General features: G+C 69.7%; 103 protein-coding genes, 3 tRNA genes and 1 pseudogene (1 of these 107 running past the window's edge). 49 read left to right on the top strand and 58 right to left on the bottom strand.

The window, feature by feature from the left end; all coding sequences use genetic code 11:
- From AB0958_RS08660 to haaT, 3 genes are all read right to left on the bottom strand, one after another.
- On the bottom strand, positions 1-1,133 hold the 5' portion of the coding sequence (locus tag AB0958_RS08660; protein WP_366889608.1) for an FxsB family cyclophane-forming radical SAM/SPASM peptide maturase. The gene continues 28 nt to the left of window position 1, outside the view; 1,133 of the gene's 1,161 nt are visible here — the first part of the coding sequence; it begins with the start codon at positions 1,131-1,133; the stop codon falls past the left edge of the window.
- 13 nt (positions 1,134-1,146) lie between these two features.
- Entirely contained in the window at positions 1,147-1,359 is a 213-nt protein-coding gene (gene haaA, locus AB0958_RS08655; protein WP_366889607.1) for a HaaA family cyclophane-containing RiPP peptide, read from the bottom strand.
- Positions 1,360-1,498: 139 nt separating this feature from the next.
- Positions 1,499-4,258, bottom strand: a complete 2,760-nt coding sequence (gene haaT / locus AB0958_RS08650) for a cyclophane-containing RiPP biosynthesis TPR protein HaaT (protein ID WP_366889606.1) — start codon at positions 4,256-4,258, stop codon at positions 1,499-1,501.
- Positions 4,259-4,489: 231 nt separating this feature from the next.
- Here haaT and AB0958_RS08645 point away from each other — a divergent pair, with 231 nt between their 5' ends.
- The gene (locus AB0958_RS08645; RefSeq protein WP_366889605.1) at positions 4,490-5,926 is read left to right on the top strand and encodes a DNA phosphorothioation-associated putative methyltransferase; all 1,437 of its coding nucleotides are present in this window, start codon (positions 4,490-4,492) and stop codon (positions 5,924-5,926) included.
- An 18-nt stretch (positions 5,927-5,944) separates the two neighbouring features.
- On the opposite strand, the gene dndA is transcribed toward AB0958_RS08645, so the two are convergent.
- A complete protein-coding gene (gene dndA / locus AB0958_RS08640) occupies positions 5,945-7,096 on the bottom strand; it encodes a cysteine desulfurase DndA (protein WP_366889604.1) in 1,152 nt (383 codons plus the stop codon).
- A gap of 264 nt (positions 7,097-7,360) precedes the next feature.
- Here dndA and dndB point away from each other — a divergent pair, with 264 nt between their 5' ends.
- The 4 genes from dndB to dndE are packed head-to-tail and all read left to right on the top strand — an operon-like array spanning position 7,361 to position 12,485.
- Positions 7,361-8,500, top strand: coding sequence for a DNA sulfur modification protein DndB (dndB, locus tag AB0958_RS08635; protein WP_366889603.1), 1,140 nt, complete (start codon positions 7,361-7,363; stop codon positions 8,498-8,500).
- Positions 8,497-10,095, top strand: coding sequence for a DNA phosphorothioation system sulfurtransferase DndC (gene dndC, locus AB0958_RS08630; protein WP_366889602.1), 1,599 nt, complete (start codon positions 8,497-8,499; stop codon positions 10,093-10,095). The genes dndB and dndC overlap by 4 nt, the downstream gene beginning before the upstream one ends.
- The gene (gene dndD / locus AB0958_RS08625) at positions 10,082-12,109 is read left to right on the top strand and encodes a DNA sulfur modification protein DndD (protein WP_366889601.1); all 2,028 of its coding nucleotides are present in this window, start codon (positions 10,082-10,084) and stop codon (positions 12,107-12,109) included. The genes dndC and dndD overlap by 14 nt, the downstream gene beginning before the upstream one ends.
- Complete coding sequence (gene dndE, locus AB0958_RS08620) at positions 12,099-12,485, top strand: DNA sulfur modification protein DndE (RefSeq protein ID WP_366889600.1); 387 nt, start codon at positions 12,099-12,101, stop codon at positions 12,483-12,485. The genes dndD and dndE overlap by 11 nt, the downstream gene beginning before the upstream one ends.
- Positions 12,486-12,560: 75 nt before the next feature.
- Here the strand turns inward: dndE and AB0958_RS08615 are convergent, their stop codons facing one another.
- The 13 genes from AB0958_RS08615 to AB0958_RS08555 form a co-directional block, all read right to left on the bottom strand.
- A complete protein-coding gene (locus AB0958_RS08615) occupies positions 12,561-13,028 on the bottom strand; it encodes a DNA phosphorothioation-associated protein 4 (protein ID WP_366889599.1) in 468 nt (155 codons plus the stop codon).
- Positions 13,028-15,082: an AAA family ATPase gene (locus AB0958_RS08610; protein WP_366889598.1), complete on the bottom strand. Its 2,055-nt coding sequence runs from the start codon at positions 15,080-15,082 to the stop codon at positions 13,028-13,030. The genes AB0958_RS08615 and AB0958_RS08610 overlap by 1 nt, the downstream gene beginning before the upstream one ends.
- On the bottom strand, positions 15,079-15,243 hold the full coding sequence (locus AB0958_RS08605) for a hypothetical protein (protein WP_162684374.1): 165 nt from the start codon (positions 15,241-15,243) through the stop codon (positions 15,079-15,081). The genes AB0958_RS08610 and AB0958_RS08605 overlap by 4 nt, the downstream gene beginning before the upstream one ends.
- Positions 15,244-15,278: 35 nt before the next feature.
- Positions 15,279-17,423 (bottom strand): DNA phosphorothioation system restriction enzyme, encoded by a 2,145-nt coding sequence (locus AB0958_RS08600; RefSeq protein WP_366889597.1) that lies wholly within the window; start codon positions 17,421-17,423, stop codon positions 15,279-15,281.
- Positions 17,423-18,973 (bottom strand): histone-like nucleoid-structuring protein Lsr2, encoded by a 1,551-nt coding sequence (locus AB0958_RS08595; protein ID WP_366889596.1) that lies wholly within the window; start codon positions 18,971-18,973, stop codon positions 17,423-17,425. Before AB0958_RS08595 ends, AB0958_RS08600 begins: the two co-directional genes overlap by 1 nt.
- Positions 18,974-19,245: 272 nt before the next feature.
- Positions 19,246-20,985: an ATP-binding protein gene (locus AB0958_RS08590; RefSeq protein WP_366889595.1), complete on the bottom strand. Its 1,740-nt coding sequence runs from the start codon at positions 20,983-20,985 to the stop codon at positions 19,246-19,248.
- 178 nt (positions 20,986-21,163) lie between these two features.
- Positions 21,164-21,679, bottom strand: coding sequence for a hypothetical protein (locus tag AB0958_RS08585; protein WP_366889594.1), 516 nt, complete (start codon positions 21,677-21,679; stop codon positions 21,164-21,166).
- Between the two features lie 295 nt (positions 21,680-21,974).
- The gene (locus tag AB0958_RS08580) at positions 21,975-22,277 is read right to left on the bottom strand and encodes a hypothetical protein (protein WP_366889593.1); all 303 of its coding nucleotides are present in this window, start codon (positions 22,275-22,277) and stop codon (positions 21,975-21,977) included.
- A 5-nt stretch (positions 22,278-22,282) separates the two neighbouring features.
- Entirely contained in the window at positions 22,283-22,504 is a 222-nt protein-coding gene (locus tag AB0958_RS08575) for a hypothetical protein (RefSeq protein WP_366889592.1), read from the bottom strand.
- Complete coding sequence (locus tag AB0958_RS08570; protein WP_366889591.1) at positions 22,504-23,550, bottom strand: major capsid protein; 1,047 nt, start codon at positions 23,548-23,550, stop codon at positions 22,504-22,506. The genes AB0958_RS08575 and AB0958_RS08570 overlap by 1 nt, the downstream gene beginning before the upstream one ends.
- Before the next feature lie 27 nt (positions 23,551-23,577).
- Positions 23,578-23,988, bottom strand: coding sequence for a head decoration protein (locus tag AB0958_RS08565; protein ID WP_366889589.1), 411 nt, complete (start codon positions 23,986-23,988; stop codon positions 23,578-23,580).
- Between the two features lie 107 nt (positions 23,989-24,095).
- Complete coding sequence (locus AB0958_RS08560; RefSeq protein ID WP_366889588.1) at positions 24,096-24,797, bottom strand: hypothetical protein; 702 nt, start codon at positions 24,795-24,797, stop codon at positions 24,096-24,098.
- A 125-nt stretch (positions 24,798-24,922) separates the two neighbouring features.
- Positions 24,923-26,413, bottom strand: a complete 1,491-nt coding sequence (locus tag AB0958_RS08555) for a hypothetical protein (RefSeq protein ID WP_366889586.1) — start codon at positions 26,411-26,413, stop codon at positions 24,923-24,925.
- 284 nt (positions 26,414-26,697) lie between these two features.
- On the opposite strand from AB0958_RS08555, the gene AB0958_RS08550 reads away from it, so the two are divergent.
- The gene (locus tag AB0958_RS08550) at positions 26,698-27,102 is read left to right on the top strand and encodes a DUF4357 domain-containing protein (protein WP_366889585.1); all 405 of its coding nucleotides are present in this window, start codon (positions 26,698-26,700) and stop codon (positions 27,100-27,102) included.
- Between the two features lie 76 nt (positions 27,103-27,178).
- Here the strand turns inward: AB0958_RS08550 and AB0958_RS08545 are convergent, their stop codons facing one another.
- The 12 genes from AB0958_RS08545 to AB0958_RS08490 all read right to left on the bottom strand — a co-directional run bounded on the left by AB0958_RS08545 (position 27,179) and on the right by AB0958_RS08490 (position 35,359).
- Positions 27,179-28,636, bottom strand: a complete 1,458-nt coding sequence (locus AB0958_RS08545) for a terminase family protein (RefSeq protein WP_366889584.1) — start codon at positions 28,634-28,636, stop codon at positions 27,179-27,181.
- A complete protein-coding gene (locus tag AB0958_RS08540; RefSeq protein WP_366889583.1) occupies positions 28,633-29,178 on the bottom strand; it encodes a hypothetical protein in 546 nt (181 codons plus the stop codon). The genes AB0958_RS08545 and AB0958_RS08540 overlap by 4 nt, the downstream gene beginning before the upstream one ends.
- A gap of 47 nt (positions 29,179-29,225) precedes the next feature.
- Positions 29,226-29,426, bottom strand: a complete 201-nt coding sequence (locus tag AB0958_RS08535; protein ID WP_366889582.1) for a hypothetical protein — start codon at positions 29,424-29,426, stop codon at positions 29,226-29,228.
- Positions 29,426-29,635, bottom strand: coding sequence for a hypothetical protein (locus AB0958_RS08530; protein WP_366889581.1), 210 nt, complete (start codon positions 29,633-29,635; stop codon positions 29,426-29,428). Before AB0958_RS08530 ends, AB0958_RS08535 begins: the two co-directional genes overlap by 1 nt.
- Positions 29,632-30,078, bottom strand: coding sequence for a VRR-NUC domain-containing protein (locus tag AB0958_RS08525; protein WP_366889580.1), 447 nt, complete (start codon positions 30,076-30,078; stop codon positions 29,632-29,634). Before AB0958_RS08525 ends, AB0958_RS08530 begins: the two co-directional genes overlap by 4 nt.
- On the bottom strand, positions 30,075-30,296 hold the full coding sequence (locus AB0958_RS08520) for a hypothetical protein (RefSeq protein ID WP_366889579.1): 222 nt from the start codon (positions 30,294-30,296) through the stop codon (positions 30,075-30,077). Before AB0958_RS08520 ends, AB0958_RS08525 begins: the two co-directional genes overlap by 4 nt.
- Positions 30,293-31,198, bottom strand: coding sequence for a ParB/Srx family N-terminal domain-containing protein (locus tag AB0958_RS08515; RefSeq protein WP_366889578.1), 906 nt, complete (start codon positions 31,196-31,198; stop codon positions 30,293-30,295). Before AB0958_RS08515 ends, AB0958_RS08520 begins: the two co-directional genes overlap by 4 nt.
- Positions 31,195-32,547: a hypothetical protein gene (locus AB0958_RS08510; protein ID WP_366889577.1), complete on the bottom strand. Its 1,353-nt coding sequence runs from the start codon at positions 32,545-32,547 to the stop codon at positions 31,195-31,197. The genes AB0958_RS08515 and AB0958_RS08510 overlap by 4 nt, the downstream gene beginning before the upstream one ends.
- Positions 32,548-32,719: 172 nt before the next feature.
- Positions 32,720-32,791, bottom strand: a tRNA-Gly gene (locus tag AB0958_RS08505).
- Positions 32,792-33,125: 334 nt separating this feature from the next.
- Positions 33,126-33,536 (bottom strand): hypothetical protein, encoded by a 411-nt coding sequence (locus AB0958_RS08500; RefSeq protein WP_366889576.1) that lies wholly within the window; start codon positions 33,534-33,536, stop codon positions 33,126-33,128.
- Between the two features lie 410 nt (positions 33,537-33,946).
- A complete protein-coding gene (locus AB0958_RS08495) occupies positions 33,947-34,975 on the bottom strand; it encodes a ParB/RepB/Spo0J family partition protein (RefSeq protein ID WP_366889575.1) in 1,029 nt (342 codons plus the stop codon).
- Positions 34,976-35,116: 141 nt separating this feature from the next.
- Positions 35,117-35,359 carry a hypothetical protein gene (locus AB0958_RS08490; RefSeq protein WP_366889573.1) on the bottom strand — a complete coding sequence of 81 codons (243 nt, stop codon included), beginning with the start codon at positions 35,357-35,359 and terminating at the stop codon, positions 35,117-35,119.
- Positions 35,360-35,711: 352 nt separating this feature from the next.
- Here AB0958_RS08490 and AB0958_RS08485 point away from each other — a divergent pair, with 352 nt between their 5' ends.
- The 4 genes from AB0958_RS08485 to AB0958_RS08470 all read left to right on the top strand — a co-directional run bounded on the left by AB0958_RS08485 (position 35,712) and on the right by AB0958_RS08470 (position 38,694).
- The gene (locus AB0958_RS08485; protein ID WP_366889572.1) at positions 35,712-36,194 is read left to right on the top strand and encodes a hypothetical protein; all 483 of its coding nucleotides are present in this window, start codon (positions 35,712-35,714) and stop codon (positions 36,192-36,194) included.
- A 71-nt stretch (positions 36,195-36,265) separates the two neighbouring features.
- Entirely contained in the window at positions 36,266-36,820 is a 555-nt protein-coding gene (locus AB0958_RS08480; RefSeq protein WP_366889571.1) for a hypothetical protein, read from the top strand.
- 24 nt (positions 36,821-36,844) lie between these two features.
- Positions 36,845-38,101, top strand: a complete 1,257-nt coding sequence (locus AB0958_RS08475) for a DUF6545 domain-containing protein (protein WP_366889570.1) — start codon at positions 36,845-36,847, stop codon at positions 38,099-38,101.
- On the top strand, positions 38,098-38,694 hold the full coding sequence (locus tag AB0958_RS08470) for a hypothetical protein (protein WP_366889569.1): 597 nt from the start codon (positions 38,098-38,100) through the stop codon (positions 38,692-38,694). Before AB0958_RS08475 ends, AB0958_RS08470 begins: the two co-directional genes overlap by 4 nt.
- An 82-nt stretch (positions 38,695-38,776) precedes the next feature.
- On the opposite strand, the gene AB0958_RS08465 is transcribed toward AB0958_RS08470, so the two are convergent.
- Both AB0958_RS08465 and AB0958_RS08460 read right to left on the bottom strand, forming a co-directional pair.
- Positions 38,777-39,694, bottom strand: coding sequence for a recombinase family protein (locus AB0958_RS08465; RefSeq protein ID WP_366889568.1), 918 nt, complete (start codon positions 39,692-39,694; stop codon positions 38,777-38,779).
- Between the two features lie 181 nt (positions 39,695-39,875).
- Complete coding sequence (locus tag AB0958_RS08460; protein WP_366889567.1) at positions 39,876-40,085, bottom strand: DNA-binding protein; 210 nt, start codon at positions 40,083-40,085, stop codon at positions 39,876-39,878.
- A 218-nt stretch (positions 40,086-40,303) separates the two neighbouring features.
- Here AB0958_RS08460 and AB0958_RS08455 point away from each other — a divergent pair, with 218 nt between their 5' ends.
- Positions 40,304-41,902, top strand: a complete 1,599-nt coding sequence (locus tag AB0958_RS08455) for a site-specific integrase (protein WP_366889565.1) — start codon at positions 40,304-40,306, stop codon at positions 41,900-41,902.
- Positions 41,903-42,043: 141 nt separating this feature from the next.
- On the opposite strand, the gene AB0958_RS08450 is transcribed toward AB0958_RS08455, so the two are convergent.
- The 3 genes from AB0958_RS08450 to AB0958_RS08440 all read right to left on the bottom strand — a co-directional run bounded on the left by AB0958_RS08450 (position 42,044) and on the right by AB0958_RS08440 (position 45,396).
- Positions 42,044-42,119: transfer RNA gene (locus AB0958_RS08450), tRNA-Arg, on the bottom strand.
- Between the two features lie 68 nt (positions 42,120-42,187).
- Positions 42,188-43,825 carry an IclR family transcriptional regulator C-terminal domain-containing protein gene (locus AB0958_RS08445; RefSeq protein ID WP_366889564.1) on the bottom strand — a complete coding sequence of 546 codons (1,638 nt, stop codon included), beginning with the start codon at positions 43,823-43,825 and terminating at the stop codon, positions 42,188-42,190.
- A gap of 362 nt (positions 43,826-44,187) precedes the next feature.
- Positions 44,188-45,396 (bottom strand): M6 family metalloprotease domain-containing protein, encoded by a 1,209-nt coding sequence (locus AB0958_RS08440; RefSeq protein ID WP_366889658.1) that lies wholly within the window; start codon positions 45,394-45,396, stop codon positions 44,188-44,190.
- A 581-nt stretch (positions 45,397-45,977) separates the two neighbouring features.
- Between AB0958_RS08440 and AB0958_RS08435 the strand changes: the two genes are divergently transcribed.
- Both AB0958_RS08435 and AB0958_RS08430 read left to right on the top strand, forming a co-directional pair.
- A complete protein-coding gene (locus AB0958_RS08435) occupies positions 45,978-46,628 on the top strand; it encodes a TetR/AcrR family transcriptional regulator (RefSeq protein ID WP_366889563.1) in 651 nt (216 codons plus the stop codon).
- A gap of 295 nt (positions 46,629-46,923) precedes the next feature.
- Positions 46,924-48,462, top strand: a complete 1,539-nt coding sequence (locus AB0958_RS08430; RefSeq protein ID WP_366889562.1) for an MFS transporter — start codon at positions 46,924-46,926, stop codon at positions 48,460-48,462.
- Between the two features lie 164 nt (positions 48,463-48,626).
- Here AB0958_RS08430 and AB0958_RS08425 read toward each other — a convergent pair whose 3' ends face one another.
- Complete coding sequence (locus AB0958_RS08425; RefSeq protein ID WP_366889561.1) at positions 48,627-49,142, bottom strand: MarR family transcriptional regulator; 516 nt, start codon at positions 49,140-49,142, stop codon at positions 48,627-48,629.
- 118 nt (positions 49,143-49,260) lie between these two features.
- On the opposite strand from AB0958_RS08425, the gene AB0958_RS08420 reads away from it, so the two are divergent.
- Positions 49,261-50,073: a class III extradiol ring-cleavage dioxygenase gene (locus tag AB0958_RS08420; protein ID WP_366889560.1), complete on the top strand. Its 813-nt coding sequence runs from the start codon at positions 49,261-49,263 to the stop codon at positions 50,071-50,073.
- An 80-nt stretch (positions 50,074-50,153) separates the two neighbouring features.
- Here the strand turns inward: AB0958_RS08420 and AB0958_RS08415 are convergent, their stop codons facing one another.
- The gene (locus AB0958_RS08415) at positions 50,154-50,672 is read right to left on the bottom strand and encodes an N-acetyltransferase family protein (protein ID WP_366889559.1); all 519 of its coding nucleotides are present in this window, start codon (positions 50,670-50,672) and stop codon (positions 50,154-50,156) included.
- 225 nt (positions 50,673-50,897) lie between these two features.
- Here AB0958_RS08415 and AB0958_RS08410 point away from each other — a divergent pair, with 225 nt between their 5' ends.
- Positions 50,898-51,911, top strand: coding sequence for a sigma-70 family RNA polymerase sigma factor (locus AB0958_RS08410; RefSeq protein WP_366889558.1), 1,014 nt, complete (start codon positions 50,898-50,900; stop codon positions 51,909-51,911).
- A 478-nt stretch (positions 51,912-52,389) separates the two neighbouring features.
- Positions 52,390-53,070 carry a TetR family transcriptional regulator gene (locus tag AB0958_RS08405; RefSeq protein ID WP_366889557.1) on the top strand — a complete coding sequence of 227 codons (681 nt, stop codon included), beginning with the start codon at positions 52,390-52,392 and terminating at the stop codon, positions 53,068-53,070.
- Between the two features lie 40 nt (positions 53,071-53,110).
- Here the strand turns inward: AB0958_RS08405 and AB0958_RS08400 are convergent, their stop codons facing one another.
- A complete protein-coding gene (locus tag AB0958_RS08400; protein WP_366889555.1) occupies positions 53,111-54,082 on the bottom strand; it encodes a YafY family protein in 972 nt (323 codons plus the stop codon).
- A 302-nt stretch (positions 54,083-54,384) separates the two neighbouring features.
- Between AB0958_RS08400 and AB0958_RS08395 the strand changes: the two genes are divergently transcribed.
- The 5 genes from AB0958_RS08395 (at position 54,385) to AB0958_RS08375 (ending at position 60,564) form a co-directional block, all read left to right on the top strand.
- Positions 54,385-55,842, top strand: a complete 1,458-nt coding sequence (locus AB0958_RS08395; RefSeq protein WP_366889657.1) for an MFS transporter — start codon at positions 54,385-54,387, stop codon at positions 55,840-55,842.
- A 188-nt stretch (positions 55,843-56,030) separates the two neighbouring features.
- Positions 56,031-56,792, top strand: a complete 762-nt coding sequence (locus AB0958_RS08390; RefSeq protein WP_366889554.1) for a DeoR/GlpR family DNA-binding transcription regulator — start codon at positions 56,031-56,033, stop codon at positions 56,790-56,792.
- 29 nt (positions 56,793-56,821) lie between these two features.
- Complete coding sequence (gene pfkB / locus AB0958_RS08385; protein ID WP_366889656.1) at positions 56,822-57,769, top strand: 1-phosphofructokinase; 948 nt, start codon at positions 56,822-56,824, stop codon at positions 57,767-57,769.
- A gap of 265 nt (positions 57,770-58,034) precedes the next feature.
- Positions 58,035-60,179: a fructose-specific PTS transporter subunit EIIC gene (locus AB0958_RS08380; RefSeq protein WP_366889553.1), complete on the top strand. Its 2,145-nt coding sequence runs from the start codon at positions 58,035-58,037 to the stop codon at positions 60,177-60,179.
- A 133-nt stretch (positions 60,180-60,312) separates the two neighbouring features.
- Positions 60,313-60,564: a hypothetical protein gene (locus AB0958_RS08375; RefSeq protein ID WP_132891960.1), complete on the top strand. Its 252-nt coding sequence runs from the start codon at positions 60,313-60,315 to the stop codon at positions 60,562-60,564.
- A gap of 21 nt (positions 60,565-60,585) precedes the next feature.
- Here the strand turns inward: AB0958_RS08375 and AB0958_RS08370 are convergent, their stop codons facing one another.
- The 4 genes from AB0958_RS08370 to AB0958_RS08355 form a co-directional block, all read right to left on the bottom strand.
- Positions 60,586-61,332 carry a DUF6227 family protein gene (locus AB0958_RS08370; RefSeq protein ID WP_366889552.1) on the bottom strand — a complete coding sequence of 249 codons (747 nt, stop codon included), beginning with the start codon at positions 61,330-61,332 and terminating at the stop codon, positions 60,586-60,588.
- A 157-nt stretch (positions 61,333-61,489) separates the two neighbouring features.
- A complete protein-coding gene (locus tag AB0958_RS08365; protein ID WP_366889551.1) occupies positions 61,490-62,716 on the bottom strand; it encodes an Ig-like domain-containing protein in 1,227 nt (408 codons plus the stop codon).
- A 170-nt stretch (positions 62,717-62,886) separates the two neighbouring features.
- Positions 62,887-63,921 carry a P1 family peptidase gene (locus AB0958_RS08360; RefSeq protein WP_366889550.1) on the bottom strand — a complete coding sequence of 345 codons (1,035 nt, stop codon included), beginning with the start codon at positions 63,919-63,921 and terminating at the stop codon, positions 62,887-62,889.
- Between the two features lie 40 nt (positions 63,922-63,961).
- Positions 63,962-65,200, bottom strand: coding sequence for a low temperature requirement protein A (locus AB0958_RS08355; protein WP_366889549.1), 1,239 nt, complete (start codon positions 65,198-65,200; stop codon positions 63,962-63,964).
- A gap of 110 nt (positions 65,201-65,310) precedes the next feature.
- Between AB0958_RS08355 and AB0958_RS08350 the strand changes: the two genes are divergently transcribed.
- Positions 65,311-65,487, top strand: coding sequence for a hypothetical protein (locus tag AB0958_RS08350; protein WP_366889548.1), 177 nt, complete (start codon positions 65,311-65,313; stop codon positions 65,485-65,487).
- 40 nt (positions 65,488-65,527) lie between these two features.
- Here the strand turns inward: AB0958_RS08350 and mscL are convergent, their stop codons facing one another.
- The 6 genes from mscL to AB0958_RS08320 all read right to left on the bottom strand — a co-directional run bounded on the left by mscL (position 65,528) and on the right by AB0958_RS08320 (position 71,446).
- On the bottom strand, positions 65,528-66,007 hold the full coding sequence (gene mscL / locus AB0958_RS08345) for a large conductance mechanosensitive channel protein MscL (protein ID WP_366889547.1): 480 nt from the start codon (positions 66,005-66,007) through the stop codon (positions 65,528-65,530).
- A gap of 138 nt (positions 66,008-66,145) precedes the next feature.
- Entirely contained in the window at positions 66,146-66,742 is a 597-nt protein-coding gene (locus AB0958_RS08340; protein WP_366889545.1) for a hypothetical protein, read from the bottom strand.
- A gap of 207 nt (positions 66,743-66,949) precedes the next feature.
- Complete coding sequence (locus AB0958_RS08335) at positions 66,950-67,783, bottom strand: S-methyl-5'-thioadenosine phosphorylase (RefSeq protein WP_366889544.1); 834 nt, start codon at positions 67,781-67,783, stop codon at positions 66,950-66,952.
- Positions 67,784-67,915: 132 nt separating this feature from the next.
- The gene (locus tag AB0958_RS08330; RefSeq protein ID WP_366889543.1) at positions 67,916-68,245 is read right to left on the bottom strand and encodes an FmdB family zinc ribbon protein; all 330 of its coding nucleotides are present in this window, start codon (positions 68,243-68,245) and stop codon (positions 67,916-67,918) included.
- 67 nt (positions 68,246-68,312) lie between these two features.
- Positions 68,313-69,605 carry an MFS transporter gene (locus AB0958_RS08325; protein ID WP_366889542.1) on the bottom strand — a complete coding sequence of 431 codons (1,293 nt, stop codon included), beginning with the start codon at positions 69,603-69,605 and terminating at the stop codon, positions 68,313-68,315.
- A gap of 278 nt (positions 69,606-69,883) precedes the next feature.
- Positions 69,884-71,446 carry a potassium/proton antiporter gene (locus AB0958_RS08320; RefSeq protein WP_366889655.1) on the bottom strand — a complete coding sequence of 521 codons (1,563 nt, stop codon included), beginning with the start codon at positions 71,444-71,446 and terminating at the stop codon, positions 69,884-69,886.
- Between the two features lie 195 nt (positions 71,447-71,641).
- On the opposite strand from AB0958_RS08320, the gene AB0958_RS08315 reads away from it, so the two are divergent.
- The gene (locus AB0958_RS08315) at positions 71,642-74,401 is read left to right on the top strand and encodes a penicillin acylase family protein (RefSeq protein WP_366889541.1); all 2,760 of its coding nucleotides are present in this window, start codon (positions 71,642-71,644) and stop codon (positions 74,399-74,401) included.
- A 100-nt stretch (positions 74,402-74,501) separates the two neighbouring features.
- Here AB0958_RS08315 and AB0958_RS08310 read toward each other — a convergent pair whose 3' ends face one another.
- The gene (locus AB0958_RS08310) at positions 74,502-75,122 is read right to left on the bottom strand and encodes a 5-formyltetrahydrofolate cyclo-ligase (protein WP_366889540.1); all 621 of its coding nucleotides are present in this window, start codon (positions 75,120-75,122) and stop codon (positions 74,502-74,504) included.
- Positions 75,123-75,216: 94 nt separating this feature from the next.
- Between AB0958_RS08310 and galU the strand changes: the two genes are divergently transcribed.
- From galU to AB0958_RS08260, 10 genes are all read left to right on the top strand, one after another.
- The gene (galU, locus tag AB0958_RS08305) at positions 75,217-76,128 is read left to right on the top strand and encodes a UTP--glucose-1-phosphate uridylyltransferase GalU (RefSeq protein ID WP_358976870.1); all 912 of its coding nucleotides are present in this window, start codon (positions 75,217-75,219) and stop codon (positions 76,126-76,128) included.
- Entirely contained in the window at positions 76,125-77,447 is a 1,323-nt protein-coding gene (gene glp / locus AB0958_RS08300; protein ID WP_366889539.1) for a gephyrin-like molybdotransferase Glp, read from the top strand. Before galU ends, glp begins: the two co-directional genes overlap by 4 nt.
- Before the next feature lie 189 nt (positions 77,448-77,636).
- Positions 77,637-78,149, top strand: a complete 513-nt coding sequence (gene moaC, locus AB0958_RS08295; protein ID WP_366889538.1) for a cyclic pyranopterin monophosphate synthase MoaC — start codon at positions 77,637-77,639, stop codon at positions 78,147-78,149.
- Positions 78,150-78,172: 23 nt separating this feature from the next.
- Complete coding sequence (locus AB0958_RS08290) at positions 78,173-78,673, top strand: molybdenum cofactor synthesis domain-containing protein (RefSeq protein WP_366889654.1); 501 nt, start codon at positions 78,173-78,175, stop codon at positions 78,671-78,673.
- Between the two features lie 20 nt (positions 78,674-78,693).
- The gene (locus AB0958_RS08285; RefSeq protein WP_358977320.1) at positions 78,694-79,365 is read left to right on the top strand and encodes a GNAT family protein; all 672 of its coding nucleotides are present in this window, start codon (positions 78,694-78,696) and stop codon (positions 79,363-79,365) included.
- A 185-nt stretch (positions 79,366-79,550) separates the two neighbouring features.
- Positions 79,551-80,801 (top strand): gephyrin-like molybdotransferase receptor GlpR, encoded by a 1,251-nt coding sequence (gene glpR / locus AB0958_RS08280; protein ID WP_366889537.1) that lies wholly within the window; start codon positions 79,551-79,553, stop codon positions 80,799-80,801.
- 102 nt (positions 80,802-80,903) lie between these two features.
- Positions 80,904-80,977, top strand: a tRNA-Ala gene (locus tag AB0958_RS08275).
- Between the two features lie 648 nt (positions 80,978-81,625).
- Positions 81,626-83,014 (top strand): hypothetical protein, encoded by a 1,389-nt coding sequence (locus tag AB0958_RS08270; protein WP_366889536.1) that lies wholly within the window; start codon positions 81,626-81,628, stop codon positions 83,012-83,014.
- A gap of 215 nt (positions 83,015-83,229) precedes the next feature.
- On the top strand, positions 83,230-83,670 hold the full coding sequence (locus AB0958_RS08265; RefSeq protein WP_366889535.1) for a hypothetical protein: 441 nt from the start codon (positions 83,230-83,232) through the stop codon (positions 83,668-83,670).
- Between the two features lie 225 nt (positions 83,671-83,895).
- A complete protein-coding gene (locus AB0958_RS08260; protein ID WP_366889534.1) occupies positions 83,896-85,950 on the top strand; it encodes a PQQ-binding-like beta-propeller repeat protein in 2,055 nt (684 codons plus the stop codon).
- Between the two features lie 13 nt (positions 85,951-85,963).
- Here AB0958_RS08260 and AB0958_RS08255 read toward each other — a convergent pair whose 3' ends face one another.
- Positions 85,964-86,452 carry a GNAT family N-acetyltransferase gene (locus AB0958_RS08255; protein ID WP_366889533.1) on the bottom strand — a complete coding sequence of 163 codons (489 nt, stop codon included), beginning with the start codon at positions 86,450-86,452 and terminating at the stop codon, positions 85,964-85,966.
- Between the two features lie 87 nt (positions 86,453-86,539).
- On the opposite strand from AB0958_RS08255, the gene AB0958_RS08250 reads away from it, so the two are divergent.
- The gene (locus AB0958_RS08250; RefSeq protein WP_366889532.1) at positions 86,540-87,343 is read left to right on the top strand and encodes an exodeoxyribonuclease III; all 804 of its coding nucleotides are present in this window, start codon (positions 86,540-86,542) and stop codon (positions 87,341-87,343) included.
- 14 nt (positions 87,344-87,357) lie between these two features.
- Here AB0958_RS08250 and AB0958_RS08245 read toward each other — a convergent pair whose 3' ends face one another.
- Both AB0958_RS08245 and AB0958_RS08240 read right to left on the bottom strand, forming a co-directional pair.
- Positions 87,358-88,572 carry a recombinase family protein gene (locus AB0958_RS08245; protein ID WP_366889531.1) on the bottom strand — a complete coding sequence of 405 codons (1,215 nt, stop codon included), beginning with the start codon at positions 88,570-88,572 and terminating at the stop codon, positions 87,358-87,360.
- A 248-nt stretch (positions 88,573-88,820) separates the two neighbouring features.
- Complete coding sequence (locus AB0958_RS08240; RefSeq protein WP_366889653.1) at positions 88,821-89,441, bottom strand: MerR family transcriptional regulator; 621 nt, start codon at positions 89,439-89,441, stop codon at positions 88,821-88,823.
- Between the two features lie 188 nt (positions 89,442-89,629).
- Between AB0958_RS08240 and AB0958_RS08235 the strand changes: the two genes are divergently transcribed.
- From AB0958_RS08235 to AB0958_RS08220, 4 genes are all read left to right on the top strand, one after another.
- The gene (locus AB0958_RS08235; protein WP_366889530.1) at positions 89,630-91,183 is read left to right on the top strand and encodes an NAD(P)/FAD-dependent oxidoreductase; all 1,554 of its coding nucleotides are present in this window, start codon (positions 89,630-89,632) and stop codon (positions 91,181-91,183) included.
- A complete protein-coding gene (locus AB0958_RS08230; RefSeq protein WP_366889529.1) occupies positions 91,180-92,136 on the top strand; it encodes an alpha/beta hydrolase in 957 nt (318 codons plus the stop codon). Before AB0958_RS08235 ends, AB0958_RS08230 begins: the two co-directional genes overlap by 4 nt.
- Positions 92,133-93,017, top strand: coding sequence for an SDR family oxidoreductase (locus AB0958_RS08225; RefSeq protein ID WP_366889528.1), 885 nt, complete (start codon positions 92,133-92,135; stop codon positions 93,015-93,017). Before AB0958_RS08230 ends, AB0958_RS08225 begins: the two co-directional genes overlap by 4 nt.
- A gap of 89 nt (positions 93,018-93,106) precedes the next feature.
- A complete protein-coding gene (locus AB0958_RS08220) occupies positions 93,107-93,352 on the top strand; it encodes a hypothetical protein (RefSeq protein ID WP_366889527.1) in 246 nt (81 codons plus the stop codon).
- A 127-nt stretch (positions 93,353-93,479) separates the two neighbouring features.
- Here AB0958_RS08220 and AB0958_RS08215 read toward each other — a convergent pair whose 3' ends face one another.
- The gene (locus tag AB0958_RS08215; RefSeq protein ID WP_366889526.1) at positions 93,480-96,875 is read right to left on the bottom strand and encodes a S41 family peptidase; all 3,396 of its coding nucleotides are present in this window, start codon (positions 96,873-96,875) and stop codon (positions 93,480-93,482) included.
- Between the two features lie 188 nt (positions 96,876-97,063).
- On the opposite strand from AB0958_RS08215, the gene AB0958_RS08210 reads away from it, so the two are divergent.
- From AB0958_RS08210 to AB0958_RS08195, 4 genes are all read left to right on the top strand, one after another.
- Positions 97,064-97,663 carry a TetR/AcrR family transcriptional regulator gene (locus tag AB0958_RS08210; protein WP_366889525.1) on the top strand — a complete coding sequence of 200 codons (600 nt, stop codon included), beginning with the start codon at positions 97,064-97,066 and terminating at the stop codon, positions 97,661-97,663.
- A gap of 123 nt (positions 97,664-97,786) precedes the next feature.
- Positions 97,787-100,048, top strand: coding sequence for an MMPL family transporter (locus AB0958_RS08205; protein ID WP_366889524.1), 2,262 nt, complete (start codon positions 97,787-97,789; stop codon positions 100,046-100,048).
- A 287-nt stretch (positions 100,049-100,335) separates the two neighbouring features.
- Entirely contained in the window at positions 100,336-100,857 is a 522-nt protein-coding gene (locus AB0958_RS08200) for a YbaK/EbsC family protein (protein WP_366889523.1), read from the top strand.
- Positions 100,854-101,699 carry a DMT family transporter gene (locus tag AB0958_RS08195; RefSeq protein ID WP_366889522.1) on the top strand — a complete coding sequence of 282 codons (846 nt, stop codon included), beginning with the start codon at positions 100,854-100,856 and terminating at the stop codon, positions 101,697-101,699. The genes AB0958_RS08200 and AB0958_RS08195 overlap by 4 nt, the downstream gene beginning before the upstream one ends.
- Positions 101,700-102,275: 576 nt before the next feature.
- On the opposite strand, the gene AB0958_RS08190 is transcribed toward AB0958_RS08195, so the two are convergent.
- Positions 102,276-102,596 (bottom strand): hypothetical protein, encoded by a 321-nt coding sequence (locus tag AB0958_RS08190; protein ID WP_366889521.1) that lies wholly within the window; start codon positions 102,594-102,596, stop codon positions 102,276-102,278.
- A 165-nt stretch (positions 102,597-102,761) separates the two neighbouring features.
- A complete protein-coding gene (locus AB0958_RS08185) occupies positions 102,762-103,025 on the bottom strand; it encodes a hypothetical protein (protein ID WP_366889520.1) in 264 nt (87 codons plus the stop codon).
- A 520-nt stretch (positions 103,026-103,545) separates the two neighbouring features.
- Between AB0958_RS08185 and AB0958_RS08180 the strand changes: the two genes are divergently transcribed.
- The 6 genes from AB0958_RS08180 to AB0958_RS08155 all read left to right on the top strand — a co-directional run bounded on the left by AB0958_RS08180 (position 103,546) and on the right by AB0958_RS08155 (position 111,427).
- On the top strand, positions 103,546-104,487 hold the full coding sequence (locus tag AB0958_RS08180; protein WP_366889652.1) for an ABC transporter ATP-binding protein: 942 nt from the start codon (positions 103,546-103,548) through the stop codon (positions 104,485-104,487).
- Entirely contained in the window at positions 104,484-105,854 is a 1,371-nt protein-coding gene (locus AB0958_RS08175; RefSeq protein ID WP_366889519.1) for an ABC transporter permease, read from the top strand. The genes AB0958_RS08180 and AB0958_RS08175 overlap by 4 nt, the downstream gene beginning before the upstream one ends.
- Positions 105,855-105,867: 13 nt before the next feature.
- Positions 105,868-108,621, top strand: a complete 2,754-nt coding sequence (locus tag AB0958_RS08170; RefSeq protein ID WP_366889518.1) for a bifunctional YncE family protein/alkaline phosphatase family protein — start codon at positions 105,868-105,870, stop codon at positions 108,619-108,621.
- A gap of 139 nt (positions 108,622-108,760) precedes the next feature.
- Positions 108,761-109,642, top strand: a complete 882-nt coding sequence (locus AB0958_RS08165) for an NAD(P)-dependent oxidoreductase (RefSeq protein ID WP_366889517.1) — start codon at positions 108,761-108,763, stop codon at positions 109,640-109,642.
- Positions 109,643-109,714: 72 nt separating this feature from the next.
- Positions 109,715-109,990, top strand: a complete 276-nt coding sequence (locus AB0958_RS08160; RefSeq protein ID WP_366889516.1) for a DUF1876 domain-containing protein — start codon at positions 109,715-109,717, stop codon at positions 109,988-109,990.
- A 213-nt stretch (positions 109,991-110,203) separates the two neighbouring features.
- Positions 110,204-111,427, top strand: a complete 1,224-nt coding sequence (locus AB0958_RS08155) for an RNA-guided endonuclease TnpB family protein (RefSeq protein WP_366889515.1) — start codon at positions 110,204-110,206, stop codon at positions 111,425-111,427.
- A gap of 57 nt (positions 111,428-111,484) precedes the next feature.
- Here AB0958_RS08155 and AB0958_RS08150 read toward each other — a convergent pair whose 3' ends face one another.
- From AB0958_RS08150 to AB0958_RS08135, 4 genes and pseudogenes are all read right to left on the bottom strand, one after another.
- Positions 111,485-112,645, bottom strand: a complete 1,161-nt coding sequence (locus AB0958_RS08150) for a serine hydrolase domain-containing protein (RefSeq protein ID WP_366889513.1) — start codon at positions 112,643-112,645, stop codon at positions 111,485-111,487.
- A gap of 35 nt (positions 112,646-112,680) precedes the next feature.
- Positions 112,681-113,085, bottom strand: coding sequence for an organic hydroperoxide resistance protein (locus AB0958_RS08145; protein ID WP_366889651.1), 405 nt, complete (start codon positions 113,083-113,085; stop codon positions 112,681-112,683).
- 175 nt (positions 113,086-113,260) lie between these two features.
- Positions 113,261-113,722: a MarR family transcriptional regulator gene (locus AB0958_RS08140; protein WP_366889511.1), complete on the bottom strand. Its 462-nt coding sequence runs from the start codon at positions 113,720-113,722 to the stop codon at positions 113,261-113,263.
- Between the two features lie 53 nt (positions 113,723-113,775).
- Positions 113,776-114,003 (bottom strand): annotated as a pseudogene (locus AB0958_RS08135) (cobalt ABC transporter ATP-binding protein); the annotation flags it as partial.
- A gap of 111 nt (positions 114,004-114,114) precedes the next feature.
- On the opposite strand from AB0958_RS08135, the gene AB0958_RS08130 reads away from it, so the two are divergent.
- The gene (locus tag AB0958_RS08130) at positions 114,115-114,462 is read left to right on the top strand and encodes an SsgA family sporulation/cell division regulator (protein ID WP_366889510.1); all 348 of its coding nucleotides are present in this window, start codon (positions 114,115-114,117) and stop codon (positions 114,460-114,462) included.
- Positions 114,463-114,557 lie beyond the last annotated feature (95 nt).

Raw genomic sequence — 114,557 nt, 5'->3', positions numbered from 1 at the left:
GGATTCCAGCCGTACTCCCGCAAAGAGCCCTGGACGTGCCGGATGAGGTACTCCAGGTCCGCGCAGTAGACGGACGGGTTCCGGTAGCCGCGGGCGGCACTGAAGCGGTGTGGGAGGTAGCCGCCACCGCAGACGTCCACGAGCGGGCAGGCGCGGCACTCTTCAGCCAGCGCGTTCCTCCCGTGCTGCCGGTGCAGCAGCTTCGGATGCGACAGCGCTTCGTCGAAGGAGTGGCGGAGGACGTCGAGCCCGAGCCAGGAGGCGCCCTCCTCCACCGACCGCAGGGTGTCCACCGCCTCGACGGAGCCGTCGGACTCGATCACGACGCTCGTCGGCGGGGCCAGGCCGAGCGTCTCCACCGAGCCGCGCACGCCGGAGCTGAGGGCCACGATGTCCTCCAGCATCCGGACGCTGTGCCGGTACTCGGGGCGGGCGAGCCAGGCGTCGTACACCCTGCTCATCCACAGCCCGTACTCGGGCAGGCCAGGGTCGGTGCGGAACGGCGGGTCGTCGTGGGTCGCGTGCGGCAGACCGAAGTCGATCACGGGCGGTTCGAAGGCCGCCAGGTAGTCGTGGACCTCGGCAGGGTCATTGGCCAGGTCCACGACGGCGAGCAGTCCCGCGAACAGGTGCGGCCGCGACCGCAGGAGTTCGATGCCTTGCACCGCCGAGGCAGCGCTCGACCGCCCAGCGTGGGTCAACCTGTGCCGGTCGTTCGCACGCGGTGGCCCGTCGAGGCTGACGCCGACCGCGACCTCGTACCGCTCGAAGAGGTCCAGCCAGGCGCCGGACAGAAGCGTTCCGTTGGTCTGGAGCTCGAAAAGAACCTGGCTCCCGGCCGGCGCACCCTCCCGGACCGACTCCAGCAGACCGGCCATGTGCTCTACGCCGACGAGCAGCGGCTCCCCGCCGTGCAGTACGACGTGGATGGTCCGAAGGTCGTGCGCGGAGGCGTGCTCACCGATCCGCCGGGCAGCGGCCCGGGCCACGGCGAGGTCCATGCGGGCGGGAAGGCGCCGCGCCGCCTGGTCCCTGGAGTTGAAGACGAAGCAGTAGTCGCAGTCGATGTTGCAGCGGTTGGCGACCTTGAGGATGAACGTTCGGAAAGGTGCGAGGCCTTCGGGTTCTGTCATCGACCGGACGTGCTCACAGCGGCCAGGGCCAGATGAGCGAGGCCGCGTGGGAACCGTCGCCGAACCGTCCCGTCATGCCCTCCGCGGTCTCCTCCGCCTCCAGCCGCTGCCGGACGCGGGCGGCCACGCGGTCCAGGACGGCGGTGCCGGCCGCCGTCGGCTCCGCTGCCGCGGGGCTGACGGCCGTGATGGTGTGCGGCTCAGTGACGGACGTGGGTGACGGCATCCAACGCTCCTCGCGAGGTACGTACCGGAGGCGGCACGGTGAGACGGGGTTGAAGCGACAGACCAGCCGGAACCGTAGCAGCCTCAACAACTCACCCGGCACAGGGAATTCGGCCACATGGTCGGGGCCAACCGGACCGCTACACCAGCAACTGCTCAATGTCGTCCACGGCCGCGCTCACTCCCAACCGCCGGTACACGGTCACGGCGGCTCGCAGCGAGCCCACGCCGTGACCAGGCCCGTCAACCGTCCAGTCGCAGCGGCCGATGCCCTCCAGTGCCCGCGCCTCCTCCAACGGGCAGCGGATGTCCCGCGCGAGCGTGAGGGCCTGATCGAAGTGCTGGCGGGCGGTTGTCGGTTCACCGGAGTTGAGCAGCAGCATGCCCCAGTGGTTCAGCACCTCCGCCTCCCCGCACCGGTCGCCCAGGCCTCGGAGGATCCGCAGTCCATCCTGGAACGCCTCGACCGCTCCGTCGCTCTCACCGACGATGCTGCGAGCCGCGCCCAGCTCGCTCAGCGAGGCGGCCTCACCTCCGCGACTGCCGAGCTCGCGGTAGACCTCCAGGGCCTCCTCCAGAAGCCGGATCGCCTCGGTCGCATCCCCGGCCACACGTTCCACGGCGCCCAGGTGGCGGATGCTGTTGGCGCGGCCGAACCGGTCACCAAGCTCGGTGAAGTGCGTCAAGGCCTGTCTGTGTGCCGTCCGCGCTCCCTCGATGTCTCCGGTCAGCCGCCGGACGACGCCCAACTCGTTGAGCGCGTAGGCCTGGTGCTCACGGTCGTCCAGCTCCAGGTAGATGTCGAACGCTTCCTGGTGATGCCGAGCCGCCACTTCATAAGCACCCATGAGGCAGTGCACGACGCCCAGGTCCCGCAGGGAGTTCGCCTCCCCGTACCGGTCACCGAGCTCCCGGTAGATCGTCAGAGCCTCGCTCTGCGCCTCCACCGCGGCGTCGAACCGGCTCATCTGCCGGTGTGTCATGCCGAGATCGGCCAGAGCGTTCGCCTGTCCGAGCCGGTAGTCCAGCTCACGGTAGAGGGAGAGGGCCTCGGCCTGGGCGCGGGACGCGTCCTCGTTGTCCGCGGTCAGGTACCAGACGATGCCGAGCTGGTTCAGAGCGTCCGCCTTGCCCCGCCGCTCGTCGACCGCTTCGTACGCCGTCACGGCGTCGTTCAGTGCCTCGATCGCCTGCGGATAGGCCGCCATGAAGCGGCGTACGACACCAAGTTCGGCGAGAGCGTCACCCCGGGCCCTCTGATCGCCGGTGTGGCGGGCGGCCTCGGCGGCGGTCCGGTGCAGCCCGACGGCCTGGTCCCAGGGGCCGGCCTGACGCAGGAAGGGCGCCATGGCCGCGGCGAGCCGGACCACGAGGTCGTACAGGGCGAGACCGTTCGCCTGCCGGACGGAGGCGAGGATGTTGGCCCGCTCGGCCTCCAGCCAGCTCAGGGCGCCCGCCCGCGATTCCATGGCCGGAGTCTCTACCCGCGAGGCGCCGTCCGGCGCCGGAGGCACCGCGGCTCCGCTGCGCACGATGTGCCCGTTCGCGACGGCGAGAGCGGCCAGGTAGTAGGTGCATACACGCTGGACGGCCTGTACGTGATCATCCATGCTGTCCCCTTCGACGGCGAGGCCCCGGGCGTAGTCGCGAAGGAGATCGTGCAGTCGGTATCGGCTACCCGGCTGCTCGTCGATCAGGTGGTCGTCGTAGAGCGCCTCGAGGTGCCGACGGGCCACCAGCACCGGAACCTCACCCAGGGCCGCGCCGACGTGCGCGTCGAGATCGGTGCCCGGGAAGAAGCCGAGCTGTCTGAAGAAGCGCTGCCGCTCCGGCGCGAGATCCCGGTAGGACAGATCGAACGTCGCGGTGACGGCGCGTTCCCCGGCCCGCAGCTCTCCCAGCCGGTCCCGCGCCGCCACCAGCCGCCCGCGCAGGTCCTCGGCGGTCCAGGACGGATGGTGCCGCAGCCGTGCCGCGAGCAGCGACACCCCCAGCGGCAGACACCCGCACAGTCGCACCAGTTCGTCCACCACACCCCGGTCGATCCCGTCAGCCGGCCGCCCACTGAGCCTCACGAAGAGGTCGACCGCGTGATCCGGCGGTAGCGCCTCCACTGACATGACCACCTCCTCGCTCGCCACCAGCCGCCTGCGGCTGGTCACCAACACCAGGCACCCGCTCCCACCGGGGAGCAGTGGCTCCAGCTGCCGGTAGCTGGCCGCGTTGTCGAGGATCAGCAGCGCCTTCTTGTCCGCGAGCCTGCTCCGCCACATGGCGGCCCGGGCCTCCGTGACCGCTCCGACGTCGTCCCCGACGGGTATCTGCTGCGTCGGCACGCCGGCGGCCGCGAGAAGCGAGGCGAGCGCCTCGCCGGCCTGCACCGGAGTGCGCCCCGGCGTGTACCCGTTGAGGTTCACGAAGAGCTGACCATCGGGAAACCGCTCGGAGAGCAGGTGCCCGGCGTGCACGGCGAAAGTGGTCTTCCCGACGCCCGGCATCCCGTCAATCACATGAACCGGCAGCCCCTCACCACGCTCCTGCGAGGCCTGCACGGAGCCCATCAGCTGTTCCAGTTCCCCGACACGGTCGGTGAACGCGGCGATGTCGCGTGGCAACGAACGCAGCACCTGGGCGGCTCCCGGTGGCCCCGCTCCATCCTCCGATCGCCCCGGCGTGGTAGGAGGCCGAGCCTCGGAGAGCCCGGCGAGCAGGGCCGTCAGCCCCGCCATCGTCACGCCCAACACGACGAACGAGAACCAGGCATGCTCCTGTAACCACCCCAACCAGCCGGGCCACCGCGACTCGTTGGACACGGCATTGGTGACGAGCCCGACCAGCAGCGTGGTCACAGCACCGCCTCCGGCGACGCCGGCGATCGCGAGTCCACGCCGGAGTCTCATACGGCCACCATGCTCCTGTCGGCGACCCGTGAGAGCGCAGGTGGAACCAGCCTGGACACCAAGGGACCCCCGAAATCGATACCCGACTGTCCAAGCGCATCAGGCACACGCCGACTGGTCAAGGACGCCTCAGGTCGAGCTCAGGACTCGGCCCTGCCTCCTCGAAAGTCTCCTGTCGGCCAATTCCCCTGACTACGCTTGTTACCAGCACCTGAGACGCAGCGAGGCTCGATGCAGGAGACCTGGAACAGCGACCGCCGTCGTACAGCCATCGGCCGCGCAACCCTGTCCGTACCCGCCCGTCAGGCCCTCGCCGACAGGCAACTCACCCCGGACCGAACAGTTCTCGACTACGGCTGCGGCCGCGGTGACGATGTCCGGGCTCTAGAACGACTCGACTGCAAGATCACCGGATGGGATCCGTACTACCGCTCTGGCTCCCGCGTCGAACCCTCATCCGTCGTCCTCCTCACCTACGTGCTGAACGTGATCGAGGACCCCGCAGAACGCCGGGAGACCCTGAAGCAAGCCTGGGAGCTGGCAACTACCGTCCTGATCGTCTCCGCTCGCCTTACCTGGGAGAAGTCCAAAGTTCGCGGCGAGACCTTCGGCGATGGCCTGCTCACCAGCCGCCAGACGTTCCAGCACCTTTACGGCGCCAGCGAGCTGCGCTCGTACGTCGAGGAGGTCACGGGGGCCCGGGTCGTCTCGGCGTCCCCCGGCATCGTCTACGCCTTCAAGGAAGATGCCGCCCGTCTCAGCTACCTCGCGCAGCGGATCGTCCCAGATGCCGAATGGCTTGCATCTGAAGACACTGCGACCGCAATCACCGCACTCGTGGACTACGTGGAGCGGCGAGGCCGCCCTCCCCGCATCGACGAGATGCCGCGTGCCACCGCGGAGCTCCTGGCACACCTCAAGCCGAACGAGCTCAAGCGTCTCGTCCGAGACTCAGCCGACGCCGACAAGATCTCCGAGGGGGCCAAGCGCTCGACCCTGAACACCCTGCTCTACCTAGCTGTGGAACTCTTCAACGGCCGCGGCCCGTTCAGCAACCTCCCGGAAAGTGTGCAGTTGGACGTACGCGCCTTCTTCACGTCCTACAAGGAAGCCTGCCAGCGTTCAGACCGTCTGCTCCTCAAGCTCCGCGATGACGCATACGTACGCGGCGCGATGAATGCGTCACAGGTCGGAAAGCTGACGCCAACAGCCCTATACGTGCACCGAAGAGCCCTGGACCAAATGCCCACCGTGCTAAGGCTGTACGAGCACTGCGCGTCGATCGCCGCCGGCCGCCCGCAGGACTGGACAGTAGCCAAGCTGAGGCACCAGGGGCGCGCGGTCTCTTGGCTCGACTACCCAGACTTCGACAAGGATCCGCACCCGCGGATCCTCTCCTCCTACCAGGTCGACTTGAAGACCCTTGAGACGTCACACACGTCGTACGCGAACTCCGCCAACCGTCCGCTGCTCCACCGCAAGCACGAATTCCTCACCCCGGACGACCCCGACGTGCCCCGTTACCGGCGGCTCACCGAGTCCGAGGTGAGGGCGGGGCTCTACGAGCACCCACACCTCATCGGTACCGAGAACGGATGGGAAACCGAGCTGATCAGATGTGGCCGTGAGCTGCGCGGGCACCGGCTGGTGCGCCGCACAACAGGCTGACTGGCGTCTTCAGCCGACTCAAGAGGCGGTCGGTTGCATCCGCACGACCGTCGCCACGAACTCCTCCGGGTCGAAGTCGGCGACCTGGCTCGGGAACCAGGAGAAGCGCAGCCCGTTGGTAGCTACCTCCTTCGGTAGCCCCATGGCCATTAGTACGTGACTCGGTGTGTACGAGGCACTGGTGCACGCTGAGCCCGTCGCGACGGCGATCTGTTCTTTCAGCCTCACGATCAGCGCTTCCGCATTGAGCCCCTCGAAGGTCACATTGAGGATGTGCGGCACGCTGTGCTCAGTGTCCCCGTTGATGTGGAAGACGGTCTTGCCAAGGGCGGTAAGCATGCGCTCGCGCATTGCAAGGGCATCTCGCTCCCAGCGCTCCTGTCCCTCTTGAAAGATCTTCGCTGCCTCATAGAGACCCATGATCAGAGGTACGGGGAGCGTGCCGGGCCGGAGCTTTCGCTCCTGGCCGCCTCCGAACATGATGGGCTCCAGAGGAGCTTTGTCCCAGCCGCGCCGGCGAGTCACTAGAGCTCCCACGCCCTTCGGCGCTCCGACCTTGTGGCCGCTGATGCTGATCAAGTCGATGGGGGCCTTGAGGTCCTCGGGGAGCTTGCCGTAGCCCTGAGCCGCGTCGACATGGAAATAGGTGGAAGTCTCCCGAAGCTTCTCTGCGAGCTCGGCGACTGGCTGGATCACTCCGGTCTCGTTGTTCACATGCATCAAAGAGACCAGGAGAGTGTCCGGGCGGAGCTTCTCCAGCACAGCTTCCGTCGTGACCCTGCCAGACGGTCCAGGCTCCAGAAAGTCAACCTCGAAGCCGTTGCTCTGCAGGTGCATGAGGGGTTCGATGACCGCTTTGTGCTCGATGGCGGACGTGATGATGTGGCGCCGCTGATGCTTCTCCCCGTACGGCGCCATGCCCAGGAGAGCGATGTTGTTGGACTCCGTCGCTCCGCTGGTGAAGATGACCTCCTCCGGTTTGGCTCCGACCGTTTCCGCTAGGAAGGTCCGCGCCTCCTGAACCGCCGCCTTCGCCCGCGTCCCGTACTCGTGGGTACGGCTGCCCGCGTTCCCGAAGTCTTCGGTCATCCAGTGCAGCACCACGTCAGCAACACGAGGGTCCACCCGCGTCGTCGCCGCCGCGTCCAAATACGCCACCACAACAGCCACCCACTTCTAAGACGTTTTCCTGTCACCACGTACGTCAATCCGTTAACGTACACACGTGACGTGCAAACGCACAGCAGGACCTTACGACGTACCTCAACACCAACCTCGGCTCACGTCATCCCTGTGGGTGGCGATACGCCAAGTACGGCACGCGCAGCCCGGCGATGACATGCACTACCTCCGCCGCGCTTGCACACACTGAAGGAAGCGCTGGTACGTCAACCGAGAGCCGACAGTCACTGCGAGTACGTTAAAGTCGCCGAAGTGGAGAACGAAGCTGTGGCACCTGCGACCCGAGTAGTCGCCCCACGCGCATCCGCCGGGTTCGAGTACACCTTCCCGGCGATCCGCGGCATCCAGGCGGGTCGGGAGTACTACGTCTCGATGTGCCCGCTACGCGTCATCCCCAAGATCTTCACCTTCGACGAGGACGAACTGTCTGCCGAGCTACGGGCGCAGCGCATCCTGAACAAGGGGCGCCTTCCGGCGCTCTCCAAGTACATCTTGGACAATCCGGATGATTACGTCTTCAGTGCTCTCACTGCCTCCGTCGACGGGATCATGGAGTTCGAGAGCCACAGCCCCGACGGAACCGGCTTCCGCACGGGCCAGCTGCGCATTCCTATGGACTCCCGGTTCCTGATCAACGACGGTCAGCACCGTCGCGCCGCCATTGAGCTCGCCCTCAAGGAGAACCCTGACCTCGGCGAAGAGACGATCGCAGTTGTCTTCTTCCACGATGCGGGGCTGGCTCGGTCCCAGCAGATGTTTGCCGACCTCAACCGGCACGCGATTCGCCCGGCGCGCTCTATCGGCGTGCTCTACGACCACCGGGATCCGTCCTCTCAGGTCGTACGCGTCATGGCTGGCCGCTCGCGCATCTTCAAGGGCTACGTCGAGATGGAGAAGAGCAACCTCTCCGCGCGCTCGCGGATGATGTTCACCTTGAGTGCCCTCTACTACGGCACCCAATCCCTCCTCCAGGGGCTGACGTTCAAGCACGAGGCAGCGGTCGATCTGGCCCAGTCGTACTGGGAGGAGATCGACAAAGCCCTGCCAGAATGGGCCATGGTTCGGGAGCGGGAGCTCTCCGCAACGGAGATGCGCCGCGACTTCATCCACAGCCACGGCATCGCTCTCCACGCCCTCGGACGCATCGGGAATTCCTTGTTCAGGGAGTCGGTTGCGCCTTCCAAGTGGAAGAAGCAGCTCGCCCCTCTGAAGACGGTGGACTGGACCCGGTCGAACACAGACTGGGAAGGGCGTGCCATCGTCGGCGGCCGTGTATCCAAGAGCCACCAGAACGTGACCCTTACCGTGAACTACCTGCGTATCCACCTTGGCCTCGAGCTCAGCCCCGAGGAACAGCGGGTGGAAGACGCTTACCTGCGAGGCGACGCATGACCATCCCTCTGCCTCTTGGCATCCCCTCCGTCCGGCGTCTGCCATTCGACGGCCGCTCGCTCGACGAGGTGACCGACGAGCTCGCCGAGGAGATCCGCGAGCTGTACACCGCGGACGAGGTTCCTTGGGTCATCGGCTACAGCGGCGGCAAGGACTCCACTGCTGTCTTGCAGCTGGTCTGGACTGCGCTCAAAGAACTGCCGGCCGAGAAGCTGGCCAAGGCGGTGCACGTCATCAGTACGGACACCCTGGTCGAGAACCCTGTGGTCGCAGCGTGGGTCACCACTTCCCTGGAGACGATGGAGAAGGCCGCCACCGCGCAGAACCTCCCCATCCAGCCTCACCGGCTGACCCCGGAGATCAAGGACACCTTCTGGGTCAACCTCATTGGTCGCGGCTACCCCGCCCCGCGTCCGAAGTTCCGGTGGTGCACTGAGCGCCTGAAGATCAAGCCCTCGAACTCCTTCATCCGTAACGTCGTGGCTGCTCACGGCGAGGCCATCATGGTCCTCGGTATCCGGAAGACGGAGAGCCAGGCTCGCGCCCGCGCGATGGAGAAGCACGAGAAGCGCCGTGTCCGGGACCGCCTCTCACCTAATGCCAACCTGCCCAACTCGCTCGTTTACAGCCCAGTCGAAGACTGGACCAATGACGACGTGTGGGAATTCCTGATGCAGAAGCCCAACCCCTGGGGCTACAACAATCACGACCTGCTCAGCATGTACCAGGGCGCCTCCGAGGACGGCGAGTGTCCGCTCGTCGTCGACTCGACCACCCCGTCGTGCGGCTCCAGCCGTTTCGGCTGCTGGACCTGCACCCTGGTCGAGCAGGACAAGTCCATGGCTGCCATGATCCGGAATGACGAGGAGAAGGAGTGGATGCTCCCCCTCCTCGAGCTGCGAGACAAGCTCGATTCGCCCTTTGGCTTGGTCAAGGACAAGGACGACCCCGACTACCAGCCAGGCAAGAAGCTCCCGCACCCCCGCCCGGACAGGGACGCGCGCGACTTCCGCCGGATGAACGGGCAGGTGAACCTCTTCACGCGCCGAAGCGATGGCGAGGATGTGGTCGTCCACGGCCCATACCTCCAGGACTTTCGCGAGAAGTGGCTCAAAGACCTCCTCTCAGCCCAGACTTGGATCAGAGCGAAGGCCCCCGAGCACGTCCGCAATATCGAGCTGATCACGCTCGACGAGCTGCACGAGATCCGCCGCATCTGGGTCTTCGACAAGCATGAGGTCGAAGACAGCGTGCCGACGATCTACAAGCAAGCAACGGGTGAAGACTTCCCTGGCGGCCCCCTCGATGAGCAACTCGTCATGGGCGCCGACGAAATGCAGCTCCTCAAGGAGATTTGCGGCGACGACCAGGTGCACTACGACATGGTGCGAGAGCTGCTTGCTGTGGAGCGTAAGTACCGCACCATGACCCGCCGTTCCGGGCTCTTCCAGGCACTCGAATCGGCTGTCCAGAAGGGCTTCTACGAAGACCGAGACGACGCCTTCGCTTTTGCGCAGCGCAAGAAGCAGTGGCGCAAAGAAGTAGCGACCAACCCGACCTTCGAGGACGAAACCAGTATCGATGCTCCTGCATAAGATCACCCTAGAAGAATTCGGGGCATACCGAGGCAAGCAGTCTCTCGACCTCAGCGTGAAGAACAATCGGCCGATCATCCTGATCGGTGGTCTCAACGGCTGCGGGAAGACGACCCTGCTCGATGCCATCCAGCTGGTTCTGTACGGCCCTCGCGCGCGGTGCAGCGGCCGAGGCAACAAGGCGTACGACACCTATCTCCGCGAGAGCATCAACCGCCAGCACGACCCGAGCCGCGGATCGTCGATCACCTTGGAGTTCACCGTCACGGTCGATGCCACGGAGCACTACTACAAGGTCGTCCGCAGTTGGCACGTCAGCGGTAAATCGCTGAAGGAGTTCCTCAACGTCTTCGTCGACGAGGAGTACGGCAGCAAGATCCAAAACTCGCGTCGCGCGAAGGCTGACCCAAAGTTCAGCCGGATCCTCAGCGAGGGATGGGCCGACCATGTTGAGGACCTCCTCCCGCTGGAAGTCGCATCTCTGTCCTTCTTCGATGGGGAGAAGATCGAATCCCTTGCCGACCCGGAGCGGGCAGCCACGGTCATTGAATCGGCGGTGCAGTCGCTGCTTGGCGTCAGCACGGTCGAACAGCTCCGCACCGACCTCCTCGCCCTGCAACGCCGTCAGAAGCTGTCCGATGAGGAGCAGCACCTCATGGACAATATCCATGACCAGGAACAGGAACTCGCCTCTGTCCAACAGCAACTGGACCAGGCAGCGCAAGAACGGGCTGCCCGCGGCAAGACGCTGAGGGAAGCAGAGCGCAAACTGGGCAGCCTGGAAGAATCGTTCAAGAAGGAAGGCGGCGGTCTCTTTGAGCGCCGCCAGGAGCTAACCGCAGCACGCGATCGAGTCGCCAGCCAGCTGTCTGACCTCCGCGCCTCGCTGGTCCAACTTGCTGCCGGCCCGCTTCCCTTCCTACTCATGGCGCCTCAGGTGAAGGAACTTCGGAAGCAGGCCAAGCAGGAGTCCTCGGCCGCGGAGGCCAGCCAGGTCCTCGACGTGCTGGCTGAGCGCGATGCATGGCTGCTCGAACTGGTGCCGGAAGACGCCCGGGGCGAGGTGATGAAGAAGCTGGAGCAGGACAGAGCCAAGCGCTCGAAGTCGACTGCTCTCAAAGTGAACCTCGGTCTTCCCCATAACGCTCTGGCCCAGCTCTCAGCTTTGGACGAGGGCCTCGCGCGTGACACAAACCGAGCGAACGAGCTTCTGAAGCAGGCTGCGTCCGCAGCGGAGGAACTGGATCAGCTGGACCGCCAGCTGGCCGGCGTGCCGGAGCAGAGCAAGGTGGAAGCGCTCCAGCGAGCACGTGATGAGCAAGCTCAGAACGTCACTCGCATCCAGGGCGGTATGGAGCGTGATGAGCAGCAGATCGCGGAACTGAAGCGGCGCCGTGAACACGTCGCTGCTGCCCTTGAACGAGCTCACAAAAACTTCGTCCAGACCAAGGTCAAGGCTGAAGAGGTTGAGCGCATCATCAAGTACTCGGAGAAGGCCCGCAGTACTCTCGAGCGCTTCGGCGAAGCGCTCCTCGAGCGCCACATCAGCAGCCTAGAGGTCGCCGTTCTGCAGAGCTTCAAAGAGCTCATGCGGAAGCAAGGGCTGGTCCATGACCTTCGAATCGACACCGACAAGTTCACGCTCACTCTGTCCGACAGCGAGGGCGAGGCAATCGATCCAGGACGACTCAGCGCAGGCGAGCGGCAACTGCTGGCAGTGTCTCTCCTTTGGGGCTTGATGAAGGTCGCCGGTAACCGCCTGCCCAGCGTCATCGACACCCCGCTCGGCCGCCTGGACAGCCGACATCGGGAGCACCTAGTTGATCGCTACTTCCCCTACGCCAGCGACCAGGTCCTTCTCCTCTCAACAGACGAAGAGATCGACGAGTACCTGCTGGGCCGCTTGAAGAAGTCCGTTGCCCACATGTACACGCTGGCCCACGACGACACGGACTTCACCACCAAGGTCGTCGAAGGTTACTGGTGGAATGCAGGAGCCTCCCATGTCGCTTGACACCGTCCGCCTGTCCCAGCCGGCCAAGGACCGGTTGGTTTGGCTGAAACGCCCCGCCTCCACCGGCATCCCCCAGTGGAACGTTCTCTGCCGCTGGGCGCTCGCCCTGTCCCTCCAGGACCCGTCGACGCCCTTGGTGAAGGACATCGTCACCGACTCCAACGTCGAGATGACTTGGAAGACGTTCGCTGGGCAACACCGCGACCTATACCTGGCGCTCCTCAAGCAGCGCTGCATTGCTGATGGAGAGGAGCCCACAGACGAGAATGTGGCCAGGACGCTCGTGGTGCATCTCCACCGTGGAATCGGCTACCTCGGCGCGGACAAGGAGAAGACCACGATTGAGGGCCTCGTCCAGTCCGCGGTGGCTTCCTGAATCTGGTCCATCGCAGTGCGGTGGGGAGGGAGCAGTCAGCTTCTGCTCGCTCCTCACCGCTATACGCAACCTCGTCTACCAGTCCAGAGATGCCACCTGCATCAGCTCGGACACATCGTTCTGGCGCTCGTCGGGGGTGGTCAAGGCGTCCATCACCAGCGTGCTGACGATCGAGACATAGTCCTTCCCGCCACTTGAGTTGACCTCGCCCTGGATGAAATTGAGGCCACCGTTCGCGTACTCCTCAAAGATCCGGACCCTCTCGTCTTGACGCCCGTCAGCAAGGATCTTGGGATCGGCGGTGTCCTCGACGACAGCGATCATGTCCATCAACACATCTCCGTACTGGCGCCCTTCCATGACAGACAGACGGATCGGCTCACCAGCCTTTGTGAAGGGCTCCCGTTTTCCCTTTCGCTTCCCCAGCATGGCAGCGAACATCAACACGTCTACCATTGCGTTGAAAGGGCCGTCCTTGCCGGACAAGGCCCCGATCAGGTCCTCGTGAGCAGCCGGTCGTCGGAAACGGTCTTCGTACCCCATTAGACGGTCACCTCTTCCAGAATGGTGTGCTCGAACTCGCCGTGCGTAACGAAGGGGACAGCACGGTTGTTGATCTCAATGCTCTCCTGCATGGCGTCAGTGTTGGGGGTCACCGAGCGCAGTACGTACATACGCGTCGCCGATCCCTGAAGGTGCTCCATCACTTCCCCACGCGCTTGAGAGTTGGACAGGAGAGTGATGATCTGCGAGGTGAGCTTGGGCAGTGCCTGAGCAACGTCCTTCTGGTACGCCAGATCGAGGCTGCCGAACGGTGCGTCCATGACCACGGGGTAGATGCCCCCTTCGCCGAGAATGTCTCCGCCGCCCTTCGACTTCCGCTGATGAATCAGCTTCGCGATCTCCGAAACGGCGCCAACGAAGCTCAGGCCGAGAACCTGATTCTCGCCGGTGCTCCGGATCGCAGCCCCTGCCGCAGATTTGAGGTGCAACTCGAAGGACTCTGTTAGCTCAGGCTCGTATGTCTTCCTGAAGATCCTGGAGAAGACTTCCTTGACCTTGGCATCGAGCTCCGCCCGAACCTCTTCCGTCTTGAGTTCAAGGGCTTCCTGGAAGGTTTCCAGAACCTCGTTCACAAGGTTGACCTGGCGCTGCACCCGCCGCGACTCTTCGTCCTCCGACTGAGCGGACCGGAACTGACGCTTCACCTTGTCGATCTCGACCTGGAACTCCTCAAATCTCTCCTGAAGGCGTCGGTGCTCGCTGATTCCATCGATCCGCTTCTCGTCGTACTCTTTGCGCTTCTGCTCCAGCCTCTGCACGTCCTGGATGTTCACGCCCTGGAGCTGACGGTCGATGTCGCTCTTCTCAGCCTCAAGCCGCTTGATCTCATCCTGGCAGCTCTGAATCTCAAGAGTCGCTTGCCGGAGATCTTCCAGGAGGGCTTCCCGAGCTTCTCCTAGGTGTCGCATCTGCCCACTGACGAACATCCAGCGGGCTTCAACGTCCTGAAGTCCTGCGTTGTAGCGTCGCTTGTCGAGTTCAGCGTAGGCCGCGCTCCCCTCCGGCACTGGGGTGCCGCACATGCATGCGCCATCCTCGATAAGCCCATCAATGAAGTCTCGCTGAATACCGGCGGGTAGCTGCCGGCGCTCCCTCATCGCCTCAGCCAGCTCAACCACCTGCTTGTCCATTCCCGAGGTGAATGCAAGAAATCCACCCTTTGACAGGATTTCGCTCTTTCGAGAGTACCGGGAGACCAGCTCGTCGCTCTTCACCTTGATCTGCCACTCAAGCTTCTTGCGCGCGTTCTGGAGCGGCTTCGACTCCGAGTGACTACGCAAAGCCTTCTCCATCGCTTTGACTTCGCGCTCGTAACTGCTGATCTCCTCCGAGACTTTCTCTGCCCTCTTGCCTGCTTCAGCTCGCTGCTCTTCGAGGCGCTCCTGCTCCTCCTGTAGCTTGGTGAGGCGGCTGTCACCCCCCTTGGGAAGCTGCCGTGCGAGGCGTCGAGCAGCTGCCGGCAGATGCTCGGCGATGGCCCGTTCCATCGGCTCTAGATCCATCAATGTCTTGATGGCCTGCTTTACCTCATGGTTACTCTCTTCCCCGGCGAACATTTTCTCCATGCGCTCACCATTGAAGAAGAAGAAGCGTCGTAGCCCCTCGGGAAGGATCTTCTCAATACGGTCCTGACCGTTGGGAATGACTTCGCTCTCTCCACGCTCAATCTTAGTCAGGGAAAGCGTGGCTTGCACAGGTACTTGGTTGTTGCTGTTCTTGACCGTAGAGACCTCACGCAAAGCAGAGAAGGTAACTCCAGCGTGCGTGAACTTGAGTTCCACTGAGGCACTCACCGAACTTCCCAGCGGGGTCTCTGCCCATTTCTGGTCGTGAATGACTCGCTGCTGCTGCTCGACGTCATCAGAGAACTTTCCATACAGCGCCCAGGCAAACGCATTGAGGAGTGTGGTCTTCCCTGCACCGTTGTTGCCGAAGATGAGTACTGAAGGACTCCCTTCCTCAACGTCGAGGTTGAGGACCTGCTGCCCATAGAACGCACGGAAGTTGTTGAGCGTGAGCTTGAGGAGCTTCACTTAATGATTCCCTTCACAGCGGCAACAATGTCATCGACGATGGCATTTGAGTTCCGAATGTGCAGGTACTCCCGTTCGAGCTCAACGACTCGCTTCGCCAGCTTCACCCCGTCAGGAGACAGTTTCCCCAGCACCTCTTGCGCCGTCTTCTTTTCACTCACGGTGGCTCCTTCATCCGATATGAATGCATTGATGGCTAGACATCCAGAAGGCCGTAGCGGATACGTAGCGGCCGAAGGATGTCGAGAGTTTCTGCTTCATTCTCTGCAAGGTGCGCGAACTCAGTGACGCGCGCGAGTTCACGAGCCACCATCCCTCGCTCGGTCGTGTCTCGCATCCCGGTCGCGCCTTCTGGCGGGACGACAATGAAATCGATGATGTCCGCCATAGTTTTCCCTGCTGCTTGGCGGAGCACTCGCCCGCGTCGCTGGATGAACTGCCGCGGGTTGGTCGAGCTGGCGAGCAAGTACGCGGTGCGGGCGGCGGGCACATCGACGCCTTCATCTAGGCAGCGCATCGAGGCGACTACCTGAAGCTTGCGGTCTGCGAAGCGTTGAAGCACCTGCCGCCGTTCCGGCCGTTTGGTCTCCGATGTGTATCGAGCCGCCGGCATCTGCAGCTCATTGCCCACGAGAGCCAGGGCCTGGTCGATCTGCGGAGGTTCATCGGGAGCGCCATCCGCGTAGGAGAGCGGGTGCTTACCCTCCGCACAGTAGAGCAGCTGATACCAGTCTTCCTGACGCTTCTCGATCTCCTTCTTGAGCGCAGGAAGCTTGGCCCGGGCGTGTCCCAGAAGGTTGGAACGCTTACGCAGCAGTGCGCCCAAGACGCTGTCCTCGTCTGCCTGCTCCGAACCTTGCTGGGCCGCGAAGATCCTGGCGATCTTCTCTGTGATCTCTACGTATAGTTCGGTCTCTTCATCGTCGAGCTCAACGATGACCGGCGTGTAGGTGTACCGGCACAAGGCTCCGGCCTTGATGGCCTCGCCGATACCCATCTCAAAGACCACATCGCCGAAGTAGCTGGTCAGAGCTGAGGTTCCCTCATCATCGAACCAGCGCTCAGGGGTAGCCGATAGGCCGAGCCGAAATTCTGCACTCTCAGGCAACTTGGAGCTCACGTGCTTGGCACCAAGGTTGTGCGCTTCGTCAGCGATCAGAAGCAGGCGCCCACTGTAGCGGCTCAAGATTGACTGAAAAGCACGGTCCCCGAATGTCTTGTTCGTGGTGATGACTACACCACCGCGGCTCACCCCGAGCGCCAGAGAGTCCAAAAGATGTGATGCCTGCCCATACCACGATGTCGTCGACTCATAGGCGCGGATCGGAGATACCCCAAACCACTCAATGTCCTTCGCCCACTGATCGACTAGGTGCTGATAAGGAGCAACCACGACGGTGAGGAGTGGCTCGCCCACCTTGTCCAACATCTTGGCCGCCTGCGCCCCTGCAGAGAGAGCTGTTAGCGTCTTCCCTGTGCCTGTAGCCATCCGCAGAATCCCACGGCCACTCTGGGCAAACCAGTTGCCCACCGCTTGCTTTTGATATTCACGGACCTTGAGTTCAGCCGGAATTCTCAGCATGCCGGCACTATCTTGGACAGGGACGGTCAGCGGTGCACCACCATAGTCAAAGATGTCAGGCTCACCGAGCTCTGAAGTCCCCTGGCTGACACGCTCAATTACCTTCTTGGCTGCATCTGTGAATGGGAGAACCCGAAGTTTCTCCGTCCTGTCTTCCCAGAGAGCATCAAACTGTCTGCCGATCCGCAGAGCCCTTGCGCGATCGCGCTGATCCCAACTACAGAACACTTCAATGGACTCAAAATTTCCAACCAAGCCCGAATGCGTCTCGTTTGCGCTCCCTTTGAAAGCTACTAGTTCCTCTCCGTCTCGAAATATTCCGATCTTCTCGTGATACATGCCCACGCGGTTTTCGGCAGTTACATAGGCGAGCTTAAAGTCGAGTCGCCCCTCCGCGACGAGTTGGCCTAGCTTCCCCAACCCTCTAGCGGCTCGAGGGTCTTCGACCGATCGCTCCAAGTCACGGACTGCGGCCTTCTCCATAACCGACCGGAGCGAGTAGCCCGATTCGATTTCCTCGATGTCCTCAGGGAGGAGATAAGGTGAAGCGACTACGCGCATGACTCCACCACGGCGAGCAAACTCATCAACTCCTTCACCGATCACGGAAAGAACCGAGGCGGTGAAGTACCCGACGGCGCGATCGTACGACTCGGAAATCTTCAGAGACGGTACATAGAAATCGCCAACGATGTTCCCTTGATCGCTGCGGTATTCCTCTGCGAAATCGATGGAACGCAGGGATTTGGAAGCGGTCATTAGAAGTCCAATCCGAGATCTTTCGCAAGATCGATATGCATAGAAGGGTCTGCTTCACTAGTCAGCTGGCCGGAAGACCCAGACCCTTCTCGTTGCTCCGCATCCACAGCTCGGCGGACGATTCCATTCTGCACGACAAACGGATACTTGTACATCATTTGCCGTATCGAAGAATCCTTTACAGCAAATTCCCGCGTAAGATTTTCTACCACTTCCTCGGCGAGAGCGCTCCCCCCTACTTTGTCAATCTCCTCGGCAATCAGGTTCTGGATTCCTGTATAGCGACGAAGCCCCCAGTCGCTGAGAGCCCAGGAGTCGACATCGCTCCGCATGAACCTCGAGTCGTTGGCGAGCTGCACCTTCAACGAGCGCTCGTTGATACCGTCGCCCATCCTGGAGGCGAGCGATGGAGATGTCAGAGGGTGATCCGTCTCATGCAATACATTCCATGCACGATCCTTGAGCGTCGCCCGTCGCGATACGGACCCGTTTGATCGGGCATCGAGATTGCTGATATTTGGCGCTGGAATTGCATCTATCACCCAGCCGTTCTCTTCCAGCTTCGCCCCCAGGATGCTCCGAACCGTGTCAGCGGCATGCGCTGGCAACGGCACCTCGCCGGAGAGCACCGCGCCGAGGGTGATGCCCTCGCTGCTCACTCCGAGGGCAACTGCCAGATTGTCCAGAAGTGCGGCGATCGGCTCATATCCGACGCAATCATCCTGCCCCTGCGATGCCGGTTTGTGTTCCACATCACCGGGCGGGCGAGTCCCGCCCATTGCCTGTACGTACGCGTTGTGGACAATCGATGGAATACGTCCTCGGTCTCCGACGACATAGCCGTGGCGCCTTGCCCAAGAACGAATCTCCTGATTCCCCGCCGGCGCGCGATTGACGTTTTGGGTATCGTCGCCTTCGGCTGGATTTGTGCTTTCTAGATCAGCGGCAGAAGTTGCGATCTTGCCCCCTCCGTCTACAATCTCCCGGTGATCTTTATGGGCTATTACATCTGAGTGAGCGCGTTGCTTCTCGCCCTGCTCTACAAGCTGCAACTGCCCATCTCCGACGGAAAGTCCGCAGCAATCCAGCCAAGAGTTCAAGTCACCTGCCGTCACGCCTCGTTCGGTAAGAATTCGGTGCGCCACGTTTACAGACATGACCTCGTCGGCCTCGAGCTCGAGCATCTCAATCGCAAAAGACCGTTCGCGATGCAGGTCCTGGTCATGCGCCTCCCCAGTTTCGCGAGGGACGTCGGGCTGGATCGAGCCGTCGCCAGAGATTGCAATCCGCACCAGCTCGCTGAGCAGGTGAGCCTGGTTCCTTCGTGTCATCCGAGGAATCCGGCCAATGCTCTGCGGCGTCTCTGCAGTGAGGGTGCTAAAGCTCAGGATTCCCTGCTCCGCCAGGGCGGATAGTACAGAGGCGCTCACACCAAGAGAGTCCAGCGGGGACTTGCTCGCCACACCAGGGATCAGCGAATTGATTTCGTCGTACGCCAGAGACTTGTCCACTGCCATGATGTGGCCAAGCAGGTCGAAGACGTCATCCATTGAGGAGCGCCTGGCCGACGTCTCAGCTGGGCACTCTGCATGCCACCATTCGGCGCGTCCACCTAGCTGCTGAAGCCACAGAAGCGCATCGGGTGCGACCCGGTTCAGCCAGGGGAACGTCTGGCTCCACGTTGCGCCGTTTTCTACCCCGCCCTGCACTGGCACTCCTTGATTTCCAATCAATATTTACGGCTTAGCAGAAACGTCGAGGAAGCAGAAGACAGGCTGGAGACCTTCTAGCGTACGGCAGCGATGCACTGCGCTTCCGCCTGCTACAGGACATCCTTGATCTTGTCCATGTACAGCTGGGTGAAGCTGCCCCAGTGCTTCCTTAGTTCCGCGTACTGGGCATCGGGGGTCGCATGCTGCGTCTCAGCCTTGGCGTACGCCACGATAAGGAGCGTGATCGCTTCGAGGGCTCGCTTTGCCGTTGAAGTGACGATGCCACTTGCTCCGCTCGCGTTGGCTCCATCGGCAATTTGCTTCAAGGGTTCGTACATTTCCCGGTAGAAGGTATGCCGAGAGTTGAGGCGAATGAAGGTCTGCTCACCGAGGTGAGTGAGCTCGAAGATCTGGTCACCAGGGAAATCGACCGTCTCGATCACAAACGGCAGGTCTGCGATTCCCTGTGCGTAAGCCTCCTTCTCTTCCTCCGTTGTCTTTCCGGCGTCCTTTGCCATGTCGTCATAAGCGCGGTCCCGCTGAGCGGGACTAGGCTTGTCCTTGATGCGAGACTTAGGCATAGTGCGTTCTGCATTCTTCACCTCCTTGACGATCGGTGCATGCTCCCCCGCATGCTCAGCGTTCTCGCGCTTCTGCTGCCCCCAGATTCGCTGCAACTCTGCACGGGCGGCGGGAATGAACTTCCTTGCGATTTCGCGCAGTGTCTCCCGAAGCTCGTCATCGGGGACAGCGCCACGCTTTACGTTTCGAACGCCCATCAATCGATCAAGCTCTGGCGTGAAGCGAACTTCGAAACCGATGAATCGATCCGGAGTTTCAACTGTTCCTGGGTACAGGCGCGCCACGTTCGTATAGCTGATCTCTCGATCATGTCGCAGGAAACTGATAGCTCCTTCGTTCTCAGGCAGGCGGAGCTGTTTAGCCATGGCGTCTCCGCCGGAGCCCCTGTGTCGGAGTACTTCAGCTGGTGCGAGGGTGATCGTCACATGAATCTTATGCTTGGCCCCGCCAACTTTTACCTCCACTTCCTCGCTGAAGAAGATCTGTGGCTCGAAGTGGGGAGTTCCGCTCGGGAAGGTAGCGTTAGTAGTTCGCCGTAGATGGTCACTCAGAACATGATCTACCCAGCTTCCCTTCTGCCGGAAAGTCGGGTCATGTGGCCTGAGGTCCAGCCCATCTACCGAGATTCGAATCCCCCCCCCAATGAACTCACGAAAAATGCGAGAGAGTTCCTTGGTGAGCTCACTAATCACATGGTCGGGGCTGGTCCTGCCATTCCCATCTGAGACCCGGTCAATCTTGGACCATACAACAAGGGTTCCCGACCCTTCGGGGAAGTAGGCGAGCAGGTGAGACGGAACAGGTTCATCATCCGGGGGCTGAATCCCAACTTCATGTCCCGCCTTCTCTTCCTCTACGGCTTCCTTGAGGTCGAAGAAGACATGCTTAATCCGCTCACTTCCCTCAACTCGGGACCATGCATCGATGCGCATGGCAACGCTAAGTCCAGCGAGCTTTGCGCCAACTCCAAACTTTCCGATCGTGTCATCCGACATGAAGCGGGTGGAGTACCCGAGCTGAAGGTAGTGGTGGAGGGTTTCCTCCTCCATCCCCTTGCCGTCGTCGATGAAGGCAACCTCGCTGATGACCTTCTTGCGTCCTACCGATTCCTTCTCGGTGAGGATCTGAATATGGTTGGCCTTCGCTTCGATACTGTTGTCGATCACTTCTCCCACTGCGGAGGGGAAGTTGTGGCCCGACTCCCGAAGGCTCAGCAGAGCCTGACCGGACAGCACTACGGGGATGGGCTTGGGTGCGATGTCATTCATCGCGATGCTCCTAACTGCTCCGCAGCACGCGGAAGTTCTTTAGCGGACTGCACGTCGCCGAGCAATGATGTCACTGTTGGATAACCGCTGTGCCCCTGTGGCGACGGGCCGGCCGGGGCATAACCTTCCGGCCGACCCTGTCATCGTGGGGCGTGCAGCTGCTTATAGCCGTGGACGCCTACTCCTGCGCCGCGATCAGTTCCTCGGCATACAACCGGAGTGCGCGACGAGCCCGTTCGACGGTGGCCGCGGACACCTTCGCCCGCTGGGACGTGTCCGCGATGGACTCACCGAACAACAACCCGTTCAGGCACGCAGGGCCGTGCGGACCGAGAGCACAGGCCCGTTTCCGAAGATTCTGGATGAGCTCGTCCGCGATTGCGGCCTCTTCCGGGGTGACGTGAGTGACGAGCTCAGCGTTGAGGGAACCGTCAGGCTCGTAGGTCGTAAGGCGACGGTGGCGGGCGTCAGCGAGAGGGCGGCCAGCTGCCGTTTCGCGGGAGCGCTCGCGGGAGCGGCTAATGGTGCGCCGTGCGTCACGGCGCAGGCTGCGGCACAGGTAGTCCGGGTCTTCGGCAGTGCGCCTCTCACCGAGGGCGAGATTGAGCGCCGTATCGATCTCGTCCTGAAACGTTGCCGTACGCGGTCCCTGCTTCTGCAGGGCGTACAGGCGGCACATCGCGTCGATCCTCACGCAACACAGCTGCTGGAGCAAAGCTCCCCCTCTCGGTACCCGACGGCTATACGGCGGGCCCATATGGGTCTCGACCTGCTCTCCCTTTGGCCCGCGTCGCCATCTGGTCGACTCGGACATGAGCAAGTACCTGAACGGTAGACCACCCCACTGACATCTGTCCGCGAAGTGGCCCCAACACGTATGGGACACGGCAGGGCCGAACCCCCTCACGAGCAACGGAAGTTATCCGAAGTTCCGTTGCGGATCACGGTGGCAGGGAGCCTCCGGGTATGTCTTGCTCGCACGGGCACCCTTATCGGATACGGCGCCTGACCAGCAGCGTCGGCTGCTGTGGTGCCGAGGTCGATGCCTCGGCTTGCTCCAACAGCGCCAGCTGGCGCTCCAGAGCACGGACGTTCTCTGCGTTGTTCACCGTCGCGACCCCTTGAACCGTGACGGTCAGAGGGTCGGCGATCAGCGCTGCCTTGCGCTCTCGCAGGACCTCGACGGCTACCGCCTCGACTGTGCCGAGGCGCTGGTAGCGGACGTCAAGGTCGCCGCGGACGATGTCGCCGAGCTCGGATCGCAGATATGCGTACTCGGCGTCGGAGAGCATCAGGGCTACTCGGACTCGTTCGTCGTGGACCTCGCACGACGCTGAGGGGGAGCTGACTGGGGGTCAACGCTCTGTACCTGCTCTGGCTCCCAGACGTCCGGATGCGTGATCTGCTCGGCGACGGTTGGATCGGCGACCGTGGTGCCTGCCGCGAGCAGCAGCGTCTCGTGCGTCGTGGGGTCGGTGACGAAGACCGTGGTGGCGAGTGTGCGGGTGGTGGCCGGCATCAGAGGACCTTCGCGGTGATGTGGATGTCCGGGACGTACATGACCGGCATGGCGACGGCAGCCCCCTTCGTCCAGACCTGGACCGGGTCGTCCTGGTAGTCCGCGGTGATGACGATGCCCGGGGCGTCCTCACGGGTGATCGCCGGATTGGTGCCGGAGGAGAGGACCAGGGATTCCGCCGTGATGCCGTACTGGGTCTCCGCCCAGGACTCGGGGTTGGGCGGGAGGAGAATCCAGCGGTCCTCCGGGATGACACGCTGGTAGGCGTCGTCGACGGAGATCTGGACGTCGTACACCGTGATCGGTGGGAGGTTGTACCGGGCGCGGACGACCTCGACCTCGTTGGGCGCGAGGACGGCCGTGGGGGTGGTCGAGCCGTTGACGCTGCCGTAGTACGCGGCTCGGTAGGCATTGTTCGCGGCCAGCGTCGCGCGGGCTTTGTACGACGTGAGTACCCGGGCCGGGAGCGGGGCGCCGATTGAGCGCAGGTACTCGATCCAGCGGAGCTCGTCGGCGATGGGGTCGCTCGTCGGGTCCGACCAGGGCTTCGCGGCTGTGGGCATGTTGGGCGCCGGGACGCCGAAGTCGGCCTCTAGGGTGAGGCCGTTCTCCCCGTTGAGGCTGAACTTGCCGTCAACGAGGAGGTCGCCGGCGGCAAGTTCCATGCGGTTGTGGATGGACTCGACGTGGCGCTCGATGTCGTCGTAGAGCAGCTCGACGAACTCCGAAGCGTCGGCGCCGCGGGCGGTGTCGAGGAGGATCTGCTCCAGTTCCCCGACGATCAGCTTCTGGCCGAGCGGGGGCAGCATGCCCTCGGTGATGATCTTCTCGGCTTGGCGGCGGGCGACGGCGGTCTGGGCGTCGTACGCGCGTAACTTGGCGGCGTTCACGCGCCGCTTGCTGCTCCTGATGCGGAACTTGACGGAATTCAGGCGGCGTTCGGGCATGACCGTGCGGGTCAGCTCGAAGTCTGCCGGGGTGGTCATGGTGCGGGCGAAGGTGTTGAGGTCGGCCGCGTCGATGTCGCGCAGCAGGGTTTCGAGCATGGGGGCGGCTCCTCGGCGGAGTGGGTGTCAGATGAAGTGGATCTGCGCGGTCGAGGTGGTGATGGCGGCAGGGTCGAGGCCTCCCGGGAGCTGCGCGGCGGTGATTACGCCGTGCCAGAGCAGGGCCGCGCCGGCACGGGTACCGGCCTGTGTGAAGGGCACGTCGGCGAGGAGGACGCCGGTGAAGGTGGCGCGACCGTCTGTGGCGGTGGTGGTCCATGGGCCGTACAGGCCGGTGGCGGTGGCTCGGCCGAGGGGGATGCCGGCCTTCATGATGTTGCGGGGCTGGCCGAGGGTGGGCGGTGTGTAGTGGGTTCCCTCGGTGAAGAGTGCGGTGTCGAGGGTGATAGTGAGCGGGGTGTCGAGTCCGTGGCGTGAGGCCAGCCAGGGGCGGTCTGCGGTGGCGGACTCGGAGTAGGTGATGGGCTGGAGATCCACACCGGGGTCCTTCGCGTTGGGCGTCTTGGCGGAGAGGTCACGGTCACCGGGCTGTGCCGTGGTCCGCGAGCGTGGAGTGGGGCGCGGTCCCCGTGCGCGGCCGTGGGTCAGGAGCTCCTGAGGTGGCCGCGGCGTCGGGCGATGTCCAGGCCGAGCTGGCCCGGCCGTGGCGGGGTGCCGCCCGAGCGGGTGGGGACTCCGGTCGGGCTGCCCGAGGGGGGAGGGGCGAGTGTCTGCGGGGCTGCGGTGCCGAAGAGCTCCGGGCGGCGCAGCTTGAGTTCTTCAGCGGCTTGGGCGAGCGCCGGCCCGTCTGTGTCCGGGTCGATCTCGCGGGCCAAGAGAGCCACCGCGTCCTCCAGTTCCGTGCCCGTGGCGCCCAGGCCGACCAGCACGGTCCGGCGGACGGCCTCCTGCTCGCGCGCTGCGGCGACCTCTTCTCTTTCCTTTGCTTGGCGTTCGCGCTCGGTGGCGGTTCTTTCGCGCTGCTCGACCTCGGACAGGCGCTTCCGTTCGGCGTCCTCGTGCTGCTGTTCGGCCTGGCGTTGGTTCTGCACGTACTCCGTCAGGGCCTTGGCCGAATCAAAGCCGAGTTGGCCGAGGAGGTCACGGACGGCGGCACGGCGCCCCTGGTCCTTCTCGCGGGCGAAGCGGCGGGACAGTTCGTCCTGGGGGATCGTGACCGTCGTGATGCCGGTGTCCTCGGTCGTCGGATCGTCAGTCGGCGGGGTGCCGGGATCGTCGGAGGATGCCCCGACGATCGGGAGGATCGGACGGCCGTCGCGGCGGTAGCCGAGGGGAGCGAGAGGCACCGGAGGGTGCATACCTCGCGTTCGTTCGGTCATGGGCAGACGTTCTCCTCGCCCAGACGCCCCCGCGTCGGCGCGGAGTCTAAACCCCCCCTGGGCGCCTGGCGTGTCTGCCGAGCCGTGTGAGGTCACTCGGCTCGGCTGCCTCCTTCTTCCTTCTCGGTGCCGTTCGTCGTGTGTGCGGCCGCCGGGGACGAGGCCCTCGCGCGGATACGTTCGACCTCAAGCGCGGCGTCCTCGATCGGGAACCCCGCCTCGACCAGGAGCCGTACTCCTGTTTCTAGCGTCAGCACGCCGCCCTGTACGCCGCGCACCACCAGATCTAGGGCGGCCGACAGATCCGCGGGCAGGTAGGCGCCGAAGGCGATCGTGGCCTGAGCGTTGTCACCGGGAGGTAGTAGGCCGCCGAGCTGGTACAACCGCTGCACCATCTTCAACAGCAGCGGGTACTTGGCTTCGCGCGCCAGGCGCATCGAGCGCACCATCGCGTCCAGCGGGCCGAAACTGAGCTGCAGCGCGTATCCGGACGGCACCTCGGAGGGGCTGACCATGCCGAGCACGCTCGCCGGCAGTCGGGTCACGACGGACAGGCGGTCGCGCAGCGCCTCCACGTACGCACGGAGCTCGGCGAGCTGGGCCGACGTGTCGACGGTACTGAGCTGTCCGTTGTCGCCGAGCGGCCACACCATTCCCGGCTCGACCTCTACGGGCAAAGGATTGCCGGTTCTGCGGTCCACCGGGAGCCGCGCCCCGGACAGACCGATGATCGGGGAGCCCGTGGTCGCCGAGGCCCGCTGGCTGTCGGTGTCGGCCGCTGCGAGATCGTCGAGGAGCTGGGCGACGGAGACGAGGCTCGACTGCCCGTAGTGCTCCGGGCCGTTGACTGTGTTCGGGACGTGGACGATCGGGATGAAGTCCAGCTGGAGGTCGAGCCGTTTCAGGACCTCGCCGTCCGCGTTGGTGCGGAAGCGGGCACTGGCGGGGGAGAGGGCGTCGATGTCGCCGGTCCTGTCGACCTGGTCGAGGTCCCATTCGGCGTCGGTGAGGAAGCAGGTGGTGGCGCTCGGCCTGCTGGACCACGGGTAGGTACGCCGGCCGCCGCCCTCGATGGGTTCCAGCTCGTACGTCACCCGTCTGAGGGTTCCCTTACGTCCGGTGCTCGGATCCGCTGGGACCTCCCAGGCCAGGTGGACGCGTTCCGGGTAGGCGTCCGCGTCGAGCGCGCCGTCCGGGACGACGGGGAAGTAGAAGCCAGGGTCGAAGGTCTTCAGGACCGGACGGCCCTTCGCCCGAGACCAGGCGAGCAGGTAGACGGTGTCGCCGAGCAGGACAGCGGTGCGTTCGGCGTGCTGCATCCGCATCCGCAGGTGCTCCGCCTTGGCCCAGTCACGCAGCAGCGCCTCCCGGTCCTGGGCCACGGGGTCGTCCTCGGCGCCGTCGACGACGATCTGCTGAGTCTCGCCGAGCAGGTGGCTCAGCGTCTGGTCGACGATCAGGGAGGCGTCCCCGTACTCGCGCCGGTCGTCACCCTCGCTGGAGAGCAGCGCAGCGGCCTGGTTGGTGTCGTACGCGGCGAGCACCGTGTAGGCGGCCAGACGGCGGCGGTCCGACTCCGGCACCCAGGACATCATCGTCGACCCTGGCAGGCCCGTTGGCCTCCCTGCGGCAGCCGCGCGGAAGGCTGGCTTGTACGACAGCGCGCCCCAGGTATCGACGACCAACCTGCGTAAACGCTGCATCCGATGACTTCCTGTCCGAAGTGAGCGGCGCAGTCTAAGCCCCAGTTGCAGGGGGCTGTACCGAGGCGGCGCCGTATACCGGCTTGTTCTGCTGTCTGCTGTACACTAGAGTGAAGCGCAGATAGTTGAGATGGTGCAAGCCGTCGACTAGGGGAGGGATCTCTATGGCAACGCTCACGATCCACTTCGACCCAGAGGTACTGGCGCACATCGTTGCGGCAGGCGCAGATGGGGTCGTGGAAATGAATGTGTCGCTCGGTGGGAGTGCCGGGGCGGCCAAGGCCACGCCCGCACCAACGGGGCCCCTCGCTCCGCTCATGGTTGCGGGCCTCCTGAAGGCCAACGACGTACTGACGTTCCGCCAGACGCGTGCGAAGCGGTCCGCCACGGCGATCGTCCAGCCCGATGGGCAGCTGATCGTTGAGGGGAAGGCAACACTGTTCCCGTCGCCCTCCAAAGCTGCGAGCGCGGTGACGGGTAGTGCGATCAACGGCTGGACGCTCTGGAGACTGCCCGATGGCCGAACCCTGGATGAGCTCCGTGACGAGCTGATGTCCGGCGACGACTGATGTGAGTTGTCGGCCCCGCCTGCAGACGTGGGACGCTGTCGTTCGTACGTCGGCACGCAGGGCCGACGACCGCCGTTCAGCGCCTTCCGCTGAGACGCTTGTCTGCGGATGCCGTCGGTGCTCCCGGAGCCGCGGGGTCAAGGAACAAGTCAGTCAGCGCCCAGACGCAGGAATCGAGCAGGTCCGGAGACTTCTCCTCTGCTTCCGAGGCACCGACGTACGTCGTCATCTGTTCCTCCAGCGCCGCGAACGTGCGCGGCGAGCCGGCGTGGCTGATCCGCGACTGCTCGTAGAGCATCGCCACCGGCGCCGCGCGGGCCCGCTTGCCGCGGGTGGCGTGGACGACGCGGCACGGGACGGTCGGGTCGACCTCGGCGAGGAGAGCGGGGAGGTAGTCGCCGCCGTTGTTGGCCTCGATGACCACGCAGTCGGCCTGGTGCTCGTGGTAGAGGGCAGCGGCGCGGCGCATTGCAGCTGTCGGGGTGTGGCGGTCCTGTTCGGCGTGGAGGACGTAGCCGCGGGGGCGGCGGTCGCCGTACATCTGCTCCAGCGGGTAGGAGCGGCCGGCGACCGTGAACGCGGTCAGGTCCGCGGAGTCCGTCGTCGTGACGGCCGGGTCGACGGCTACGACCAGGCGGTCGAGCGGCGGGACCGCGGTGCGGGCGACGCGGAAGCCCTCGACCTCGAACATCCACTGCTTCCATAGCGCGCCCTCGACGTCTTCGAGAAGGACGCCGTCCAGCTCCTGGCGGCCGAGGCGGGTGCCGCCGTACTCGGAGTCGAGTTCGGCGAGCGCGGCGGGGGAGAGGTTGGCGCGGTTGTCCTCGGTGCGGCCGGTGGTCAGGACGACGGTGGAGCTGGGGCGGCGGCCGCGTTCCACCAGGCGCTTGACGTGGGGGAGGGGCTTGGGGGTGGTGGAGATAACGACCTGCGGGCTCGGGGCCTCGCGCAGGCAGAACCACAGCATGTCGTACACCGACTGGGCGGTGTGGCGGTTCCAGGCCGCGTACTCGTCCAGCCAGCCCTTGTCGAAGGCGAAGCCGCGCAGGTTGTCCGGGGTCTCGGCGCCAAAGCCGTAGATCGCCGAGCCGTTCTTCAGGCGGAGGGTGGTCAGGCCGTTGCCGGGGCTGTAGCGGCGGACGTCCTCGGGCGGGATGACCGCCAGCAGGCCGGACTTGGGGGACTCGAAGCAGATCTCCTTGACCAGGGTGGCGTTCTTCGCGACGACCGCGATCATCGTCCCCGGAGCGGCCGCCCACTCCCGTACGGCCTCCGCCGCCGACTTCGTCTTGCCCCAGCCTCGGCCGGTGAGCATCATCCATGCCGCCCAGGCGCCCTCGGGCAGGCGCTGCGTGGCGCGGGCGTGGTGGTGCAGCCAGCCCTCGTGGGGCAGGCCGTCGCAGTTGGGGCGGTCGCAGGCCCAGCGGCGTGCCGAGAGTGCGTCGGCCTCGATCAGTGCGGTGATCTCGGCGTGCAGCTCGGCGTCGGACATACCCGTCGGGTCCGGCAGTACGGCCGGCGGTTTGGCGGTCACGGTTGCTCGCCGCCCAAGGTGCTGATGCGCGCTTCGAGTTCGCGGCGAAGCTGCTCCATGCGGGCCCGGCGTTCCTCGTCGGTCAGGGCCGACACGTCCGCCGTCTCCTGGCCCTTGGAGGCCGACGCGGCCGCGTCGGCCAGGTCCATGCCGTACGCCTGGCGCTCGATGCGGATGGTGACCTCCAGCCAGCGGATCACGTCCGACGGGCTGAGGCGTGCGGGGTCGAGCTGCTGGAGCTGGGAGACGATCTTCGACTGGGCGGCGGAGGCGAGGCGAGCGTGCCGGCGGGCCACCTCCCGGGCGGCCTGCTGCCGCTCCGCCCGCCAGAGGCGGTCCTGCTCCCGGTCCCACGCCTCGGTGCGGGGCACCCAGCGGTGTGTGGTCGACCAGCGTTCGATGAGCGTGCGGGACTTGGCCAGGCGTTCGGCGACCTTGCCGATGCTGCGGGACAGGCCGAGGTCGCGGTAGCAGGCGAACGCCTCCCACGCGGCTGCCGACTCGCTCGGCTGCCGCTCCCATGCCTGGCCGCTGTCCGCCATCCGTTCAGTGCTCTCCCGCCTGGTCTGTCTGCCCTCCCGGGCTCGCCTCACCTCGACGGACTGCGCAGGGCCGGGTCGAGGAGGCCGAGGTGCGCCAGGATGTCGGCGCAGTCGGCGTGACGCTGTGCACGCCCGCGGCCGGTGGCACGGGCGGCGACCTGGAGGGCGGCTCTGCGGCGTACGGAGTCGGGCAGCGGGGTGACCGAGACGGTGCGCTCCCACGACGAGGAGTCCTTGGCGAGGTTCATCAGGTCTCTCCTTCGGGAAGGTCGGGGAAGTCGTCGGGCTCCAGCTCGCCGTCGAGGAGGCGCGCGACCTGGTCGGCGAGGTGGAACGGTTCGCCCGCGAGGTGTTCGGCCAGGGCTCGGGCCAGGCCGGCGGCCGTGCGGTGGACGGTGGTCAGGTGGTCGATCTCGGCGTGGAGCCGGTTCAGCTCGTCGGCGTACGGGCCGCTCACCGGGTGGGTCTGCGGAAGTTCGCAGGCAGGGTGGCTCTCTGCCGCGCCGGGCCCAGCACCCGCAGGACGGTGGGCAGATCGTGAGGGCGCCATACGGCGACCTCGAACCCGCTGTCGGCGAGGTGGGACAGCCACTCACGCTGGGCTGGGCGTATCCGCCCGGTGTCGGTCTTGAACTCCACGAACAGGGTGCGACGTTGGCCGAGGTGCCCGAACACCTCGTCGGGCCAGCCCGGGTCGGAGCGCCGGGAGTCCGCCGTGTGGTACTGCAGTCGCCAGCCGTAGCGCATGGCGATGTCGCGGACCTGGCGGCGCCACTGCTCCTCGGTCGTGCCGGTGACCGACTCTGCCCGGTCGACGGCCGACGGGAGGCGCTCGGTCTCCAGCCGGTCGAGTGGCCCGTATCGCTCGGCGAGTAGCTTGCGGTACAGCTCCCCGTTCACGGCACGCGGTCCAGGAGCCGATAGCCCGTACTCGTCGGCAGCATGCGCTCCAGTGACACCCGGGTTCGCTGGCCGGTCCGACCGCCGGGCGTGGCGGCGGTGAGCACCGTGCAGTACGCGTAGCGGGCATCGACCTCTTCGACGCGTACCGCGCGGCCCTCGCTGCGCTTGTCGTTGTCGGCCCACACCTGGCCGACCCGTACGTCGGGCTGCTTCACGCCGCGCCTGCCAGGTAGTCGGCGGCCCACAGCTCCAGGGCACGCCACCGCTGGCCAGTCTCGATGTCGCCGTCCCGCTCCATGCGGTCGATGGCCCGCTGCACGACGGCCGCGGCGTCGGCGGGCATGGTGCGGGTGGCCAGCACCGTCTCGACCGGAGCAGTGCCCTTGCGGGTGGCGGTCTGTTCGTCCGGGTCGTACCAGCCGTCGGCCAGCTCGCCGAGGTGGCGTTCGACGATGGCCAGGATGATCGCGAACACCGTGGCGACGTTGCCGATGTTCTGTGCGCCCTTCACCGTGTCGAGCAGGTCGAGGACGTTCTCGTACTGCTCGATGCGTGCCAGCCAGCGGGCGTCAGCCGTGGCGGCCTTCCGCGCGGCCTCGAAGGCTTTCTCCGCGGCCTCCTTCTCGTCCGGCAGGAATACGATCTGCACGGTCGCGAAGTCCAGGTTGGCCTCCGCGAGGCTCGGCACGGTGACCTCGTCCAGCAGGTCGAGTGTCTTGTCGTCCAGGCCGGAGTACAGGCGCATGGAGACGTCCTCCAGCTCCTCGTACAGTGCCTTGAGCGTGGCAGGGTCGTCCTCGCCCGCGATCGAGTTGTGGGCTAGCTGCAACGCGATCTGCCGCTGTCTCGGCAGCGGCTCGGTGATCTCCATCCACCAGATCCGCTCCAGGCCGGCCTCGACGGCGGCCTTCGTGCGGTGGTTGCCCGACAGCACGATGCGTCGCCCCGAACCGATGTCGTTCCACACCAGCGGGGTGGAGGTCAGCGCTCCGTCGGCGCGGATGTTCGCCACGAGGCGCTGGAACTGCTCATGCCGCATGAACCGTGCGTTGACGTCCAGCAGCGTCAGCTCCCGCGGGTCGCCCTCGATCATGCGGGGTTTGAGCGGCTCGGTCATGGCTTCCGGTCCTCCTTCAGTCCCTCGGGGTGTTCGTGCTTGCTCCTCCACTGCGCGAATCCCTCGTCCAGCGACCAGCGGCCCAGCTCGCCGCCGTAGTCGAGCTGGTAGCGGTGGGCGGGATCGGTGGAGTCCTTGCGGGAGTTCAGCCGCAGCAGCCCGCGGTACTTCATGGAGACCGGGCGCTGTGTGAACGCCGTCGTGTTCAGCCGGGTCAGGCGGGTGTTCATGGTCCGCTGCGCCAGGAACTGCGCCTCCGTCGACAGCGCGGCGTACAGCACGAGCTTGGCCAGCCGCCCGTACGACGTCGGCGCGACCGGGAAGTCCGAAAGCAGGTACACGTTGTGCGGGTCGTATTTCGGCGTCGAGAACGCGAAGGCGCCCACCACGACCCCGTCGACCAGGACCGCGAGTGCCATCGTCGGCGTGCCCGGACGGATGTTGTGGTTCATGTACTGCGAGCGGAGGGTCGCGAACTGGCCCATCGACAGCGGGGCCAGCGTCAGGGTCTCGCCGAGGCGCTGGCCCGGCACGAGGCGCGGGGCACGTACCGGCTCCAGGCGCTGGTTGGGCCGGACGATCCGCGACCGCGGCACCGACGAGTACACGTTGATCGGCAGCCCGCGGTTGGCCGTCTGTACCTGACCGCGCAGGTGGCCGGCCAGTTCGTCGACGTCGAAGTGCAGCCCGAGCATCCAGTGAGGCCGGTCGGTGACGCGCTCGATCAGGGTCTGCTTGGCCGCCTCGTCCAGCGTCGGGTACTCCGGTGCCGGCCACTCCAGGTGCTTGTCCAGCGCCGCGAACTGGCCCTCGTAGTCGCCGGCGTAGAACGGCGGGAAGGCGACGACCGGTGCGCCCGCAGGGACCTGTTCTGTGAGCCACTGGTTCACGTCCATCGGCGCGTACGACGCCAGCCGCAGCGGGAGCGCCTCGATCTTCGCGACCGTCTTCGCGTGCAGGTTGGGGAACTGCTGCCGGTACGCCGTCAACATCCGGCCGTAGTACGGGTGGTCGTCCCGACCGATCCACTGGAAGAACCTGGACCCGAGCAGCACCACCGCGAGAGTCCCCACCCGGCCGTCCAGGTATGGCTCCAGCCAGGCGAGTCCGTCTCTCGACTCGGGGCGGATCGCGATCGGTAACCGCTCCCCAGCGAGGTACCAGCCGATCGCCGACGAGTACAGCTGCACGTCGCACCCATGGAGACGGAAGCCGGAGTCGTGCAGGACTCGCTCGATCGTGAAGTTTCCGGAGCAGCCCACGTAGACGTCCTCGGCCTGGCCGCGCCATGTGGTCGCGTGCTCGTGGATGATCGCGCGGAGATCCGCGGGGATCGAGCCGTGGAACAACGCTGCCTCCCCTGCGCGGGGTTGGTGGGTAAGGACGCGGGCCCGGAGGGGCAGGGGGCTGGTCCTGCCGTGCCGGGCCGCCCGGGAACCAGGAGGCGCGGGGGACGCCTGGAGGGGGATGGTTCCTTGGCTGGTGGGCTCCGCACCACGTGCCTGTGCGGACGCGCCCTCGAGCGCCGGGCCCGACTCGAACGGGCTCCTCCCCGCTGGTGACGGGGCGTGCTGCCAGATGCACTACCGGCGCGTGGCTGGACCGACCCGGAAGATCGTCCCGCCGACAACTAGACGCTATCAGACGAAGGACTGTCACAACACATGTGGCGGGCGCGATACCGCACCCGCCACATGGGCCGATGCCTATTCGGGCCAGGGTGAGAGCCGCTACTGCTCCGGCTCGACGAGATCCAGGAGGCTCAGCGTCCCCATCGGGCACTCCTCCGGAAGCCTCGGTTTCACCCTCGCCCTGCCTGGGCCGGGCTCGAACAGCTCCATCTGTCCCGGCGGTGCCGGTTTTGGCTTGGGCGGGGCCTCGAAGTCCTCGCGACTCATCTCGGTCCAGTCGGGCCCGTGTTGCGCGCTCACAGCAGTGCCCCCTGCTCGTACGTGGGGCCCAGTGGCCCGAGCTCCCTCACCTGCGCGCCGGTCTTCTCCTGCCACCACGCGGCGAACATCCGCCGGTGGCACCACTGTTCCGGCTTCGACAGATCCTCGAAGCACAGCAGCACCAGTCGCGGATCCCCGGCCGTCAACGCGATCTCCTGGAACCGCGACGCGAAGAACCCGACGCCGTGCCGGTCCAGTTGGGCCAGATACTCCGCCTCGTACACCGGCCGCGCTGCGCCGAAGTAGTTCCTGCTGGGTGCGGCCTCCCGCACCTGGTGCTCCAGTGTGTACGGCAGCGTCCACCGCGGGGCGCCCAGGGTGACGCGCACCGGTACGCCCGTCGCCGGCTCGAAGCTCTGGTATCTGTGCGTGAACAGTTCGAACATGTTCCTCCTCGGCTCGCCTTCCGCTCGGTGGCGGATGGCTCTGGCTGGACTCCGTGCCCCTGGCTCCGCTGCCGCAGGCACGCAAAGATGTCAATTAAATTCTATTTCAAATCCTCCCTCGTTGAAAGTTTGATTTATCGCCGGGTGTGGTGGTGCGGCCTCGTGCGCGGCCATGTGTGTCCCGGCAGGTGGTTCCAGCGGCGCGGTCGCGGGCGCTCCATCGGATCGGCGGCCGGTGTGGCGTCGTACCGGCCCGCTCCGTCGCCCGTCCGTCGAGCCGCGCCGCCCCACTCCTGCCCCACGTCCGCCACACCGGCCACCGTGGGGCCGCGAGAGGTAAGCGTGCCCATCCACGCGAAAGGCGGTCGGGAATCCCACCCGGGACTCCCGACCGCTGTCACTCACCGAGCTCAGGCGGCGGCTTCGAGCTCCGCCTCCAGCGGCTCCTCGGCCGCGGCCTCGGCGATCTCGGCCTCGCTCGGCTCCACCTCGCCCGTGGCGCCCTCCGCCTCCGGCTCGACCTCCAGCTCCGGGCGGACCGTCAGCTGCTTCGCCTCCGACATCGCCTTCGCCTTCCGCAGCTTCTTCACCGCCTCGGCGGCCGTCCTGCGCACCCGCTCCACCGCGTCCAGGTGCTTGCCCACCTCGCCCTGGAACAGGTCCGCCAGCTCCGACGGTGTCAGCTTCGCCAGTTCCTCCAGCAGGGTTCCGGCCCGCTCGACCTGGTCCACCTTGCCCTTGGCCTGCTTGCGCTCCTTGGCCTTGTCCTCCTTCTCCTTCTCCGACAGCTCCTTCTCGGAGAAGAAGCCCTCCTGGTTCTCCTTCATCCGCAGGGCCTGCGCGAAGGTGGAGGCGTCCGTCTCCGTCCTGAAGTCGCCCTTCATGTAACGGGTGACCGCCACCTTCTGGTTCGCCGGCGTCAGCTTCGACAAGTACCAGGCGAAGTCCGCCTTGATCTTCCCCTCGGCCACCAGCTCCGCGATGTCCGTGGTGAGGTTCAGCAGGTCCATCCGCCACCGCACGTAGTCGGTGGTCTTGCCGAACATCTCCGCGATGCGTTCCGCCTGGTACCCGAACCCGACCAGATCCGCGTACGCCTGCGCCTCCTCCATCAGCGTCATGTCCGCACGGCCGATGTTCTCGGAGATGCCCATCACGAACGCCTGCTCGTCGTCCACGCTGCCCACGATCTTGGCCTCGATGGTGGTGGCGCCCTCCACCAGGTGCATCGCCCGCCAGCGACGCTCGCCCATCACGATCTGGAGCTTGTCGCCGGCTGGGCGGACCACGATGGGCTGCAGCTGGCCCACCGAGCGGAACTGGGCCGCCAGTTCCTCCAGCTTGGTCTCGTCGAAGTACTTCCGGGGCTGGTCCGGGTTGGGCTCGATGTCCGTGAGCGGAACCGCGATGACCTCGATGTTCGCCTCGGTGACGTTCATGTCGCTGACTCCTCGCACTCTTGGTCTCGCAGGGGGGGTCCTGTGAGGTGATAGGTAAATACTATTGTCAATCGATCTTGAACGTCAAGTGTTATTTATATTGAAGCCCGCCCCGGGTCCCCTCCTGCTCTCCGTGCGTGGTCATGGGCGTTGGGGGTCCTCGTCATCTCCATCCAGCTCGACATCGGCCCCCATGAGGACCTTCAGGATCTCCATGTCCTGCCAGTCGCCCCTGATCTCGGGGTCGTCCTCCGGGGTGGTGCGGGCGGATTCGTCGGCCTGTTCGTTCGCGTCTGGCGAGCTGAGCTGGTTCGCGCCCCTGCTTCGGTCGTCGGAGTTGTCCCTCTGCGATCCGGTCTCCGGCGTTCCGCGTCCATCCGGCATTGCGAAGTCCTGGTGATGTCGGCTCGGCTCGGATTCCGAGGGTGCGGAGCTCGCGGCGTGGGGCGGTCCGGATAACGGAGCGGGCGAGTTGTGGGCGGCTCGCATCGGGAGGCCCCTTCGGTGGCAGGCGTCGTGAAGAAAGGTGCGGCCGAACCCCGCCGTCGTTGCGCGCGGAACCAGGGTTGCGCATCAGAGGCACTTGACAGGAACATAACCGCACACTTGCGTTACGGATCCAACACAGCATCTTCATGAGCTGTCAAGGATCTTTGGTTGGCTGAGAATAGCCAGCCAAAGATTTGTGGCAGTGGCTAGCATGTGGCGCGAGCGGTCGTTGGTAGAGGAGATGCGCGTGACACGATCTGTCGGCTCCGCCGCGGACGAGTGGTCGTTCAGCGCCCGGATGCTGAACCTTCTGTTCGAGGCCGCGGCGGCGGCCCGCAACGGCGTGGAGTTCAGCAACTCCGAGGTGGCGGACGCCATCAACCGGCGTGCGGGACGGCGCGTGATCTCCGACGAGACGATCCGCAAGCTGCGTATACCGGGCGGTCCCCAACCGTCGTTCGACAAGGTCGCGCACATCGCGGCCTTCTTCCAGGTGCCGTTGGACGCCTTCAAGGACGGCACCGCCACACACGAAGCAGTGGCCGGCGAGGCGAACAAGCTCCTCGACGCGCGACGCAGGCACACGGAGAAGGTGGACCGTCAGGTGGCCGAGGAGGCCGAGAGCGTTCAGCTGCTGGCCCGTAGCGCCCGTCGGCTCGACTCCCGCGGACTGAAGCTCGCCATGGAGTTCATCTCCAGCCTGCAGAAGATGCAGAAGCCCCAGAACTGACACCGAGATCCCCGGAAGTCTCCAGTGATCATCCCCCACGTCCCAACCCCCAAGGGTGGTGCGATCAGCGCGTGTTAGGTCCCACCTCCCGCCGCCGCTGCACCGCAGCCCTCGACGGCTTTCCAGTCCCTCACCCGCTGACGCTGGAGACGCTGCACCAGGCCGCCGTCGAGCAGCACCACCGGCCGCTGGTGTTGCACCGCGAACCGTTCCCACCGGGCCTGCAACGCCCGTGCGGTCTGTGGTGGCCGACGGAGGAGGCGGACCACATCTGGGTGGCGCCGGAGGCCGCCGGTGCTCAGGCGGTCCACACCTACGCCCACGAGCTGGGTCACCAGCTCCTCGGCCACCCTCCGCTCCCCGTCGTACGGGCCGACGAGACGCCACCCCAGCCGGCAGAGGCCGAGGAGGAGGCGGTCACGTTCACCTGGCTGTCCCCGGCGTTCCTTGGCGGCGACCTCCTGGGTGTCCGTACCCGATCCCCGCACAACCGACGGGATCCGCTCTACATCGAGCGCGAGGACGAGGCCGAGTCCTTCGCCATGCTGCTCCGCCAGCGGGCCGGCGCACACAGCTCAGGCCGGCACACCGACCCCCTGCTCGACCGGCTGCACCGCAGCCTCTGACCGACGGTTGAGGAACCCCTTCACATGATCAGCGACGACGTCATGGCGTTATGCACCATCGTGCCGCTCTGGACCTGGTGCCTGTCCCGGATCGGCTACCTTCGCGGCAGTCGCGGCCAACGAGAGCTGTGGGCCGTCCTGGCGCTGCTCGCGGGCGCCGCCACACTGCGCCTGGGCTTCTTCGAGCGTGGTGTCACCCAGTGGACCGGCGTCGGCGATCTCGCCGTACTGGTCAAGCACCTGGCTGTGATGCTCAGTTCGTTCCTGCTGTGGCGGTGGGTGGACTCCGTCGCGGCCGCCGCGGGCCCCCGCAGGCGCTGGCAGAGGCTGACGGCCGCGTGGCCACGAACCGTCTTCGCGGTGGTCGCCCTCTCTGCCGCCTGCCTGCTGTTCCCGTTCTCGGTACCCGCCCTCGTCGACGCCGACGGAGGGCGGAACTTCATCGGGGCGCAGTTCGGCCACCGGGCGGGAACCGCCTATGTGACCGCCTACCTTGGCACCCTGGCCCTGGCGATGACCTTCTCGGGAGCCCTGTGCACGGTGGCCGCGCGGACCGCCCGGCGTTCAGGACAGCGGATGTTCAGCGCGTGCATGTACGTGATGTCCCTGGGCTGCTGGACAGGCGTCGGCTACGCCTTCTTCCGGGGCAGCTATCTGGCGTACGGCCTTCTGGACGCCACGTACCCCATGTCCGCGGCGGAGGCCGACGATCTCTCCAGTCTCATCCAGATCGTGGCCATCGGTCTGATCCTGGCCGGTGTCTCGTTCCGGGGCTGGGAGGCCGTCTCCCGCCTGCTCCAACGCCGACGGCAGCTGATCGCCCTGCGGCCCCTGTGGCAGGAGATGGTCTCCGTCCTGCCCGCCGAGGCCGTCATGCGCGTCCTGGCCGAAGGGCCGTCTCTGCTCCGGGACCAGTACGACCCCCGCGGCCTCTGGGAACGGCTCGACCAACGGGTGCTCGACATCAGCGACTCCGCGCTCGAAGTCCTCCCGTGGATCGAGGCCGAGCTGCCGCGTAGGGCACGGGATGCAGCCCAGGCCTGCGGCCTCGAAGACAACGATGCCGAGGCGGCCGCCCAGGCACTGTGCCTGCGTACCGGCCGCCGCGGGCGGGCCGACGACATGGCCAGTGCTGACATGCCCCTGACCCTCCCACTGCTGTCCCTGGGCACCGACCTCGACGCCAACGCGGCCTGGCTCACCCGCGTGGCCCGGCGCTACCACTCTCCGCTCATGGACACCCTCGAAGCCCGTGTCGCGCCCGACAGGAAGACGGCATGACCACCACGTCCCCGGTGACCGAGAACCGCACCGCTCGCGCCATCACCGACGGCCTGGAACCGAAGAACGTCATCCTCGCCGTGTGTCTTCTGCTCGGGGCAGCCCAGGAGGACAGACTCGTCGGCCTGGCCTGGGCCGTCCATGCCGTCGTGTTCGCCGCGGTGATCCCCGTGGCATACATCAAGTACGGCATACGTGCTGGACGTTGGACCGACCGCCACGTTGGCCAGCGTGAACGCCGACTGCATCTCATACCCGTGATCATGGCGTCCGTCGGCGTCGCCGTCGCGGCCATGGTGGTGCTCGACGCACCCGTGCAGATGACCGCCCTCGTCGTGGCGATGCTGGCCACGCTCGGGGCGATCCTGCCGGTGACGGCGTTCTGGAAGATCAGCGTGCACACGGCGGTCGCCGCCGGCGCCATCACGATCCTGACCGTGGGCGTCAGTCGCTGGTGGGCGGCGGCCCTTCCACTGGTCGCGCTGATCGGCTGGTCGAGAGTGGCGCTGCGTGATCACACCCTGGGCCAGGTGGCGGCTGGCACGGCACTTGGCTGCCTGGTCGCCGGTGGCGTCTTCGAATGCCTGGTCTGAAGCTGACCCGCGGCAAGTCGGTGAGAACCAGCCGGGCCCAACTCGTAGAGCGAAGAGCTGGGTTCGGCGGTCCATCCGGGCACTACCGCCAGAAGATCTCGAACCGCGTCTCGTCGAACTTCCGGGAACCGCGCACCGTGGCAGGGCCGACGCGCACCTCCCGTACGGTCAGTTGGACCAGGTTGCGGCGTTGCTCGCGGCCGGCTGTCTCGTTCCACCAGGTCTCGACGCCCTGCGGGGTCAACTCCGGCAGCTCGTCCAGCGCCCTGCCTCGGCGAACAGCAGCCATCGCCTCACCGCGCCGCTCCTCCAAGGCTGCCTTCGCCGCCCGGAACTCGCTCAGGTTCAGGTCCTTGGCACCGAACGCCTGCGCCAACTCTTCCTTGTGCCCGCGGAGCTCCTGCTGGAACCGCTCGGCCTCCCGTGCCTCCGCCGAGAACCGGTCCCGGATGGCGGCCAGCCGCTTGAGCCGCGCCGGGCTCGCCAGCGCGGCGACGACTCGGTCACCGACGTACTCGTCCAGCGGCTCCGCGGAGATCCGCACCTTGCCGCAGCCCTCGCCCTCGCAGACGTATCCGCGCCCGCCGTTCGCTGTGGACCGGGCCACCAGGGGCTTCTTGCACAGCTTGCAGGTCGCGATGCCACCCGACAGATAGTGCACGTGCTTCGGCTTGGTGCCCTGACTCCGGCCGTTCCGCGTGAACAACTCCTGCAGCGCGTCGAACGTCTCGCGGTCGAGCAGCGGCTCCGCCGGGCCTTTCACGAGTTCGCCGTCGGTGTTCTCCCGAAGGCCGGCGACAGCGGGGTTCCGCAGCCGACGGCGCAGTGTCGTGGGAGACCACGCGCGCCCCGACACCGTCGGCCCAGCGTTCTCCGTCATCCAGTCCGCGGTGTCCGCGATCGTGTGCCCTGCGAGGACGCGCTTGGCGGCCGCCGCCAAGTGGACGGCTTCCTCCGGGACGGCGGTGACACCGTCCGTGTCGTGGCCATAGGCCCTCATGCTCTCTCCAGCCCAGATCCCCCTGCTACCCCCGGACAGCGTATGCCAAAGCGCAGCATTGTCACCCCGACATGAACAGCGGCCTGTGGCCCCCGCCTCGGCCGAGCATGGGGGACTGTACAGCGGAGAGATCGGTTACTGGAGGGTTCTGCCGAGCTGGATCGGCCCCGGGGTCACGCGCCTATGCCGGTGGCCGCACCCCCAGCGCCTCCCACAGCTCCGCGGTCAGCACCCTTCGCTTGCCCTTGCCGTAGGGATGCACCGGTACCGGGAACTCGCCTGACCTGATCAGCTCGTACGTTGTGTTCCTGCTGAAGCCGAACGCCTTGCCGGCCGTCAGGACGTCGACCGTGACGGGCAGGGCCAGTACCTCGTTCCGTGTCATCGACATGCCTGCACCGCCGCGTTGTCGGTGGCCGGATTGTTTCGGTCTCGCATGGTCGGACTCTCCTGTTCCGCCCCCGCGCCTCCCAGGAAGTGCCGACGGAGTCTAAGTTCTCCCTGGCGGCTATACAAGATCCGACACGGTGGCGCCAGAAGTCGATAAGTAAATGTCTGTCTCAACACATGATGGCTTCGTTGTCGCTCGCGAGATTCGCAGGAGGGGATTTGTTCAAGGGCTCGGTCTACAAGCGCTGTGGCTGCAAGGAACCCGTCACAGGTGAGGACGGCGCTCCGGTCCTCGACGCCAGGAACAGGCCGAAGATGCGGGAGCTCGGCGCTGAGTGCCCAGACGCCGGCAAGAGAGACCACGGCAGCTGGTACTACTACGTCGAACTGCCGCCGGGGCCCAAAGGAGAGCGGCGTCGACCGCGCAAGGGCGGATTCCTCACCAAGAAGAAGGCCGAGGAGGCAGCCCAGGAGATCTGGGACAAGGCCCAGGACGGTATCGACGTGCTCTCGGACGAGACCGTCGAGCAGTTCCTGCTCCGCTGGTTCGCCAAGCGCGTCGACCTCAAGCGGTCCACCTGGAAGACCTACCACGACCACATCCATCGGGTCTTCGTCCCGAACCTCGGCCATATCAGGATGCGGGACCTTCGCACCCGGCACATCCAGGAGATGTTCGAGCAGATCTGGCGCGACAACGAGCAGCACGCCGCCAACGCCGACGCCGCCGAGCTCGCCAGGGTGGAGTGCGAGGCTGCCCATCGGGCCTGGAAGCGGGCCGCCAGGCCGCGGCCGTCCGAACTTCGGCAGCACTGGAACGCCGCCAGGGAGAAGCTGCGCGAATCCCGCAGGAAGCCGCGGTACATCACCGGCCCGGGTGTGCAGCTGAAGATGAAGAACGAGCTCAGCGCGGCGCTCGACTATGCCAAGAGCACCGAGAAGCTCATCAGCGACAACTGGGCCAAGCACCTCGTGCTGCCGAAGTACAGCCCGCCCAAGCCGCTCGTGTGGACCGACGAGCGCGTGGCCCGCTGGAAGGAGACCGGAGAGAAGCCCGGTCCCGTCATGGTCTGGACGGCCGAGCAGACCGGCGCCTTCCTCGATGGCGTCGCCGAACACCGGCTCTACCCGATGTTCCACCTCATGGTCTTCCGGGGCACCCGACGTGGAGAGTCCTGCGGCCTGCCCTGGCGCGAGACCGACATGACCGCCGGCACCGTCCACATCAGCGAGCAGCTCGTCGCGGCCTCCTATGACGTTTGGGAGGACACCCCCAAGAGCGACAGCGGCGCCCGCACCGTCCGGCTCGACAGCCAGACCCACGAGCTCCTGAAGTTCTGGCGGCGACGCCAGCAGGCCGAGCGCGCGGAGTGGGAGGAGAAGCACCGCGAGAAGCCGAAGAAGTTCGGGCCGTACGTCGACTCCGGCCGCGTCTTCACGTGGGAGGACGGCCGCCCATACCACCCGGAGTACGTCTCCCAGATCTTCAACCGGCTGATCCAGAGGCTCGCTCTGCCTCCGATCCGGCTGCACGACCTGCGCCACTGCGCCGCGACGCTGTCCCTGGCGGCCGGCGTCCACATGAAGGCCATTCAGGTCCTGCTCGGCCACTCCTCGTTCAAGCTCACCGCCGACACCTACACCAGCGTTCTGCCGCAGCTGGAGTTGGAGGCCGCGGACGCGCCCGTGGCGATCGTCCCTCGCAAGGCGGCACCACAGGGTGGGGAGAGCGCGCCGCAGGGCCCTCAGCTCGTACCGACCGAGGCCAGCACGTCAGAGGCCGGACCCGAAGCCGTGGATGAGGCGTCCGCCGCATAGCGGGACCGGCGGGCGGCGGCGGGAGGGCAGCACGCATACGGCACACACGCCGTGTCCCCACCCTGTCCCCACCAGGCACGAAACAGGCCCCTCGGAGATCACTCCGAGGGGCCTGTTCGATACATAAGGCCTGGTCAGGCCTGGTGCCCCCGGCAGGATTCGAACCTGCGACACCCGCTTTAGGAGAGCGGTGCTCTATCCCCTGAGCTACGAAGGCGGGGTGGTGCGCGGCTGGTGGGCCGTAGGCGTCAGCGTACCGGATTCGGCTGGTGGGGTGTGGGGGTGTCAGGACAGTGGGATCCGGGTGAAGCGGGTGGCGGTGTGGAGATCGGTCTGGATGGCGTTCGCCGTGGTGCGCAGTGCGGGGAGGAAGTCGGCCACGCAGTCGTCCAGGGTGCGGCGGGCCGCGTGGGTGGCGACGTTCAGGGCTGCGATCGGGCGGCCCGCCCGGTCCCGTACCGGTACCGCGATCGAGCGCAGGCCCGACTCCAGTTCCTCGTCCGCCAGGGCGTACCCGGGCGGGGCGTCCGGGGTGAGCAGGGCTCGGCCGAGTGCGGTGTGCGTGGCGGGGAGGCGGGTGCCGACCGTGATGTCCACGGTGAGGACCCTGCTGGTGGCCGCTACCGCGATGTACTGGATCTCCTCCGGGGCGGTGCCCGGGACCGGGACCGCCAGTGCCGTCGGCTCGTTCAGGTGGTCCGCGAGGGTGCGCAGGTGTGGGGCCGCCAGGCGGGCCAGGGTTTTACGGGAGAGGGGCGGGTAGCCCAGGGACAGCACCCGGGGGGTGAGGGCGAAGGTGCGGTCCTGTGCCGTCACCAGGCCCAGGTGCTCGTACGTGATCAGGGCACGGCGGGCCGTCGCCCTCGCCAGGCCCGTCGCCTTGGCCACGTCCGTCAGGGTCAGGGCCGAGCGGCCCTCGCCGAAGGCCGTGAGGACCGTCAGGCCCCTGGCGAGGGACTCCACGAAGTCGCGGCCCAGTGCGTGCTTGGACGCGGTGGTCCAGGTCGCCAGGTCGGCGGGGGGCGGGCCCGGCTCCGGGGGGCGGGCCTCGCGCAGTTCCCGTTCCATCGCCGTCACCGCCGTGCGCAGGCGCGGGAGGAGGGTGTCGCGCAGGTCCGCCGCGGTGTGACGGCTCGTATGGCTCACCACGCTGGCCACGCACGCCGGCCGCCCGGAGGCCGGGTCGCGGACCGGTACGGACACCGCCACCAGGCCCGGCTCGATCAGCTGGTCGTCCAGGGCCCAGCCGTCCTGGCGGGCCCGTTCCGCCCGTGACACGAAGTCGTCCTGACCGCCCGCACCTCTGGGCGGTACGGCCGGGAAGCCCGCGTCCGTGGGGTCCGCCGTGCGCCGGGCGCGCCAAGCCGTCCACTCCGGCTCGGTCCACTGAGCCGCGAACAGCGGGCCGGGGGCGGTGCGTTCGGCCGGCAGCAGGTCGCCGATGCGGAAGCTGACGGAGAGGGCTCGACGGCGGGTCGCCTGGTGGATGAAACGGATGCCGTCCCCGTCGGCGACCGCCAGGGACACGGACTCGTCCAGCTCGTCCGCCAGCGCGTCGGCGTGTGCGTCGAGCAGGGCGGGGAGGCGGAGGGCGGCGAGATAGGCGTTGCCCAGTTCCATCACCCGGGGGGTGAGCACCGCGTCACGGCCGTCCAAGCGGACGTATCCCGTGCGCGCCAGGGTCGCGGTGATCCGGTCGACCGTGGAACGGGCCAGGCCGGTGCGCCGTTCCAGCGCGCTCGCGCTCAGCGTCCCGCCCGCCCCGGTCAGCGCCTCCAGCACCGCGACACCCCGGATCAGCGGTGCGACCGCCTCGGCGGGCGGCTGCGCTTCGTTCCCCACAGAGGAGGAGGAAGGAGGAAGAGGGGAGGGGGACGGCGACGGGGACGGGGACGAGGAGGACAGGGGGGTGGCGGCGGTCATCGGCTCTCCGGTACGGCCGGCCGACGGGGGCGGCGCAGGCCTCGTTCAGGGCACGCCTACCGTAAACCGTGGCCCCCTGGGCTGGGGCGGCGCCAGCGCTGGGGAGGGGGCGAGGTGGCGGAGCAGGGGCCGGGACCGGGGGAGGGCTGGAGTCGGGGGCTGGGGTCGGGAGGTGGGGGCGGGAGCCGGACGGGACCGGGGGCTGGGGTCGGGAGGTGGGGGCGGGAGCCGGACGGGACCGGGGGCTGGGGTCGGGAGGTGGGGGCGGGGGCCGGACGGGACCAGGGGCTGGGGGCCAAGGCCGGCGTCGGGGGCGGGGCAGGAGTCGGGGGCTTGGGCGGGGCGGGAGCCCATGTCCCGGCCTACCCCCGGATCACCCGCACCCGATACCCCCCGTCCCCCTCCACCCCCTCCACCCGTACCTCGATCTTGTGTCGTGGGTCCTTGAAGGTTTCGCCCGGGCCGAACGGGGCGTCGGAGAGTTCCGCCTGGACGTTGGGGCTGCGGGTGCAGCCGCCGGTGTCGCGGTGGGCGTCGTAGACCTTGATGGGGCCGCGGCCGGTGTCGACGTTCGCGTCGACCTTGTAGATCAGGACGCCGGGACGGCAGACCTCCTCGTCGTTGCCGCCTTTGGCGCGTACTTCCAGGGCGTAGCCGGTGCGGGCGTCGACGGGGACGAAGACGAGTTTGCGGCCGCCGGTGCGGGCCAGCGGGGTGAGGGTGTAGTCGGCGGTGCCCCGGGCCGCCGCGCAGCTGACCTGGTCCGCGTCCAGCCAGCCCAGCTTCCACTTGTGCCAGGCGAGCAGATCGTTGTCGGCGCCCCAGTCCTCGCTCATGATGTCCCAGTGCCCCACCGCGCCCCCGCCCTCCTGGGTGTAGAGGTCGGGCAGGCCGAAGACATGGCCGTTCTCGTGGGGGAGGACCCGGTAGCCGGTGCGGGCGTAGGAGCCGGAGCCGTCGTCCTGGCGGGAGTACACGAAGGACGCGTTGGCGACCGGGACGCCGTCGGCGACGGGGGCGTCGCCGTTGCCCGCGAAGGTCACCGACAGGACCGTGTCCAGGGCCGACGGGCCGGCGTTCGGGGTGACCAGCACGTTCAGGAGGTCGTACGACCGGAAGTCCACGTCCGGGTCGGCGGCGGCCACGATGTCCTGGACGAGCTGCCGGTAGCCGGGGTCGAAGGGGGCACCGCGCTCTATGCCGTAGGCCTTGAACGGCTTGGGCATCCGCAGCCAGTGGTCGATGGGCGCCTCGGGCCGGTAGTCGAGCTTGCCGTAGGAAGCCGTGCGGAACCATTCCTGGGTCTGCGGGAAGAACTCGGTGTAGCGGTCGAGCGCGCTGCCCTGGCCGGGTGCGTCGGGGAAGTCGACCATCAGGGTCAGGGCGTGCACGGTGCCGGTGGAGCGGGAGTAGCCGCCGGGGGTCGGGATGCCCTCGGTCATCTGGACGTTGTGGCCGCCGCTGATCAGGCACGGGCTGTATGCGGCGGAGCGGGCCAGCGCGAACGGGCCGGCGCCGGCCGGTGTGGGGGCCGCCGTGAAGTGCCCGGTGCCCGCGGAGGTGCCGACCATGAGGAGCAGCGCGGTGAGGGCGGCGAGGCAGACCGCACGGCGGTGGCGGCGTATGCGGTTGCCCGCGGATATTCGGCGGCCCGGTGATGTCCGGCGGTGTGCGCAGGCCCGGCGGTCCGGGGGTGTCCGGCGGTCCGGGGGTGTCCGGCGGTCCGTGGATATGCCGAGGTCTGCGGATGCCCGGCGGCCCGTGGGCAGCCGAAGCCGGCGGTGGGCGGGTCCGCGGCGGTGCGTGGGGGCGGAGCGGCTCACGGGGTCACGGCGGCTGGGCTGCTGCGGCTGCATGCATGGACCTTTCGCGCCACGGCAGCCGCCGGTGTCCGGCTGCACCCTTTTGATCACCCTGTGGCGAGGGGGGTGGGGACGCGCGCTGTAGAGGCCGATCGTGGGATTTCCCCGGGCATGCGAGTGTGATTCAGGTCACAAGGATTGGAGGGAGGGTGGGGAAATAACCGGGGACCGTCTCCCCGTTTAGACCTGTGTCCGAGCGAAACGGGGAACTGCTCCCCGGATCGTCCGGAGAGCCACAGCAGTGCAGTACCGAGCAAGCAGCCACCGAACGACCTGGACAGGAGTGCGCCGTGCAGACCGCGACCGCCACCCCCGCCGTGCGCAAGGCACCCCGGCCCCGCGCCGACGCCCTGCGCAACCGGGAGCGGATCGTCACCGCCGCCCGCGAGATGTTCACCGAGTACGGCCACGACGTGCCCCTCGACGAGATCGCCCGCCGGGCCGGCGTCGGCAACGCCACCCTGTACCGCAACTTCCCCGACCGTGACGCGCTCGTCCGTGAGGTCGTCTGCTCCGTGATGGACCGGACGTCCGAGGCGGCCGAGCTGGCGCTCGCGGAGACCGGCGACGCCTTCGGAGCGCTGGAGCGGTTCGTGCACACGTCCGCCGACGAGCGGGTCAGCGCGTTGTGCCCGATGGTCTCCAGCACCTTCGACAAGAACCACCCCGACCTGGAAGCGGCGCGCGAGCGGTGCGAGCAGCTCATCGGGCAGCTCATGGACCGCGCCAAGGCGGCCGGACAGCTCCGTCCGGAGGTGGGCGTCGGCGATGTGATGATCGCCGTGGCCCAGCTCAGCCGGCCGCCGGCCGGCACCGGCTGCCTGATCAACGACCGCTTCGTCCACCGTCATCTGCAGCTGTTCCTGGACGGGCTGCGGGCCCCGGCCCGCTCCGTCCTGCCGGGCACGGCCGTGACCATGGAGGACCTGCGCCAGGCCTGACCCAGCCACCAAAACCGTCCGACAGCCGATCAGTTCGACAGCCGATCAGTCCGACACCGACAGCCGATCAGTCCGACAGCCGATGAGTCCGGGGCCGCCGACAGGTCCCTCTTTCACGCATCCCTAGTCAGGCACGTCCGTCCTTCACGCGTCTCTATTCCACGCGTCCGTCCTTCACCCAGCACGTTCTCGCGCAGCACTTCTTCCGTCACGAACTCCGACTTTCCGTCACGAAGTCCAGAAGTCCAGAAGTCCAGAAGTCCCGAAGTACCGAAGTCACGAAGTGGGTACCCCCATGTCTGAAACAGCCGCCAAGGCTCCCGGCGCACCGGCACCGTCCGGTGACGCCAACCGCTGGAAAGCGCTCGTCTTCATCGCGCTCGCCCAGCTGATGGTCGTCCTCGACGCCACCATCGTGAACATCGCACTGCCCTCCGCCCAGACCGACCTGGGCATCTCCGACGGCAACCGGCAGTGGGTCGTCACGGCCTACGCCCTCGCCTTCGGCGGTCTGCTCCTCTTCGGCGGTCGCATCGCCGACCTGTGGGGCCGCAAGCGGGCCTTCGTCATAGGCCTGACCGGCTTCGCCGCCGCCTCCGCGCTCGGCGGCGCCGCCACCTCCGGCGCGATGATGTTCGGCGCCCGCGCCCTCCAGGGCGTCTTCGGCGCCATGCTCGCCCCGGCCGCGCTGTCCCTGCTCGCCGTGATGTTCACGGACGCCAAGGAGCGTGCCAAGGCGTTCGGTATCTACGGTGCGATCGCCGGTGGCGGCGGCGCCGTCGGCTTCATCCTCGGCGGTGTGCTCACCGAGTACCTGGACTGGCGCTGGACGTTCTTCGTGAACATCCCGTTCGCCATCGTCGCCGCGCTCGGCGCCTACTTCGTCATCCGTGAGCCGGAGGGCGGCCGCAACCGCAACCCGCTCGACATCCCCGGCGTGCTGCTGTCCACCCTCGGCCTGGTCTCCCTGGTCTACGGCTTCACCCGTGCCGAGTCCGACGGCTGGGGCGACGCCACCACCATCGGTCTGTTCGTCGCCTCCGCGGTGCTGCTGACCGCGTTCGTCGTCACCGAGACCCGCGTCAAGGCCCCGCTGCTGCCGCTGCGCGTGGTCACCGACCGCAACCGCGGCGGTATCTACCTCTCCCTCGGCATCGCGATCATCGCGATGTTCGGCACCTTCCTCTTCCTGACCTACTACCTCCAGGCCATCAAGGGCTTCTCGCCGATCCAGACCGGCTTCGCCTTCCTGCCGATGGTCGCGGGCATGATGATCGGCTCCACCCAGATCGGCACCCGGCTGATGACCCGGGTCCCGGCCCGGCTGCTGATGGGCCCGGGCTTCCTGGTCGCCGCCCTCGGCATGCTGCTGATGACCCGGCTGGAGATCGGCTCGTCGTACGCCTCGACGGTCCTGCCGGCGGTGCTGCTGCTCGGCCTCGGCATGGGTACGGCGTTCATGCCGGCCATGTCCCTGGCCACGCTCGGCGTCGAGCCGCGGGACGCCGGTGTCGCCTCCGCGATGGTCAACACCTCGCAGCAGGTGGGCGGCGCCATCGGCACCGCCCTGCTGAACACGATCGCCGCGTCCGCGACGACGTCGTACATCAAGGACCACATCGCCACCGCGACCTCCAAGTCGCAGCAGCAGCTGGTCCAGATGGAAGGCGCGGTGCACGGCTACACCAACGCCATCTGGTTCGCCGTCGGCATGCTGGCGCTGGCCGCGGTCATCGTGGTGGCCCTGGTCAACGCCGGCAAGCCGGAAGCCACCCCCGTGGCCTCCGGGGACGGCGCGGCGGACGAGGTGGCGATCCCGGTGGTCGCCCACTGAGGCAATCGAGGGCACTGAGGCCATTGAGGCCACTGAGGCCACTGAGGCCACTGAGGGCACAGAGGCCGCAGCGCCTCTGAGAGTGACTCACCGTTCCATCCACGGGTACCCCCACGGGCCTGTCCCGGCTCCTCGGCGGAGCGGCTCCGCAGCGGAGCGGCTCCTCACCGGAGCCAGGGCAGGTCCGCGCCCGCATCGCTGGGCTGCAGGCCCTCGGCGACGATCTGCATGATCTCGCCGAGGGTCTGCTGCTGTTCCGGCGTCAGCCGCTCGAACAGCGCCTGCCGTACGGCGGTCACGTGGCCCGGCGCGGTCCGCCGCAGCACCTCGGCACCCTCGTCGGTCAGCACGGCGAACTGGCCCCGCTTGTCGGAGGGGCAGTCCTCCCGCCGGACCCAGCCGTTCTTCTCCAGGCGGGCCACGGCGTGCGACAGCCGGGACCGGGTGATCTTCGCGTTCATCGCCAGCTCGGTCATCCGCAGCCGCCCGTCGGGCGCCTCGGCGAGGCCGACGAGCAGGCCGTAGTAGATGTGCGGCATCCCCGCGTCCCGTTGGAGCTGACGGTCCAGATGGTCCTCCAGCAGGGTCGAGGCGTGCAGGTACGAGCGCCAGACGCGCTGTTCGTCGGCGGTGAGCCAGCGGTCCTGCGCGGCGGCGGAGTCGAAGGATGCCCTATTCATGTATCCCACTCTACGAGGCCTCTCCTTGAAGATTAAACAAGTCCGGCGTAAGGTGTCGTACAGAAAGCTTGAGAGTTAAAACATCGGGTCCAGGAAAGACCCGGAGGGAGCCGCCGTCATGTCCGCCGTCGCCCCGGAGCGATCCGCCGCTTCCCAGGAGCGCATGCCCGCGCTCTATCTGAGCCACGGCGCGCCCCCGCTCGCCGACGACCCGGTCTGGCCGGGCGAACTGGCGGCGTGGAGCGCCGACCTGCCCCGCCCCAAGGCGATCCTGATGGTCTCCGCGCACTGGGAGGAGGCCCCTCTCGCCCTCGGCGCCGTGCGGACCGTCCCGCTCGTCTACGACTTCTGGGGTTTTCCCGAGCACTACTACACAGTGCAGTACGCCGCCCCCGGCGCACCGGAGCTGGCCGAGAGCGTGCGCAAGCTGCTGCGCGCCCCCGGCATCCCCGTCCAGGACATCCCGGAGCGCGGCCTGGACCACGGCGCCTATGTTCCCCTGGTGGAGATGTTCCCGGCCGCCGACATCCCCGTACTGCAGATCTCCATGCCCACCCTCGACCCGGTCCGGCTGATGGAGATCGGCCGCCGGCTCGCCCCGCTGCGCGACGAGGGCGTGCTGATCGTCGGCTCCGGCTTCTTCACCCACAACCTGGCCGCCCTGCGCCACGCCGGGGGCGGTGTGCCGACCTGGTCCTCCGAGTTCGACGACTGGGGCCGCCGGGCACTGGAGCACCGCGACTGGGACGCCCTGCTCGACTTCCTCGACAAGGCCCCGGCCGGCCGCTACGCCCATCCGCGTACCGAACACTTCGCCCCGCTCTTCGTCACGATGGGCGCGGCGGACGCCGGCGGCGGTCTCGACGCGCAGAAGTCGGTGATCGACGGATTCTGGATGGGGATGGCGAAGCGGTCCGTGCAGTTCGGGTGACGCGCGGCGGGGCGGCCGGGGCGGGCGCTCGTGCCCGGGGCGGGCGCTCGTACCCGGGCGGGCGCTCCTGCGCGGCGCGGTCAGAGCGGGCGCTCGTACCAGGCCACGTCCCAGTAGCGGCCGAATTTGCGGCCCACCTCGCGGTACGTTCCGACGTACCCGAACCCGAAGCGCTCGTGCAGCCGGGTGGACGCCTCGTTCGGCTGTGCGATGCCCGCGTAGGCCCGGTGCAGGTCCTGGCCCGCGAGCGCCTCGAAGAGGGTCCGGTAGAGAAGGGTGCCGACTCCGCGTCGGCCGGCGTGCGGGGCGACGTAGACGGTGGTCTCCACAGAGGTCGCGTAGGCCGGTTTCGCTCGGTAGGGACTGGATGTGGCGTACCCGAGAATCTCCTGTGAGTCCGGCGCCACGGCAACCATCAGCCGGTACGGGCCGTCTTCCGGGTGGGAGAGCAGCCACGGCCGACGCTCTTCCGGAGTGAAGGCCACCGTGTCGAATGTGATGGGCGTCTCACGGACGTAGTGGTTGTAGATCTCGGTGAGGGCTGCGAGGTCCCCCTCGTTCCCCGGCCTGACCTGCACCTCTGGACGTTCGGACGCCATCCGGTCTCCTCGCGGGGTTGCGCAGGATACTGCATGATCAGAAATTCGGGGTGCGGGGTGGGAATTCTGTCCGGATTCCAGTCGTTGTTTCCACCAGATGCAGGGCACTCGGCGAGAGTCCGAGGAGTTCCAGGAGTGGAGTTCCCCAGGGCGTCGAGTCGAGGACCCGGCAGCTGAAGGACCGACAGGACCACCCCGCCCGCCCACCATCGCAAGGGAGCACGCATGGCAACCCGTGCCGTCGCCCGTCGTAAGACCGCCACTGGCGAGGCGGCCGACTCGGCAAGCAGTGTTCGCGCCCGTGCCGTTCGCGGCCACGGCGGCGAGATAGCCGACCGTGACCTGGTCGGCATGTACCTCGACGAGATCGCGCGCACACCGCTGCTCGATGCCGCCAAGGAAGTCGAGCTGTCCCAGGCCGTAGAGGCGGGTGTGTTCGCGCGACAGGTCCTCGACGGCGAGGAGGAGTCCGCGTCGGACGCCACCCGTGAGGAGCTGGAGGCACTCGTCGCCGCCGGCGAGCGGGCGAAGGACGTCTTCATCCGCTCCAACCTCCGCCTTGTCGTGGCCGTCGCGCGGCGCTACCCGCGCAGCGGACTGCCCCTCCTCGACCTGATCCAGGAGGGCAACGCCGGCCTGGTGCGCGCCGTCGAGAAGTTCGACTACCGCAAGGGCTTCAAGTTCTCGACCTACGCTACCTGGTGGATCCGGCAGGCCATCACCCGCTCCATCGCGGACCAGTCCCGGACCATCCGGCTCCCCGTCCACCTGGTGGAGGAGCTGGGCCGGATCCGCCGTGTCCAGCGCGAGTTCAACCGGGAGAACGGCCGCGACCCGGAGCCCGCGGAGATCGCCGCCGAGCTCGGTTCCACGCCGGAGCGCGTCATCGACGTCCTCGACTGGGCCCGCGACCCGGTCTCGCTGAACATGTCGGTGGACGACGAGGGCGACACCCAGTTCGGCGACCTCCTGGAGGACACGTCGGCGGTCAGCCCCGAGCAGTCCGTCCTGACCCTGCTGCGCAGCGAGGAGCTGGACGACCTGATCGGCCGCCTGGACCAGCGCACGGCGTCGATCATCAAGATGCGGTACGGCATCGAGGACGGCCGTGAGCGCACGCTGACCGAGGTCGGCAAGGAGCACGGACTGACCCGTGAGCGGATCCGCCAGATCGAGAAGCACGCCCTCCTCGAACTGAAGAAGCTGGCCCGCTCCACCGGGTTCGAACCGGCGGCGTAAGAGGGTTGTGCGGGGAAGGCGTGAGTGTGGGGCTCGCGCGCCTGGGGGCGCGCGAGGTGCCCCTTGCCCTGGGCGCGTGCGCCGGGTGGCGAAAGACGGCGCAAACATGGCGCGGTACCGCCGCTTCAGGAGCCGCGTGTAGGGAACAAGCACTCTGGGCCCAGGAGTTGGGGGGCTCGATGGGACGAAACGTTCCAGCGGACCCCGATCACCCTCGACGACCTCTGACGACCTGCCCTTGAACCACGTCCCGACGCACCATCCCCCCGGCGCCGGGACTTTCCCCCAGCCGGGCTTCGGCGCCTATCCCTCCCGGGCGCCGGAGCCCGGCTCCACGCTTCCATGGATCCCGCGCTCACCGGGTGCTGGTTCGCTCCCGCTCCGCTCCCGCATGCGGAAACGGTGGTCCACCCCGTACCTGAACCACGGGGTGAACCACCGGATGGCAGATTCTGCCACAGAGGCATAGCCTGCCGAGGTGAGCACCCCCAGCACCACCGGCGACACCCCCGGGCAGAACCCCCCGACCGCCTCCCTGACGGAACGGCGCAAGGCGGAGACCCGGATGGAGATCGCCCGTGCGGCCGCGGGGCTCTTCGTGCGACAGGGCCTGCGGGCCACCCGCGCCGAGGACATCGCACAGGCCGCGGGCATCGCCCCGCGCACGTTCTACCGCTACTTCGCCACGAAGGAGGAGGCGATCGCCCCCCTCTACGTGATCGGCGCCCAGCGCTGGGCGGAGGCGGTGCGGTCCGCCCCGGCGGCCCTCTCCGTGCCCGCGGCCCTCGAACACGCGGTCCGCCACACCCTCACCCCGGGCTCCGGGGTCTCGGCGGCCTCCTGGGAATGGGTCCGCACCCTGATCCACCTGGCCGACACCAGCCCGGCCCTGCGGAAGGTGTGGGCGGAGGTCTGCCAGTCCGCGGAACACCACCTGGCGTCGGTCCTGGCGGAGCGCACCGCGCGGGACGGCGACAACGTTGCCCCGACACCGCGCCTCCGCTTCGCCGCGGCGGTGGCCGGCGCCGCCGTGCGGGTGGCGATGGAGACCTGGGCGGCGGACACGGCCGCCCCGACGGGGGAGCAGGGGCCGATGGCGCTGGCACTGCGGAACCTGGAGGCGCTGCGGGGGTTCGACTGGCAGGGAGAGGGAGCGTGACCAGCTCCGCCGGCACCGCCCCGTCCACCCGGGCGCCCGCTCAGGACCCCCCGCCGGCCCGGCTCAGCCGGCCTCCCAACTCCTTCACGCGCTCGATGAGTTCCCCAGGCCCGCGTACCTCGAACTCGTAGCCCGTCATCGCCAACCGCACCGCCAGCCAGTCCGCCGGATCACCGGTCACCCCCCGCAGGACGCACCGGCCACCGTCCCCTTCCGCCACCGGTGTTCCTATCCACGCCGGGACGCGGGCCCCCACCTCCGCCGCCGGCGCGGCGAACGCGACCTCGAACTCGTACGTCGCCTGCTGCCGTTGGATGGACCGCCGGAGGTACTCCGCCGCGTTCCCGGTCGGCAACTCGCGTGCGGTGAACCGCGCCCCGGTCGCGAACGGCTCGCTCACCCGGTCCACGCGGAACGTCCGCCAGTCGGCGCGGTCGAGGTCGTACGCCACGAGGTACCAGCGCCGACCGGTCGACACCAGCCGGTACGGCTCGGCCTGCCGCCTGCTCTCGCTCCCGTCGGCCGCCCGGTAGGCGAACCGCAGCCGCTCCTGCCCCGCGACCGCGGAGGCGATCACGGTCAGCGTCTCGGGCGCGATACTGGCCCCGTCACCGCTGGTCAGCGGAGTGGTCGCGGCCTGGAGCGTACTCACCCGGTGCCGCAGCCGGGCCGGCAGCACCTGCTCCAGTTTGGCCAGCGCCCGCACCGACGCCTCGTCCACGCCCTCGACGGCGTGCCCGGCCCCGGCCCGCAGCCCGACCGCGATGGCCACCGCCTCCTCGTCGTCGAGCAGCAGCGGCGGCATGGCCTTCCCGGCGACCAGCCGGTATCCCCCGTCGGAGCCCTTGCTGGCCTCCACCGGATAGCCCAGTTCCCGCAGCCGGTCGATGTCCCGCCGCACGGTCCGCCGGGACACCTGGAGCCGCTCGGCGAGTTCACCCCCGGGCCACTCACGGGGCGTCTGGAGGAGAGACAGAAGCTGAAGCAGCCGAGCCGGGGTGTCCGTCGTCATGTGTCCGAGCATGCCGTATCAAGAGGACAGGATCTGACCTATTGCCTCCTTAGGTTCGCCCTATGACCTCCAGCGAGACGAACGGCCCGCAGGGCACCCCGCAGCGGCGCGGAGAACTGCGCGCCCGGCCAGGACGCACCGGCACCCGACCCACCACGCCCACCACCTCCACCACGACCACCACCTCCACCACGCCCACCACCTCCACCACGACCACCACCTCCACCACGCCCACCCCTGCGGCGCCCGGGACGTCGGCCTCCCCCGGCGCACCGCACCGCTGGCTGGCCCTCGCCATCGTGATGACCGCCGCCTTCATGGACCTCGTCGACGTCACGATCGTCAACATCGCGATCCCCTCCATCCAGCGGGACGCCGGCGCCTCCTTCAGCCAGATCCAGTGGATAACCGCCGGCTACGCCCTCGCCTTCGCGGCCGGTCTGATCACCGGCGGCCGCCTCGGCGACATCCACGGCCGCAAGCGGCTGTTCCTCGTCGGCGTCGCGGGCTTCACCCTCGCCTCGGCCCTGTGCGGCTTCGCCGCCAACCCGGAGACGCTGGTCGCCGCCCGTATCCTGCAGGGCGCCATGGCGGCGATGATGGTCCCGCAGGTGCTGTCGATCGTGCACGCCACGTTCCCGGCCCACGAACGCGGCAAGGTCTTCGGCCTGTTCGGCGCGATCGTCGGCCTCGGCGCGGTCTCCGGTCCGCTGCTCGGCGCCCTCCTCACCGAGTGGAACCTGTTCGGCCTCGCATGGCGCCCGATCTTCCTGATCAACCTCCCGGTCGGCATCGTGGCACTGCTCCTCGGCCGCCGCTACATCAGCGAATCCAAGGCCCCGCGCGCCCTGAAACTGGACCTGGTCGGCGTCGCCCTGGTCACCCTCGGCCTGCTGATGCTGCTCTACCCCCTGACCCGGGGCCGCGAGCTGGGCTGGCCGCTGTGGGGGTACGTGTCGATGGCCGGCGCGCTCGTCGTCTTCGGCGTCCTCGTCGCGTACGAGCGCCGGAAGGCCGCCGCCGACGGCTCCCCGCTCATCGAGACGTCCCTCTTCAGGGTGAAGAGCTTCGCCGCGGGGATCGCCGTCCAGACCGTCTTCGGCATCGCGCTCGGGGTGTTCTTCCTGGTCTGGACGCTGTACATGCAGATCGGCCTCGGCTGGACCCCGTTGCACGCCGGCCTCACGGGGGTGCCGTTCTCCCTCGCCGTGTCCGTCGCGGCCGGCCTGTCCGTGCAGAAGCTGGTCCCGCGCTTCGGCCGCGGGGTGCTCCAGGCCGGCGCCCTGCTGATGGCGCTCGGTGTGCTGATCTACGTCTGGGAGTCCCACCGCTACGGCCTCGCCGTCGCCTCCTGGCAGATGGCGCTGCCGCTGGTCGTGATGGGCGCGGGCATGGGCCTGATCGTCGCCCCGCTGACCGACGCGGTGCTGTCGGAGGTGCCGCGCGAGCACGCCGGTTCCGCCTCCGGCCTGATCAACACCGTGCAGCAGATGGGCAACGCGCTCGGCCTGGGCCTGGTCTCGGTCGTCTTCTTCGGGGTCATCGGCGACCGGCTGACCCCGGCCCAGGTCGGCCCGGCCTTCGCGCACGCCTTCCGGCACGCGCTGCTGTGGGTGGCCGCCGTCCTGGTCGTGATCTTCCTGCTGATGTTCGCCCTGCCGAGGCGCCCGGCGCGGGATCCGGAGGCGGGCGCGGCGGACGAGCCGCTTCCGGAAACGGCCGAGGAGGCGCCGGAGCAGGAGGGCGAACTCGTCCACTGACCGTCGCCCGGAAGAGGCCGGAAGTCCGATCATGCCCGTTTGAGGTCCGAACCTGTTTACTTTCCGGAAATCCAGGCGTAGCCTCCGAAGCGAAACCACAAGTTCGGGCATCAGTCGGACACAGTCGGACCCGGCCGGACAACGAGTGGACATCGAGTGGACGTCGGCTGGAGCGGAGGCACAGGGGCATGTACGCACCGGAGCGGCAGCAGGAGATCCTCCGGCTCGCCCGGGACGGCGGCCGGGTGGACGTCGTGTCGCTCGCCGAGGAGTTCCAGGTCACCCAGGAGACGATCCGCCGTGACCTGAAGGCCCTCGACCGGGCGGGCCTGGTCCGCCGGGTGCACGGCGGCGCCATACCGGCCGGACGCCTCGACTTCGAGCCGGACCTCACCGAACGCGAGTCCACCTCGGCCGACGAGAAGGACCGCATCGCCAAGGCCGCCGTCCCGGAACTGCCCGTCGAGGGCACCCTGATCCTCGACGCCGGTACGACGGTCGCCCGGCTCGCCGCGGCCATCCCGCTGGAGGCGGACCTCACCGTCGTCACCCACAGCCTCCCCATCGCGGCCCGTCTCGCCGACCACCCGGGCATCCAGCTCCACCTGGTCGGAGGGCGGGTACGGCACCGTACCCGCGCCGCCGTGGACGCCTGGGCGCTGCGCGCGTACAGCGAGATCCGCGCGGACGTCCTCTTCGTCGCCGCCAACGGCTTCTCCACCGAGCAGGGCCTGACCACCCCCGACCTCGCCGAGGCCGCGGTCAAGCGGGCCGCAGTGGCCGCCGCCCGCCGGGTGGTCCTGCTCGCCGACTCCGCCAAGCACGGCCAGGAGCACTTCGCCCGCTTCGGCGCCCTGGACGACGTGGACCTGCTGATCACCGACACCGGACTGACCCCCGAGGACGCCGCCGCCATCGAGCGCGGCGGCACGGAAGTAGTACGAGCATGAGCACCACGAACAGCACGAGCGGTACGGGCATGATCCTCACCGTCACCCCCAACCCCTCCCTCGACCGCACCTACGAGGTCCCCGTCCTGGAGCGCGGCGAGGTCATCCGCGCCACCGGCGAACGCATGGACCCCGGCGGCAAGGGGGTGAACGTCTCCCGTGCCGTCGCCGCGGCCGGCCGGCGCACGGTGGCCGTCCTGCCCCTGGGCGGTGCGCCGGGCGCGCTCGTCGCCGAGCTGCTCGACACCCAGGGCATCGAGGTCGCGCCGGTCCCGGTCGCCGGGGCCACCCGTTCCAACATCGCCCTCGCGGAGTCCGACGGGGTGCTCACCAAGATCAACGCGCCGGGCCCCGAGCTCTCGGCCGCCGAGCAGGAACTCCTCCTGGAGACCGTCCGCGAGCAGTCCCGCGACGCCGACTGGATCGCCTGCTGCGGCAGCCTGCCGCGCGGGCTCGCCCCCTCCTGGTACGCCGAAGTCGTCGCCCGGGCGCACGCCGGGGGCGCACGCATCGCCCTCGACACCTCCGGGCGCGCCCTGCTCGAAGCGCTGCGTGAGGGTCCCGACGTGGTGAAGCCCAACGCCGAGGAACTCGCGGAAGCCGTCGGGCGCCCCCTGTCGACCGTGGGTGACGCCCTGAAGGCGGCCGAGGAACTGCGCGGCATGGGAGCGGGCGCGGTGCTCGCCAGCCTGGGCGCCGACGGCCAGCTCCTCGTGACGGACACCGGCGCCTGGTTCGCGAGCGCCCGCGTGGACACCGTCCGCAGCAACGTCGGCGCCGGCGACTCCTCCCTGGCCGGCTTCCTCATCGCCGGCGGCAGCGGCCCGCGGGCCCTGGCCTCCGCCGTCGCCCACGGCGCGGCCGCCGTCCAGCTGCCCGGCAGCGTGATGCCCACCCCGGCCGACCTGGACCACGCGGCGGTCACCGTCACCGACCTCGTCCCCGTCGACCGCGAACTGACGGAGCCGGTGTCATGACCTCGGACACGACCGCCCGTACCGCCGCGCGCCGCCCCGGCGCCGCCCGCCGACAACCGGCCCAGGAGCGGCGAGGTCCCTCGTTACTCGCCGCGCCGGCGGGCCGTCGGGGCACCCTGAGCCGCCCCGCCGTCCCCGGGAGGCGGGGCTTCCCCGGCCCCGTCTCCCACCCCGCCTCCCACGGCACCCCTGCCCCCCACGGCACCCCCGTCCCCACCCCCGCCCACCCCACACTCCGGGCGATACGCGTGCATAGGAGCCCGCGATGAGCGACATGATCACCGCGGACCTGGTCGATCTCGACCTGTCCGCCGACACCAAGGAAGCGGCGGCGCGCGCCCTCGCCGAGCGCATGGTGACCCTGGGCCGGGTGACCGACCTGCAGGGCTTCCTCTCCGACGTGGCCGCCCGCGAGGCCCAGATGCCGACCGGACTCGACGGCGGCATCGGCATCCCGCACTGCCGCAGCGCCCATGTCACCGAGCCGACGCTCGGCTTCGGGCGCAGCGCCGCCGGCATCGACTTCGGCGCGCCCGACGGCCCCGCCGACCTGATCTTCCTGATCGCGGCCCCCGCCGGCGCCGACGACGCCCACCTCACGATCCTCTCCTCGCTGGCCCGCCAGTTGATGAACAGCGAGTTCACCGACGCGCTGCGCTCGGCGGCCGACGCGGGGACCGCGGCGGCGCTGATCCGGGGCGACGAGACGCCCACGACGGCCGACGCGCCCGCACGGGACACGCAGGCCGCGACGGGCACCGCCGACGCCGGTGCGGGCGCCGCCCAGGGTGCCGCGGGCGCCTCCCAGAACACCGCTGCGGCGCCGGTGGCGGCCTCCGCCGGCACCGCAGCGGCCAGCGATGACGACGCGGGCCCGGAAGACGACGCGCGCCGCGAAGGCGACGCGCGTCCCTTCCGGATCGTCGCCGTCACCTCCTGTCCCACCGGCATCGCCCACACCTACATGGCCGCCGAGTCCCTGGAGAACGCGGGCCGCGAGGCGGGCGTCGAACTCGTCGTCGAGACGCAGGGCTCGGCCGGCTTCACCCGGCTCGACCCCGCGGTCATCGCGGCGGCGGACGGTGTGATCTTCGCCCACGACGTCCCCGTCCGCGAGAAGGACCGCTTCGCGGGCAAGCCGACCGTCGACGTCGGCGTGAAGGCGGGCATCAACCGCCCCGCCGACCTCATCGGCGAGGTCCGCGCGAAGGCCGCCCGTGGCGAGGTCACCTCCGGCTCCGCACCGGCCACGCCGGTCGAGCGCGCCGGGGAGGCGGGCGAGGGCTACGGCACCAAGCTGCGCAAGTGGCTGATGTCCGGCGTGAGCTACATGGTCCCCTTCGTCGCGGCCGGCGGTCTGCTGATCGCCCTCGGCTTCGCGATCGGCGGCTACGAGATCAAGTCGGCGCCGTCCGTGCTGAACCACTTCGTGTGGACCCAGACCGACAGCTGGGCCGCCCTGATGTTCCAGATCGGCGCCGTCGCCTTCGGCTTCCTCGTCCCGGTCCTGGCGGGCTACATCGCCTACGGCATGGCGGACCGGCCGGGTCTGGTCCCCGGCTTCGTGGGCGGCATGATCGCCTCCACCATCAACGCGGGCTTCCTCGGCGGTCTGGTCGCCGGTCTGCTGGCCGGCGGTGTGGTGATGGCGATCCAGAAGATCAACATCCCGGCGGTGCTGCGCGGCATCATGCCGGTGGTGGTGATCCCGCTGATCTCCACGGCGATCGTCGGCTTCCTGATGTTCGTCGTGGTCGGCAAGCCCATCGCCTCCGCCCAGAAGGGCATGACCGACTGGCTGAACGGCCTGTCCGGCTCCAACGCCGTCCTGCTCGGCGCCCTGCTCGGCCTGATGATGTGCTTCGACCTCGGCGGCCCCGTCAACAAGGTCGCGTACACCTTCGCCACCGCCGGTATCGCGGTCTCCAGCCCGAGCGACTCCGCGATGAAGATCATGGCCGCGGTCATGGCGGCCGGCATGGTCCCGCCGCTGGCGATGGCCCTCGCGACCACCGTGCGCGGCAAGCTCTTCACCGAGACCGAGCGGGAGAACGGCAAGGCGGCCTGGGTCCTCGGCGCCTCCTTCATCTCCGAGGGCGCGATCCCGTTCGCCGCGGCCGACCCGCTGCGCGTGATCCCCTCCTCGATGGTCGGCGGCGCGATCACCGGCGCCCTGTCGATGGTCTTCGGCGCCACGCTGCGCGCCCCGCACGGCGGCATCTTCGTGGTCCCGCTCATCGGCAACCCGTTCCTCTACCTGATCGCCATCGCCGCCGGCGTCTGCGTCACCACCGCCCTCGTCGTCATCCTGAAGGGCATGCGCAAGCCGGCCGGACAGGTCTCGACGGGCGACGCCGTCTCCGGCCCGGCCGCCACCGCCAAGGAGGCCAAGCAGCCGGTCGCGGCCTGAGCGTCCGCGCGGGCCGCCCTGCGGGCCCGCCCCCCTTCTTGTCCCTTTGATTCGCTGTGAGTTGTTCACGGCACCTGCGAGATACGTCACGGTCCGGGGCCAAAGTCCCGGACCGTGGTGTGTACTGGGGCGTATGCCTGAGCACGTCTCGACCCTCCAGCTGATCGGCATGGCCGCGCTCACCCTGGCGACCGTGGCCTGGGCGGCCGTCGTGACGCGTCTGCTGCGCCGCAACCGCCGCGAGGCCCTCGCCCGGTACACCGCGGACACCCTGCCCGGCTTCCCGCACCCGCTCAGGCCCAGCCCCTCGCGGGAGGTCGTGGAACTGACCCCGGCCGAACAGGACGCCTTCGCCGGACTGGTCCGCCGCCTCGGCGGCCGCTGAGCCGCCCGGAAGGCCCTGGGGCTAGCCCAGCCGCGCCGCCCGCCGCTCCATCGCGTCCCTGGCCGCGTCCTCCGTCGGGTACACCTCGCACATGTGCCGGCCGTCCGGCGTCGCCGTGTGCTCGACCTCCCACAGGGACAGCTCACGGCCGTCACCCAGCAGGAACGCGTGTTCGTAGAGCGAGAAACTCACGCCCGCCCGGCCCGTCCGCCCCGGCCGCCCGAACGCCTGGGTGATCTGGTGCGCGAACGCCGTGGCCAGCGCCCGCGCGGTCTCCGTGCCCGGCCGGTCCGCGTTCTCCGCACGACGCAGCAGCCGGCGTGCGTGGTCCGCCGACTCGTCCGGCAGATACACGTGCCGGGGCTCCGGGACCGGCGCCAGCGTCATCAGCACCGGCAGCTCGAAGTCCGGGGCGTCCGGCGGCAACGGCAGCCGCAGGGTCGCCGCCCGCAGCTCCTCCTCGTCGACGTACACCTCGTGCTGCGGTTCGCTGCCCGGCGCGGTGTTGTGCACGAGCTCCCACAGGGTGACCGCCGAGCCGTCGGCGAGCAGCCAGGTGTGCCGGTACGTCTCCCGGTGCAGCCCAGCGCTGTGGTGCGCGGAGTGCAGCGAACTGTCGTGCGCGAGCGCGCAGTCCAGCTGCCTTATGGCCTCGTCCGGCAACTCGAAGGAGTTCAGGGCACGGCCGAGGAGCCGCGCGAGATGCTCCTCCGGAGACTCGGGCGACTCGGCTGGTTCGGGCGCTGCCGTCTCGTACGGAACGCTCAAGGCTTCTCCCGGCGTTGCTGCATGTCACCTTGTGGGTGCATACCGTAGCCCCTCGGTCGGACATCATGTCCGGGAACCGAGAAAACGTACGCCGGGAAAACGCGCGGGCCGCGCGAAGTGTTCCCGCGCGGCCCGAAGATCCGTCAAAACCTGCCGGTCAGACCGCACTTCCGGCGGTCCACTCGCTCCACGACAGGTTCCACCCGTTGAGCCCGTTGTCGGGCTGCACGGTCTTGTCGGGGGAGTTCTTCACGATCACGACGTCACCGATCAGCGAGTTGTCGTAGAACCACTTGGCCGTCGTGTCGCCCTGCGCGCCCTGCACGTCCGCCATGCCCACGCAGCCGTGGCTGGTGCCCACCCGTCCGAACGGCGGGTTGCCCTTGCTGTACCAGTAGTTGCCGTGGATGAACGTCCCCGACGTCGTCAGCCGCATCGCGTGCGGCACGTCCGGGATGTCGTACTCCCCGCCGAGGCCGACCGTCTGGCTGTTCATCCGGGTCTGGGTGAACTTCTCGGAGATCACCATCTGCCCGTTGTACGTCGTGTGCTCGGGGCTGCCCGTGGACACCGGTACCGACTTGAGGAGCCTGCCGTCCCGCATCACCGTCATGGTCTGCGTGTGCGCGTCCACCGTGGAGACCTGCGAACGTCCGACGGTGAAGGTCACCGTCTTCTTCTGCACCCCGTAGACGCCGTTCGCGCCCTCGACCCCGTCCAGGTCGATCTTCATGGTGACCTTGGAGCCGGCCTTCCAGTAGTCCTGCGGCCGGAAGTCCAGCCGCTGCCCCCCGAACCAGTGCCCCACCACTTGCTGGCCGCTGCTGGACGTGACCGTGATGTGCGACTGGACGGCCTTCTTGTCGGTGATGACCTTGTCGAAGTCGAACGACACCGGCATCCCGACGCCCACCGTCGTCCCGTTGTCCGGCGTGTAGGTGCCTATGAAGCTGTTCGCCGAGTTGACGGTGGTGAAGATGGAGTTCGCCGCGGCCGTGAGCCCCTTGGAGTCCTTGGCGGTCGCGGATATCTGGTACTTGGTGCCGCGCTCCAGCTGCTCCTTCGGCTTCCAGGTGCTGCCGTCCGCCGACACGGTGCCGGTCACGGTCTGCCCCGACCCCGCCACCGTCATCTTCACGACGGTCAGCCTGCCGCCGCTGACCCGCACCCCGGTCGTGTTGATGGACGCGCCGGTCGAGCCGTCCTTCGCCGAGATCGCGATCTTCGCGGCCGACGTCCGGGCGGCGCTGTCCTGCCCGCCGCCCTTGCCGTCGTCGGTGGTGGCGTCGGCGTTGCCACCGCAGGCGGTGAGCGTGAGGGCGCCGACCATCAGGGCGGCACAGGCCCCCAGTACGCGCCGCGCTGCAATGTCCGGCGTTGTCACGGGCTGCTCCAGGTTCGTGAGGTGGGTGATCCGCTCCAGTGCGTGGAAGAAGAGGCCGCGGGCCCCCGCCGGGGTTCCCGCCGGTGCGTGCTGACGCCGTCACGTGACAGAACCAGGACAATCGACAGGAACCCGCAAGGTCGCGGACCCGCACCTCGCCGTTGCGCACCTCACCGTTCCGTGCGCGCCCCGTACAGCTCCTCGTACGACGGCCACGCCCCGCCCGGCCCGTCGACCGGCTCGGCGGCCCGTACCGCCCGCACGATCGCCCGCGTCACCAGGTCCGCGCCGGCCGCCAGGATCTCGTTGAGCGCGAGAGGGCTCGCGTCGAGCGGACGGGCGCCCGTGGCCAGCGCGAACACCGTGTCCCCGTCGTGCAGCAGGTGTACCGGCCGCACCGCGCGGGCGATCCCGTCGTGCGCCGTCCCGGCCAGCTTCTGCGCCTGCGCCTTGGAGAGTTCGGCATCGGTCGCGACCACGGCGAGGGTGGTGTTCAGCGGCGGCAGCCCGTTCGCGGCGGCGCTCTCGGCGAGCCGCAGCCGCGCGGCCTCCCGCACCCGCTCCCCGGGGTAGTCCACCCGCCCCTGGAACAACTCCCCGTACAGCACCCCCGTCCCGGGATCCAGCACCCCACCGGCGGCGTTCGCCACCACCAGCGCGGCCACCGTGATCCCCGAGGCCAGCACGGTGCTCGCACTGCCCACCCCGCCCTTCAGGGCCCCGGCCACGGCACCCGTGCCCGCGCCCACGCACCCCTCCCGGACCGGCGCCCCGGGCGCGCTCGCGGCCGCCTCCTCGACCGCCGCCCGCCCCGTCGCCGCGTCCGGCCGGGCCCGGAAGTCGCCGCCGCGCCCCAGGTCGAAGACACAGGCGGCGGGCACCACCGGCACCACATGCGTGGGATCCGGCCCCACCCGCACCCCGCGCCCCCGCTCCTCCAACCAGGCCATCACCCCGGAGGCCGCGTCGAGCCCGTAGGCGCTGCCGCCCGTGAGCACCAACGCCTCCACCCGCTGCACCAGGTTGCGCGGGTCCAGCGCGTCTGTCTCCTTGGTGCCCGGGCCGCCGCCACGCACGTCCACGGCGGCGACCGCGCCGCCCTCCGGAGCGAGGACGACCGTGGTGCCGGTGAGCCAGCCGTCGCCGCTGCGGGTGGCGTGTCCCACCCGCACCCCGGCCACGTCCGTCAATGCGTCAACTGTCATGACGGCCAGTCTGGCCCAGCCAGGCTCCCCGGCGGAGCGGTCAGGATGCGGTGGCGGCGGCGTCCGAAGGGCGCCCGCGGGCGGCCGTGCGCGCGGTCAGGGTCGTGCCCGTGGCCACCGCGGCCGCCGACACGAGGCCCGCCGCGGGCACCGCCCAGTCGCCCAGGAAGGTGCAGCAGATCACCAGCAGCGCCGTGACCGGCAGCACCAGCTGCTGGGCCGTGCCGACCTTGAAGTGCCGCGCGTGCAGGGCCCACACGGTCAGCAGGTACAGCGCGGTCGGCACGGTCACCGCCGCCGAGGCGGACAGCGTCGAGATGTGCGCCTTGCCGACCGCGTCCTCCACGGCCACCTCCAGGCCCGCGCCGATCGAGGCCGCCGCCGCGAAGATCAGGTAGTGGCCGTAACCCCAGAGGAAGGACTGCCTGTTGGAGCGCAGGTGGCCATGGATCGGCACCACGAAGTAGATCCACCACGCCGAGAAGACGATCAGCAGGCCGCCCGCCGCGATCGGCAGCAGTTCGGCCAGGGCGTCGTGCTCGGCCACCGCCGACTTCACGGCGACCGTCGCCGCCGAGATCGTCTCGCCGAGCACGATGATCGTGAACAGCCCGAAGCGCTCGGCGATGTGGTGCGGATGCCAGGAGGTGCTGTAGTCCTTCTCCGCGTACACGGGCACACACAGCTCGGCGATCGCCATCACCAGGAACACCCAGGGCCGCGCGTGCTCCGGCAGCACCACCAGACCGACCCAGCCGACCTGGCAGAGCAGCACCCCGCCGGCGTACCGGAGCGCCATGGTCCGCTCCGCCCCCGAGGCCGCCCGCGCGGCCCGCAGCCACTGCGAGGCCAGCGCCAGCCGCATGATCACGTAGCCGATCAGGACCACGGCGAAGTCGTGGTCCGCGAAGGCCCGTGAGACGCCGGCCGCCAGCACCAGCACGCCGGCGATCTGGACCAGGGTGACGATCCGGTAGAGCGCGTCGTCGTTGTCGTACGCCGAGGCGAACCAGGTGAAGTTCATCCAGGCCCACCAGATGGCGAAGAACAGCATCGCGTAGTTCAGGACGCCCTGGCCCGCGTGACCCGACGCGACCGCGTGCACCAGCTCCGCGCCCGCCTGGGCGATGGCCACGACGAAACACAGGTCGAAGAAGAGCTCGAGCGGCGAGGAGACCCGGTGGGACTCCCCGCGCCCGCGCGCGGTGAGGCGGCGCAGCGGCCGGATCGGCTGGGGCGTGCCCGGGGAGGCGGGCGCCGGGGTGGAACTCGACGTCATGCCCCCCAGCACAGCAGAGAACCGCTGCGGTATCGCGCCCGGGGTCCGGTGACGGCGTCCGCGGGGGCGGCCCGGCCGGGGTGGCGGCGGGTCCGCCGTACCCTTGAGTGATGAGCACCGTCCACGAGCCAGCGCCGCGCGACCCGAAGGCCGCGCTGATCTTCGACGACCCGTTGGACCGGCAGTCCTCCGACGACACGGACCGCGGCTGGGGCGACCGCCCGGCGGGCGACTCCGCGGCCGACCTCAAGCGCTTCCTCGACGAGAAGCCGCCCCACCACCTCTGAACCGGCCCCGGCCACCTCTGAGGTCCCCGCGAGGCCCTGGTCAGCGGTCCTGACGGCCCGGCGTACCCCGCTGTGCGACCAACTCGTCGCGGATCTGCTTGAGCACCTCCAGCTCGGTCACCTCGATGACCTCGTGCGTGCCCTCGCGCGCCTTGCGGTGCGCCTGCACCCGGGCCAGGTACTTGGCCATGGGCAGGACCATCAGGAAGTACACGACCGCCGCGGTGATCACGAAGTTCAGCGCGGATCCGAGGACCGACCCCCACATGATCGGGATGCCGCTCTTGACCGTGCCGTCCGTGTTCAACGAGCACGGGTCCTTCAGGCACGAGCTGTAGCTGTCCAGGTTCTTCGTGCCGATCGCCCCGACGACGGGGTTGATGATCCCCTTCACCACCGAGTTGACGATGTTCGTGAAGGCGGCGCCGATGACCACCGCTACCGCCAGATCGACGACGTTGCCGCGCATCAGGAAGGCCTTGAAGCCCTGCCAGACGCTCGGTTCCTTCTTCGCGCTCACCTAGGGGACTCTCCTCGCATGCACAGGGTGTGGAACGAATCGCTCCGCAACCTACGTCAGCATGCGGCCATTGCGCCGTATCCGGTAGCTCGAACGAGCGACTTGACAGGATTTGGCCCAGAAATCTCCCCAGCTTGTTCAGCACAGTGTCACCGCCAGCCGGGCCGTGGCGCTCGCGCCGACCAGCCGGGCCGCGGTGCCGCGCGGAACCGAGAGGACGACCAGCGCCCCGCTCTCCGCGGCCCCCTCGACCGGCTCCGGCAGTCCCGTCACGCGTACGCCGCGCGCGATCACCTCGGCGTCCCCGCCCGCCGCCCGGTCTCCGGCGGCGATGACGTCCACCCGGTCGCCGGGGCGCAGCAGCCGCACGGTGGCCGCGTCGGCGATCCGCACCGGCGCCGTCACCATGTCCACCGGCGGCGCCTGCCGTCGTACGGGCTGGGCGGCCGGATGGCCGCGGGTCCGCTCGGCGCGCGGGGCGTCCGGGGCGGCACGGGGGCCGGCCGCGACGAGCGCCGCCGCGGTGGCCGCCAGGCCGGTGGCCGCCAGCACCCCCCTGCGGTGCCGCAGCACCTGGGCCAGCCGGTACCGGCCACCGCGCACCCGCACCGGTTCGAACTGCGGGACCACGCAGGTGGCGGGGGCGTCCGTGCCCAGCGGGCGCGGGACGCGAAGGGACGGCGGGAGTGTGGAGGACGGGGACGGCGGGAGGGGCGGGGACGAGGGAACGGTCATGGGGGCACCACCTGCGACGAGGGATCGGCTTGCAAGGCCACGATGAGGCCTCGCGTCGAAACGCGTCGGAGCCGGTGGGCTACCGGCTGGTTGTGGACAACTCCGTCACCCGAACGGAAAGTTCCGTCACGGCAGCCGGAACCCAGGGTCCTGTAACGGCAGCCGGAACCCAGGGTCCTGTAACGGCAGCCGGAACCCAGGCTCCCGTCACGGCAGCCGGAACCCCGGATCCATCCCGCCGAGCGCGTTCGCGCACAGGCAGTCCCGGGCCGTGTTCTCGGGCAGGGCCGCCACCGCGTCGAACAGCACGCCCCGCAGCCGGTCCACGTTCGCCGCGAACACCCGGAGCACCTCGTCGTGAGAGACGCCCTCGCCGCTCTCCGCGCCCGCGTCCAGATCCGTGACCAGCGTCAACGACGTGTAGCAGAGCTCCAGTTCCCGGGCGAGCGCCGCCTCGGGGTGACCGGTCATGCCCACCACGGACCAGCCCTGCGCCTGGTGCCAGAGCGATTCCGCGCGGGTCGAGAAGCGCGGCCCCTCGACCACGACCAGCGTGCCCCCGTCCACCGGCTCCCAGTCGCGGCCCCGGGCCGCCTTCAGCGCCGCGGCGCGCCCGGTGGGGCAGTACGGGTCGGCCAGGGACACGTGCACCACGTTCGGCACGCTGCCGTCGGGCAGCGGCAGTCCGTCGAAGTACGACTGGGCCCGGGACTTCGTCCGGTCCACCAGCTGGTCCGGTACGAGCAGCGTGCCGGGGCCGTACTCGGGGCGCAGGCCGCCCACCGCGCAGGGGCCGAGCACCTGGCGCGCACCGACGGAGCGCAGGGCCCACAGGTTGGCGCGGTAGTTGATGCGGTGCGGCGGCAGATGGTGGCCGCGTCCGTGGCGGGGCAGGAAGGCGACCCGGCGGCCGGCGACCTCGCCGAGGAAGAGGGAGTCGCTGGGCGGCCCGTAGGGGGTGTCGACCTGGACCTCGGTCACGTCGTCGAGGAACGAGTAGAAGCCCGAACCGCCGATCACGCCGATCTCTGCGTTCACCATGCCCAGCACACTAGTCGCAGCCGGATCGGGCAGGACCCGGTCTCCGGGAACGCCGCTGCCCCGGCCCACGGGTACGCCTCGAACCCCGCCGTCGCTCGACGGCGGGGTCGAAAAGGGGCCGCAAGGAGGCGCTCAGGCCGCGGAGGTGCTCGCGGAGCCCGTCGAGGACGACGTCGAGGACGACGACTTCGACTCGGACGAGCCGGAACCCGTCGAGGACGCGGTCTTCGACTCGGACGACGTGGAGCCGGACGTCTTCGACGCGGGGCTGCTGCTCGACGAGGAGCCGCGGCTGTCGTTGCGGTAGAAGCCCGAGCCCTTGAAGACAATGCCCACAGCGGAGAACACCTTCTTCAGGCGGCCACCGCAGTTGGGGCACTCGGTCAGGGCGTCGTCGGTGAACTTCTGCACCGCCTCGAGGCCCTCGCCGCACTCGGTGCACTGGTACTGGTAGGTCGGCACTGTCTTCCTCCTGGCACTCTCACTCGATGAGTGCTAACGACGGTCCATAGTGACGTATTCCTGAGGATCAGTCCACCGTCACCGGCTCGCGGTGACCGACGCCACGTGCGACCGTGCGGTTCCGGGGGCGCGCTACCAGCCGTGATCGCAGCGCCAGCAGGGTCACCAGGGCGAGCAGCGTGCCGGCCATCGGCACCAGGAACCCGGCGCCGCCCCACAACCGGTCCTCCAGCTGGCCGGCGACCGTGACGGCGGCCGCCTGGCCGAGCGCCACCGCGCCCGTCAGCCAGGTGAACGCCTCGGTGCGGGCGCCGGCCGGGACCAGGCCCTCGACCAGCGTGTAGCCGGTGATCAGGGTGGGTGCGATGCACACGCCGACCAGCAGGCCGAGGCCGGCCAGGACGAGCACCGAGTGGGAGGTCCACAGCGCCGAGGCGGTGAGTGCCAGCGCCGCGTAGCCGAGGACCAGGCGCCGGTGCGGGGCGGCCTTCCAGGCGATGGCGCCGCACACGATGCCCGAGAGCATGTTCCCGGCGGCGAACGTGCCGTAGAGGACGCCGTTCAGGCCGGGCTCGCCGATCGACTCGGTGAACGCCGCGAGGGAGACCTGCATGCCGCCGAAGACGGAGCCGATGCCGAGGAAGGCCACGACGAGCACGCGTACGCCGGGGACGCGGAGCGCGGAGGCGTGCCGCACGCGCGCGTGGCCGGCGCCGGTCACCTGCGGCTGGGTGCCCTTCTGGGCGGCGAACAGCAGACCGCCGACCAGCGTCAGCGCGGCCTCGGTGACGAGCCCCGCGGCGGGGGTCACGGTGGTGCACAGGGCGGTCGCGAGCAGGGGGCCGAACACGAAGGTGAGCTCGTCGGTGACGGACTCGAAGGCCGCCGCGGTGGGCATCAGGGGCGAGTCCTGGAGCCGCACGCCCCAGCGGGCCCGCACCATGGGGCCGACCTGGGGCACCGAGGCGCCGGTCGGCACGGCCGCGGCGAACAGCGCCCACAAGGGCGCGTGCGCCAGCGCGAGCGCCGTCAGGGCGAGGCCGGACACGGCGTGCACGAGGACCCCGGGCAGCAGCACCGCGCGCTGCCCGTAGCGGTCGGCCAGCCGGCCGCTGTAGGGGGCGAACAGCGCCATGGAGACACCGGTGACCGCCGCGGCGGCGCCCGCGGCGCCGTAGGAGCCGGTGGTGTGCTGCACGAGCAGCACGATGGAGATGGTGAGCATCGCGAACGGCTGGCGCGCCGCGAAACCGGGGAGCAGGAACGTCCAGGCGCCGCGGGTGCGCAGCAGCTGTCCGTAACCCGGGCGGGACGGCGCCGACGAGGTGTCCGACGGCTCGGTGGTGACCGTGGCTGCCACGGCCCGTGCCTTTCTGCCGCCTGGTAGCGCGGCCCCTCCGGACGGGAGGTGGGCGCCGAGAGCTGTCCTCTTGCGCGGAACTGCGGTAGATACCGGCGCGCTGTGCGAGAGCGATCCCGGCCGCCATACGGTCGCGCCAGCTCTGCGTCAGGCAGAGTTGGTTCGATCAGGGTGCTTTCATCGTACAGGGGCAAAGGCCTGGTACGCCTGTGAAAACGCGCACTGGGGGGTTCGTTCACCTGGGATTGAGAGTGGTGTGAACCCCCCGAAACATGCCCTTAACGCGTGCCCAGCCAGCCCGCCAGCTTGCCGCCGTGCCCGACCGCGCGCAGCCGCCGCTCCGCGGCGTCCCGCACCGGGTCGGTCGCGACCACGAGGAGTTCGTCGCCGCGCCGCAGCACCGTCGCGGGCAGGGGGACGAACGATTTTCCTTCGCGGACGACCAGGGTGACGGCCGCCCCGGCGGGCAGCCGCAGCTCGCCGACCTCGACTCCGTGCATCAGGGAGCCCTCCGGGATGGAGACGGACAGCAGGTGGCCGCGCAGCCGCTCCAGAGGGGCCGACTCGATGCCGAGGTCGGCGGCCTCCGGGCCCTCGCCGAGCCGCAGCTTGCCGGCCAGCCAGGGCAGGGTCGGTCCCTGGACGAGGGTGTAGACGACGACCAGCACGAAGACGATGTTGAAGATGCGGTGGCTGCTGTCGACGCCGTTCACCATGGGGATCGTCGCCAGGATGATGGGGACGGCGCCGCGCAGCCCGGCCCAGGACATCAGGGTCTGCTCCCCCCACGGCACCCGGAACGGCGTGAGGCTGGCGATCACGCTCAGCGGCCGCGCCACCATGGTGAGCACCAGCCCGATGACCAGGGCGGGCAGGAAGTCGTCGCCGAGTTCGTGCGGGGTGACCAGCAGGCCCAGCAGGACGAACATGCCGATCTGGGCGATCCAGCCGAGCCCCTCGGCGAACCCCCGGGTGGCCGGCCAGTGCGGCAGCTTGGCGTTGCCGAGCAGCATGGAGGCGAGGTAGACGGCGAGGAAGCCGCTGCCGTGCGCCAGCGCGCCGGCCGCGTACGCGGTGACGGCGATGGCCATCACGGCGATCGGGTAGAGGCCGGAGGCGGGCAGGGCGACGTGCCTGAGGCCCCAGGCGCCGAGCCAGCCGACCGCGAGGCCCAGGGCCGCGCCGATGGCCAGCTCCATGGCTATCTCGCCCAGCAGGACGTACCAGTGCGCGACCGGTCCCGCGGTGGAGAAGGCGACGACCAGGATGACCACCGGGGCGTCGTTGAAGCCGGACTCCGCCTCCAGGGTGCCCGTCACGCGCGCGGGCAGCGGGATGCGCCGGAGCACCGAGAACACCGCCGCCGCGTCCGTGGAGGACACCACCGCCCCGATGATGAGCGCCTGCCGCCACTCCAGACCGACCAGGTAGTGCGCGCCCGCGGCGGTGACGCCGACGCTCACCCCGACCCCGACCAGGGCCAGCATGGTGGCGGACGCGAGGACGGGTTCGACCTCCTTCCACTTCGTGCCGAGGCCGCCCTCGGCCAGGATCACGACCAGGGCCGCGTATCCGATGACCTGGGTGAGTTCGGCGTTGCTGAAGTGGATGTTCCCGATGCCGTCCTGGCCCATGAGGACGCCGATGCCCAGGTACACGAGCAGGCTGGGGAGCCCGCTGCGCGAGGAGATCCGGACGGCCGCGACGGCGACCAGCAGGACCAGGGAGCAGACGAGCAGGAGCTGGTTGAGGTGGTGGACAGTCAGCGGCGGTTCCCTTCCTTGGCTCGCGCGCGGGCGGCGCGGAAGCTCACGTGCACAGGACCCGAGGGTGCGGTACACGGCACCCAAGTACTTCGTTACCTTACCTAACTCTTGACGCTTTCTTGACGCTCGCCGAGGCAAGATCGAACGCCCGTGCCCGCCGGTACCCGACTCCGCGTCAAGTGGTGACGGGCCCTGCGCCTATGGTTGCTCCAGCGCTCAGTCAAAAGCACATGCCCGCCTGCCGCTCGCGTTAGGACAGCAAGGACAGCGATGCCCCCCAACACCACCGCCACATCGGGTGACAAGCCCGGCAAGACCGGCAGGAAGAAGGGGCGCAAAGCCCGTCTGATCGTTCTGGTGCTCGTCCTGGCCGTCGTCGGCGGCATCGCCTTTGGGGCCTACTGGTCGATCAGCACCGTCCGTGCGTCCTTCCCGCAGACCAAGGGTTCGATCACGCTCGAAGGCCTCTCCGGGCCCGTCACCGTGAAGCGCGACGGCAACGGCATTCCGCAGATCTACGCCTCGACCGACGCCGACCTGTTCATGGCCCAGGGCTACGTCCAGGCGCAGGACCGGTTCTACGAGATGGACGTGCGCCGCCACATGACGTCCGGGCGCCTGTCGGAGATGTTCGGCAAGGGCCAGGTGAAGAACGACGAGTTCCTGCGCACCCTGGGCTGGGACCGGATCGCGAAGCAGGAGTACGACACCAAGCTGTCGGCCGCCACGAAGAAATACCTGCAGGCGTACTCCGAGGGGGTCAACGCCTACCTGGCCGGCAAGGACGGCAAGGACATCTCCCTGGAGTACGCGGCCCTCGGCTTCGTCAACGACTACAAGCCCGAGCAGTGGACCCCGGTCGACTCGGTCTCCTGGCTGAAGGCGATGGCCTGGGACCTGCGCGGCAACATGCAGGACGAGATCGACCGCGCCCTGATGACCAGCCGCCTCGACCCGCAGCAGATCAAGGACCTCTACCCGGACTACCCGTACAGCCGCAACAAGGCGATCGTCCAGGAGGGCCAGTACGACGCCGTCACCCGGACGTTCCAGCAGGGCGGCGCCACGAGCGGCTCCGGGACCTCGACGGGCACCGGCACCGGCACGACCTCGTCGTCCGCGGGTTCGGCGGTCACGAGCCAGCTGGCGGGCCTCTACAACGTCCTGGACGACGTCCCCACGGCCGTCGGTGTGAACGGCCAGGGCATCGGCTCCAACTCCTGGGTCGTCGGCGGCCAGTACACCATCAGCGGCAAGCCGCTGCTCGCCAACGACCCGCACCTGTCGGCCTCGCTGCCGTCCGTCTGGTACCAGATGGGCCTGCACTGCACCACGGTCTCCAGCAAGTGCCAGTACGACGTCACGGGCTACACCTTCGCGGGGATGCCCGGAGTGATAATCGGCCACAACGCGGACATCGCCTGGGGCATGACCAACTCCGGTGTCGACGTCACCGACCTCTACCTGGAGAAGCTCTCCGGCGACGGCTACCTCTACAACGGCAGGACCAAGCCGTTCACCACGCGTGAGGAGACCATCAAGGTCGCCGGCGGCGCGTCGAAGACGATCGTCGTACGCCAGACCGCCGACGGCATGCCCCTGCTGTCCGACCGCGACGACGAACTCGTCCAGGTCGGCAAGCGGGCCACCGTCAACACCGCCGCACCCGACCGCGGCGACGGCTACGGCATCGCCCTGAGGTGGACCGCGCTGGACCCCGGCACCACCATGGACGCCGTCTTCGCCCTGGACAAGGCGTCCGACTGGAGCGAGTTCCGGGACGCGGCCGCCCAGTTCGACGTGCCCTCGCAGAATCTGATCTACGCCGACACCAAGAACGACATCGGCTACACGCTGCCGGGCAGGATCCCCACGCGGTCCTCGGTGGACGACGGCTCCATCCCCGCCCCGGGCTGGGAGTCCAAGTACAAGTGGACCGGGTTCATCAAGCAGGACGAACTGCCCTACGAGTACAACCCGAAGCGCGGCTACATCGTCACCGCCAACCAGGCCGTGATCGACAAGGACAAGTACCCCTACACGCTCACCACGGACTGGGGCTACGGCACCCGCAGCCAGCGCATCACCGACCTGATCGAGTCGAAGATCAAGGACGGCGGCAAGATCTCCACCGACGACATGCGCCAGATGCAGCTGGACAACAGCAGTGAGATCGCCAAGCTGCTGGTGCCCAGGCTGCTGAAGATCAACCTCGACGACAAGAACGTGCGCGAGGCCCAGAAGCTGCTCGAGGGCTGGGACTACACCCAGGACTCCGACTCCGCGGCCGCCGCCTACTTCAACGCGGTCTGGCGCAACATCCTCAAGCTCGCCTTCGGCAACAAGCTGCCCAAGGAACTGCGGGTCAAGGGCCAGTGCCTGTGGGTCGACAAGATCGACAGCACCGGTCCGGTCGACGACGACACCAAGGTGCGCGAGTGCGGCGAGCGCGACGCCGACCAGGCCCAGCCGGACGGCGGCGACCGCTGGTTCGAGGTGGTCCGCAACCTCATGAACCAGCCGGACAGCGACTGGTGGAAGACGCCGAAGTCGGGCACCCGCCCCAAGGCCGACAACATGAACGAGCTGTTCGCGCGCGCCATGATCGACGCCCGCTGGGAGCTGACCGCCAAGCTCGGCAAGGACATCGACACCTGGAGCTGGGGCCGGCTGCACCGGCTGTTCCTGAAGAACCAGACCCTGGGCACCGACGGTCCGAGCTTCCTGCGGTACGTCCTCAACCGCGGTCCCTGGAAGCTCAGCGGCGGCGAGGCCACGGTCAACGCGACCGGCTGGAACGCGGCCGGCGGCTACGGCGTCGTCTGGGTCCCGTCCATGCGGATGGTCGTCAACCTCGACGACCTCGACAAGTCCAAGTGGATCAACCTGACGGGGGCCTCCGGCCACGCCTTCAGCGCCCACTACACCGACCAGACGGGCAAGTGGGCCGCCGGTGAGCTGCTCCCGTGGTCGTTCTCGGACAAGGCGGTCGACAAGAGCACCAGCGACACGCTCGTCCTCAAGCCGTGAGCGGCTGACCGCCCACCGCGCACCGCCGAGACGGCCCGCCACGCACGCGTGGCGGGCCGTCTCGCACCAGCGCGGTGCACGGTGTGGCGCACGGGACCGCTCAAGGGCGGCCGAACCGGCGTGCGCCCGACGGCGTCACCGCCGCCTGCACCGGCCGGTCGTGCGCCTCCGCGGGCACGTGCCCGACGATCTCCGTGCCGTAGAGCAGTACCACCAGCGCGGGCCGTGCGCCCGCGCGTTCCAGCCGGGCCAGCACACGGTCGTACGACCCGCCGCCGCGTCCCAGCCGCATCCCGCGCGCGTCCACCGCCAGTCCCGGCAGCAGCACCACGTCCGCGCGGAGCACCGCGTCCGGCCCGAGGCGTTCACCCGAGGGTTCGAACAGGGCCATTTTCCCGCCATGTCGGACAAGGGTCAGGGAGTCCTCCCCGGCGTAGGCGCCCCAGTCCAGGTCGTTGTCGGGCAGCAGCACGGGGAGCAGGACGCGCACACCCCGCGCGAGCAGCGCGTTCAGCAGGGGGAGGGTGCCCGGCTCGTTCCCGACGGAGACGTACGCCGCGACGGTTTGCGCGCCCGCCAACTCGGGCAGCTCCAGTGCGTGTCCGGCCAGCGCGTCGGCCGCCTCCCTGACGACATCCGTCGTCAACCTGTTCCTCACTCCCAGGAAGTCCCGCCGCAATGTCGGCTTGTCACTCTCGGCCTCGGGTCCACCGTGTTCCACTGGTCGTTCCCGCACCCTTCTCAATCAGGTCATATGCGTGCCAATTGACCGGAGGCTCCGATTCTCCGCAAAGGCACCGGATAAGGTTGCGGACATGACTCAGTCGCACCCCAGGATCAGCAAGGCTGTCATTCCCGCGGCAGGCCTCGGCACCCGGTTCCTGCCGGCCACCAAGGCCACTCCCAAGGAGATGCTGCCGGTCGTCGACAAGCCGGCGATCCAGTATGTGGTCGAGGAGGCCGTGTCCGCGGGGCTCGACGACGTCCTCATGATCACCGGACGCAACAAGCGTCCCCTGGAGGACCACTTCGACCGCAACTACGAGTTGGAGTCGGCCCTCCAGAAGAAGGGCGACGCCCACCGGCTCGCCAAGGTGCAGGAGTCCAGCGACCTGGCCACGATGCACTACGTGCGCCAGGGCGACCCCAGGGGCCTCGGCCACGCCGTGCTGTGCGCGGCCCCGCACGTCGGCCACGAACCCTTCGCCGTGCTGCTCGGCGACGACCTGATCGACCCCCGCGACCCGCTGCTCCAGCGCATGATCGAGGTTCAGGAGCGGCACGGCGGCAGCGTGATCGCGCTCATGGAGGTCGCCCCCGAGCAGATCCACCTCTACGGCTCCGCGGCCGTCGAGACCACCACCGACGGCGACGTCGTCAAGGTGACGGGACTGGTCGAGAAGCCGGACGCGGCGGACGCCCCGTCCAACTACGCGGTCATCGGCCGGTACGTGCTCGACCCGCACATCTTCGACATACTGCGGCGCACCGAACCGGGCCGCGGCGGCGAGATCCAGCTCACCGACGCCCTCCAGCAGCTCGCCCAGGACGAAAAGGCCGGCGGCCCGGTGCACGGCGTCGTCTTCAAGGGCCGGCGGTACGACACCGGCGACCGCGGCGACTATCTGCGTGCCATTGTCAGACTCGCGTGCGAACGTGAAGACCTGGGCCCGGACTTCCGGGCCTGGCTTCGCAGTTACGTAGCCGAGGAGATGCAGCAGAGTTGACCAGCGCCGCGACCCGCCCCGCCGGCCCGGACCGCCTGTGGTCGGTGGACGAGCACCTGGAGGACATCCTCTCGACCGTCCGCCCCCTGGACCCCATCGAGCTGCAACTCCTCGACGCCCAGGGCTGCGTCCTGGTCGACGACGTCATGGTGCCGGTCTCGCTGCCGCCCTTCGACAACAGCTCCATGGACGGGTACGCGGTACGGGTCACGGACGTGGCGGGCGCGAGCGAGGAGTTCCCGGCCGTCCTGGAGGTCGTCGGGGACGTCGCGGCGGGCGCGGCCGAGCTGACCCCCGTCGGCCCCGGCCAGGCGGCCCGCATCATGACCGGCGCCCCGCTGCCGCCCGGCGCGGAGGCCGTCGTCCCCGTGGAGTGGACCGACGGCGGGCTCGGCGAGGGGCCGGTCACCGGGATGCGGGCGCGCAGCCTCGCACCCGAGGGCGCCCGGGGACACGTGCGCGTGCACCGGCCGGCCGAGGCGCGCGCGCACGTGCGCGCGAAGGGCAGCGACGTGAAGGCGGGCGACCTCGCCCTGGAGGCGGGCACCGTGCTCGGCCCGCCGCAGATCGCCCTGCTCGCCGCGGTCGGCCGCGGCACGGTGCGGGTGCGCCCGCGCCCGCGCGTGGTCGTCGTGTCCACCGGCAGCGAACTCGTCCAGCCCGGCGAGGAACTGGGCAGCGGCCAGATCTACGACTCCAACAGCTTCGCCCTCACGGCCGCCGCCCGGGACGCCGGTGCCATCGCCTACCGGGTGGGCGCCGTCGTGGACGACGCCGAGACGCTGCGCTCCACCATCGAGGACCAGCTCGTCCGCGCCGACCTGATGGTCACCACCGGCGGTGTGAGCGTGGGGGCGTACGACGTCGTCAAGGAGGCGCTGGCGCACGTCGCCGACGAGGACGAGGCGGGCGGCGGCATCGACTTCCGCAAGCTCGCCATGCAGCCCGGCAAGCCCCAGGGCTTCGGCTCCATCGGCCCCGAGCACACCCCGCTGCTGGCCCTGCCGGGCAACCCCGTGTCGTCGTACGTCTCCTTCGAGCTGTTCGTCCGGCCCGTCATCCGCACCCTGATGGGCCTGCCCGACGTCCACCGTCCGCGCACCACGGCGACGCTCAGGGCGGGCAGGGCGCTGAGCTCCCCGAAGGGGCGCCGGCAGTTCCTGCGCGGGGCGTACGCGGACGGCGAGGTCACCGCCGTGGGCGGGGCCGGCTCGCACCTGGTCGCGGCACTGGCACACGCCGACGCGCTGATCGTCGTACCGGAGGACGTGGAAACCGTCGAGCCGGGCACCGAGGTCGAGGTCGTCCTGCTCGGCTAGCCCGGCGCGATGCTGCCCGGCGCGGTGCTGCCCGGCGGGTGGTGCTGCCCGGCGGGTGGTGCTGTCCAGTGGGTGCCGTCCGGCGGACGGTCCTGCCCGGTCGGGTGCGCCTGCTTGGCGGTACCGTGTCGCGCACAGCAGGCCCGAGCGCCGCACCGCGACGGGCCCGGACCGGGAGCGCCACACAGCATGACTGAGCCCTTCCGGGGGGAGACCCCCGGACCCCCTGTGCCCGAGCGTCTGACGCACCTCGACGACGCGGGCGCCGCCCGCATGGTCGACGTGTCCGGCAAGGACGTGACCGCGCGCACCGCCCGCGCGAGCGGACGCGTCCTCGTCTCGCCCCGCGTGGTCGAGCTGCTGCGCGGCGAGGGCGTTCCCAAGGGCGACGCCCTCGCCACCGCGCGCATCGCCGGGATCATGGGGGCCAAGCGCACCCCGGATCTGATCCCGCTGTGCCACCCCTTGTCGGTCTCCGGTGTGAAACTGGATCTGTCGGTCGCGGACGACGCGGTGGAGATCCTGGCCACCGTGCGGACGACCGACCGCACGGGCGTCGAGATGGAGGCCCTCACGGCGGTCTCCGTCGCGGCACTCACCGTGATCGACATGGTCAAGGCGGTCGACAAGGGAGCGGTCATCACGGACGTACGCGTGGAGGAGAAGACGGGCGGCAAGTCGGGCGACTGGAGCCGGACGTGACGGGCGGGCCCGCGGGCGGCGGCGTGCCGTACCGGGCGCTCGTGGTGACCGCCTCCAACCGTGCCGCCGCCGGGGTCTACGAGGACCGGGGCGGCCCGCTGGTCGCGGCCGGCCTCAGGGGCTTCGGGTTCACCGTCGACGGCCCGCGGGTCGTGCCCGACGGGGAGCCCGTGACGGCCGCGCTGCGCGCCGGGGTCGAGGCCGGGTACGACGTCGTCGTGACCACCGGCGGCACCGGCGTCTCGCCCACCGACCGCACCCCCGAGGCGACCCGCGCGGTGATCGACTACGAGGTGCCGGGCATCGCGGAGGCCGTCCGGGCGTTCGGACGGGAGAAGGTGCCCACCGCCGCGCTCTCCCGGGGCCTGGCCGGGGTGGCGGGCCGGACGCTGATCGTCAACCTTCCGGGGTCCACCGGTGGGGTGCGGGACGGCCTCGCCGTCCTGGAACCACTGCTGGCGCACGCCGTCGACCAGATCCGCGGCGGCGACCACCCCGGAACCGGCAGTGGGGGTGCGAGCTGAACAGCCCTTCCTGGCCCGTGGTGCTGGTGGACGGCGATGTCGTCCTGCGGCCCATAAAAGCGCGCGACCAGCGGGCCTGGCGCGAGGTCAACCGGCGCAACCGGGACTGGCTGCGCCCCTGGGAGGCGACCATTCCGCCGCCCACCCCCAGCGGGCCGGTCACGCACCGCCCGACCTACCGGCAGATGGTCCGGCACCTGCGCTCCGAGGCGAACGCGGGGCGCATGCTGCCGTTCGTCATCGAGTACCAGGGGCGGCTGGTGGGGCAGCTGACGGTCGCCGGGATCACCTGGGGGTCGATGTGCTCGGGGCACGTCGGCTACTGGGTGGACCGGTCGGTGGCGGGCCGCGGGGTGATGCCGACGGCCGTCGCGCTCGTGGTGGACCACTGTTTCCGCACCGTGGGGCTGCACCGCATCGAGGTCTGCATTCGCCCCGAGAACCGGCCCAGCCGCCGGGTGGTGGAGAAACTCGGATTCCGCGAGGAGGGGCTGCGGCCGCGTTATCTGCACATCGACGGAGCCTGGCGCGACCACCTCGTCTTCGCCCTGACGGCGGAAGAGGTGCCCGAGGGGTTGCTCGCGCGCTGGCAGCGGGCACGCTCCAGGAGCGCGTCCGCGAAGGCGCCGGGCACGACGGGCGGTCCGAACGCCCCCTGGAATCAGCAGAACACCTCGGGGAATCCGGGCTAGCCCCGGAAATTGAATAAGTGTTCGAAATTGATCGGTTGGTGACCGCCTCGGGGCGTTGAATTCGCGACTCCGGCGGCCTGTTGATCGCATCGGTCACAAAAAAAGCTCGAAATATCAGCCGGATCGTGCGACACACCGACGCAATTGGCAGATGGCCCCACGCAAACCCCTCTACCGTGTGAGGCGTGAGCAGCAGCGGCCTCATCTACGCAGTCATTGTCGGGGCCTGGGCCGCCTACTTGGTGCCGATGTGGCTCCGTAGGCAGGACGAGCTGAACGAGGCCCGTCCGACGGAACGCTTCAGCACCGCCATCCGGCTGCTGTCCGGACGGGCGGGGATGGAGCGCCGGTACGCCAGGGACCTAAGGGCGCGCTCCGCCTCGGAGGGGGAGCAGGACGCCGGTGATCCGGACGTCACCGACTCGGTGGACGTCCGGGCCTTCGCCATGCCTCCGACCCGTCGTCAGGTCCGGGCGGAGACGGAGCCGGAGACACCCGGGTACCGGGAACCGGCCCGCGACCAGCAGGCCGCTGTGGCGGCCGAGTCGCCCTCCGCGCCGGCACGTCGGCAAGGCGGCGCGGCCGCCTCCGGGCAGGCCCCGGCATCCACCCCCGCGACCGAACCGGGCGCGGCGCGCAAGCGGGTCCCGGCGGCCCGACGCGCGCCCTCCGCGCAGACGGCGGCAGCGCGCGCCCAGCGCTCGAAGGTGCTCGCGCGCCGTCGGCGCACCACCGTCCTGCTCTTCGTCGCCTTCACGCTCGGCGCGATCGTCGCGGCCGTCGGCGGGCTGGCGTTCCTGTGGGCGCCCGGCGTGCCCGCCGTGATGCTCAGCACGTACATCGCCTACCTGCGCACGCAGGAACGGCGCCGGTTCGCCTACCAGATGGACCGGCGTCAGGCCGAGGCCGCCGCCCAGCGGTTGCGCGAGCGGCAGCCGCGGCGGCGCGCGCCCCTCGATCCGGGCGCGGTCGCCGACGAACCGGACGAGGGCCCGGCGACCGAGACCGACCCCGGGCTGTCCGCGCTCGCCGCGGACCGGCGCGCCCTCGTCGAGCAGACCGACCACGCCGAGTGGGTCGACCAGCAGCGCGAGCGGCAGCGGCGGCCCGGACAGGGAGACAGCTGGGACCCGGTACCGGTGCCGCTGCCGACCTACGTGACCGCACCGGTCGCACCGCGCGCCACCTCCGACGTGGACCTCGGGGCGCCCGACGCGTGGAGTTCCGCGCGGTCCAGCTCCGTCGCGCCGGAGCAGGAGGCGAGGCCGGCGCTGCCGGAGCCGGAGACGCAGGAGCCCGCCGACGACGACAGGCCGGACGACGGCCGCACCGATGCCCGTCGGGCGGCCTCCGCACGCCGGGCACGGGAGCGCGGCCGTACGCCGCTCTTCGACCAGTACGAGGACGGCGAGCGCCCGCGCGCGGCCAACGAGTGATCCGGAGCGGTCCCGAGGCTCCCCCGGGACCCCGGCCCTGACCAGTCAGGGCACGGATTTCCAAGCACCCCGACGGGGATGCTAGAGTTTCACTCGTTGCAAGGGCCTGTGGCGCAGTCCGGTAGCGCACCTCGTTCGCATCGAGGGGGCCAGGGGTTCGAATCCCCTCAGGTCCACTGCACACCTGTTCTCGAGTTCGCTCGGGGGCGGTTGACGAGATCCCGTCGATCTTCATGATCGGTCGGGATCTTCGTCGTTTCCGGGGTCCGGTCGAACCCGCGCCCTGTTCGGGGCGGGACAGAGGTGGGACGGCGGCGGCTGTCGGCGGAGTCGGCGGGGAGCGATGCGTATGCCGGACGGGTTGGCCCGGTGGGGGCACGCGCTGTTCCTGAGACGGCAAGCGGAGCGACGACCGCTGGGCGCAGGACGAGGCACTGGTGGCGGTCGTCCAGGAACGGGCCCGGCACGGCGACCCGGACCGGGCCGAGACCCTCGCCCACTCGATCGCCCACCCCGCGACCCGGGCCCGCGCCCTGGCCGCGCTCGCGGAGGCGTCCGAACCGCCCCCGTGCCCGTCGGCTCGCCGCGCAGGTCGTCGTTCTCGACGGCGGGGACGCCGCCCTGCCCACCCTGGATTGGATCGTGCCCCGTTCCACGGCCGTTGTCGTCGACCAGATGATGATCCGCGACGGACTGCGACACCCTGCCCGTCTCCCGCTGATTGCGAGCAGCACCCGGTGATCCCGAAACTGCCCCTGCACAGCCCTCGTTGGCGTGAACTCGACGGTGTGTCAGCCGACGAGGTGAGAGCGCTTCTGGAGGACATGGCGTCCGACGGTGCCACCGGAAGCGGCGACGCGTGGCCGGGCGCCTGGAAGGACCTGGCCGAGGGCCTCATCGAGGACGGAACCGTCTTCGACGGAGCCTATGCGGCCCTGCCCCACCTCATAGCGGCGGCAGCGGACCTGCCCCCGGACCGGACCGTGGATCTCTGGGTGGACATGGGGCTCATCGTGACCGCGGAGGACAGGCCCCCCGTCCCGGCCGATCTCCAGGAGGGCTTCGGCGCCGCACTCCTGCTGGCCGAACAGGCGGCCGTACGGAGCCTCCTCGCCACCGACGCCCCGGCGGAGGCCCGTACCTCCCTCGCCCTGAGCTGCCTCGCCTTCGCCGGTCATCACATGGGCACCGCGCTGTGGTCCCTCGAACCGCAGGAGGGGTACCTCGGGCTGCTGTGCCCCGGGTGCGGGAGCGACACCGAGATCCCCGGCTTCTTCGTGGACCCGGTGCGTCCGCCCCTTGAGGCTCCGCGGCTGACAGGAGCCGTTCTGGTCCGTCCGGGGGAGCACCCTTGGGGCGCGGTCGCCACCGCGTTGCGCGAGGAGTCGCTGGGGGAGGGGTGGGAGCCCTTCCTGCGGGTGGCACGCGACGTCGCGGCGGCCGGCGTACACCCCGCGACGCCGGGTCGTGCCGCCCTGTGCCTGGTGGCCGGCCTGGTGGCCGGCCTGGTGGCCGGCCTGGTCGCGGCCGACGGCGCCCCGGGGCAGGCGGGGCAGGCAGGGCAGGCGGGGCAGGCGGGGCGGGCGGGGCGGGCGCGGGCTCGTGAACTGATGCTGCTCACCGGATACTTCCGCTGCTGGGACTGCGAACGTACCTGGACGATCGCGGACGGCCTGGCGGAGAACCCGGACGGTGCGCACCCTCAGAACCACCCCACGGCGGAGCGGACGGCCGCCGGCCTTCCGGCTCCCGCCGCGGTGCCGGCGAAGGACGCCCCCACGCGTGCAGTGCCGACCCGGCTTCGGCGGGACGGGAAGGCGCTGGTCACGGCCGACGGCACGATCTGGGGCCACCTGACGGAGTTCTCGGACTCCGCACCCGACCCCGCGCCTGTCCCCGTCGGAGGCGTCGACGCGCTCACGGCCGTGTCCTGGCCCGGTCAGGCCGCACTCGTCGCCGGTGCCGGTGCCGGTGCCAGTGCCGGTGCCGGCGAGGGGGGACCGGGGCGCGGTGTGTCTGTGGGATCCGGCCGACGGCAGGATGGTCCACGGCCCGCTGCCGGGGTGTCCCGACCGTATCCGCTCGCTGGCGGTCCTGCCCCTGCCCGACGGCCGCGCCCTCCTGGCCGCCGGGGGCGGGACGGGGACGGTCGTCCTGTGGGATCCCGGCACCGGGCAGCCGGTCCGCGAACGGGTCGGCAGCACGCCCGGTGAGGTGGTCGGTATGTGTGCCGCGACCGTCCCCGACGGCCGGACCCTGCTCGTCACCGCCACCTCCCGAGGCGCGGTCCGGTTGTGGGGCCCGGTCACCGGCGAGGCCGTCGGGAGCCTCAACCCGTACGGCAGCCCGATCCGGTCGATCACCGCCGTCCCGATCTCCGTCGGCCATACGCTGGTCGTCGCCGCGGACACCGGGGGGCGGCGTCCACGTGTGGGACCCGGCCGTCGGCGACCCCTGGGAGCGGGGGGCGGCCGTGCAGTTGAGCGGACGCGCCCTCGGCGGTGCCGTTCACCGGGTGGCAGCCGTGGCGGCCGTACCCGCACCGGACGGCACGCTGCTGGCCACCACGGACGACCTGGGCGTGGTCAGGCTGTGGGACCTCGCCACCGGAGACCCGGCCGGCGACCCCCTGCCCGCCTCGACGGGCACCGCAGGTCTCCCGGTCATGACCGCCGCCACGCTGCCCGACGGGCGCCGCGTCCTGGCCGTCGGCAGCAGCCTCGGGCGCCTGCGGGTGTGGGAACCGGAGACCGGCACGGTGCGGCACATCGCCCTCGACCTGGCGCCCACCTGTCTGGCCGTCGCGGGGCCCGACCTGATCGTCGGACACGCCCGCGGAGCCGTCGGCCTCCCCCTCGCCGGCCGGTGACAGGGAGGGCACAACCTGCCCCCGGCACCACCGTCCCCCCGGCCGACCGACAGAACGACCGATAGCCAGCCGCCAACGCCCTGCGGGATCAGGCCATTTCGCGTTGCGCTCCTCAAAGGCGACATGTCAGGGTTCGACGGGTGGCCGCCTCGCGTGGTGCGGTCGGCCGCCCGCGAGGCACTCGGCCGGCACGACAGGACGCACAGGGCGTGGGGAGGGGGCGCGATGGCCGATCTCGAGGTCGACGACAGAACGCTGTGGAGGGTCCCGGGCGGGGGCGTGCTTTACCACACCCCGGCGATGGCCGACGGCGCCGTCTACGTACTCGCTGACTACTACGACGTGGTGGCCGTCGACGCGGGCACCGGGGAGCGGCGTTGGACCCTGCGGAACGAAACCGGCATCGAATCGTCGCCGGTGGCCGCCGATGGCGCCGTGTACTTCGCCGACATGGCCGGCCGTCTGACGGCGGTGGACGCGGTGACCGGCGACGTGCGGTGGAAGTGGAATGCGCGCCGGTCGCGCGGGTCGAAGATGTCGATGCCGGCGGTATCCGACCACATCGTGTATGCCGCACACCACAACAGGATGTGGGCCGTCGACGCGGTCACCGTCCGGCCGGTGTGGGACGTCGGACTGACGGACGCCGGCACCGTCCGGAACACGCCGACGGTGGCCGACGGAGTCCTGTACGCGGCCGACGGCGGGCATCTGCTGGCCCTGGACGCGGCCACCGGAAGCAGGCGGTGGGACGTCCGTCCCCACGGCGGCGTTCCGCGGCCGCCGACGGTCGCCGGCACCGGCGTGTACGTGGGCAATGGCGAAGGCCTGGTCGCGCTGGACGCGGCGACGGGTGCGGAACGCTGGCGGATGTTCTCCGGCGAGACGGTGTGGGCGAGCCCCGCGGTGGCCGAGGGCGTCGTGGTCGCCGGTGTCAAAGGCTGGTACCTGGTCGCGATGGACGCCGAAACCGGCCGGGAGAGGTGGCGGCTGAAGACCCGCGGTGAGATCCACGAGACGCCCGCGGTCGCCGACGGCACGGTGTATGCGGGAAGCCACGACGGGCGTCTGTGGGCGGTGGACGCGGCCACGGGCGAGGCCCGGTGGAAGGTCAGGACCACCGGGCCGGTGCACTCCACGCCTCTGGTGAGCGGGGGCACCGTGTACATCGACAGCCTCGACGAGCACCTCTACGCCGTACGGGCCCACCGGCCGGGCGAAGCACCCGCCGATGACCGGCGCGCCGCCTCCGCCCACCCGGAGCGCAGGGGCACCCGCAGGGGATCCGCTCCGCCAGGCCCCGGCCCGGTCGGCGGCAGCGTGCGCTGGCGGGTCCCGGCCCCGGGCGCGGGCCACCTCACCCCGGCCGTGGCCGACGGCGTCGTGTACCAGACCACCTACGACGGCCTGCTGGCGCTGGACGCCGCCACGGGCCGGGAACAGTGGCGACTGGATTCTCCCCACCTCCGGGACTCGTCACCGGTGGTCGTCGACGGCAGCCTGTACATCGTCAGAGGGAAGCGGCTGCTGGCCGTGGACGCGGCCACCGGTCGCGTGCGGTGGGAGCGGGTGACCGACTACGTGGACCGCACCCGGCCCGCGGTGGCCGACGGCACGGTGTACACGGCCGGCGGGAACGGAATCCTCTGGGCCGTGGACGTCGCCACCGGCCGCAAACGCTGGAAGCGCAGGCTCGTACCGCGCTGGCCGGGCACCTACGAGCACTTCACCACCCCCGCCGTGGCCGACGGCCGGGTCTACGTCTGCCACCCCCGGGACTCCCTGTGGGCGGTGGACGCCGCCACGGGGACCACGGTCTGGGACGTCAAGACCTACTCCTCCCCCCACACCTCACCGGTGGTGGCCGACGGCACCGTCTACATCGGCGGTCACCACGGCCTGATCGCGCTCGACGCCGTCGACGGCACGGAACGCTGGGAGCGGCGCTTCGGCGACCCGACGTGGTCCACGCCCGCGGTCGTCGACGGGACCGTGTACATGGGCAGCAACGGCTGGTACCTGTGGGCCGTGGACGCCGCCACGGGGAAGACACGCTGGAAGCAGGAGACCGGAGCCGCTCGCCAGTCCTCGCCGGCGGTTGCGGACGGGACCGTCTACATCGGCAGCGAGGACATGTCGCTCTGGGCGCTGGACGCGGCCACCGGCGAGGAACGCTGGCGGCTGGAGACCGGCGGGGAGGTGTGCTCGACGCCGGTGGTCGTCGACGGCACCGTGTACGTGGGCAGCGAGGACGGCTTCCTGTACGCGGTGCGCACCTGACGCCCGTACGTCCCTACAGAACCCCGCGCAGGTCCTTCGCGAAGCAGCGGCTCGACTCGTAGTGGCGGTAGTAGCCGAACTTGGTGCACGGGGCGTAGCCGCTGGAGGTGTACAGGGCGATGGCCTCCGGCTGCTTGGTGCCGGTCTCCAGGACCATGCGCAGCCGGCCGGCCGCGCGGGCGTCGTCCTCCAGGGCCGTGAGGATCCGGCGGGCCAGGCCCCGGCCGCGCATCTCCTCGACGACGAACATGCGCTTGAGCTCGGCGTCGCCGTCCTCGTTGCCCTCGTCGTTCGCGTCCTGGCTGCGCCAGCCGCCGGTGGCCACCGGGCGGCCGGACTCGTCGTACGCGATCAGGTAGACCCCGTTCGGCGGTCGGAAGTCGGAGGCGTCGACGGCCGTGGCGTCGCCACCGTCGCCGTAGCGGACGTGGTACTCGGCCTGGACCTCGTCGTTGAGCTTGACGGCGTCGGGGTGGTCGAAGGCAACGCGGCGTATGTTCATGAGCAGCATCGTAGATTCGTACAGGCGCGCGATCGGGCGGCGCGGTGGGCGTCGGGACTCCGTCCAGTGTGCCGGTATCGTTCCCGCGTGCTGACTGTGACCTCGGTGAATGTGAACGGGCTGCGTGCCGCCGCGAAGAAGGGCTTCGTGGAGTGGCTCGCGGAGACCTCCGCGGACGTGCTCTGCCTCCAGGAGGTGCGCGCGGAACCGCAGCAGCTCCCGGAAGAGGTGCGCGCGCCCGGCGGCTGGCACGTCGTGCACGCCCCCGCGGCGGCCAAGGGGCGCGCGGGCGTCTCCCTGTACACCCGGCGTGAGCCGGACGCGGTGCGGATCGGCTTCGGGTCGGACGAGTTCGACGCGAGCGGGCGCTACGTCGAGGCCGACCTCCCCGGTGTCACCGTCGCCTCCCTCTACCTCCCCTCCGGCGAGGTCGGCACCGAGCGGCAGGACGAGAAGGTGCGCTTCATGGGCGAGTTCCACGCCCACCTGAAGGAACTGCGCGTACGGGCCGCCGCCGACGGGCGCGAGGTAGTGGTCTGCGGCGACTGGAACATCGCCCACCAGCAGGCCGACCTGAAGAACTGGCGCGGCAACACCAAGAACTCCGGCTTCCTCCCGGAGGAACGGGAGTGGCTCGGCACCGTCCTGGACCCGGCCGACGCCGGCTACGTCGACGTCGTACGCGCTCTCCACCCGGACATGGAGGGCCCGTACACCTGGTGGTCGTATCGGGGCCGGGCGTTCGACAACGATTCAGGATGGAGGATCGACCTCGCCGTGGCGACCCCTGGACTGGCGGCCCGCGCCGTCAAGGCGTTCGTGGAGCGGGCGGCCAGTCATGAGGAGCGGTGGTCGGATCACGCTCCTGTAACGGTGGTCTTCGAGACGTGAGCCGAGGTGGGCCGTCAGGCGGAGGTGAAGGTCAGGCGTGAGGTGTCGGGCCCGGCCGACCGGTCAGATCCGCCACCCGAGCGCCCCTTGCCGACGCTGACGCGCACTCCGTCCCTGAGCAACTGTTCCCGCGTCACCTCACCGGCCGTGCCGAACGCCTCGCGGTAGCGGTTGACGGCGTACTCGTCGAGCCAGTCAGAGCGGATTCCGGTGGGGCGGGGACAGATGTCGCCGCGTGCTGTCGCGCGGCACACGTAGCCGCCGTACGGATAGCCCTTGCGTGCGGCGAAGCACATGCGCCCTTCGCAGCCTGCGCAATGCGCGATGCCGGTGAGCAGGGCGGTTGTCCGGCTTCTCGGCCGGCGAGTGCCGTTGGAACGGGCCGCCAGGATGTCCTGCAAGGCTCGGAACTCCTCCTCGGAGAGCAGCGGCTGACCGACGAGTACCGGGCTGCCGTGTGCGTCGCGGACCGTCTGCCCGCCATGTGTCCGGTGCCCCGCCAGTGACGGGCTCCGCAGGACCTTGGACAGAGTCCCCGAAGTCCACCGGAACCGCTCGAATTCCCGTCCGTGTCGATGCCCGCCCGTCGGGCGGCCATGAAGCCGGGCGTGTCGGTCGCGGGGTACCAGTACCTCCGAATCGTTCAGTTCGCGTGCGATGGCGATCAGGGAACGTCCTTCGTGCACGGCAGCCACCATCATGTGAACGGCGGCGGCGGATTCGGGGTCGGGGGCCAGGCACCACCCGCTGCCCGAGGGATGCGGTGCCTTCCGGTATCCGAACGGGACCAGCCCGCCGCCGTATCGGCCCGCTGTCCGCAGCGCTTCATGGCTGCTGCTGAGCCGGGCGGAGATGGTGCGCGCCTCCTGCTCGGCATCGTGGGCGAGGGCCATGCACTGCCGGACAGCCGAACCGTTCGCCTGCGGTGTCACGACGAGAGGGGGACCGGTCTCGGGCATACCGAAGACGAACGTCCGCCCGTGCCGCCGCCCCCAGGCGAGCAGTTCGGCCATGTGGGCCACGGAGCGCACGGCACGATCCACGTGGGACCAGACGATCGCTTCGAATGCCTGCGGCCGTAGCAGCCAGGACGAGAGAGCGGGCCTCTCGAACGGTGTCGTCCGACGGGCCGAGACGCCGAGGTCCGAAGCCTCGGCCACGAGATCGAAACCGAGTCGCTCTGCGGTGAGCTGAATGACCGCACGCTGCCGGTCCGGTGAGGTCGTCACGCTGGTGAGACAGCTGAGGCGCAACGCGGCAAGAGCTCTTGGTCGCTCGGTACGGCGAAGAGGGAACGGGGCGGAAGGAGGTGCTTGAGGACTAGGGCACGTCGACGCTCCTAGGCAGAGTCGGCCGTACCCCGGGGCTGGTCGCACAGCCGCCGGGGCCTTTCGGCTCACTCTCGGAGCACGAACATCATTCCGAGGGACAGTCTCCGGAAAGTACCCCGAAGGAGTGAGTCCCTGCGGTCGGCGATCTAGCCATGTTTCCGCAGCCTGCGGTCCAGGGCCAGGGAGACCTCCGCCTCCACCACGCTGCGGGCCAGCGGGCGCAGGCGGGCCAGGTCCTCCTCGGGGCCGTGGCGCAGGACGAGCCGGGCGAAGAGGTCGGCGAGGGCGTCGGCGTGTTCGCGTACGCTGCGGCCGGCCGCCAGCACCTCGGCCAGCGGGAGGCCCTCGCGGACCAGGGCCGAGGAGGCGTCGAGGAGGCGGCGGCTGATGTGGACGATGTCGTCGCCGTCGGTGCCCAGGTAGCCGAGGTCCATGGCGGCGGCGAGGTTCTCCGGGGTGACCTCGCCCTCGAAGCGGGCGGCGAGTTCCTCGGGCGTCAGGCGGACCGGCTCCTCCTCGCTGGGGGTGTCGACGCCCAGCAGGTCGGCCACGTCCCGGCCGTGGTCGAGGGCCTCCGCCAGTTCGGCGATGCCGTTGAGGGTGTGGCCGCGCTCCAGGAGTGCCGAGATGGTGCGCAGCCGGGCCAGGTGGTGGTCGTCGTACCAGGCGATACGGCCCTCACGGCGGGGCGGGGCGAGCAGCTTGCGTTCGCGGTAGAAGCGCAGGGTGCGCACGGTGATGCCGGCCCTTCTCGCCAGCTCCTCCATGCGGTACTCGCGCGGTCCGTCGTCGTCTGCCACGGGCGCAGCCTATGTTGTACCGCCGGTACCCGCGGCTGAGCCGCTGATGTGAACGTCTTCCGTGCGGCCCCTACCCATCAGTACGGAGCTGCCCTAGAGTGCGACTGCGCCAGTGATTACTGGCGTAATCGCGGTCGAGGTGTGGAGGCTCCGGGATGGCCCAGCACGAGCATGTACGGGTGGCGGTGATCGGGTCCGGTTTCGGCGGACTGGGCGCGGCCGTACGGTTGCGCCGGGAGGGGGTCACCGACTTCGTCGTCCTGGAGCGCGCGGGCAGCGTCGGCGGCACCTGGCGGGACAACAGCTATCCGGGGTGCGCCTGCGACGTGCCGTCCCACCTGTACTCCTTCTCCTTCGCCCCGAACCCCGACTGGCCGCGCACCTTCTCCGGTCAGGAACACATCCGCGCCTACCTGGAGCATGTCGCCGACACCTTCGGACTCCGGCCCCACCTGCGCTTCGACGCCGAGGTGCGGCGGATGGCCTGGGACACGCGGCAGTTGCGCTGGGACATCGAGACGGCCGCCGGCACCTTCTCCGCCGACGTCGTCGTCTCCGCCACCGGCCCGCTCTCCGACCCGAAGATCCCCGCGGTCCCGGGCCTGGACTCCTTCGAGGGCGAGGTCTTCCACTCGGCCCGCTGGAACCACGACTACGACCTGCGCGGCAAGCGGGTCGCCATGGTCGGCACCGGTGCCTCCGCCATCCAGATCGTGCCCGCGATCCAGCCCGAGGTCGCCCGCCTCACTCTCTTCCAGCGCACCCCGCCCTGGGTGCTGCCCCGCGTGGACCGCGCCATCGGCGCCGCCGAACGCGGGCTGCACCGGGCGCTGCCCTTCACCACCCGGGCCCGGCGCGGGTTCCTGTGGGGCATCCGGGAACTCCAGGTCCAGGCGTTCACCAAGCACCCCGACGAACTCGGCCTGGTCGAGAAGCTCGCCCTGCGCAACATGGCCCGCGCCGTCAAGGACCCCGAGCTGCGGGCGAAACTCACCCCGGACTACCGCATCGGCTGCAAGCGCATCCTGCTGTCCAGCGCCTACTATCCGGCGCTCGCGCGGCGGAACGTGGACGTGGTGGCGAGCGGCCTCGCCGAGGTCCGCGGCTCGACGGTGGTCGCCGCCGACGGCAGCACCGCCGAGGTCGACGCGATCGTCTTCGGCACCGGCTTCCACGTCACCGACATGCCGATCGCGGAACGGGTCGTCGGCGCCGACGGACGCACCCTCGCGGAGACCTGGAAGGACGGCATGCAGGCGCTGCGCGGTGCCTCGGCCGCCGGGTTCCCGAACTGGATGACGATCATCGGACCCAACACCGGCCTCGGGAACTCCTCCATGATCCTCATGATCGAGTCCCAGCTGAACTACCTGGCCGACTACCTGCGCCAGCTCCGGGTCCTGGGCGGACGGGTCGCCCTCGACGCGCGCCCCGGTGCGGTGGCCGCCTGGAACGACAAGGTCCAGGAACGGATGAAGCGCACCGTCTGGAACACCGGCGGCTGCACCAGCTGGTACCTGGACGCGAACGGCCGCAACACCACCATCTGGCCGGGCACGACGACCGAGTTCCGACGCGCGACCCAACGCGTGGACCTGGCGGAGTACGACGTGATCCGCCCGTCCCTGGCCGACGACCAGGCCGACGACCAGGCCGGAGTCGAGGCCGGCGAGCAGGCGGCCAGGTCAGGCGCGGAGGTGGGCGCGTGAGCCGGCCGCCCCATGTGACCAGCGGGCCCTACGCCCCGCCCAGGCCCACCCGGCACCTCACCGCCCTCTCCGCCGACGGCGCCCGGCTGCACGTCGAGGTGCACGGCCCCGAGGACGCGCCCCCCGTCGTCCTCGCCCACGGCTGGACCTGCTCCACCGCCTTCTGGGCGGCGCAGATCCGGGAACTCGCCGTCGACCACCGGGTCGTCGCCTACGACCAGCGGGGCCACGGACGCAGTCCCGCGAGCCCCGCGTGCACCACCGGCGCACTCGCGGACGACCTGGAAGCGGTGCTGGCGGAGACGCTCGCGCGCGGGGAGAAAGCCGTGATCGTCGGCCACTCCATGGGCGGCATGACGGTCATGGCGGCCGCCGCGCGTCCCCGCTTCCGGGAGCACGCCGCCGCCGTCCTGCTGTGCAGCACCGGGAGTTCACGGCTGATCGCGGAGGCGCTCGTCATACCGTTGCGCGCCGGGGCCCTGCGCACCCGGCTCACGACGGGCGTACTGGCGTCGCGCGCCCCGCTCGGACCGGTCACGCCCGTCGCGAAGCGCATCCTCAAGTACGCCACCATGGGCGCCGGTTCCGCCCCGCACATGGTGGACGCGTGCGCACGGATCGTGCACGCCTGCCCGCGCGCCGTACGGCATGCCTGGGCAGGTGTCCTCGCGGAACTCGACCTCGACGCCGGCGTACGGGAGTTGCGGGTGCCCACGGCGGTCCTCACCGGTACGGCCGACCGGCTCACGCCCCCGTTGCACGCCCACACGCTGGCCGCCGCGCTGCCGCACTCCCTCGGCCTCACCGAGTTGCCCGGCATCGGCCACATGACGCCGGTCGAGGCACCGGAGCCGGTCAACGGAAAGATCCGGGAACTCGTCGCCACGTATGTGACGGTCACCACGGCGGACACCGGCGCCGAGGCGCCCGAGCGGATCACGGAGGGCTCATGAGCAGGGTCGGTCTCGAAGGACAGGTCGCGGTCGTCACCGGAGCGGCGCGCGGGGTCGGCGAGTTGCTCGCCCGCAAGCTCTCCGCGCGCGGGGCGACGGTGGCGCTCGTGGGGCTGGAGGAGGAGGCGCTGAAGGAGGCCGCCGGGCGGCTGCACACCGAAGGCGCCCACTGGTACGCCGACGTCACCGACCACGAGGCGATGAGCCGGGTCGCGGCCGAGGTCAGGGAGCGGTTCGGCAAGGTCGACATCGTGGTGGCCAACGCCGGGGTGGCCAACGGCGGTCCGTTCGCCGACTCGGACCCCGAGGCCTGGCGGCGGGTGATCGAGGTCAATCTGATCGGCTCGGCGGTGACGGCACGGGCGTTCCTGCCGGCGCTCACGGAGAGCCGCGGCTACCTGCTCCAGGTAGCCTCGCTGGCCGCCATCACACCGGCGCCGATGATGAGCGCGTACTGCGCGTCCAAGTCGGGTGTGGAGGCGTACGCCCACAGTCTGCGCGCCGAGGTGGGCCACCAGGGCGTGCGCGTCGGCGTCGCGTACCTGTCGTGGACGGACACCGACATGGTGCGCGGCGCCGACCAGGACGACGTGATGCGGGAGTTGCGACAGCGGCTGCCGTGGCCGTCGAACAAGACGTACCCGCTGGGTCCGGCGGTGGACCGGATGGTCGCCGGGATCGAACGGCGCTCTGCGCACGTGTACGGGCAGTGGTGGCTGCGCGGGATGCAGGGCGTGCGCGGCTACCTGCCGGCGCTCATCGGGACGGTCGGGCAGCGCGAGATGAAGCGGTTCGCGCCCCGCTTGCAGGGGGTGCGCACGGGGCTCGTCGGTGCGGGTGGGGCGGCCGACGAGGAGGTGCGCGCTACGCAGCGTCATTGATCGACATGCGCGCGTAGTCGGCCCGTGTGAATCTGGTCGAGGCCCCACAGAGGGCCGATTCCCCTCACTTTCCACGGGAGTGAACCCACATGGGTATGAAGGACAAGGCCGGCAAGACGCAGGGTCAGGCCAAGCAGAAGACGCGCGAGGGCCAGCAGCACGGCCGGCAGCAGGCGCAGCAGCCCGGCCAGCAGACGCAGCAGCGTGGCCAGCACACGCAGCAGGCGCAGCAGGCCCAGCAGCACGGGCAGCAGTCGCGTGAGCGCGGTCGTCAGACCATGGACGACACCGAGCAGGAGATGCAGGACCGGTTCACCCAGGACTACGACGCGTAGCCGTCGTACTCGGCTCGGCCAGCAGGCGCGGGGCGCCCTTCTTCGTGGAGGGCGCCCCGCCCCGCGTGCTGTCGGCGCTGCGAGCGGCGCTCCACGTCGTCTGCGTCGTCTGCGTCGTCTGCGTCGCCTACGTCGCCGTCGGCCGCGGGGGGAGCTTGGGGCGGGAGCGGTCGGGGGTTTCGGTGTAGTCCGGGGGGATCGCCGCCGGGTGGTCGGTCAGCAGGTCCAGGGCCAGTTGGATCGCTTCGTCCATCTCCACATGGCGACCCTCCGCCCAGTCCAGCGGGGTGCGCAGGACCTCGCGGTCGGGGGCGACGCCGTGGTTCTCCACGGACCAGCCGTACTCCTCGAACCAGGCCGCGTTCATCGGCACCGTGATCACCGTGCCGTCGCCCAGTTGGTGCCGCCCGGTCATGCCGACCACACCGCCCCAGGTGCGCTGCCCGACCACCGGGCCGAGCCTGAGCAGTCTGATCGCGGCCGTGATCATGTCGCCGTCGGAGGAGGTGGCCTCGTCGGTGAGCGCCACGATCGGGCCGCGCGGGGCGTTGGAGGCGTACGACACCGGCTGGGCGTTCCTCGTCAGGTCCCAGCCGAGGATGGTGCGGGTGAGTTTCTCCACCACGAGTTCGCTGATGTGCCCACCCGCGTTGCCGCGCACGTCGACGATGAGCGCCGGCCGCGAGACCTCCCCGCGCAGATCGCGGTTGAACTGGGCCCAGCCCGAACCGCCCATGTCCGGGATGTGCAGGTAGCCGCACTTGCCGCCGCTCGTCTCCCGTACCACCTCACGGCGTTTGGCCACCCAGTCCTGGTAGCGCAGCGGCCGTTCGTCGATCAGCGGGAGTACGGCGACCCGGCGCGGCGGCCCCGGCTCGCCCTCGCCCGGGGTGAACGTCAGCTCCACCGTCGTACCGGCCGCCCCCGCGAGCAGCGGATAGGGGCCGGTCACCGGATCCACCGGCCTGCCGTCCACGTGGGTGAGCACCGCGCCCTCGCGGATCCCGGTGCCCGCGAGCGGGGAACGCGCCTTGGAGTCGGAGGAGTCGCCGGGCAGGATCCGCTGGACGGTCCAGCCGCCCTCCCGCCGGGCGAAGTTGGCGCCGAGCAGGCCCTGGAAGCGCTGGTAGTGCGGCGGGCCCTCGTTGCGGCGGGCCGGGGTGACGTAGGCGTGCGAGGTGCCCAGCTCGCCGAGGACCTCGCGCAGCAGGTCGGCGAACTCGTCGGGCGAGGCGACCCGTTCGACCAGCGGACGGTACTGGTCCAGCACCCCGTCCCAGTCGATGCCGCACATGCCGGGGTCCCAGAAGTAGTCGCGGATGAGGCGGCCGGCCTCGGCGTAGGCCTGGCGCCACTCGGCGGGCGGGTCGACCTCGTGCAGGATGCGGCGCAGGTCGATCCAGACGGTCGTGTCGCCGTCGCCCGACTCGGTCGACGGGACGGCCCGCAGCTCGCCCTCGTCGACCACGACCAGCCGGCTGCCGTCGCCGCTGACGCTGAACCAGTCGAGGTGGTCGACGAGTTCGGCCTTCTTCGCCTTGCTGATGTGGAAGTACTCCAGGGTCGGGCGGCCGCTGGTGTCGGCGGGGTTGGCGAAGGTCTCGCCCAGCGCGCCCGAGATCGGCCAGCGCAGCCAGACCAGACCGCCGCCGGCGACCGGGTACATGGTGGAGTACTTGGAGGCGGCGACCGGGAACGGGGTCACCCGGTTCTCCAGCCCCTCGACCTCGACCGTCACCGTACTGCCGTCGCCGGGCTCCTCGTCCTCGACGGGGTCCAGACCGCCGGCGGCGGGCCGCCCGTCCGGGCTGAGGGCGAAGGGGGAGGGGGTCGCGGAGGAGAGCGGGACCAGGTAGGGGCGGCAGCCCAGCGGGAAGGACAGGTCGCCGGTGTGCACGTCGTACACCGGGTCGAAGCCGCGCCAGGAGAGGAACGCGAGGTAGCGGCCGTCACGCGTGAACACCGGGTTCTCGTCCTCGAAGCGGCCGTTGGTGACGTCGATGACGAGCCGGTCGCTGATCCGGGCCATCTTGATCTGCCGCAACGTACGGCCGATCCCCGGATGCGACCAGGTCAGCCATGATCCGTCCGGCGAGAAGGCCAGATCGCGGACGGGGCCGTTGAGCGAGTGGATCAACTCGACGGGGGCCATGGAATCCACGGGGGCCGCGGAATCCACGGGGGCCGCGGGATCCACGGGGGCCGCGGGATCCACGGGGGCCGCGGGATCAACGGGGTCGGCGGGATCGACGGAGGCCGCGGGATCGACGGAGGCCTCGGCCCCCTCGGTGCCCTCGTCCTCCGGCATGTCGATCAGCAGCAGCCGTCCGTCGTGCGAGGCCACCGCCAGCCGTTCGCCCAGCGGGTCGGAGGCCAGTTCGAGCACCCGGCCCAGCCGCCCGGAGGCCAGCCGGCGCGGCGGACGGTCACCGCTCGCCCGGGGCAGCGAGGCCACCTCGATCGCGTCCTCGCCCCCGGCGTCCGTGACGTAGGCGATCCGCCCGGTGGAACCGAGCATCTCCGGGAGCCGTACCCGTACCCCCGGGGTGTCCGCGATGGTGCGCGCCGGGCCGTCGCGGTGGGTGAGCCAGTACAGGCTGCCGCGTACGACGACGGCGCTGGCCCGCCCCGTCTCGTCGACCGAGACGCCGTCGACGTGCTGGGCGGCCGGCACCTGGTAGGGGCGGCGGCCCGCGCGCGGCCCGGACAGCCGCACATCCAGCCTGCGCGGCTCCGCGCCCGGGGCGAGGTCGTCGACGAGCCACAGGTCGCCCGCGCACTGGTACACCACCCTGCTGCCGTCGCTGGCGGCGTGCCGGGCGTAGAAGGCGTCGTGGTCGGTGTGCCGGCGCAGGTCGGAGCCGTCGTGGGCGCAGGAGTAGAGGTTGCCGACGCCCTCGTGGTCGGAGAGGAAGACGATCCGGTCGCCGACGAACATCGGGGCGTCCAGATGGCCCCCGATGCCGGCCAGCAGTCGCTGTCCGTGCAGCCACAGCCGGCCCGTGGCACCGCCCCGGTAGCGCTTCCAGCCCGCCGGTTCGTGCGGCGGGGTGCCGGTGAGCAGCAGGGTCCTGCGCTCGCCCGCGATGTCGGCGACCTGGATGTCGGCGACCGGGCCCCAGGGCAGCTTGCGCCCGGGGTCGCCGTCGGGGGAGACCTTGTAGGCCCAGGTGAAGTAGGAGAACGGCTGGCCGTGCGAGGCGACCGCGAGGATGTCGGCGCCGCCCTCGCCGTCCGGCGGGGTCCAGCCGCACACCCGGGTGTCCGCGCTGCCCCAGTACGTCAGCTGCCGCCCGGGGCCGCCGTCGACGTCGGTCAGGTGGATCTCGGGCACCAGGCTGCGCCAGCTCGTGTACGCGATCCGGCGGCCGTCGGGGGAGAAACGCGGATGGCCGACCTTGGTGCGGTCGACGGTGAGCCGCCAGGCGCGGCCCGGGGTGTCGAGGGAGGTCAGCCAGAGGTCGTCCTCGGCCACGAAGCACAACAGGTCGCCGTGGAGATGCGGCAGGCGCAGATAGCTCACCTCCCCATGCTTTTCCGGGCCGGGTGGGGCAGCAACTCGTGAGGACGTACGGATTCGGCGCCCGGCGGGAGAGAGCGGGAGAGAGCGTGAGAGAGCACACGTACGAAACGGTTTCGTTTCTATAGATCTCAGGGTATCTTCGTGGTGTAGGCGGGAAGACACCGATGGAGCAATGGAGGGTGAGTGGCATGACTGAGGTCGCAACGGCGCGTCGCAGTCGCATCACGCCCGAACGCGAGGCCGAGCTGTACGAGGCCGTGCTCGAACTGCTCCGGGAGGTCGGCTACGACGCCCTCACCATGGACGCCGTCGCCGCCCGCACCAAGTCCAGCAAGGCCACCCTCTACCGCCAGTGGGGCGGCAAGGCCGAGCTGGTGGCCAAGGCGGTGCGGCACAACAAGCCGGGTGGCTTCGGGAACGTCGACACCGGTTCCCTCCGCGGCGACCTGCACGCCCTCACCCTGCGCTCGGACGACTGCCAGATGGAGCAGAACTCCGCGCTCATGCGAGGGCTCGCCATGGCGATCCACGGCAGCCCGGAACTCCTGACGGCGTTCAAGGAACACCTGATCGAGCCCGAGATGGCCGAGTTCCGCCGGGTGCTGGAGCGGGCGATCGACCGGGGCGAGGTCCGTGCGGACAACCCGGCGATCGACTTCGTGATGCACATGATGATCGGCGGGTTCGCCGCCCGTTCGCTGATCGACGAAGAACCGCCCACCCAGGCCTTCCTGCTGAGGTACATCGACGCCGTGGTGCTCCCCGCCCTCGGTGTCCGCACCCACTGATCTTCCCCACAGCCTGCCCACCTGACGCCTCCGCTCACGTCGTCGGGCCGATCACCCCTGCCACCCACCGGGTTGATCACCCCTGCCCTGCACACCCCACGACCTGACCAGGAGTACGCCCTCGTGGCCACGTTCCTCTACAAACTGGGCCGGCTCGCCTTTCGGCGACGGCACTTCGTCACCCTCATATGGGTGGCGCTGCTGACCCTCGCCGGCGTCGCCGCCGCCTCCGCACCCGCCGCCGGATCCAGCTCCTTCTCGATCCCCGGCACCGAGGCCCAGAAGGCCTTCGACCTGCTGGACCAGCGCTTCCCCGGCGCCAGCTCGGACGGCGCCACCGCGCGGGTCGTCTTCAGGGCACCGGCGGGCGAGAAGATCTCCGACACGCTCAACAAGGCGACCGTCGAGAAGACCGTGCGGAAGCTGGCCGACGGCTCCGAGGTCACCTCCGTCGACGACCCCTTCAAGACCAGGGCCGTCAGCAAGGACGGCACCGTCGCCTACGCCTCGGTGCGCTACCGCGTCTCCGGCATGGAACTCAAGGACGCCTCCCGCGAGGCGCTGGAGGCGGCCGGCCACGACGCGCAGCGGGCCGGGCTGACCGTCGAGATCGGCGGTGACGCCCTGCAGGCCGGTGCCGAACCGGGCGCGGCCGGCGAGGTCGTCGGCCTCGCGATCGCCGCCGTCGTCCTGGTCGTCACCCTGGGCTCGCTGGTCGCGGCCGGTCTGCCGCTGCTGACGGCGATCGTCGGCGTCGGCATCGGCGTCTCCGCCATCACCGCGCTCGCCAAGACGCTCGACCTCGGCGACACCACGTCCACGCTGGCGCTGATGATCGGCCTGGCGGTCGGCATCGACTACGCGCTGTTCATCGTCTCCCGCTACCGCGGCGAACTGGCCGAGGGCCGGGACCGCGAGGAAGCGGTCGGCCGCGCGGCCGGCACCGCCGGTTCCGCGGTGGTCTTCGCCGGCCTCACGGTCGTGATCGCGCTGGCCGGCCTGTCCGTCGTCGGCGTCCCGATGCTGACCAAGATGGGTCTCGCGGCGGCCGGCACGGTCGTGGTCGCCGTCCTGATCGCACTGACCATGATCCCGGCGCTGCTCGGCTACGCGGGCAAGCGGGTCAAGGCGGCCGGCGAGAAGCGCGGCCGGCGCCGCGGCACCGGCCCGGCCGCCGCGGGCGCCTCTTCCACGGTCTCCGGCGCCCCCGCCAAGCCCGGTCTGGGGGAGCGCTGGGCGAGCTTCGTCGTGCGCCGTCCGGCCGCCGTGCTGCTGCTCGGCGTCGTCGGCCTCGGCGCGGTCGCCCTGCCGGTCTCCCAGCTGGAGCTGGGCCTGCCCGACGACGGCTCACAGCCCACCTCCACCACCCAGCGCCGCGCCTACGACCTGCTCTCGGAGGGCTTCGGCCCCGGCTTCAACGGCCCGCTGATGATCGTGGTCGACGCCAAGGACAGCGCCGACCCGAAGGGCGCGGCCACCACGGTCACGAACGGCATCAAGGACCTCAAGGACGTCGCCTCCGTCAGTCCGGCGATGTTCAACAAGGCCGGCGACACCGCGATGATCACCGTGGTCCCGTCGTCCAAGCCGTCCTCCACCCGGACCGAGGACCTGGTGCACGCCATCCGCGGCGAGGGCACCGGGGTCAGGGCGGACACCGACGCACGGGTCCTGGTCACCGGCACCACCGCGATGAACATCGACTTCTCGCAGAAGCTCAACGACGCGCTGGTCCCGTACCTCGCGCTGGTGGTCGGCCTCGCCTTCCTCCTGCTGATCGCGGTCTTCCGCTCCGTCCTGGTCCCGCTGAAGGCGGCCCTCGGCTTCCTGCTCAGCGTGCTCGCCGCGCTCGGCGCCGTCGTCGCGGTCTTCCAGTGGGGCTGGCTCGGCGGTCTGCTCGGCGTCGAGCAGACCGGCCCGATCATGTCGATGATGCCGATCTTCATGGTGGGCGTGGTCTTCGGACTCGCCATGGACTACGAGGTGTTCCTCGTGACCCGGATGCGGGAGGCCTACGTCCACGGCGAGACGCCCGGCCAGGCCGTGGTGACCGGCTTCCGGCACAGCGCGCGCGTGGTGGGCGCCGCCGCGGTCATCATGATGTCCGTCTTCGGAGGGTTCATCACCTCCAGCGAGTCCATGATCAAGATGATCGGCTTCGGCCTCGCCATCGCCGTCCTCTTCGACGCGTTCGTGGTCCGCATGGCGATCGTCCCGGCGGTGCTCGCCCTGCTCGGCAGGCGCGCCTGGTGGCTGCCGAAGTGGCTGGACCGGATGCTGCCCAACTTCGACGTCGAGGGCGAGGGCCTGCGCACCACCGCCGACGTGGACGCGGGCGGCGACAGCGGGCAGGACGAGGAGGACCGGGAGCTGGTACGCGCCTGACGCGGGGCGCGTGACCGACCGCCGGTGAGGGCCCGTGGGGACGGGAAGCCCTCACCGGCTTCCGGTCCCGGGGGGAGGCCCGCACCGGATCTCGGTCCCGCTGGAGGCCTGCACCGGCTTCCGGTCCCGCTGGAGGCCTGCACCGGATCTCGGTCCCGCGGGAGGCCCGCACCGGATCTCGGTCCCGCGGGAGGCCCGCACCGGCTTCCGGTCCCGCCGGAGGCCCGCACCGGATCTCGGCCTTAACCGTTCGCCGCCCTCGGGCCCTCTTCGTTAGCGTGCCCCGTATGACGACGACAGCCGCCACTGACGCCGATGCCCAGGGCCCCGGAGCCCACCCCCGTTTCGCCGCCGCCCTGGCGGAGCTGGGGCTGGGAGAGCTGACCGCCCGGGTCCGGCGTTTCCCGGACGCGACCCGTACCGCGGCGGAGGCCGCCGCGGCGCTCGGCTGCGAGCTGAGCGAGATCTGCAAGTCGCTGATCTTCGCGGCCGACGGCGTCCCGGTGCTGGTGCTGATGGACGGCGCCTCCCGGGTCGACGTGGAACTGGTCCGCAGGGAACTCGGCGCCGCGAAGGTGACCCGGGCCGGGGCGGACGTCGTACGCGAGACGACCGGGTACGCCATCGGCGGTGTACCGCCGTTCGGGCACCGCACCCGCACACGCGTGCTCGCCGACCGGGCGCTGCTGCGGCACGACGTGGTGTGGGCCGCCGCGGGCGACCCGCACGCGGTCTTCCCGATCGCGCCCGCCGCCCTGGTGGCACACGCGGGCGCCACCGTCGTGGACGTACGCGAGCCCACCGCGTGACCCCACTGGTGACCGCGGCCGTACTGACCGCGGCCGTCACCCACGCCAGTTGGAACGCGATCGCCCACCGGATCAGCGACAAGCTGGTCGGCTCGTCGCTGATCGCCGCCGGGGGCGTGCTGATCGGGCTGCTGCTGATGCCGTTCTCGGCGACACCGGCGGCCGGCGCCTGGCCGTACCTGCTGACCTCCGCGCTCGTCCATGTCGCCTACTTCGCGCTGCTGATGCTCTCCTTCCGGCTCGGCGACTTCGGGCAGGCGTACCCGTTGGCACGCGGCACCGCGCCGCTGCTGGTCACGCTGTTCGCGGCAGCGTTCGCGCACGAGGTGCCGGACGCCCCGGCGGCCGCGGGGATCGCCGTGTCGTGCGCCGGGCTCACCGGGGTCGCGCTGTGGGGGCTGCGCGGCCGCCGGCCCGACTGGGCGGCGATCGGCGCGGCCCTCGCCACCGGCCTGACGATCGCCGCGTACACGGTCATCGACGGCCTCGGGGTACGAGCCTCGGGGTCCCCCGTCGGCTATGTCGCGTGGCTGATGACCCTCCAGGGCCTGGTGATCCCCGCGTACGCCCTCGCCCGCAGACACGGCGAACTCCTCACCGCGGCGCGCCCGTTCGCGGTCCTGGGACTCTTCGGCGCACTCCTGTCCGTCTGCGCCTACGGCCTGGTCCTGTGGGCCCAGACCCGCGCCGAACTCGCCCCGATCGCCGCCCTGCGCGAATCGTCCGTCCTGGTCGGCGCCGCCATCGGCGCCCTCTTCTTCAAGGAGCGGTTCGGCGCGCCCAGGCTCGCGGCGGCCGGTCTCCTGGTCGTGGGCATCGGGCTGATGCTGCACGCCGGTTGACCGGTGGAATCTTTGGCGTGGGAGTCAACGGCTCGTCGAATAACGGCGCCTGCAAGTGGACCTTCCCGAATTACGGGACCGTCGAACTCCCGGCGCTCGAGCCCCGTATCGCCCAATCGTGACGTGAGGACGACCTGATGAAGCGCTCCCTGCTGGCCGTCGGCATGTCGGCTCTCGTCTGTGCGTCGGCCTGTTCCGGGGGTTCCGCACATCCCCCGGCCATCGCCTCCCATGGCGCGACTGCCACTCCCGCGTGGACCCCGACCAGCCCGGACCGCCTTCCCGATCCGGTCCGATCTCCGATCCCTGTGGGGTCGAAGACGCTTTACACCGGGTCGGGCCGTGGTGCGGGCGGCCTCACGCTCCCCGCTTCAGCGGGGAAAGCCTCGTCCATCACGGTGATGTGGACATGCGCCGGTCCCGCCAAGTTCAACATCACTGCCGCCGGAGAGACCCTCGCCGGGTCTCAGTGCGGTGACGGGAGCGGCGTGTTCACCGCCAGAATTCCGCACGCCAAGGTGCGCGGGCTCAAGTGGAAGTTCTCAGCGGTTGATTCGGTGATCTGGCGGATGGTGGTCACTCGGCCACCTGGGAAGTAGCCCGGGCACAGGCGCCCGAGGGATTTGTGTGATCCCGGCTTCGGCGGAGCGGCAGCAGCTGGCTGAGGATGATCAGGAGCAGCCCGGCAAGCAGGAGGGCGTTACCGCCGAAGAAACGGGCGTCCCAGGAAACGCTCGGCAGGACTCGAAAGTGGAGGAGGCCCTGCAGAAAGAGCGAGATGCCCATGAGCAGGGCACCAAGACCGTGGAGTCGAGGCCTGGTGACGTGGCGGCGTGCCGTGGGCAGGGTCCACCCTGTCCGGAGCGTGACGACGCCCGATGCGATCAGCAGGAGCACCAAGAACGCGCTCGTTCCCACTACCCATGCCATGGTGTCGCTCCGCTCCGGTCGCAAGAGTCCGGAACGGGAGCAACGCCCGGCCCGGAGTTGTGCACATTGTTGCTTGACCTGGTGGTGGCTGACCATACCGGGGGCCAGGCAATCCGGTCGGCCGGTGGACCCTCAGTCGCGCCGGGACGACAGCAGGCGCGTGGCCAGGGCCAGTGTGACTCCGGCGGCGACCAGGTACAGGCCGAGGCGTGTTTCGGGCACCGCGGGTGACCACACCCGCCACGCGGACCGCGAGTAGCTGTCGGCTGCCAGGTAGGACGCGTAGACCCGCGGCGGTGCGGTCCGCCCCCGTATCCACAGCAGGGCGCCCAGGGCGCCGCAGGTCGCGGAGACCGCGTAGAGGGACGTGGCGCGGCGTGGGGCCGGTCGGTTCACGGGGCACCTTCGCTTTCGGTCGGGTGAGGGGATTCTCGCCCCTCGTGTCCGTCACGTCCGCACCGGCCGGGACCGCCCGCGTCCGTGCGCGCGACGGCCCCGCGGGGTTCGGCCCGCACTGGCCGAGGTCGGTGCGGTTCCGCGGGGTTCGGCCCGCACTGGCCGAGGTCGGTGCGGTTCCGCGGGGTTCGGCCCGCACTGGCCGAGGTCGGTGCGGTTCCGCGGGGTTCGGCCCGCACTGGCCGAGGTCGGTGCGGCCCCGCGGAGTTCGGCCCGCACTGGCCGAGGTCGGTGCGGCCCCGCGGGGTTCGGCCCGCACTGGCCGAGGTCGGTGCGGTTCCGCGGGGTTCGGGCCCGTGTCGACCTCGGCCGGTATTGCCCTTGTGCCGGCCGGCCGCCCGGCGGACTTGCCGTTGCCTTGACGAACCGTTCTTCGCACGTTCAGACGCCCGCCTGTGTCCGGGTTGTGTGCTCTCCATAAGGTCCCTGCGGATTGCGGAAGAAGGGACGCATGGGACTCATGGACACACTCCACGCAGTCCGGGCCCGCGGGATCACCAAGTGCTTCGGTGACGTCGTCGCACTCGACGGTGTCGACCTGGATGTGACGCAAGGTCAGATCCACGGCCTGGTCGGACCCAACGGCGCCGGAAAGACGACGCTGCTGGGCCTGCTGCTGGGCCTGGCCGTCGCCGACGGCGGCCGCCTCGAGATCCTGGGCACGCCGGTCGAACGGGCCCTCACGGCCCCCGACGGCGTCGCCGGCTTCGTGGACGCGCCCGGTCTCTACCCCTCGCTCACCGCCCGGCAGAACCTCGCCGCCCTCGCCGCGCTCCGCGGTCTGGACACCGGGACGGGGCTCATCGACGAGGTGCTCGGCGAGGCCGGGCTCACCGACGTCGCCGACGACAAGGCCCGCGGCTTCTCGCTCGGCATGCGCCAACGGCTCGGACTCGCCGCCGCCCTGCTCACCGGACCCCGGCTGCTCGTCCTCGACGAGCCGTCCAACGGCCTGGACCCGGCCGGGAAGAGACACGTGCACGGCGTCCTCGACCGGCTCGCCGCCGACGGCACCGCCGTGGTCCTTTCCAGCCACCGGATGGACGACCTGGAGGCCCTGTGCTCCGAGGTCACCATCCTCGCCACCGGACGCGTCGTGTTCTCCGGTCCGCTCGGCAAACTCGCCGCCGAGAGCCGCGAACTCGACTACCGGCTGCGCACCTCCGACCCGGTCACCGCGCGCCGGATCGCCGGCGACGCGGCCGGGATCCGGATCGTCGACGGCAGCGGCGTACGACAGGACCCCGACGTGCTCGTCGTCCGCGCCCTGGTGCCCGCCCTCGACCACCTCGTCGCCGAGGTCGTGCGCGCGGACGTCGCGGTCCGTGAACTCGCCCCGGTCGTCTCGCCGTTGGAGGCCGCCTTCCTCGCCCTCACCGAGCAGCAGGAGGCCGCCCGATGACCGCGACCACCGCCCCCACCACCGGCACCGGCACCGGGCCGGCGCCGGCCGCCGCGCGCCGGGTCCCGGTGTCCCGCGGCTACCGCTTCGAACTGGTCAAACTCGTCTCGCAATGGCGGATCCGGCTGCTGGTGCTCGCCTGCTGGCTCGTTCCGGGGCTGTTCGTCGCGGGGGTCGGCGAGCAGAGCACGCTCCCCTCCGACACGCTGTTCGGGCGGTGGATGCACGCGACCGGCTGGGCCGGACCGCTGGTGATCCTCGGCTTCGCGGGCACCTGGGCGCTGCCGCTGCTGACGTCGGTGGTCGCCGGTGACGTGTTCGCCGCCGAGGACCGGCTCGGCACCTGGCGCCACCTGCTGGTCGCGGTCCGCTCGCCCACCCGGATCTTCGTGGCGAAGTCGCTGGCCAGCCTCACCGTCATCGTGCTCCTGGTGGCCGGACTGGCCTGCTCCAGCGCGGTCGGCGGACTGCTGGCGGTCGGTGACCGGCCGCTGGTCGGGCTGGACGGCCATCTGCTCACGCCGGGGGACACGGCCGTCAGGGTCCTGCTCGCCTGGGCCGCCGCCCTCGCCCCGACCCTGGCCCTGGCCGCGATCGGACTGCTCGGCTCGGTGGCGCTGGGCCGTTCCCCGATGGGGCTGCTGCTGCCCCCGGTCGTCGCGCTCGCGATGTCGGTCGCCCAGATGCTGCCGCTGCCGGTCGCCGTGCGTCTCGCCCTGCCCGGCTACGCGTTCGTCTCCTGGAACGGCCTGTTCACCAGTCCCACCCAGCTCGCCCCGCTGCTGACCGGCGTCGCGGTGAGCCTGGCGTGGGCGGCGCTCGCCACCGTCCTCGCCCATGTGCTGTTCGTACGACGGGACTTCACCAACCCCGCCGACGACGGCTCCGGACGCCGCGCGCTCGTCCTCGGCGTGCTGCCGCTGGCGGTGCTGACCGCCGTCACCGTCGGGGCGGTCGCCGCGGCCACCCCCTCGACGGGCTCCGGCATCCGGCAGGACAAGGTGCAGAAGTCCCTCGCCACGGCCTTCGGGCACCTCTACCGCCTGCAGACGCAGGAACTCCATCGACCCGCCGTCACCGAGAAGCAGTTGGGGGCCACGGCGGCGTGCACCAAGAGCGACGGCCAGGCCGCCCAGGAGGGCGCGGGGAACGACTGGCGTTGCGTCGTGAGCTGGCACCTCCCCGGCGTCCCGGTGACGGGGACGGCGATCTACCAGCTCGACATCACCTCGGACGGGCGGTTCGTGGCCGACGGTGACGGTCCGAAGGAAGTCAACGGTTACTTCCTCGTGCGGACCTCCACCGGCGACGCCCCGAATCCGCTGTGGCAGTTCGACGGCAACGTCGATCTGCTCGACATCCACTGAAGGGAACAGTTCCGTGCAGGTAATCCGCCAGCGCCGGACCAGTGAGACGAGACAGTTCAACCTGTTCGGCCACCGCGTCGGCCGCCGGGCCATGATGGTGACGGCGGGCATCGCCGTCGCCCTCGGCGTCACGGGCACCGCGGTCGCCTCGACGTACCAGTTCGGCACCCAGCAGGTGGGGCAGAACACCGCCAACGGCCAGGTCGTCTCCGCCGACCAGTACATCAACCCCTACGGCACCCGCACCGTCATCAACGACGGCAAGATCATGTCGTCGACGGTCAGCCCCGACGGCACCCACCTCGCCGCCTCGATCGCCGACGGCGACGCCTCCCTGGTCGTCATGGACCTGAGCACCGGTCAGGTCAAGCAGAAGATCGGCACCAGCGCGGCGGACGACCTGCGGATCAGCAGTGGCGCGGTCGGCCAGGAGGGCCCGACCTACTCGCCCGACGGCAAGCAGCTGTGGCTGGGGCAGGCGAACGGCTACACGAAGTTCACCGTCGACGCCGACGGCACCCTCGCCAACCCGACGGCCGTCACCATCGCGGCCGACGGCGCCAAGCAGGCGCTGGTGGGCGCGGCCGTCTTCTCGGCGGACGGCTCCACCGTGTACTCCGCGGTCAACGGCCAGAACAAGGTGGTCGCGATAGACGCGGCGACCGGCACGATCAAGCAGACCTGGGCGGTCGGCAATGCGCCGCGCGGCATCGCCCTGGTCGGCGGCAAGCTCTACGTCAGCAACGAGGGCGGCCGCCCGGCCAAGGCCGGCGACACCACCATCGACTCGTACGGCACCGATGTCGTGGCGAACCCGAGGACCGGGGCCAGCACCACCGGCACCGTCAGCGTCATCGACACCGCGGACCCGTCCGCCGCCGTCGGCACCATCGCCGTGGGCCTGCACCCGACCGCGGTGTACGCGAGCAGGGGCGCGGTGTTCGTCACCAACACCGCCGACAACAGCGTGTCGGTCATCGACAGCCGCAAGGACCGGGTCGTCCAGACCGTCGCCACCCAGCCGTGGCCGGAGGCGTCGGTCGGCTACGAGCCCAACGCGGTCACGCTCACCGACGACGGACGCCTGCTGGTCACGCTCGGCCGCGCCAACGCCGTCGCCGTCTACCGGTACACCTCCCCGCAGATGCCGGCCCGTTACGTCGGCCTGCTCCCGACGGACTACTACCCGTCCGGGGTCTTCGCCGACGGGAAGAAGATCGTCGTCGCCAACACCCGCGGTGTCGACGCGCTGCGCCCGGACGCGGCCGGCCACAACACGCACGACACCACGTCGAGCCTCACCCGGTTCACGCTCCCCGGCGACCAGGTCGTCAGGTCCGAGACGGCCAAGGTCTTCAGGCAGAACGGCTGGACCGCCGGCTCGGTGAAGACCGCCAGGGGCTACGGCCACGCCAAGGCCGTCCCGGTCCCGAAGCGGATCGGCGACCCCTCGACGATCAAGCACGTCTTCCTGCTCGTCAAGGAGAACCGCACCTACGACCAGGTCTTCGGCGACCTCCCGCAGGGCAACGGCGACTCCAAGCTCACCCAGTTCGGCGCGAACGTCACGCCGAACCAGCACGCGCTGGCCCAGCAGTTCGGGCTGTACGACAACTTCTACGACATCGGCACCAACTCCGCCGAGGGCCACAACTGGCTGATGCAGTCGGACAACCCGGAGTACACCGAGTCGTCGGCCGGCGAGTACACGCGCAGCTACGACACCGAGGACGACGTCCTCGGACACCAGAAGACCGGTTTCATCTGGACCGGTGCTCAGGCGGCCGGCAAGTCCGTGAAGGACTTCGGCGAGTTCCAGTCGGACGAGACCAAGCCGGCCGGGGCGACCTGGCAGAACCTGTACTGCGACAGCAAGAACATGGCCGCGACCGGCGCCTCGACCGCCTACCCCATCAAGACGGGCTCGGCGATCCCCTCGCTCAACGACGTGTCGGTGCAGGGCTTCCCGCTCTTCGACCTCAGCGTCCCGGACATCTACAAAGAGCAGATCTGGAAGCAGGACTTCGAGAAGAACGGCCCGGCGAACCTGAACATGTTCTGGTTCTCCAACGACCACACCGGCGGCCCGGCCAACGCCGCCGCCGAGGTCGCCGACAACGACCTCGCGGTCGGCCGGATGGTCGACGAGATCACCCACAGCACGTACTGGAAGGACTCGGCGATCTTCGTCGTCGAGGACGACTCCCAGGCCGGTCTCGACCACGTCGACGGCCACCGTGCCCCGGTCCAGGTCATCAGCCCGTACGCGCAGCACGGCACGGTCGACGACCACTACTACTCGCAGATCACCATGGTCCGCACCATCGAGCAGATCCTCGGGATCCACCCGATGAACCAGCTCGACAGCGCGGCCACCCCGATGTACGGGGCGTTCACCGGCAAGGCGGACGACACCCCGTTCACGGCGGTCCCCAACCGGACCTCGCTCACCCTCGGCGTGAACCCGCAGCCGGCCTGTGGCTCGGACACCCCGGCGGCCCAGGACACCAGGGTGGCCGCCGCGCCGACGTCGGTGTCGGTGCCGGCGGCCGAGAGGCAGGTCGCGGCGCAGTGGCAGAGCTGGGCCACGCACCAGCGGCTGACCGGCAAGAACGCGGTGCCGGACTACGCCAACCCCACCCAGATGAACCGCTGGACCTGGTACCAGACCCACAACTGGACCAAGCCGTACCCGGGTGACAAGAAGATCTACACGCCGGACGAGGTCCCGGGCGCCTACCTGCCCTCCTCGGAGAACGACGGCTGATCCCGCCCGCACCCCAGGGGACCCCGGCCGCGCCGCCGGGGTCCCCTGTGTCTTCCGGTCCGCAGCGGGTAGGCGTCGCGCGCAGCCGACCGCCGTGCGCCAAGCTGGCCTGCGGAACGTACGAGGACAGGGAGACGTCATGACCGACAAGCCGACCGTCGCCGTGCTGGGCACCGGCATCATGGGTGCGGCGATGGCCCGCAACCTCCTGAAGGCCGGGCATCCGGTCCGCGCCTGGAACCGCACCCGCGCCAAGGCCGAGCCGCTCGCGGCCGACGGCGCCCGGGTCACCGGCACCCCGGCCGAGGCCGTCGAGGGCGCCGACGTCGTGCTGACCATGCTGTACGACGGTGCCACCGCCCTGGCAGCCCTGCGCGAGGCCGCCCAGGCGCTGCGCCCCGGCCTGCTCTGGGTCCAGTCGACCACCGCGGGCCTCGACCAGATCTCCGACCTGGCCGCGTTCGCGAGCGAGCACGGCCTGGTCTTCTACGACGCCCCGGTGCTCGGCACCCGCCAGCCCGCCGAGGCCGGACAGCTCACCGTCCTGGCCGCCGGGCCCGAGCAGGGCCGCGAGACGCTCGCGCCGGTCTTCGACGCCGTCGGCGCCCGCACGCTGTGGACCGGGGACGACGGCTCGTCCGCGGCCGCGACCCGGCTCAAGCTGGTCGCCAACAGCTGGGTGATCGCGGCCACCGCGGCGACCGGTGAGGTGGTGGCGCTGGCCCAGGCCCTCGGCGTCGACCCGCAGGACTTCTTCGACATCATCGAGGGCGGCCCGCTCGACATGGGCTACCTGCGGGCCAAGGCCAAGCTGATCCTCGACGGCGCACTGACCCCGCCGTCCTTCGCGGTGGACACCGCGGAGAAGGACGCCCGGCTGATCGTCGCCGCTGGTGCGGGCAACGGCGTGCGCCTCGACGTCGCCGAGGCCGCGGCCGAACGCTTCGCGCGGGCCGCCGCCCGGGGTCACGCCGACGAGGACATGGCCGCCGCGTACTTCGCCAGCTTCGACAAGGAGTAGGCCCGAGCCGACGTGACGGCCCGGGTCCCTCGGGAGCACCCTGGAAGCAGCGATTCCGGAAAGGTGGTGCTCATGATGCGAACCGCTGTGGGATGGCATGTGGAGCTGGAGTTCCTGGAGGACGCGACGCACACGCGCGCGGTGGCCCTGGTCCGCCTGCCCGACGGCACCGAGGTACGCGCGCACGGCCACGCGAGCCGGCACGACTCCGACAACAACCAGCCGAGGGTCGGCGAGGAGATCGCCGGCGCCCGCGCCCTGAACGAACTGGCCATGCAGCTGCTGACCAAGGCGCACGGCGAGATAGACGCGGACTCGGGCCGCCACTCACACCCGATCAACGTGTGACGGCCCGGGGCCGGTCCGGGGCTGCGCGCCGGTGCTACCTGGATTCATTCGCAGTGCTCCGGCGTTCACGCCGGGGGTGAAGCGAAACAGGTGGGTGCGACGGGGAGCGTCGCGGTGTCGTTCCGGCGGAGCCGGACCCTGCTCGGCGACGGTGACGCTTCGCTCGTATGTTCTCGGTGACGGCGCTTGTTCGGTATGCCTCCTGTGCTCGTCATGCAGCTCCGGTACGCCTTCAGGTTGTACCCGGACGCCGGTCAGCGGATCGCGCTGGCGAAGGCGTTCGGGTGCGCGCGCGTCGTGTTCAACGACTGCGTGCGCGCCAGCGAGGACGCCCGGAAGGCGGGCGATGTCTCCCCGAAGGCTGGCGAGCTTTCGAAGAAGCTGATCACGCAGGCGAAACAGACCGTGGAGCGGTCCTGGCTGGGTGAGGTCTCCTCGGCCGTCCTGCAGCAGTCCCTGCGCGACGCCGAGACCGCCTACAAGAACTTCTTCGCCTCCATCAAGGGCACCCGCAAGGGCCCGGGACTGGGCCCGCCCCGCTTCAAGTCCCGCAAGGACAACCGCCAGGCGATCCGGTTCACCGCGAACGCACGCTGGAAGATCACCGACAGCGGACGGCTGGACCTGCCGAAGATCGGCGCGGTGAAGGTGGAATGGTCCCGCACCCTGCCTACCGCTCCCACCTCCGTCACCGTGATCAAGGACGCCGCGGGCAGATTCTTCGCCTCGTTCGTCATCGATACCGACCCCGCCGCCGACGCGGCAGCGATGCCCGACACCGGCCAGGCCATCGGCATCGACCTCGGACTCGCCCACTTCGCCGTGCTGTCCACCGGCGAGAAGATCGACTCCCCCCGGTTCCTGCGCCGGGCGGAGAAGAAGCTGAAGAAGGCCCAGCGCGAGCTGTCCCGCAAACAGAAGGGATCCAGGAACCGCGCCAAGGCCCGCCTGAAGGTCGCCCGCGCCCACGCCAAGGTCACCGACGCCCGCAAAGAGTTCCACCACCAGCTCTCCACCCGGCTGACCTCCGAGAACCAAGGGATCGCCGTGGAAGACCTGTCGGTGACGGGGCTGGCACGCACTCGGCTGGCGAAGTCCGTGCACGACGCCGGCTGGTCGCAGTTCGTGGCCATGCTGGAGTACAAGGCGGCACGGTATGGACGCACTCTGGTGAAGATCGGCCGTTTCGAGCCGACCTCCCAGACCTGCTCAACCTGTGGCGTGGTGGACGGGCCCAAAGCACTGTCCGTCCGGGAGTGGACCTGTGCCGCCTGCGGCACGACCCAAGACCGGGACCACAACGCCGCACTCAACATCAAGACGGCCGCCGGACTGGCGGCATCTGCCTGCGGAGCGCCGGTAAGACCAGAACCCGTTCTGGCACAGCGCGAAGAAACAGGAAGCCACGGATTCCCGACCGGAAACCGTGCCGCGTAGCGGCACAGCAACCAGTCGGGAAGGCCAGAATCCTCGCCCTTCAGGGTGAGGAGCATGTCAAGACAGCGCCGTGCGTACCGCCCGTACCAGGGCCTGGGCCCGTGGGTCCGCTGTCACGCTCTTGCGGAAGCCGTTGGTGACGTAGCCGAAGGCGAGGCCCGAGGCGGGGTCCGCGAAGGCCAGCGAGCCGCCGCGGCCCGGGTGGCCGAAGGAGGCCGGGGAGAGCATCGGTGAGGCGCTGCCGTGCAGCATGTAGCCGAGTCCGAAGCGGGTGGCGACCACCAGGACGCGGTCGGGCCCCGCGGACTGCTCGGCACGGGCCAGCTCCACGGTCTCCGGGGTGAACAGCCGGCGGCCGCCGTCGACCTCGCCGATCAGGGCGGCGTAGAAGCGGGCCAGGCCGTCGGCGGTGGCGATGCCGTTGGAGGCGGGGAGGGCGGCCGCGCGGTAGCCGGGGTCGTTCTCGTCCGGGAGCGGGCTGATCGCGCCGAACGCCCGCCGGGTCAGCGATCCGGGGTCGGCGTACGCCTCGGACACGGCCCGCTTCGGCCGGGTCCGCAGCCCGCCGGCGGCCTCCGGCGCGGCCACCGGCCCGACCCGCCCCACGCGTGCCCGCTCGGCCTCGGGCAGCCCGAGCCACAGGTCGGCGCCGACCGGCCGGGCGATCTCGTCCGCGATCCACGCGCCGACGCCGCGCCCGGTCACCCGCCGTACCAGCTCGCCGGTCAGCCAGCTGAAGGTCTGCGCGTGGTAACCGTGGTCGGTGCCCGGTTCCCACACCGGCGCCTGCGCGGCCACCGCCGCCGCGCCCACCTCGGGGTCGGCGGCCTCCTCGGGCGTCAGGGGCCGGTCCAGCACCGGCACGCCCGCGCGGTGCGCGAGGAGCTGCCGTACCAGCGTGCGCTCCTTGCCCGCGGCCTTGAACTCCGGCCAGTACTCGCCCACCGGGGCGTCCAGGTCCAGTTCCCCGCGCTGTGACAGGAGCAGCAGGGCGGCGGCGGCCACGCCCTTGGTGGCCGAGCGCACGATCTGCGCGGTGCCCCGCTCCCAGGGCGCGGCGCCGTCGACGTCCTTCGTACCCGCCCACAGGTCGACGACCCGGTGGCCGTCCCGGTAGACGGCCACCGCCGCGCCGCGGTCCCCCAGCAGTTCGAAGTTCCGGGCGAACGCGTCCCGCACCGGCTCGAAGCCCTCGGCCACAGTGCCGTTCACGTCCACGTCCGTACTCCTGCCGCCTGCTGTCGTTTCCTCTCTCAACCAAGCACGATCGTCACGTCGATGTTCCCGCGGGTCGCGTTCGAGTACGGGCAGACCTCGTGGGCGGCGTCCACCAGCTTCGCCGCGACGTCCGCGTCCAGCACCGGCAGCGAGACGCTGAGGGCGACCGCCAGGCCGTAGCCGCGCTGCTTGTTGGGGCCGATGCCGACCTTCGCGGCGACCGTGGAGCCGGTGAGGTCGTAGCCGGAGCGGTTGCCGACGAGGATCAGCGCGTTGTGGAAGCAGGAGCTGTAGCCGGCCGCGAACAACTGCTCCGGGTTGGTGCCGTTCCCGTCGCCGCCCAGCTCCGGCGGCATCGCGACCTTGAGGTCGATACGGCCGTCCTGACTGGTCACATACCCGTCCCGGCCGCCGTGCGCGGTCGCCTCCGCGACATACATGATCTTCGTCGGACGGGTGTCGACGGTGGCGCCTTCGAGCACGGCGGGACCTCCCCCAGAGCGGAAACGGTGGTGGGCAACACAGAAGTGTGCAAGCACATCGTGCACAAGGTACCGACCAGTAGGAAGGGCTGTGACGAGCAGGGGGGTGGAAACCGCGGGTAACAGGCGGGGGCTACACCTGGTGCCAGGCCGACCGGCCGGCCCGGTCCGCGAGTTCGCGCAGCTCCTCGCGCAGCCGCGCCACCTGCGCCCCGCCCAGCCCCGTCGTCGTGAGCAGCGCGCCCGGTATGCGCGCCGCGCGCTCGCGCAGCTCCTCCGCGCGCGCGGTGCACGCGACCAGCACCGAGCGCTCGTCCTGCTCCGAGCGCTCCCTGCGGACCAGGCCGGCCGCTTCCAGCCGCTTGAGCAGGGGTGAGACCGTGCCGTAGTCGAGGCGCAGCGCGCCGGCCAGCTCCTTCACCGTGGTCTCGCCCCGCTCCCACAGGACCAGCAGCACCAGGTACTGCGGGTAGGTGAGCCCCAGTTCGTCGAGGAGCGGGCGGTAGGCGGCGGTCACGGCACGCTGCGCGGCGTACAGCGCGAAGCACAGCTGGTCGTCCAGGCGCGGCACCCTGGCGTCCTCTTCTGTCGTCACGTGCCCATTGTCACGGACGCGGGCATGTGCGGGACGGCCGTCACGGAAACGCGTCACATCTCCTGGCGTCGCGTCGTCGCCGCGCGGGGGTCGGAACCGAAGGGGCGGTCCAGTCGGCGGCCCCGCAACGGGGCCTCGCCGGAGCGGAGTTCGCCGGTGGGGCCGTCGTCGGCGATCGCGCCGCCGCTCGGGATCAGGGTGCCCGGGCACCGCTCGCGGGCGTAGGGCAGGTCATGCGTGACCATGAGGACGGTCACGTCCAAGGTGCGCAGGATCTTTGCTGAGCGGGAAACCCGTGACCCTCCGCAAGCGCATTCCGGAAAATGTGCGACATTGGAGAGGAAGCGGATGCATGGTCTTCGCAGGGATCACGGAGCGTAGAGGGCAGTCCGATGTCTGTAGTCGAGCAGTACGCGCGCGCCCACATCGTCACGGGCGAGGACGCCCGGGACGAGCCGCCCGCGGTACCCGTCGTCCTGCGGTACGACCCCGACGCGGATCCGCGGTCGGTACGGGTCGGCCTGCCCGGCACGGACGAGTGGACCTTCTCGCGCTCGCTCCTGGAGCAGGGTCTCAGGACCCCGGCGGAGAGCGGCGACGTCCGGGTGTGGCCGCTCGGACGGGTGCAGGCCGTGGTGGAGTTCCACTCCGACCACGGCACCTCGGTGGTGCAGTTCGAGTCGAAGGCGCTGCTGCGCTTCCTCAGACGCACCTACATGGCCACCCCCGTGGCCGGCTGACGCCCCAGGGCCCTTCTGATGGATCTCCGCGGCGTCGCGACGCCCGGCACGCACGCAGCAGGCGTACGTGAGCGCCGCGCCCCGACAGCAGCCGG

The sequence above is a fragment of the Streptomyces sp. NPDC006655 genome (assembly GCF_040703965.1).
In the GTDB taxonomy this organism is placed as follows: Bacteria; Actinomycetota; Actinomycetes; order Streptomycetales; family Streptomycetaceae; genus Streptomyces.
The sequence above is the reverse complement of the archived record's forward strand: the minus strand, read 5'-3'. Positions and strand labels throughout refer to the sequence as shown.

What these genes read in the sequence shown, in the direction of transcription:
- AB0958_RS08515 (WP_366889578.1), bottom strand. Translation starts at nt 31,198, where the DNA reads ATGACCGAGCCGCTCAAACCCCGCATGATCGAGGGCGACCCGCGGGAG.
- AB0958_RS08475 (WP_366889570.1), top strand. Translation starts at nt 36,845, where the DNA reads ATGATCAGCGACGACGTCATGGCGTTATGCACCATCGTGCCGCTCTGG.
- AB0958_RS08390 (WP_366889554.1), top strand. Translation starts at nt 56,031, where the DNA reads ATGTACGCACCGGAGCGGCAGCAGGAGATCCTCCGGCTCGCCCGGGAC.
- AB0958_RS08380 (WP_366889553.1), top strand. Translation starts at nt 58,035, where the DNA reads ATGAGCGACATGATCACCGCGGACCTGGTCGATCTCGACCTGTCCGCC.
- AB0958_RS08240 (WP_366889653.1), bottom strand. Translation starts at nt 89,441, where the DNA reads ATGGAGGAGCTGGCGAGAAGGGCCGGCATCACCGTGCGCACCCTGCGC.
- AB0958_RS08575 (WP_366889592.1), bottom strand. Translation starts at nt 22,504, where the DNA reads ATGCCGGCCACCACCCGCACACTCGCCACCACGGTCTTCGTCACCGAC.
- AB0958_RS08145 (WP_366889651.1), bottom strand. Translation starts at nt 113,085, where the DNA reads ATGTATGTCGCGGAGGCGACCGCGCACGGCGGCCGGGACGGGTATGTG.
- galU (WP_358976870.1), top strand. Translation starts at nt 75,217, where the DNA reads ATGACTCAGTCGCACCCCAGGATCAGCAAGGCTGTCATTCCCGCGGCA.
- AB0958_RS08590 (WP_366889595.1), bottom strand. Translation starts at nt 20,985, where the DNA reads ATGAATGACATCGCACCCAAGCCCATCCCCGTAGTGCTGTCCGGTCAG.
- dndC (WP_366889602.1), top strand. Translation starts at nt 8,497, where the DNA reads ATGACCATCCCTCTGCCTCTTGGCATCCCCTCCGTCCGGCGTCTGCCA.
- AB0958_RS08495 (WP_366889575.1), bottom strand. Translation starts at nt 34,975, where the DNA reads ATGAACGTCACCGAGGCGAACATCGAGGTCATCGCGGTTCCGCTCACG.
- AB0958_RS08180 (WP_366889652.1), top strand. Translation starts at nt 103,546, where the DNA reads ATGGACACACTCCACGCAGTCCGGGCCCGCGGGATCACCAAGTGCTTC.
- AB0958_RS08335 (WP_366889544.1), bottom strand. Translation starts at nt 67,783, where the DNA reads ATGGTGAACGCAGAGATCGGCGTGATCGGCGGTTCGGGCTTCTACTCG.
- AB0958_RS08355 (WP_366889549.1), bottom strand. Translation starts at nt 65,200, where the DNA reads ATGACGTCGAGTTCCACCCCGGCGCCCGCCTCCCCGGGCACGCCCCAG.
- AB0958_RS08360 (WP_366889550.1), bottom strand. Translation starts at nt 63,921, where the DNA reads ATGACAGTTGACGCATTGACGGACGTGGCCGGGGTGCGGGTGGGACAC.
- AB0958_RS08130 (WP_366889510.1), top strand. Translation starts at nt 114,115, where the DNA reads ATGTCTGTAGTCGAGCAGTACGCGCGCGCCCACATCGTCACGGGCGAG.
- AB0958_RS08315 (WP_366889541.1), top strand. Translation starts at nt 71,642, where the DNA reads ATGCCCCCCAACACCACCGCCACATCGGGTGACAAGCCCGGCAAGACC.
- AB0958_RS08340 (WP_366889545.1), bottom strand. Translation starts at nt 66,742, where the DNA reads ATGACCGTTCCCTCGTCCCCGCCCCTCCCGCCGTCCCCGTCCTCCACA.
- AB0958_RS08200 (WP_366889523.1), top strand. Translation starts at nt 100,336, where the DNA reads ATGACGACGACAGCCGCCACTGACGCCGATGCCCAGGGCCCCGGAGCC.
- AB0958_RS08490 (WP_366889573.1), bottom strand. Translation starts at nt 35,359, where the DNA reads ATGCCGGATGGACGCGGAACGCCGGAGACCGGATCGCAGAGGGACAAC.
- AB0958_RS08465 (WP_366889568.1), bottom strand. Translation starts at nt 39,694, where the DNA reads ATGAGGGCCTATGGCCACGACACGGACGGTGTCACCGCCGTCCCGGAG.
- AB0958_RS08420 (WP_366889560.1), top strand. Translation starts at nt 49,261, where the DNA reads ATGTCCGCCGTCGCCCCGGAGCGATCCGCCGCTTCCCAGGAGCGCATG.
- AB0958_RS08270 (WP_366889536.1), top strand. Translation starts at nt 81,626, where the DNA reads ATGGCGTCCGACGGTGCCACCGGAAGCGGCGACGCGTGGCCGGGCGCC.
- AB0958_RS08225 (WP_366889528.1), top strand. Translation starts at nt 92,133, where the DNA reads ATGAGCAGGGTCGGTCTCGAAGGACAGGTCGCGGTCGTCACCGGAGCG.
- AB0958_RS08375 (WP_132891960.1), top strand. Translation starts at nt 60,313, where the DNA reads ATGCCTGAGCACGTCTCGACCCTCCAGCTGATCGGCATGGCCGCGCTC.
- haaA (WP_366889607.1), bottom strand. Translation starts at nt 1,359, where the DNA reads ATGCCGTCACCCACGTCCGTCACTGAGCCGCACACCATCACGGCCGTC.
- AB0958_RS08570 (WP_366889591.1), bottom strand. Translation starts at nt 23,550, where the DNA reads ATGCTCGAAACCCTGCTGCGCGACATCGACGCGGCCGACCTCAACACC.
- dndD (WP_366889601.1), top strand. Translation starts at nt 10,082, where the DNA reads ATGCTCCTGCATAAGATCACCCTAGAAGAATTCGGGGCATACCGAGGC.
- AB0958_RS08210 (WP_366889525.1), top strand. Translation starts at nt 97,064, where the DNA reads ATGACTGAGGTCGCAACGGCGCGTCGCAGTCGCATCACGCCCGAACGC.
- AB0958_RS08400 (WP_366889555.1), bottom strand. Translation starts at nt 54,082, where the DNA reads ATGACGACGGACACCCCGGCTCGGCTGCTTCAGCTTCTGTCTCTCCTC.
- AB0958_RS08540 (WP_366889583.1), bottom strand. Translation starts at nt 29,178, where the DNA reads ATGGCGGACAGCGGCCAGGCATGGGAGCGGCAGCCGAGCGAGTCGGCA.
- dndE (WP_366889600.1), top strand. Translation starts at nt 12,099, where the DNA reads ATGTCGCTTGACACCGTCCGCCTGTCCCAGCCGGCCAAGGACCGGTTG.
- AB0958_RS08175 (WP_366889519.1), top strand. Translation starts at nt 104,484, where the DNA reads ATGACCGCGACCACCGCCCCCACCACCGGCACCGGCACCGGGCCGGCG.
- AB0958_RS08595 (WP_366889596.1), bottom strand. Translation starts at nt 18,973, where the DNA reads ATGGATGACGTCTTCGACCTGCTTGGCCACATCATGGCAGTGGACAAG.
- haaT (WP_366889606.1), bottom strand. Translation starts at nt 4,258, where the DNA reads ATGAGACTCCGGCGTGGACTCGCGATCGCCGGCGTCGCCGGAGGCGGT.
- AB0958_RS08580 (WP_366889593.1), bottom strand. Translation starts at nt 22,277, where the DNA reads ATGCTCTCCGACGCCGAGTACGCATATCTGCGATCCGAGCTCGGCGAC.
- AB0958_RS08550 (WP_366889585.1), top strand. Translation starts at nt 26,698, where the DNA reads ATGGCAACGCTCACGATCCACTTCGACCCAGAGGTACTGGCGCACATC.
- AB0958_RS08430 (WP_366889562.1), top strand. Translation starts at nt 46,924, where the DNA reads ATGTCTGAAACAGCCGCCAAGGCTCCCGGCGCACCGGCACCGTCCGGT.
- AB0958_RS08415 (WP_366889559.1), bottom strand. Translation starts at nt 50,672, where the DNA reads ATGGCGTCCGAACGTCCAGAGGTGCAGGTCAGGCCGGGGAACGAGGGG.
- AB0958_RS08470 (WP_366889569.1), top strand. Translation starts at nt 38,098, where the DNA reads ATGACCACCACGTCCCCGGTGACCGAGAACCGCACCGCTCGCGCCATC.
- AB0958_RS08410 (WP_366889558.1), top strand. Translation starts at nt 50,898, where the DNA reads ATGGCAACCCGTGCCGTCGCCCGTCGTAAGACCGCCACTGGCGAGGCG.
- AB0958_RS08645 (WP_366889605.1), top strand. Translation starts at nt 4,490, where the DNA reads ATGCAGGAGACCTGGAACAGCGACCGCCGTCGTACAGCCATCGGCCGC.
- AB0958_RS08255 (WP_366889533.1), bottom strand. Translation starts at nt 86,452, where the DNA reads ATGAACATACGCCGCGTTGCCTTCGACCACCCCGACGCCGTCAAGCTC.
- AB0958_RS08445 (WP_366889564.1), bottom strand. Translation starts at nt 43,825, where the DNA reads ATGACCGCCGCCACCCCCCTGTCCTCCTCGTCCCCGTCCCCGTCGCCG.
- AB0958_RS08615 (WP_366889599.1), bottom strand. Translation starts at nt 13,028, where the DNA reads ATGGGGTACGAAGACCGTTTCCGACGACCGGCTGCTCACGAGGACCTG.
- AB0958_RS08425 (WP_366889561.1), bottom strand. Translation starts at nt 49,142, where the DNA reads ATGAATAGGGCATCCTTCGACTCCGCCGCCGCGCAGGACCGCTGGCTC.
- AB0958_RS08535 (WP_366889582.1), bottom strand. Translation starts at nt 29,426, where the DNA reads ATGAACCTCGCCAAGGACTCCTCGTCGTGGGAGCGCACCGTCTCGGTC.
- AB0958_RS08160 (WP_366889516.1), top strand. Translation starts at nt 109,715, where the DNA reads ATGATGCGAACCGCTGTGGGATGGCATGTGGAGCTGGAGTTCCTGGAG.
- AB0958_RS08440 (WP_366889658.1), bottom strand. Translation starts at nt 45,396, where the DNA reads ATGGTCGGCACCTCCGCGGGCACCGGGCACTTCACGGCGGCCCCCACA.
- AB0958_RS08165 (WP_366889517.1), top strand. Translation starts at nt 108,761, where the DNA reads ATGACCGACAAGCCGACCGTCGCCGTGCTGGGCACCGGCATCATGGGT.
- AB0958_RS08600 (WP_366889597.1), bottom strand. Translation starts at nt 17,423, where the DNA reads ATGACCGCTTCCAAATCCCTGCGTTCCATCGATTTCGCAGAGGAATAC.
- AB0958_RS08500 (WP_366889576.1), bottom strand. Translation starts at nt 33,536, where the DNA reads ATGTTCGAACTGTTCACGCACAGATACCAGAGCTTCGAGCCGGCGACG.
- AB0958_RS08220 (WP_366889527.1), top strand. Translation starts at nt 93,107, where the DNA reads ATGGGTATGAAGGACAAGGCCGGCAAGACGCAGGGTCAGGCCAAGCAG.
- AB0958_RS08350 (WP_366889548.1), top strand. Translation starts at nt 65,311, where the DNA reads ATGAGCACCGTCCACGAGCCAGCGCCGCGCGACCCGAAGGCCGCGCTG.
- moaC (WP_366889538.1), top strand. Translation starts at nt 77,637, where the DNA reads ATGACTGAGCCCTTCCGGGGGGAGACCCCCGGACCCCCTGTGCCCGAG.
- AB0958_RS08155 (WP_366889515.1), top strand. Translation starts at nt 110,204, where the DNA reads ATGCAGCTCCGGTACGCCTTCAGGTTGTACCCGGACGCCGGTCAGCGG.
- AB0958_RS08235 (WP_366889530.1), top strand. Translation starts at nt 89,630, where the DNA reads ATGGCCCAGCACGAGCATGTACGGGTGGCGGTGATCGGGTCCGGTTTC.
- AB0958_RS08460 (WP_366889567.1), bottom strand. Translation starts at nt 40,085, where the DNA reads ATGTCGATGACACGGAACGAGGTACTGGCCCTGCCCGTCACGGTCGAC.
- AB0958_RS08395 (WP_366889657.1), top strand. Translation starts at nt 54,385, where the DNA reads ATGACCGCCGCCTTCATGGACCTCGTCGACGTCACGATCGTCAACATC.
- AB0958_RS08260 (WP_366889534.1), top strand. Translation starts at nt 83,896, where the DNA reads ATGGCCGATCTCGAGGTCGACGACAGAACGCTGTGGAGGGTCCCGGGC.
- pfkB (WP_366889656.1), top strand. Translation starts at nt 56,822, where the DNA reads ATGATCCTCACCGTCACCCCCAACCCCTCCCTCGACCGCACCTACGAG.